The following is a 114,980-nucleotide window of genomic DNA, read 5'->3' as shown; positions in this document are numbered from 1 at the left end:
GATATCGACCCAGCCGGTCTTGAAGAGCTCGGCGCATTTTTCTTCTGTCACCAGGCCGGTGAAGAGATCGATATCCTGCGCGTCCGCCTCCAGCACGTGGATGACGTTGAAGCGGCCGAGATACATGTTCTTGAGGTCTTCCAGTTCCTCGCGGAACATGATCGTGTTCACCGCCTTGTTGGCATAGACCAGCGTGAACACCGACTTCGGCTCGCGCGCCAGCGTGGTCTTCAGGATCGACAGCACCGGGGTGATGCCGGAGCCGCCGGCAAAGCCGAGATAATGCTTCGCGGCGGACGGATCGATCTCGGTGTGGAACGCGCCCATGGGGGGCATGGCCTGGATCGTGTCGCCGATCTTGAGGTCTTCGTTGGCCCAGGTGGAAAAGGCGCCGCCATCCACCCGCTTGATGCCGACCTGGAGGAGACCTTCGTCCTTGCCCGAACAGATCGAGTAGGACCGGCGCAACTCCTCGCCGTCGAAATCGCGGCGGAAGGTCAGGTACTGGCCTTGCGTGAAGTCGAATTCCGCCGCCGCGCCATTGACCGGCTGCAGCGTGACGACCACCGCATCGCGAATGGTCTTGCGGACATCGACAACTTCAAGATCGTGAAAGCGCGCCATGGGTTCCTCCCGTTTACCGGTCTCAGCCGGATTCAGATGCACTTGAAATATTCGAAGGGTTCCAGGCAGTCCGTGCAGCGCCATTGCGCCTTGCACGGGGTGGAACCGAACTGGCTCAGTTTTTCCACGTTGGGACTGCCGCAGTGGGGGCAGCGTTCGGGACCGCCCGCCGGCTGAGGCGGGGCGATGCCGTATTTCTCCAGCTTTTCCCGGCCCTTTTCAGACATCCAGTCGGTGGTCCAGGCCGGATCGAGCTGGTTGCGTAATTCGATCTTCGTCAGCCCCTTGTCGCGAAGCGCCGTTTCGATATCGAGATTGATGATGCTGGTCGCCGGACAGCCGGAATAGGTCGGGGTCACGGTCACCACACAGGTGTCGCCTTCCCAGTCCACGTTCCGGATGATGCCGAGATCCGCCAGCGTCAGGACAGGAATCTCGGGGTCTGGAACAGCCTCCAGCCATTCCCAGACCTGTTCGGTCGAAGGATGTGCCATCGTTTTGGCTCCCTGGAGCGCGTTATACCTGGATCACCACTCGCAGCCCGGATAGGCCCGCTGCAGCCACTGCATCTCGCACAGGAGGTGTCCCAGATGCTCGGTGTGCATGTAGCCGTTCCGCCCGCCCTTGTGGGCAAACTTGCCCTCGGGAATGGTCAGCGTTGCATCGGCAAGCACACGGCCCACCAGCGCATCGTAGTCGGCCCTGAGGCCTGACGGCTCCGGCGCGACACCCGCGGAAGCCATGGCCCGGTCGATGTCGTCGGTCTCGAACATCTCGCCCACATAGGGCCACAGATAGTCGAGAGCGGCCTGCATGCGCCTGTGGCTTTCCGGCGTGCCGTCGCCCAGACCCACCACCGTGTCGGCGGAGCGTTCCAGGTGATAGGCCACTTCCTTCGATGCCTTCTGGGCGATCGCGCGGACCTCGTCATCGCTCGACTTGAGCAGATGACCGAGGATGATCGAGTGATAAGCGTCGAACAGGAACTGGCGCATCAGGGTCTGGCCGAAGTCGCCGTTCGGCAATTCGACGAGAAGCACGTTGCGCAGGTCCCAGGCATCGCGCAGGAAGGCCAGATCGTCGGCCGACTTGCCCTCGCCCTGCACCTTGCCGGCATAGTCCAGCCACATCTTCGTCTGGCCGAGCAGGTCGAGCGCGGTGTTGGCGAGTGCGATGTCTTCTTCCAGGATCGGCGAATGACCGCACCATTCGGACACCCGGTGTCCGAGGATCAGCGTGTTATCGCCCATCCGCACCAGGAATTCGAAAAGAGCTTTGTTGTCGACATCAGCCATCACATGTGCCCCACTTCATCGGGAATGTCGAAGAAGGTCGGGTGACGGTAGACCTTGCTTTCCGACGGCTCGAAGAACGGGCCCTTCTCGCCGGGCGCGGTGGCCGCGATATGCTTGGCCTCGACCACCCAAATCGAGACGCCTTCGTTGCGGCGCGTATAGACATCACGGGCGTTCTTGATCGCCATCTCGGCATCCGGCGCATGCAGGGAGCCCACGTGACGGTGGCTCATGCCGTGCTGGCCGCGGATGAAGACTTCCCACAGGGGCCATTCGGAGCGGCTCGGTGTTGTTTCGTTGCTCATTGGTGCCTCCTCCTTAATTATTCAGCGGCGATCTTGGCCGCGTCCTTGCGGGCCTGTTTCTTGCGGGCGTGCGCCATCAGGCCGTCGCGAACCCATTCGCCGTCTTCCCAGGCGCCGACACGGTCCTTCATGCGGTCCGTATTGCACGGTCCGTTGCCCTTGAGGACGTTGAAGAACTCGCTCCAGTCCGGATCGCTGAAGTCGTAGTGGCCGCGTTCCTCGTTCCACTTGATGTTCGGGTCGGGTAGCTCCAGACCGAGATAGAGGATCTGCGGCACGGTCTGGTCCACGAACTGCTGGCGCAGCTCGTCATTGGTCTTGATCTTGATCTTCCAGGCCATGGACTGTTCGGAATGGACAGAGTCCTTGTCCGACGGGCCGAACATCATCAGGGCCGGGAACCACAGGCGATTGACCGCGTGCTGCGCCATTCGCTTCTGCTCCGGCGTGCCGAAGGCCATCTTCATGATCGCGCTGTAGCCCTGGCGCGCATGGAAGCTTTCTTCCTTGCAAATCCGGATCATGGCGCGGCTGTAGGGGCCATAGGAGGTCCGCTGCAGGGCGACCTGGTTGATGATGGCGGCGCCATCCACCAGCCAGCCGACCGCACCGATATCGGCCCAGTTCAGCGTCGGATAGTTGAAGATCGAGGAATATTTCATCTTCCCGGCGTGGAGCATCTCGACCATCTCGTCGCGGCTCACACCGAGCGTCTCGGCGGCGGAATAGAGATAGAGGCCGTGGCCGGCTTCGTCCTGCACCTTGGCGAGCAGGATCATCTTGCGCTCCAGTGTCGGCGCACGGGTGATCCAGTTGCCTTCCGGCAGCTGGCCGACAACTTCGGAATGGGCATGCTGGCCGATCTGGCGGATCAGGGTGCGGCGGTAGTCTTCGGGCATCCAGTCGCGCGGCTCGATCTTGATGTCCGCATCGATCTTTGCCTGAAAGGCGGCTTCTTCGGGGCTCATGTCCTCACGGGATTTGACGCCGTCCGAAGCGGTCTTGACCATTTGCGCGTACATGCGCCCTCCTCCTCAATTCGCATCCGTACGACCGGTCAGGGGCTGCTTTTCAGCGGGCAAAACCCATTCGTCGACCGATCGGTCATGAATATATAACGTACAAAACATCACATAAAAAGAGTTTTCTTATCAATTCTGTGATGCTTTCAGTCCGAAACGCCCGAAAGCGGCGGAAACCTCTTGAAAACGGCTCAAGCTTCGATGGTATTTCCGGCGATCGTCCGCAACCGCTTTTCGGTCGCCTCGGTACTGGCCGGCAGTATACCGGAAACGCTTTGAAGATGCATGCCCGTATGCCGGTCGGTCTCCGGCGCCAGCCGCCGGTAGAGTTCGGCGAACAGGGTCCGCGCTTCATATCCGGGCCAATTCTCAGGCAGGGCGTCGACCGGAAGGCGCGGATCGCGCAGGAGCACGAAACGGTAGTCGTGGACGAGCATCAGCCGGGCGGTCATCGCATCGGCGCCGTGAAGCGGCTCGCCGGAAGCAAGATAGCTCGAGAGCCGGCCGTAACGCTCGAGGAATACGCTATAGGCATCGGCCAACGACTCGAGATCCCAATATCTGGAGGCGAAAGCCGGAAGCTCTTCAGCCCCGGCAACGGTTTCCGCCCGAAACACCGGCCCCGGCAGCCCGCTCCTCGCGGGAACCGTGCTCGGGGCCCGGTCCGGCCCGATCAGAAAGGCGCCGGCAACGGCAAAGCCCTGGCGCAGGAAGCCCGCTTCCTGTTCCGCCGGAGGACGCGGCGCGATGAGGAAGGCTTCCGGCGCCGGTTCGGGATCGAAGAGAATTCTTGCAGCCTGAAGGAATTCCACCCGGGCCCGGTCCGTCAGCCGGTAGAAGCTGCGCCGCCCGTCGCGCTCGCCGGACAGCTGGCCCGCCGAAACGAGACGGGAAACGGCCGTCCGCACCAGACTTTCGCTGATCCCGATAGTTCCGCAAACCTCGATCAGGTTGCCCATCCACAGCACGCCGCCGCGCGGTTCGACAATGTCGCCATAGATGGTGACGATGAAACCGGCCGCACGCGGCGGCTCAGGCCAAAGCTGCTTCAGGACCGCCGGCACCGTGTCCGCGGCGGCCCGTTCCTTATTCCTCAAATTCCTGCGTCTCCTGGAGCGGTGTGACGGAAAGGCCCCAAAAGACACTTTTGCAGCGCCGCTTGCAAGAGCAAGGAACGGAACCGCCCCCACATTCGGCGTCATTACCCCGCGCAGTTCGCCGGGTGATGACGCTGAGCGGGAGGCAAAGCATTACAGTAACGACCTAGACCGCCTGCGAAATATCCACCAGCGCACCACGCCGGCCGATGACCCGGGCGGCAAGCCGGGAACCGGCTGCGACTGACGTTTCAAGGTCCGTACCCTGAAGATGGCTGGCGAGGAAGGCGGCGTTGAAACTGTCACCGGCAGCCGTCGTGTCGACGACCTCGGTCACCGGCGGCACCTGGAAGGTCCAGGTTGCGCCATCGGACTGCCACAAGACCTCACCCGGCCCGTTCTTGACGATCACCAGCGGCACCCCGGCTTGGGTATACCGGTTCACGGTCTCGGTCGGGCCGGCGTCACCGAAATACGTCGCCTCGTCCTCGAAGGACGGCAGGACGATGTCGCTGACGGCAGCGGCCGCCATGACCGTGGCGCACATGGCTTCACCTGTCTCCCACAGCCTGGGACGCAGGTTCGGGTCGAAGGCGACAGTCGCCCCCTTGTTCCGGGCCGCCCGCACGGCCTCCAGGAATCCGCCGCGCTGCTCCTTGGGCAGGATTGCGAGCGTGATGCCGGAAAAATAGAGCACATCCGCTGCCGCCAGGGCCGCATCGAGCCTTGCCCGGTCGCGGGCAAGCTGCCGGGCTGCGGAATCGGAACGCCAGTAGGAAAAGCTGCGCTCGCCGTCATTGAGCTGGATGATGTAGAGCCCGACCGTCCGGTCATTATCGCGCTGGACATAGTCCGTGCGGATCCCGGCATCTTCGAAGAAGGCCAGCATCTCCTCGGAAACGGAATCCCGGCCCACGCCGGTCAGATAGGAGACGTCCCATCCCTCCGACAGAAGACGGCGCGCGTACCAGGCCGTGTTCAGGGTATCACCGGCAAAGCCCAGCCGGTAGGTCCCCTCGCCCGTCGGCGCCATTTCGACCATGCATTCGCCGATGGCGAGAAAATTACGCGTCAACGTCCGGGTCTCCGGCAAAGAACTGGGAATGTTCGTCCCTGATCCGCGGAAGCTGCTCCAGGATCCGGGACAGGTGCTTGCGCATCAGCTTGACGGCGCTTTGCGTATCGCGGTTCCGGATGGCCTCCATGACCTCCACATGATCGTCATACGCATGGCGCGAGCCGAAGGACAGCGACAGGAACCGCACCCGGTCCATATGGGCCTTGTTCTCGCGGATGAGGTCCCAGGCAAAGCCAAGGCCGGAACGCTCGCAGATTTCCTTGTGAAACCGGTCGTCCAGATCGTGGAAGGTCTCCGCGTCTTTCGCCTCGATCGCCCGCCGCTGCCCTTCCAGGATTTCGTCGAGCGCCTTGATATCGTCGTCGGTCAGCCGCTCGCAGGCGGTCCGCACCGTTTCCGCCTCGATGGCGCTGCGGACGAATCTCGCCTGATGCACCGCCTTTTCGGAAATCTGCGACACGGTGGTCGCCCGTTGCGGCCGGATCGACAGGAAGCCGAGCTTCGACAGCCGGTAGAAGGCATCCCTCACCGGCTGGCGCGACACGCCCAGCGCCTTGGCCACTTCCACTTCAGACATCTTGGTTCCCGGCGGCAGTTCCAGCGACAGGATCTGCCGGTGCAATTCGTCGAAAACCGTATCGGCAACCGACGGTCGGTTCAGTGGCTCCAGGACCCGCAAGGGGCTCGTTCCGGTCATACGTTCGCTCCGTTGACTCGATCTGAATACTAGCATATTACTAAACTACGCCGATTGAAAGACCCTTGGGAAAATTGCCGAAAACGGCAAGCGGGAATCGGCAACGGGGAGGATTATTGTGGCATTGTTGGCCTCAGACAGGTTGTTTCCGACAGATCCGATGACACGCGATATCGCGCGTTCACTCTACCAGTCGGTCGCGGAAAAGCCGATTATCAGCCCCCACGGCCACACGGATCCGCGCTGGTATGCGGAAAACCAGCCGTTTGCCGATCCCGCACAGCTGTTCATTACTCCAGACCACTATGTCTTCCGCATGCTGTTCTCCCAGGGCGTAAGCCTTGAAAGCCTCGGAGTCCCGCGCGCCGACGGCGGCTGGACGGAGACCGATGGTCGCAAGATCTGGCGCGTGTTCGCCGAGAATTATTACCTTTTCCGCGCCACCCCCTCGCGCATGTGGCTTGATCACGCCTTCCAGGACGTGTTCGGGATGACCACGCCGATTTCCGCGGAAACGGCGGACGAAACCTACGATCACATCGCCGACTGCCTGACCCGGCCGGAGTTTACGCCTCGAGCATTATTCAATCGATTTAATATTGAGGCAATCGCGACGACCGAAAGCCCGCTCGACGACTTGCGCTGGCACAGGATGATCCGCGACAGCGGCTGGGACGGACGTGTTGTCACCGCCTACCGGCCGGACCCTGTCGTCGATCCGGAATTTGCCGGCTTTGCCGAAAACGTCGAACGGCTCGGCGCCCTCACCGGCGAGAACACCACCAGCTGGCAGGGCTACCTTCAGGCCCACCGTATCCGCCGCGCCTATTTCAAGGAATTCGGCGCGACCTCCTCCGACCACGGCCACGCCACAGCGCGCACCGAAGATCTGCCCGCAGCGGACGCTGCCGCCCTGTTCGACAAGGCGCTCAAGGGCACCTGCACGCCTGAGGAGGCGGATGCCTTCCGCGGCCACATGCTCACCGAAATGGCCCGCATGAGCCTGGAGGACGGACTGGTCCTGCAGATCCATCCGGGCAGCTACCGCAATCACTCCGGCCCGATCTCTGCCGCCTTCGGCCGCGACAAGGGCTTCGATATTCCGACCCGCACCGATTATGTCCGCGCGCTGAAGCCGCTTCTGGACGCCGTTGGGCTGGAACGGGACCTCACCATCATTCTCTTCACCCTGGACGAAACCAGTTACGCCCGCGAACTGGCGCCCCTTGCCGGCGTTTATCCAGCGCTGAAGCTCGGTCCCGCCTGGTGGTTCTACGACAGCCCGGAAGGCATGCGCCGGTTCCGGGAAATGACCACCGAAACGGCCGGGTTCTACAACACCGTCGGCTTCAACGACGACACCCGCGCCTTCTGCTCCATCCCTGCCCGCCACGACGTGGCCCGCCGGGTGGACTGCGCCTATCTCGCAACCCTGGTCGCCACGGGGCGGCTCGCGGAAGACGAGGCATATGAGGTCGCCACAGACCTCGCTTACCGGCTTGCCAAGCAAGCCTACCGGCTCTGATGAGCCAATTTCATGGGAGGAAAGTCATGAAACCGGTAAAAACCCTGGCCGCAGCGCTCCTGGCGAGCGTGGCCTTTGCAACGACGGCGATGGCCTGCGAAATAACCCTTCGGTCTTCGGATACCCATCCGGACGGCTATCCGACGGTCGAGGCCGTCAAATACATGGGCAAGCTCGTGGAAGAGCGCACCGACGGCCGCATTTGCGTCGAGGTGTTCCATTCCGCACAGCTCGGCGAGGAAAAGGACACCATCGAACAGACCAAGTTCGGCGTCATCGACCTGAACCGCGTCTCCATGGGACCGTTCAACAACCTGGTGGAAGAAACCAAGGTCGTCTCTCTGCCCTATATCTTCAAGTCGGTCGAGCACATGCACCACGTCATGGACGGCCCGATCGGCGACGAGATCCTGGCGGCCTTTGAACCGCACGGCTATGTGGGTCTTGCCTTCTATGACGGCGGCTCGCGCAGCTTCTACAACAAGGTCAAGCCGATCAAATCGATCGACGACCTGAAGGGCATGAAGGTGCGCGTCATGCAGTCCGACATCTTCGTCGACATGATGTCCGCCCTTGGCGCCAACGCCACGCCCATGCCCTATGGCGAGGTCTATTCGGCGATCCAGACCGGCGTCATCGACGGTGCGGAAAACAACTGGCCGTCCTTCGAGTCCTCCGGTCACTACGAAGTCGCCGGCTACTACACCCTCGACGAACACCTGATCGTTCCGGAAGTGCTGGTCATGTCCAAGATCTCCTGGGACAAGCTGTCACCGGAAGACCAGGCGACCGTCCGTCAGGCAGCCCGGGAATCCGTGCCGGAAATGCGCAAGATGTGGGTCGCTCGTGAAAAGGCGTCCGAAGACAAGGTGCTTGCAGCCGGTGTCGAGGTCATCACCCAGATCGACAAGGAGCCGTTCATGGCAGCCATGGATTCGGTCTACGAAAAGCACGTGACCTCCGACAAGCTGAAAGACCTGGTCGCCCGCATCCGCGCGACCGACTGACGGCAGGCCCTGGTGTCATGTGCTCCACCAAACTTCCCTTCACCGGAATCGCGGGGTTTGCACATCACCGACCGCCTTGCCGGTCAGCCGTAGCGAGTGGATTGCCCGGACTTCGCCGGGCAATGGCCCCGGAGGGGGAATGACAGGATCTCCCCAGCCACCGTCATCACCCGGCGCAGTCCGGGTGATCCAATCCACCTCGCAGCAAACCGGAAAGGCGGAATGAGGGTACCCACTCCCGCGGCGGCCTATTCGCCGCGGGCCCCATTTTCGGAGACGATCGTGCAGGACAGTATGAAATTCATCGCGCGGATCACCGGCCGGATCGCGCGTCTCGCCTTGTGGCTGGCCGGAGCGGGCCTGATCCTGATGACCGCCTTCATCTCGGCGCAGGTCTTCTTCCGCTACGTGCTGAATGACTCCATCGTCTGGAGCGAGCCGGCGGCCGTCATCCTGATGGGCTGGTTCATTTTTCTCGGTGCCGCCGTGGGCATTCGCGAAGGCTATCATCTGAGCTTCGATGTGCTGCTCTATTTCCTGCCCGAAAACATCAAGCTCTGGCTCTATAGCATTTCCGACCTTGTCGTGATCGCCTTCGGTACCGGCATGGTCTGGTTCGGCTCTGAACTCGCCCGCTCCGCCTGGGACGTCAAGTTGCCGTCCCTGGGCGTTTCCGGTGCCGTCGACTTCCTGCCGCTCGTCGGCGGCGGTGTCCTGGTCGTGCTGTTTTCCGTCGAACGCCTGGCCCGGCGTCTGGCCGGCCTGCCCACCGCCCGCTTCGGCGAAACCGATCTCGTGGAAGAGTAACAGGGAATAACATGGAAACCTTCGTCCTGTTCGGAACCTTCGCATTCCTGCTCCTGATCGGAACACCCGTCGCCTTCTGCCTCGGGGTCGCTTCCTTCGCCACGGTTCTCTATATCGGCCTGCCTCCGGTCGTCGTCTTCCAGCGCCTGAATTCCGGTGTCTCGGTGTTCGCGCTGATGGCCATCCCGTTCTTCATCTTTGCCGGGGAACTCATGGTGCGCGGCGACATCGCGCGGCGCCTCGTGGCGCTTGCCGGCGCCCTGGTCGGCAACATGCGCGGCGGCCTCGGCCAGGTGAACATCGCCGCCTCCCTGCTCTTCGGCGGTATTTCCGGCTCCGCAGCGGCGGATGCAACCGCGATCGGCGGGCTGATGATCCCGCAGATGGAAAAGAAGGGCTACAGCGTCGAATACGGCGTCAACATCACCGTGACCTCGGCCATCATCGCGCTGATGATCCCGCCGTCCCACAACATGATCATCTATTCGATCTCCGCCGGCGGGCGGCTCTCCATCGCAGACCTGTTCACCGCCGGTATCCTGCCGGGCATCATTCTGGCAATTTCCCTGATGGTGACCGCCTGGTTCGTCGCCAAGAAGGCGGGCTACCCGACCGAGTCCTTCCCCGGTTGGGCGATGGTCGGCGCGATGTTCGTCAATGCCATTCCGGGCATCCTGCTGATCGCGATCATCTTCGGCGGCGTCCGCTCCGGCATTTTCACCGCATCCGAAAGCTCTTGCATCGCCGCGGTCTATGCGCTGGCTGTCACCGTCCTCGCCTACCGCACCATGAACTGGCAAGGTTTCGTGGAGGCGACCAAGGCCGCCGTGCGGACGACGGCCATGGTGCTGCTGGTAATCGGCTGCGCGGCCTCGTTCGGCTGGCTGCTGGCCTTCCTGCGCATTCCAGCCGAGCTTGTGAACTTCCTGAAGCACGTGTCGGACAACCCGCTGGTGATCCTGCTGATGCTCAACATCGTGCTCCTGATCCTCGGCACCTTCATGGACATGTCGCCGCTGATCGTGATCACCACGCCGATCTTCCTGCCGGTTGCCACCGCCTTCGGCGTCGACCCGATCCATTTCGGCGTGATCCTGGTGCTGAACCTGGGGATCGGTCTTTGTACGCCACCTGTCGGCACGGTGCTCTTCGTCGGCTGCGCGGTCGGCCGGATCTCCGACTGGCAGGCAATCCGCACGATCTGGCCCTTCTACGGCGCAGCCGTCTTCACCCTGCTGTTGGTGACTTACATACCCTTCCTGTCCCTCTGGCTGCCATCCCTGTTCCACTGAGGTTTTCCGATGAAGACAGATGCCAGCCGCCTGAAAACCTACCCGGAAGTCGCCGCGGATCCGGGCGTCCTCCGCCAGGTCCTGAGCGAAAGCCCGGAGCTGATGGTCGTCTCCTTCCGCTTTGAAGAAGGCGCTGAAGGCAGGCTGCACAACCACCCTCATGTGCAATCGACCTACGTGCAGTCGGGCCGCTTTGCCTTCACCGTGGCCGGCGAGGACATCGAGGTCGGACCGGGGGACAGCTTCGTCATTCCGTCGAACGCGATGCACGGCTGCCGCTGCCTGGAACCGGGCACCCTGATCGATACGTTCACGCCCCGGCGTGACGATTTCCTGTAACCCAACTTGAAAAGAGGCTCGAACATGCTGACCGTCGAAACCCGTCACGCTATCGACCCGAACAGCACGAAGGCGCTCGATACCGATGGGCTGCGCTCACATTTTCTAGTCGAGGGCCTGTTCAAGTCCGGTGAAATCCGCCTGACCTACACCCATTACGACCGCATGATCGTCGGCGCCGCCGTCCCGGACGGCAAGGATCTCGTCCTCGATGAGGTGAAGGAATGCGGCACGAAAACCATTCTCGACCGGCGAGAAATGGCGGTCGTCAACATCGGTGAGGACGGCACCGTCGGCGCCGGCGGCGAGACCTACAGCCTCGGCCATGGGGATGTACTTTATGTTCCCATGGGCTCCGGCCCGGTCACCTTCTCAGGCAAGGGCCGCTATTATATCACCTCGGCCCCGGCGCACCGGGCCTTCCCCGCCCGCCTGATCCGGCTAGAGGATGCCAAGAAGATGCGCCTGGGCGCGTCGGAAACGGCGAACGAACGCACCATCAACCAGTTCGTCCACCCGGAAGTGATGGAGTCCTGCCAGCTCGTGCTCGGCTACACCCAATTCCACGGCGGCTCGGTCTGGAACACCATGCCCGCCCACGTGCATGACCGGCGCATGGAAGCCTATTGCTATTTCGACATGGCGCCCGACACCCGGGTCTTCCACTTCATGGGCAAGCCGGATGAAACCCGCCACATCGTCATGAAAAACGAGGAAGCGGTGGTCTCCCCGCCCTGGTCGATCCATTGCGGAGCGGGAACCGGCAGCTATACCTTCATCTGGGCCATGGCCGGTGACAATATCGACTACCGGGACATGGATATGGTTGCGATGGAGGATTTGCGTTGAACCCGTTTTCTCTGGAAGGAAAGACCGCGCTCGTCACGGGCGCCAATACCGGTATCGGTCAGGCGATCGCCGTGGCACTCGGACGGGCCGGAGCAGCCGTCATCTGCGCCGGTCGCCGGTCCTGTGCGGAAACCGTGAGCCAGATCCGGACCGCGAAGGAACTCATCCTCGACCTGTCGGACCCGATGGCGGCGAAAGACGTCTTTTCCGCGGAACCGGTCGACATCCTGGTCAACAACGCCGGGATCATCCGTCGGGCGGATGCGGTCGACTTCACCGAGGCCGACTGGGATGCGGTCATGGACGTCAACCTGAAGGCCGCCTTCTTCACCTGCCAAGCCTTCGGCAAGGCCGTCCTGGACCGTGGCGGCTCGGGCAAGATCGTCAACATCGCCTCCGTGCTCTCCTTCCAGGGCGGCATCCGCGTGCCTTCCTACACCGCCGCCAAACACGGGCTTGCGGGCCTCACCAAGCTTCTCGCCAACGAATGGGCAGCGAAGGGCATCAACGTGAACGCCATCGCGCCGGGCTATATCGCCACCAACAACACCGAGGCCCTGCGCAACGATCCCGACCGCAACCAGGCGATCCTCGACCGCATTCCGGCAGGCCGCTGGGGCGAGCCTGGCGACATCGGCGAGGCGGCCGTCTTCCTCGCTTCGCCTGCCGCAAAATACATTCACGGCACCATCCTCAATGTGGACGGAGGCTGGCTTGCCCGCTGAACTGCAAAAAGTCCTGCCCAGACTTCATCGATCTTCCGCACCGAAGCCGGAACCCGGCATCGTGCATCTGGGGCTCGGCGCCTTCTTCCGCGCCTTCGGCGCCATCTATATCGAGGACGCGGTGAAAACCTCCGGCGGCGATTGGGGCATCATCGGTGTCAGCCTGCGAAGCCCTGACACCCGCGACCGGCTCGCGCCCCAGGACTGGGCTTATACCTCCGTCGAACTTGGGTCTGAGGGCGAAAAGCTGCGCCAGGTGGAAATTGTCCGCGAGGTTCTGGTTGCCCCGGAGGACCCGCAAGCGGTCCTTGACCGGATGTCCGACCCGGCGATCCGGATTGTCAGCCTCACCGTCACCGAAAAGGGCTACTGCCACGATCCGGCAACGGGTAAGCTCAATCCGACCCATCCCGACATCCTGCACGATCTGGAAAATCCCCTTCCCGTCTCCGCTCCCGGGTTTCTGGTCCGGGCTCTTCAGCGGCGGCGCGCCGCGGGCCAGCTCCCGTTTACGGTCCTGACATGCGACAACCTCCCTGGGAACGGCATGCTGGTCCGCGGCATCGTGCTCGACTTCGCAAGGAAGCTCGATCCGGCGCTCGCCGACTGGATCGAGACGGAAGGGCGGTTTCCCTCCACCATGGTCGACCGGATCACGCCTGCGACCAAGCCTGAAGACATCGACCGGCTTGCGGAAACAACCGGTGTCCTCGACGAAGCGCCGGTGCTTCACGAGCCCTTCCGCCAATGGGTCGTGGAAGACGACTTCGTGCCCGGTTACGGCGACAACGCAAGGCCTGATCTGGCTGCATCCGGCGTGGAGATGGTCGAGGATGTCACGCCCTACGAGCACATGAAGCTCAGGATGCTGAACGGCACCCATTCCTCGCTTGCCTATCTGGGCTATCTGGCCGGCCACGAAACCATAGCCGAAACGGTCGCCGACCCGGTCTTTGCCATCTTCGTCAACCGGTTGTGGCGGGAGGAGATCATGCCCTCCTTCGCCCCGCCGGCGGGCATCGATCTCGGCGACTACGCGAAAGCGCTGTTCGATCGCTACGCCAATCCGGCGATCCGGCACCGCACCTGGCAGATCGCCATGGACGGCAGCCAGAAACTGCCTCAGCGCATTCTGGGGACGATTGCCGATGATCTCAGAGCAACACGTCCCTGCCCCGGCCTGATCCTCGCCGTCGCGGCCTGGATGCGCTATGTCGGCGGCATCGACGAGAAAGGCCAGGCGATCGAGGTCAGGGATCCCCTGGCAGAGCGCCTGCGCGCGCTGTCCGTCGGCGCGTATACACCGGAGGCAAAGGTGGCGGCCCTGCTTTCGGTCCGCGAAATCTTCGATGCCGACCTGGCTGAACACCTTGCCGGCCCGGTCACCCGGGCCTATCGCACCCTGCTGGAGCTTGGAACCCGCAAGGCGCTGGAGACACTTGCATGAAGGAAAGCTGGCGCTGGTACGGCCCCCTGGACAGGATTGAACTGAGCGAAATCGCCCAGACCGGAGCGGGCGGCATCGTCACCGCCCTGCATGAAATTCCCTACGGCGAAGTCTGGACCCGGGAAGCGATTGCCGCGCGCAAGGCGGCGGTCATCGAGGCCGGGTTCGAATGGACCGTGGTGGAAAGCCTGCCGATCCACGAGCGCATCAAGCGTAGCGACGGCGACCTGTCGGAGCTTTTTGCCAATTACCGCCAGTCGATGGCCAATCTGGCCGCCGAGGGCATGACTACCATCTGCTACAACTTCATGCCGCTGCTCGACTGGACGCGCACGGACCTTGCCGCGCCGGTCGCGCGCGGCGGCACCTGCCTGCGCTTCTCGGCCACCAAGATGGCCGCCCTCGAACTCTTCATGGTGGAGCGGGAGGAAGCGGTGAACGACTATCCCGACTGCGTCGTCCATGAGGCGAAACGCTGGTTCGATACCTCATCGGAAGCAGACCGGGCGGAGCTGATGCATGCGGTGATGGCGGGCCTGCCCGGCGCCTATGACCGCTACGACGTTGAGGGCCTGAAGACCGCGCTGAAGCTCTATGAGGATATCGGTCAGTTGGAGTTGCGCGGCCATCTGAAACGCTTCCTGGACGAGGTCATTCCGGCCGCGGAAGATCTCGGGATGCGGTTCTGCATTCATCCGGACGACCCGCCCCGCGATATTCTCGGCCTGCCCCGTATCGTTTCCGATGCCGACGACATCGGCTGGATCCTGGAGGCGCACGACAGTCCGGCGAACGGCCTGACGCTCTGCGCCGGCTCTCTCGGCGCCAATCCGGCAAACGACGTTCCGGCCATTGCCCGCCGGTTCGCCGACCGGATCCATTTCGCGCACCTGCGAAATGTGAAAAAGGACGCGGACGGGTCCTTCGAGGAAGCCGCCCACCTTGCCGGCGATACGGATATGGTGGATCTTGTCGCCGCCCTTCTGGAGGAGGAAGGCCGCCGCCGCGAAGCGGGACGCCCCGATCGGGAAATCCCCTTCCGCCCGGATCACGGCCACGAGCTTCTGGGAGACGGCGAACGCGGAACCCACCCCGGTTACCCCCTGATCGGCCGCATGCGCGGGCTGGCCGAGCTGCGCGGCGTGATCGCGGGCCTGACCTACAAACGAGTTGCCTGATGACCGAAGCCGGACCGATTACGCTTCACCCTTCCGATACCGTTGCCATCCTGCCGTCGAAAGTGGCGAAGGGCAGCGATCCGCTGAACACAGGCAACCCGTTGCCCGTGGCGGTCGCCGGCGGCCACAAGATTGCCCGCGCGGCCCATCGGGTCGGCGACAGCATCGTCAAATACGGCCAGATCATCGGTACGGCGACGCAGGCCATAGCCCCCGGCGATCATGTCCATACCCACAATTGCGCGTTTTCCGCCCATGACCAGGACTATCAGATCGGCGTGGATCTGGACGCCGCCCGCGCCGCGATCCCGCAAGCCGCCCCGCGAACCTTCATGGGCTACCGTCGGGAGAACGGCCAGGTCGGCACCCGCAACTACATCGCGCTCTGCGCCACGGTGAACTGCTCGGCGACCGTCATCCGCCGGGCCGCCTTCGAGCTGGAGAATTCCGGCGCGCTCGAGCCTTATGAAAATGTCGACGGCGTCGTCGCCTTCGCCCACGGCACCGGCTGCGGCATGGCGGCGAGCGGCCGCGGTTTCGAAATGCTCCAGCGCGTGCTCTGGGGCCATGCCACCCATCCGAACGTGGGCGCCGCCGTCTTCGTCGGTCTCGGCTGCGAGACCATGCAGGTCGCCCGCATGAAGGCGGTCTACGGTGACGACCGGGCCGACCGCTTCCACGGGCTGACCATCCAGGACACCGGCGGCACCCGCGCCACCATCGAGGCGATCAAGGCCTTGGTGCTGGAACTTTTGCCGGAGGTGAACCGGATCAGCCGCACCCCCTGCCCGGCCTCCGATCTCAAGGTCGCCCTGCAATGCGGCGGCTCGGACGGCTATTCAGGGATCACCGCCAATCCGGCGCTTGGGGCCGCTTCGGATCTTCTGGTCGCCCTTGGCGGCACGGCCATTCTCGCTGAAACGCCGGAGATCTACGGTGCGGAACAGCTGCTCCTGCGCCGGGCGGTGAACGACGACGTCGCGCAGAAGCTTATCGGCCAGATCCGCTGGTGGGAGCGCTACACGGAAATGAACGACGGCAGCATGGACAACAACCCGAGCCCCGGCAACAAGGCCGGCGGGTTGACCACCATCCTGGAAAAGTCGCTGGGGGCCGCTGCCAAGGGCGGCGCGACGCCGCTTGCCGCCGTCTACGACTATGCCGAACAGGTGAACGCGCCCGGCTTCGTGTTCATGGACACGCCCGGATACGACCCCGTTTCCGTCACCGGCCAGATCGCCGGCGGGGCCCAGGTCACCGTCTTCACCACCGGCCGGGGCTCCGCCTTCGGCTCCAAGCCCGCCCCGACCCTCAAGCTCGCCACCAACGAGGCCCTGTTCAACGCCATGCCCGACGACATGGACATCAACTGCGGCGATATTCTCACCAGGGGCGTGCCCGTTGCCGACAAGGGCGCCGAAATCCTCGACCGGCTCCTGGCCCTTGCCTCCGGCGAGAAGAGCAAGTCCGAACTCCTCGGCCTCGGCGACCATGAATTCGTCCCCTGGCAGGTCGGTGCGGTGATGTGAGGGTGACACCGCCTTGCCCTACCCTCAGTGTCGTCCCTGCGAAGGTAGGGACCCAGTACTCCGTGAGGCTGGTTGCTTGAACCGAAAGGTCTCGGCGTACTGGATCCCGGCTCTCCGCTTGCGCTCCGGCCGGGATGACAACCGGGTGCGTAGGCAGTGTACTGCCAAACCATTCACCACCAACCGTACCGTTTCCGCCGTTCCGCGCCTGTACAAGGTTCCTCTTCCCCGATAATCAGACCAGACGCCTCCTAGGCAGCCCTAATCCCCATCCCGCCCTTGTTGCTCCGGCGGCGGGCGGATATCCGGAGACAGAGACGGAATGAACGGCAAGACCTCCGCCGACTGGAAGCCCTATGTCGCCCTGCTCTTCATGCCGCTGTTTTTTACGTCAAACCTGATCTTCGGCCGGGCGGCGACTTCCGCGGTAGAGCCCTGGACGCTGGCCTTTCTGCGCTGGACGTTCGCCTTCCTGCTGCTCCTGCCCTTTACCGGCATGGACATCCTGCGCCATGCGAAGCTGCTCAAGGCCCAGTGGAAGACCGTCACCCTGCTCGGGCTGCTCGGCATGTGGATCTGCGGGGCGCTGGTCTATTACGCGCTGCATTTCACCACGGCGACCAACGCGACGCTGATCTACACCTCGTCGCCGATCCTGATCCTGCTGATGGAATGGATCTTCCGCGGCCGGCGCATGGGGCTGAGGGAAAGCATCGGCGTGTGCTTCGCCATGGCCGGGGTCGTGCTGATCATCGTCAAGGGCAGCCTGGCGGTTCTCTTAGGCCTTTCCTTCAACGCGGGCGACCTGATTATCGGCTTCTGCGCCCTGAGCTGGGCAGGCTATTCGGTGCTTCTGAAGCGCAGTGTCTTTGCGGAAGTGCCGACGCTCACGCTTTTTGCCGTCGTTGCGGGTGCCGGCGCCCTCACCCTGCTTCCCTTCATGGTCTGGGAAGTCGCGGTCCGTGAGGCCTTTCCGACAAGTTTCGAGGCGTGGCGGTCGATCGCCGGCATCGTCCTCTTCGCCTCACTGGCGGCCTTCTCGCTGTTCCAGTACGGCATCAAGACCGTCGGCCCGTCGGTAACCGGCCTGTTCATGTACCTGCTGCCGCCCTATGGCGTGCTGATGGCCGTGGTCTTCCTGGGCGAAGACTTGCAACCCTATCATTTCGCGGGCTTCTTCCTGGTCATGGGCGGCCTGATCCTGGCGACGGCGCCAATCGATCTCCTGCGCCGCCTCAAGACCAGGATTGCAGGCTAGACGCCTACTCCCATTCCATTTCAGTGAACACCTGCTGGGCGTTGCGCTTGGCAAGCGTGTCGAAATTCTCCAGGTGGGAAAAGGCCGACTGGTCGACATCGACCGAGCCGATGATGTCACCGCCGTCATCGATATGGGCGCGGATCTTCTCGCGCAGATTGGCGAGATAGTCATAGGTATCGGCCTTGGCCCTCGCCAGCGTCGTCGGATCGCCGTGCCCCGGCACGACGTGTTTCGGATCCAGCGCTTCCATGGCTTCGAAAGAGGCCATCCAGCCGGCCGAATTCGACATTTCCAGCACGCCGAGCAGGCGCTCGGTGAAGACGATATCTCCGGCAAAGGCGACCCCGTCGTCCGGTAGCCAGACGAAACTGTCGCCCGGCGTGTGGGCAGGCCCCGCATGGACGATCCGGATCTCCCGGCCGCCGACGAAAATGGTCAGATCTTCAGCGAAGGTCTCCAGTGCGTAGACCGGCTCGGTGCCCTTCAGGCTGTCGCCGATCAGTTGCGACAGCATGGTCTGTTCCAGGGAGGCCCGCGCCTTCTGGTCCTCAACCGCTGCTTCGGAGGCGATCAGGCGCGCGCCTTGGGCGGCCCAGTAGCTGTTGCCGAGCCAGCGGTGATCCTGGCCGCCGGTGTTGATCACCACCTTCACCGGCTGATCGGTTATGGCCTCGACCGCCGCTTCGATTTCCTCCGCGCCCTTGTAGCTACCGCCGGCATCCACGAGCACGACCCCGTCCTCGGTCACGATCACGCCGAAAGTGGCGTTGTTGGCGAAATTTTCCGGCGAGCGCTGGCCCTTGTCGCCGACCAGCGCATAGACGGTATCGGTCACCCTGACCGTTTTCAGACCGGCCAGAGCCGGCCCCGACAGAACGATAAGCAGAGCGCCGACAGCGGCGGCAAACATCTTCGACAGCTTCATTCCCGCGCTTTCCTCCAGCGAACTTTCATTAAATTGAAAGTCGCCTCTGAAAGCCGCCCGGTCAATCCGGGCAGACAATCGGCCGCATAGGGATAAACCCGGACCTGTCGCGGTCCTCCCTCACGCATCCTCTTTCTGCATCTCCACGGCCTGCTGGCGCAGGGCGAATTTCTGCACCTTGCCGGTGGCCGTGCGCGGCAGTTCCCGGAAGATGATCCGGCGCGGCAGCTTGAAGCCGGCCAGGTGGTCCCGGCAGAAGGCGATGATGTCCTCTTCGGACGGAGCGTCCCCTTCCGCATCGTTCAGCTGGATGAAGGCCCAGGGCGTCTCGCCCCATTTGGGATGGGGAGCTGCCACCACGGCCGCCAGCAGCACACGCGGATGCCGATGCAGGACGCTTTCCACCTCCAGGCTGGAGACGTTCTCGCCGCCGGTGATGATGATGTCCTTGGCCCGGTCGCGGATTTCCATGGCCCCGTCTGGATGAACGACGGCCAAATCGCCGGTGTGGAACATGCCGCCCTCGAACGCAATCGAGGTCGCCACCGGGTCCGCGTGATAGCCGCCCATGATCGACGGTCCGGCCAGCATGATCTCGCCCATGTCGATCCCGTCCTGGGTGACCGGCGTCCCGTCGGAGCGTTTGACCTCGACACGGATGCCTGAGGGCAGACCGTGCCCCTGGCGCGCGGAAAAGGCCGCCCGGACCGCGGCCGATTCCTGTTCGATCACCGGGTCGGGCAGCATGCCGGTCGCCGGACCGTAACTTTCCGTCAGGCCGTAAAGATGAACGAGACTGAAGCCGAGCGCATCCATGCGCTCGATCAGGGCCGAGGTCGGAGCCGCCCCGCCCGTGGCCACGCGCACCGGGCGCTCCGGGCGGAAATCAGCCTGTTTCTCAAGCCGTTCCAGCATCATGTAGAGAACAACCGGTGCACAGGCCATATTGGTGACGCCGAAGTCCTTGAGGGCTGCGACGATCTCGCCCGGATCGACCCCTTCCAGGCACACATGGGTGCCGCCCGCCGCCGTCACCGCCCATGTGTGGCACCAGCCGTTGCAGTGGAACATGGGCAGGGTCCAGAGATACGTCACCGTACGGTCGAAGCCGAGCGCCAGGTTGTTGTTGAGTGCGTTGATGTAGGCGCCGCGGTGGTGATAGATCACGCCCTTCGGTGAACCGGTGGTGCCGGACGTATAGTTGATGGCGATCGGCTGCCACTCGCTCTTCACCCGCTCCATGAACGGCCAGTCGGCGACCATCCCTTTCCCGTCCAGCAGATCGAGGGCCTCACCCGGTCCTTCCTCGTCCTCCGGGCGCAGGCAGTAGAGCGGAACATCGCCGCAGGCTTCGGCAACCTGATCCACACACGCCTTGTCGGCGATCACCGCCTGTGCACTGCAGTGGTCGAGAATGTAGCGGATCGTCTCCACGTCGAGACGGGTGTTGATGGTGTTGAGGACAGCGCCCAGCATGGGCACGGCGAAATGGGCGGCGAGCATTTCCGGCCGGTTGGCGGAAACGATCGACACCGTATCGCCCGGCCCGATGCCGCGCTCTTCCAGGGCGCCCGCCATGCGCCGGACGAGATCGCCGAATTCCCGATAGGTCCAGCGGCGTTCGCCATGGGCAACGGCGAGCTTGTCCGCATAAACGATGATCGACCGGTCCAGCAGTGAAAGCGGCGACAGCGGCACGCCATTGGCCGCATTCGGCTCGACTGTGGACGGTAAACGCATGGGAAAACTCCTGATTGGAACGATATGAACCTGGGCAAGCGTGTCAACAGACGGCCGGCCCGAAGGCCGGCCGAAACACGTCTACAGGGTAGAAAGTCGACCGATTCCGATCAACCTGCCTCAGGTAATGAGTGATCGGCGTAGATCTGCCTCAACGTCAGCTTCGAGACCTTGCCGGTCGCCGTCAGCGGCAGCGTGTCGACGAAAATCACGTCGTCGGGCACCTGCCACTTGGCGAGGCCCTTGGCCAGATGGGCCAGGATCTCCTCCTTGTCCGGCTTCGCCCCTTCGGCGGGCACGACGATCAGCAGCGGCCGCTCGTCCCACTTCGGATGAGGCACCGCGATCACGGCGCAATTGGCCACATCGGGATGAGCGATCGCCATGTTTTCCAGATCGATGGAACTGATCCATTCGCCACCCGACTTGATCAGGTCTTTCGCCCGGTCGGTGATGGTCAGGAACCCGTCCGGGCTGATGGAGGCGACATCGCCAGTGCGGAACCAGCCTTCCGCGTCGAACGCGGCTTCCGAAGCCTCCTGATTGTTGAAATAGCCGGAAACGATTGTGTTGCCGCGCACGAAGAGCTCGCCGGTCGCAACTCCGTCATGGGGCTGGCGCTGGCCATTTGCATCGACGATTTTCAGTTCGACGCCGAAGGTGCGCCGCCCCTGGGTCGACTTCAGGTCGATCTGCTTTTCCTTCGGCAGATCGGTCAACGGCGGCGCGAGCGAGCCTTGCGTCCCGATCGGGCTCATTTCGGTCATGCCCCAGGCATGGCAGACGGAGACGTTCAGGTCCTCGAACGCCTCGATCATGCTGCGCGGCGCGGCCGATCCACCGATGATCACCTCGCCGAACCCTTCGGGAATACGACCGTGCTTCCGGATTTCGGCAAGCAGGCCGAGCCAGACCGTGGGCACGCCCCAGGCGGAGAACACCTTCTGCTCGTCCATCAGCTTGAACAGGCTTGCCCCGTCCAATTGGGGGCCGGGAAACACGATCGACGCCCCGGTGAGCGGAGCCGCGTAGGGCAATCCCCAGGCGTTGACGTGGAACAGGGGCACGACGGGAAGAATTCTCCGGCCCGGGCGCAGGCATTCGAGGAACGAGACACCGGCCATCAGGGCATGCATCACCGTGGAGCGGTGGGTATAGAGCGCGCCTTTAGGATGGCCCGTCGTACCGGAGGTATAACAGAGGCTCGACGCGGTCTCCTCGGGAAACTCGGGCCACTCGTAGTCACCGGTTTCCGGCTCAACGAGGTCCTCGTAGCAGAGCGCCCCCGGCAGTTTCGTCTCGGGCATGTGCGCCCGGTCGGTCATGATGATGAAGCGCAGACCCTTCGGCAGATGATCCAGGATCGCCTCCACCAGCGGCACAAAGGTCAGGTCCAGGCATAAGATCCTGTCTTCCGCATGGGAGACGATGTAGCTCATCTGCTCCACCGAAAGCCGCGGATTGATCGTGTGGCAGACGGCGCCGATGCCGGAAATCGCATAGTAGAGTTCGAAATGGCGGTAGCCGTTCCAGCCAAGGGTTGCGATGCGTTGGCCCGGCGTCACGCCGAGGCGCAACAGCGCCTGCGCCAGCTTGCGGGACCGTAGAGCCGCGTCCTTGTAGGTATACCGATGAATGCCCCCCTCAACCGTGGCCGAAACGATTTCCGCGCTGCCGTGCACGTCCTCCGCGAAGGTCAGGATATCGGCGATCCTGAGCGGACGGTTCATCATCATGCCTTGCATGTTTTTGTCTCACTCCCTGCCGCCCGCGCCCGGTCGTGACACCTGAGCGCCCTCCGGCGGCTGTTCCTCCTCATTCGTGCCGCCCGCGGCTCTCTTTGGAGCCTGTCTTTCCTTCCGGACGGCAGATGCATAGTGCCAAGGCTTCGCGCGTTCCTGCAAGCACTTCGTGCAGAAACATCAACGGGATAGGGACGACGCGAAATCCGCGTAAGGCACCGCTCTGTCTCCCGCCCATATTTAGTGGCCAAACATGCGCAGCTTCCTTGGCAAAATGCCGGCCCATACCAACGCCGTCACCCCGGCCCTGAGCCGGGGCCTACCCATTTCCAGAGCTAAGAAATCGGCTTGCCGGACTTGCGGCAGCGCCCGAACCATTCTTGCTTCTTTGAAGCGTGGACAAGCGAGTGGGTCCCGGATCTCCGCTGCGCTTTGTCCGGGATGACGGATTGTGTGTGGGGCTAGGCGGCGGCCCGTCAGGACGCCGCTTTTCCGCCCTGCAGCAGGGCCAGCATGCCGGCGAGGATCTTCACCGGTGGTGGCGGGCAGCCGGGGATGTGCAGGTCGACGGGAATGACCTCCGAGACGCCGCCGACCACGGCATAGCTACCGGCAAAGCAGCCGCCGTCGAGGGCGCAGTCGCCGACGGCGACGACCCATTTGGGCGCTGGCGTGGCGTCATAGGTCCGCTTCAGCGCCTCGCGCATGTTCTTCGTCACCGGACCAGTGACCATCAGCACATCCGCATGACGCGGCGAGGCGACGAAGCGAAGGCCGAAGCGGTCGATGTCGTAAAAGGCGTTGTTGAGCGCGTGGATTTCCAATTCGCAGCCGTTGCAGGAGCCGGCGTCGACCTCGCGGATCGACAGGCTGCGCCCGAGGCTCTGCCGCGCCTGTTTCCCGAGCGTCTCGGCCAGTTCGATCATCGCCGCCTCATCCACCGTCGGCGGCGCTTCGGTCAGGGTCGGTGTGATCAGGCTTTCGAGCAGGAGCTTGCGCATGGTGAACCTACAGATCGTGACCGGAATAGGAGCAGTTGAACGACTTGTTGCACAACGGGAAGTCGGCAATGATGTTGCCCTCGATCACTGCTTCCAGCAGCGGCCACTGGAACCAGGACGGATCGCGCATGTGACAGCGCTCGATCAGTCCGTCGCTGCCGATCCTGAGCCAGACCAGGATATCTCCGCGGAAGCCTTCCACGAGCGCCAGGCCGTCGCAGGGGCTTGAAACCGCCTTCAGCTCTGTAAAAACAGCACCTTGCGGCATTTTGCTCAGGATCTGCTCGATCAGAGACAGGCTCTGCTCCGCTTCCCGGATCCGGATCCAGACACGGGCATCCACATCACCCGCATCCAGAACCGGCACCTCGAAGGAAAGCCGGTCATAGGGCGGGTAGCCCAGCGCGTGCCGGGCGTCGAAGCTCCGTCCCGACGCCCGTCCAACGAACCCGCCGGCACCGAAGCGTTTGGCAAGAGCGGGATCCAGCCGGCCGGTGGAAACGGTCCGGTCCTGGAGGGAAGCCGTGTTGTCGTAAAGGTTGACCAGAGCCGGAAAGCGCTGGCGGATTTCGGCGAGCATGCTCTGGATCGCGGCGATCCCCTCACCGCTCAGATCAACGGCGACGCCGCCGGGAACGATCAGGTCGCGCATCAGCCGGTGACCGAAGGCGGCATCAGAAGCCCGCAGGACCCGCTCCCTGAGAACGCCGCAATGGGCATGCATCAGCGCAAAGGCGGCATCGTTGCAGACCGCGCCGAAGTCGCCCAGATGATTGGCCAGCCGTTCCAGTTCGGCCATCAGCGCCCGCTGCCAGACCGCGCGTTCCGGCACGTCCGCCCCCAGCGCGTCTTCGGCAGCGCGCGCCAAGGCAAGCCCATAGGCGACCGTGCTGTCGCCGGAGGTTCTGGCGGCAAGGCGAGCTGCTTCGCCGAGGTTCTTGCCGGCCATCAGCCCCTCGATCCCCTTGTGCACGTAGCCGAGCCGTTCTTCGAGACGAACCACCGCCTCGCCGTTACCGGTGAAGCGGAAATGGCCCGGTTCGATGATGCCTGCGTGGACCGGGCCGACCGGAACCTGATGCAACCCCTCACCCTCGACCGGCAGGAAACCGTAGGCATCCCCCTCGCCCGCGTCCGGCGTGGCCGCACCGAGCGGCCGGCGCAGGCTCCAGCGGCCATGGTCGAGCCAGGGCCGTTCGTCGGGACAGTCGCGTGGCGTCAGACCGAACAGGTCCCGCGCCGCCCGCTCCAGCCGCTGTGCGGCGGCATGGTGCTGGCCGACCGAGGGATAGCTGCCATTCGGACAGGCAAGTGCGAGGACGGCGATCTCGTTCGTCGCCTCGTCAAGCACCGCCATGCGGATCGTGCCCGTGTCGCCCCAAAGGCCGAGCAGGACCGCCGTTTCGCCGCCAAGCGCCTCGGCCACCTGCGTCCATTCGGCCTCGTCGACCTCATGGCTCTGCCAGGCGTGTTCGGTGCCGGCTTCAGTCGGTTTCAGGATCGAGGTCCAGAAGACTGTCATGATCGGCTTCTCCCCTCCCTCACCCGAGTATACCGGCAATGTGCTGGAACCAGCCCACCAGCGCCGACGGCAGATAGAGGCCGGCGGCCAGCACCAGCGCCAGATGCGCAAACAGCGGCACGTAGGACGCCTGGGCCGGCGCTGTGCTGCCCGTCGGCTCGCCGAAGGCGATGCCGGTGACGCGCAGGAGCAGCGCACCGAAGGCGACCAGAAGGCCGAAGACCAGCGGAATGGCCAGGAGCGGCTGGACCGCGAAGGTCGAGCTCACGATCAGGAATTCGCTCATGAAGATGCCCATCGGCGGCAGGCCGGCAATGGCGACCACCCCGACCAGCAGCCCCCAGCCGAGCGCCGGATGGCTCTCCGTCAGGCCGCGAAGCTCGGATATCCGCTGGGTACCCTTGACCTGCGCCACATGACCGACTGCGTAGAAGATCGCCGACTTGGTCAGGCTGTGCATCACCATGTGCAGAAGCCCGGCAAAATTGGCGAGCGGCCCGCCAAGACCGAACGCGAAGACGATGATGCCCATGTGCTCGATGGAGGAATAGGCGAACAGCCGTTTGATGTCGCGCCTCCGGTAAAGCATGAAGGCGGCGAAGATCAGCGACAACAGCCCCAGGGTCATCATCAGCGGACCGGGACCGATGGCGTCCGGATTGGCTGCCAGCAGGATCTTGAACCGCAGGACCGCATAAAGCGCGACGTTCAGGAGCAGGCCGGAGAGCACCGCAGAGATCGGTGTCGGACCTTCGGCATGGGCATCGGGCAGCCAGGCATGGAGCGGCGCGAGGCCGACCTTGGTGCCGTAGCCGAGCATCAGGAAGATGAATGCGAGATTGAGCAGCGCCGGATCGAAGACGGCGGCATGTTCCACCAGCAGCGTCCAAATCATGGCGTCGTCGCCCTCGCCGATATGTGGGCGCGCGGCAAGATAGACGAGGATCGTGCCAAACAGGGCGAAGGCGATGCCGACGCTGCCGAGCAGGAAATACTTCCACGCCGCTTCCAGCGCCTCATGGGTGCGGTAGATGCCGACCATCATCACCGTAGTTAGCGTGGCAAGTTCCACCGCCACCCACATCAGGCCGATGTTGTTGGCCACGAACGCCAGGTTCATGCCGAACATCATGATCTGGTACATGGCGTGGTAGAAGCGCAGATTGGCCGGCGTCAGCCGCCCGGTCTCCAGTTCGTGGGCGATGTAGCTGGCGCTGAACAGGCTGGCGGTGAAGCCGACGAAGGTGTTCAGCACGATAAAGACGATGTTGAGATCGTCGACGAACAGATAAGTCCCGGTTTCCGGCCGTTTCGTTACGAACAGCGACAGGGCCGCGAGCAGCGTCAGCAGGCTGGCAAGCACGTTGAGCCGCGCCGCTATCCGGTAGCCCGGCAGCGCGGCAAGAACCGCGGCGGCAACGACCGGAATGACGAGAACGGCGATCTCCGGCTGGAACGGAATGGCGATCATCGGCGCTCTCCCCTGAAACTGTCCAGCGCGCCGACATCCACCGTGTCGAACCGCTCTCGGATGCGGAACAGGAAGATGCCGATGACGATAAAGGCGATGACGATGGAAAAGGCGACGCTGATCTCGACGACCAGCGGCATGCCGCGCGCGCCGGTCGCCGCCAGGATGAGGCCGTTTTCAAGGGACATGAAGCCGATCACCTGACTGACCGCGTTGCGGCGCGTGACCATGACCAGAAGGCCGAGCAGCAGCACCGACAGGGCGAAGGAGAGATCTTCCCGCGCCAGCGGATCGGCCTCCGGCGTGATCCGCAGGATCACCACCATGGACAGCGCGACGAGCCCCATGCCGGCGAGCATGGTCGGACCGATGCCGACGACGGTCTCGATATCCCGGTGAATGCCGAGCCGGCGCACGATCCGGTGCAGCACCAGCGGAATGACCACCGCCTTGAACCCGAGCGCGATTGCCGCGGTGACATAAAGATGCGGCGCATGCTGGACCTGCGCCTGCCAGGCGACCGACAGGGTGAGAACCAGCGCATGCAGCGCATAGACGTTGATCAGGGCGGAGAGCCGGTCCTGGTAGAGCATCATGAAACTGACCAGCACCAGTCCGCCGGCGAGAAGATGTGCAATGTCAAAGCTGAGACTGGTCATTCAGAGGCTCCTCGAAACGAACAGCAGCAGCGTGCCCAGCAGACCGAGCATGAGCGCAGCACCAAGGAAATCCGGCACGCGGAAAACGCGCATCTTGGCGATGCTGGTTTCGAACACGGCCAAGAGCACCGCACCGACTGCAATCTTGGCGACATAGGCGACCGCACCGATCAGATAGTCCACAAGGCCCGCTCCGGGTGCAGCAATGCCCCAGGGGATGAAGATGCAGCCGATCAGCGACAGGTAGAGCACCAGTTTCAGGGAAGACGCGAACTCGATCATGGCGAGGTGACGGCCGGAGTATTCCAGCACCATCGCCTCGTGCACCATGGTCAGTTCCAGGTGGGTCGCCGGATTGTCGACCGGGATGCGGGCGTTTTCGGCGATCGCCACCATGATCAGCGCCACCAGCGCCATACCGAGCGACACCCGCAGACCCACCTCCGGCGAACTCATCAGCGCGGCAACGGTGGAAAGCTGGGTCGACCCTGCGACGAGCGCCAGGGAGAAGACCGTCAGCAGCATGGCGGGCTCGGCCAGCGAGGCGATCATCATTTCCCGGCTGGAACCGATGCCGCCGAAGCTGGTGCCGATATCCATGCCGGCGAGCGCAAGAAAGAACCGGCCGAAGCCGAGCAGCGCGATAATGGCAATGAGATCAGCGGTCCAGCTGAACAGGAGACCACCGCCGAAGGTCGGCACAAGCGCCGCCGCAACCCAGGTGGAGGCAAAGACCAGATAGGGCACGACCCGGAACAGCCACGAGGCGTTGTCGGCCAGCACCGCCTCCTTGCGCAGGAGCCGGATCAGGTCCCGGTAGGGCTGGATGACGGACGCACCCTGGCGGCGGGTCAAACGTGCCTTGATCTTGCGCACGAAGCCCGTAAGCAGCGGCGCCAGCAAGAGCACCACGGCCATCTGGAGACCCTGAATGAGGAGCGCGCGGATCAGGTCCATAGGGCAAGCACCAGAAGAAGGGTGACGAGGGCGAGGAAGACGAGGCTCAGATACTGCCGGATGGTGAGGAACTGCAGGCGGTTGAGCCGTACGGCGGCGAAGGCGATCCCGACTGAGATCGGCGTGTAGATCCAGTCCCAGGCCAGATCGCGCACCTCAATGGTCAGCCGCGCGGCGCGCAGATCTCCGGGTGGCGGCATGTCGACGGTTTCCCGCGCCCGGAACACCAGCGAGCCGAACACGCGGCGAACCGGCTGGGCGAAGCTGCTTGCCGAATATTGCGTCTGCGGCCGGGGATCGGGGAACCCGCAATCCCAGGCGGCACTGCGCCGGACCCGGCGGGATGCGAAATTATGGACGGCGAAGGCCGCACCCCACCCGGCAATGGCGATGAACAGGAAGACGAGCAAGCCGTTATAGGAGCTGCGCGTTTCCGCGATCGGCGCGATCGTCAGCCAAGGCAGATGCGCCTGGGACGGAAGGCTACCGCCCACGAAGGCATGCGTGACCGGTGCAAGTCCGTCGATGACGAAACCCGGCAGGATGCCGGCGGCAAGGCACAGGGCGGCGAGCACGAACATTGCCAACAGCGAGAACCGGTCAACCTCACCAGCCTTCGCGGCCACATCGGAGCGAGCCCGGCCCAGGAAGGTGATACCGAAGGCGCGGACGAAACAGGCCGCAGCGAGCGCCGCCGACAGGGCGAGCAGACCGCCAACGGCGGGAACGATGATCTTCAGCCCCCACTGGGGCAGTTCCGGGCTTTGCAGGATCGCCTGGAAGGTCAGCCATTCCGATACGAAGCCGTTGAGCGGCGGCAGGGCCGAAATCGCCACGCAGCCGATCAGGAAGGCGAAGCTCGTATAAGGCATGCGGTGGATCAGTCCGCCGAGCTTTTCCATGTCGCGCTCACCGGTGGCATTGATCACCGCCCCTGCCCCGAAGAACAGCAGGCTCTTGAAGACCGAGTGATTGAGGATGTGGAACAGGGCCGCGGTAAAGGCGAGTGCTGCCGCCAGACCCATACCGCCGGACCGGAAGGCAAGCGCCAGCCCGAGGCTGACGAAGATGACGCCGATATTCTCGATGGTCGAACAGGCAAGCAGCCGCTTCAGGTCCGTTTCCATCAGCGCGTAGAGGATACCGAGGGCCGCGGTGATGCCGCCAAGCATGATCAGCACCGCGCTCGACCACCAGGCGGGTTCGCCCAGAAGGTCGAACACCACGCGGATGAAGCCGTAGATCGCGACCTTGGTCATGACGCCGCTCATCAGCGCGGAGACGTGACTGGGTGCTGCCGGATGAGCGAGAGGCAGCCAGACATGCAGCGGCACCAGCCCGGCCTTGGACCCCGCACCCAGCAGCATCAGGACGAAGACGATGGCGACCACCATTGGCCCGTGCGGCATATCCCGAATCGTGTCGAAACCGTAGCCGCCCGCAGGACCCGCCAGCAGGCCGAAGGCCAGCAACAGGGACAGGGTGCCGAAGCTTGCCATCACCAGATAGATGAAACCGGCGCGCAGGCTGGCTTGCGACCGGTGATGTGACACCACCAGCGCCCAGGAGGCAAGCGACATGAACTCCCAGGAAAGCAGGAAGGCGAAGGCGTCGTCGGCCAGCACGACCAGGTTCATGCAGGCGAGGAAGGCGGCGAAGAACGGCAGCACCCGGTGCGGTGCCTCCTCGTGCCGGCCGTAGCCGAGGCCGTAGAGACTGGCCATCGCGCCGCCGAAATTCACCACGCCCAGGAATAGCGCCGACAGGCTATCGAGCTTGAAACTGGCACCGATCCACGGCAGCCCGATCGGCAGGGTCGTTTTCAGAACTGTGCCGGGCGCAGAGATGAGGTGGAGCCCCAACATCACCAGCATGGCAGCGGAAAGAACAAACGTCGCCGTATAAACCAGATTGCTTGCAGCCGCGGAGCGGCCCAGCGCGACGGCTGCGACCGCCACGATCAGGAGGCCGGCGACACCCCACAGAAAGAAGGAGACGTCAATCGTCGCCATGTCCTTCTCCCGGATTGGCTCCCTCCCCGGAGCCCGTTGTTGAGTTCCTCGCCGGATCGAAATCCGGCTTCAGCCGTACTCCGCGTCCGCCCTTGTCGCTGACCGCCCCTTCGGCGATCAATTCGATACCGGCCTTTTCAAGACCTGCGATCAGCTTCATCAGCGAATCCACGTTGCCGCGAATGACCGACTCGCTTGCTTCCATGCGCTGAATGGTCGGAACCGACAGACTGGACAATTCGGCAAGCGTGCGCTGATCGATACCGAGCAGCGCCCGTGCGGCACGCAATTGTGAAGACGTGATCACCTGTTTGCCCCTGAATCGGTTCTGAAACCTGACTATTGAGGCTGATGATATCCTTATAAAAGGATATAGGTCAATAAGTGATGTTTCATACATCATTATTGGTGCTAAAAACAGAAAACATCCGGATAGTTCTCACCACCCGGATGTTGTCAAATGCGTCTCATTAATCAGATCCGAACGGCGCATTCGGTCCCGGCTTGCTCAGGCCTGCACCCGGACCCGGTTGCGCAGGAGGCCGATGCCCTCGACTTCCAGTTCGACCACATCGCCATCCTTCAGGAATTCGAACCGCTCCAGGCCGCAACCATCGTTGACCGTGCCGGAACCGATGATCTCGCCCGGATGGAGCGTTTCGTCCTCGGAGATAAAGGCGATCATGTCATCGAAGCCGTGGATCATCGGCGCCATGGTGGTGTCGGTCACCACCCGGCCGTTGATCCGCGCCACCGTTTTCAGGGCCCGGGGATCGGGGATTTCGTCGCGGGTGACGATGACCGGGCCGAAGGCATTGCCGGCATCAAAACTCTTGCCCTTGGCCGGACCGAGCCAGCCGGCCATTTCCCGGATCTGCGCGTCGCGGGCGGAGAAATCGTTGAAGATCGTGTAGCCGAAGACGTGATCGAAGGCGTCCTCACGCGCAATGTTCTTGCCGCCCTTGCCGATAACGGCGGCAACCTCAAGCTCGTAGTCCATGTAACGGGAATAGCGCGGCCACAGAACCTCGTCGTCCGGCCCCGCGACGGAGAACCGGTTGGTGATGTAGAAGATCGGCTGCTTGCGATAGATCTCCGCAACTTCTCCTTCCGCCGGGCCCGGATCGGGCTCACCCGCCAGTTCGGCGAGCAGGCGCTGCATACCCTGGGGCGCATTGGCGATATGACGCGGAAAGGTCGAGGCATCGCGGATTTGCGCCGGGCATGGCAGGGGTGCCAGCAGTCGCGCATTTTCCGGCGCCATGACCGCAGCGGCCTGTTCCGCGGTGCGGGCCGCTTCAAGCCCCGCCTCGCCCGCCTCGATCAGTGCCTGCATGGAGACAAGCCTCGGATCGCCGGAGGCCGTCAGGTCGGCGATCCCATTAACCGTGACGGCGCCGAGACGCGAGCCATCGCCGGCGGTGAATGTCGCAAGTTTCATCTGGATGCCCTCAATCGCGAATGAGCGCCACGGGGCGGCACCAGCCGGCGGAGGCCGCCTTGATCTTCACCGGAAAGCACATGACCTCGAAGCCGGATCCGGGAAGCTGCTCCAGGTTGGCAAGCTTCTCGATATGGCAGTAGCCGCGCACCATACCTGCCCGGTGGCCTTCCCAGATCAGGTCGGCATCACCGGTCTCGGCAACCTTCTTTGCCGTGTAGACGAACGGCGCGTCCCAGCTCCAGGCGTCGGTCCCGGTCACCCGGACACCGCGCTCCGTCAGGTAGAGCGTCGCCTCCCGGCCCATACCGCAGCCGCTCGGCACATAGTCCGGCGTGCCGTAGACGGCAGAGGCAGACGTGTTGACCAGGACGATATCGCCGGGTTTCAGGTCGTGGCCGATGCGGTCGAGTTCTGCAGCCACCTCCTCGGCGCTGACCACATGACCGTCGGGCCGGTCGCGGAAATCGAGCTTCACCCCCGGCCCCATGCACCATTCCAGCGGTACTTCGTCGATGGTGATCGCCCGTTTTCCGCCGTCCATGGTGGAATGATAGTGATAGGGCGCGTCCAGATGGGTGCCGTTGTGAGTGCTGATGGTGACCCGCTCCACGGCCCAACCCTCCCCGCCCGGCAGCCGGTCGGGCGTCACGCCGGGAAAGAACTTCAGCATCTCCTCGGCGGTATCCTTGTGGCCGAAATATTCGATGCTCGGCGCCAGCCCGGGCGGATCGGCGTAGGTGGTGTTTTCGAGCGGACGGGCGAGATCTATCAACCGCATTTCATGAACCTTTCAGATTATCGGCCAACAATGGCCAGCACGATTTCGGGAAACAGGATCACCAGGGTCAGGACCGTGGCCATGATCGCGGCGAAAGGGGCTGCCCCCTTGAAGACTTCGGCCAGCGTCACTCCGGTGTCGCGCAAGGTGGATTGCACGACAAAGACCGACAGGCCGAGCGGCGGCGTCAAAAGCCCGATCTCCACCGAGATCACGGTCACCAGCCCGAAATGCACCGGGTCGATGCCGAGCTGTTGGGTGATCGGATAGGCGAGCGGCACGGTGATCAGCATGATCGACGAGCTGTCGAGCACCGTTCCCATGGCCGTCAGCAGCACGGCGAAGGCAAACAGGAAGCCGGTCGGGCCGACGCCGGTGGAAACCGCCCAGTTGGTGATCGCCGCCGGCAGCCCGGAAAAGCCGAGCATGCGGCCATAGATCGAGGCGCCGATGATGAGAAAGCAGACGGCCGCCGTCACATGACCGGTCTGCTGGGCGATCTTCCAGCTGGATTTCATCCCGATCCGGCGCATGCCCATACCGATGACGAGGGCTGCGGCAGCCCCGACGGCACCAGCCTCGGTGGGCGTGAAGACCCCCATATAAATACCGGCCAGAACGACGAAGGCCAGAGCCGCCACCGGAAGGATCAGCCATGTGGGCGTGTGTTCCTCTTCCCGGCTCTCTTCCACCTCCTGCGAGCCGAACAGATCCGGGCGGAGCCAGCCGAGAACGGACAGATAGACGATATAGGCAAGCGTCAGCAGCAGGCCCGGGCCGATCCCGCCGAGGAACAGGTCGCCGACAGAGCTGTCGGTCAGGATGGCGAACAGGATCAGAAGCAGCGACGGCGGGATCAGCATGCCGAGCACGGACGATCCGGCGACGACGCCGACGGCCACGGAGCGATTGGTTCCCGCCCGCACCATTTCCGGCACGGCCACCCGGCTGAAGACGGCGGCAGACGCAATCGAGATCCCGGTGATCGCGGCGAACATTGCGTTGGAAATCACCGTGGCGACACCGAGCCCGCCGCGCCAGCGGCGAAGTCCGCGAGCGACGATGGTGAACGTGTCCCGGCCAAGGCCGGCTTCGGCCACCGCCAGCCCCATGAGAACGAACAGCGGCACGACACCGAAGGTGTAATCGGCGATGCTGTCGGTAGCGGCGAGCGCCACGAAATTGAAGGCGAGCACCAGCTTGCCGGTAATGGCCCAGACACCGAGCAGCGAAATACCGGCAAGGGCAATGGCAACGTGAACGCCGCTGTAGATGGTGACGGCAATGCCGACAAGGGACAAAAGCCCGACGTAGATCGGATCCATCAGTGCCCCCGATGCATGCGTTTCGCGGCTCTTGCTGCTTCCAGCGCGAAAGACAGAGCCAGCAGCAGGGAGCCGAAGGTAACGATCACCAGGAAGGGCCAGACCGGCATCTGGAAATGCCCGGCGATGCCTTCCATCTCGTCGCGCCGGAACGCGCGGGTGGCCTTCGGCCAGACCGCCCAGGCCAGCGCCAGGCTCATGGCGACTCCGCAAAGCTGGGCGCCGAGGTCCATGGCCGCGCCCAGCCTCGGGCGGCGTCCGGACACAAGTCCGAGAATACCGTCGGAGCGGATCATCTCGCCGCGCCGGTGGGTGTGGGAAATCTGCAGAAAAACGATACCGACGATGGAGAATTTCACCATCTCGGGAACGCCTGCAATCGGATGCAGGAACAGGTTGCGGCCGAGCACGTCGGCCAGGATCAGCACCATGATCACCAGGATCCAGGCGGTGGCGGTGACATTTGCCGCCGCCATCACCCCGTCCGCAAGCCGGGCCAGCCGGCCGGGCTTGTCCTGCCCGGCCGTTTCTTCAGTTGGGACCCTTCCGGCCATTACTCGGCGGCCCAGTCGCGCGGCAGTTTCACGCCGGCCTCATGCAGCCGGGTCATGTAGGTCTTGACCACTTCGGTGCCCGGAAGGCCCTTGGCGTCCAGATCCTTGGCCCAGTTTGCCGCAATCGGCGGCAAGGCCTTGGCCCAGGCGTCACGCTCAGATGCCGGCAGTTCGGAGATCTTCGCCCCGCCCTCTTCCATCTTTTTGAACGCGCCCGCGACCCGCTGCTCCAGACCGCTGCGATAGGCGGTGGCAAATGCCTGCACCCCGGCCTTCAGCGCGTCCTGAACTTGCCTAGGCTGGTCGTCGAACCAGCTTTTCTTCGCCACCAGTCCGCCGGCATATTGCGCACCGAAATGGGTGCGAGTGACATAGGGCGCCACTTCCTGCAGCTTGGCCGCAGCCGCCGCCGTCGGGAACACGATCACCCCTTCGGCAACGCCGGTCTGGATGTCGTTGTAATAGGTGGTCAGATTGCCGGCGACACCCACGGCGCCGGTGTTTTCCAGCCAGTTCACGGCCGGTCCGGGGGCATTGATCTTGCGGCCCTTGAGATCGGCGAGGCTCTCGACCGGGAACGTGGTCATCAGCAGGTAGTCTTCCAGACCGAAGCCGCCGCCGAGATATTCAAGATTCAGGTTCTCCCAGAGCTTGCGCATCGCCGGGATGTCCTCGTGCATCCGGTCTACGGTGGACAGCACCAGGTCCACATTGTCGGCGCCGAAGGGCGTGACATAGGTGATGTTCTGAAGCGACAGGAGCGACGGCTCGAACAGGCTTGCCACGATACCGACCTGGGCCAGGCCGTCCTCGATGACCTCCGCCTCTCCCCCCACCTTGGCGAGCGTACCGCCATAGGCTTCGGTCCAGTTGATCTTGTAATCGGTGCCTTCCAGGGCCTTGTTGACCGCCGGGATATAGCTTTCCGACAAGGTCTTGACCCACAGGAATACCGGCGGGTGGCCGGCGACGGCGGTCACGTCGATGGTCTCGGCGCGCGCGCCAAACGGCAACGCGGACAGGACCAGCGCGGCCAGACCGCCGCGCAGCATGGTTTTCAAATTCATTTTTAAACTCCTCCATTGCGCGGAAGGCAAACTTCCGGCAGGCTCCTCCAAAGCCATAAGAAACTATTTGGACGTTCGTATAAAATGTCAAGAGTGCCGACCCAATCGAAACCTGCAACATCGCCAGAGAGCGACGAGACGGACCGAACTGTTACCGACAAGCGCATCCTGCGCGGCGAAGCGACCCGCGACCGGGTGCTGGATGCCGCCGAGCGCTGCTTTGCCGCCGACGGCTTCGACGCGGTCTCCATCCGTCAGATTGCGGCCGAGGCCGGGGTCACCCTCGGCGTCGTCGGCTTCCACAGCAAATCCAAGCGGGAACTGTTCCGCACGGTGCTGGCGCGCCGGGTAGAGCCCTTGAACATCGCCCGAAGGGAACGGCTCGCAGCCCTGCAAGCGTCCGGAGACGGCCTGACGGTTCACGGCCTGGTGGATGCCTACCTCACCCCCTATCTGGAATATGCCTCCGGCGGCGATCCGCAATGGCGGGCCTATGCGGAGCTGATTGCCCGGATCGTCTCCGACGACCGCTACTACCGCGAGGTCCGCGACCTTTACGATCCGGTCGCCCTGGAATACATGGACGCCTTCGAAACGCTCTATCCGAACGCCTCGAAGAAGGACCTGGCGACGCTCCTGACCCTGACCGTCTCCAGCCTGCTCTCCATCGTCGCCAGCCGGGAGCGTATCAGCGGCCTCTCCCATGAGGAGATCCCGGCCACCCCGCTCGATTACCGTGCTGTGCTGGTCGACTTCTGCGCCGGTGGGATTGAGCGGTCCCTGGCTGGAGGCTGAGACAACTTAACCCACAAATCAGCGTTCCGATCAGGCGAATTTCCGGCGCGCGGCCGCGATCGATGCGGGTTCTGCCGCGCCCTCCGGCGTGTAGGCATCCTGGACACCGGTGCTGAGCGCCGTTGTGACCGGGACGACACCGGCCCACAGGCCAAGCGCATGGTCTTCCTCGTCGTCGACCGGCGGTCCGGTGCGCACCTTGGCGCTGGCGTGGTCGATGTCGAGCGCCACGACGCCGGTCGCCTTGCGTTCCTGGGCGGTCATCGGACGGATTTCCGCCGTGCGGCCCGGCAGCAGGTGATCGGTGATCGCTTCCAGCGCCGCATCCAGTTCCTCTCCATCCACATGGCGCGCGGTGCCGTGAACCACGGCGGAGCGGTAGTTGACCGAGTGGTGGAACCCGGACCGTGCGGCGACAATGCCGGTGAGTTGCGTGGCGGTCATGCACATCGGGATGCCGTCCAGCCGCGCGATCCGGGTCTTGGAAGCGCCGTGCAGATAGAGCGTGCCGCCCACCCTCGCATAGGCCATCGGGATCACCATCGGACGGCCGTCGGCGACAAAGCCTACATGGCCGACAAGCCCGGTATCGAGGATGCCGTGGATCGTCTCCTCGTCATAGCGGGCACGCTTCGGCTGCCGCGCACGGGCATAGGCGGGAAGTGTCTTGGTCTCGGATTCAGGCGACATGGAGAGCTCCATCGGGTTGACTTTCGCCCCTGATAACCGGCTTACTGGTCCGCTCCGATATCTAGTTTATTGAAAAATGAACAAACCAGTTACACTTGCCGCCCTCACCTCGCCCGATCCGGCCCGGCCCGATCCCATGCCGGTGCAGATCCACCGCGACCTGCTCACCGCGATCCGCGACGGCCGGCTTCCGGAGGGCGTGCGCCTGCCTTCGAGCCGCGCCGCCGCGGAAGGGCTCGGGGTGTCGCGCGCCACGGTGAACACGGCCTACGACCTGCTGCGGTCGGAAGGCGTGCTGGCAATCCGCCCCGGTGCCGCGCCCGAGGTGATCGCCCCGCAGGTGCTTAGCGCCCGACCTCAGCCCGCATCTCCTCCGGCCCTTTCGGAACGCGGCCGGAACCTGTCCGCCGACCCGCGCGCGGCAAGTTACGTCGCCGAGCGTGGCGTGATGCACCCTGGCGCACCGGCGGAAAGCCTGTTTCCCGCCGACGAATGGGCACAGGCGCTGCGCCGTGCCGCCCGGCAGCGCCATGGCGACCTCGCCAATTACAATGCCCCCTTCGGTCTGCCCGCTTTGCGCGAGGTTTTGGCCGAGCGGCTGGCATCCGACCGGGGGCTTTGGGTCGATCCGGAGCAGATCCTGATTACCACCGGCACGCAAGGCTCGCTCGCGCTGGTCGCCCAGGTGATGACCGACCCGGGCGAGACGGTCGCCATGGAAGATCCCGGCTTCATGGGCGCACGTGCGGCCTTCCTCGGCGCCGGACTTGAGATCGCCCCGGTTCCCATGGACGAGCATGGCCTCAAACCGCGCCTTGTGCCCGGAAATGCGCGCCTGATCTACGTCACCCCGTCGAACCAGTATCCCCTCGGCTACCGCCTGTCCCTGCCCCGGCGGCTGGAGCTTCTGGAACGCGCGCGGGCGCAGGACGCGCTGGTGATCGAGGATGACTACGACAGTGAGTTTCTGTGGCGCGGCCGGGAAATCGCGGCCCTTGCCGCTCATGGTGAAGGTGGCGGGGTCGTCTATCTGGGAACGGCGGCAAAGGTGCTGATGCCCGCCCTCAGGATCGGCTGGATGGTGGTGCCCGAAGCCCTGATCGATCCCATGCGCGCGGCCCACCGCAACCTCGGCCTCATGGCCAATCTCCACGCCCAGCTCGCCCTGGCGGAGATGATGCGCTCCGGCCGCTACCGCGCCCACCTGCGCCGCATCGCCCGCGCCTACGAGACCCGCGGCAATGCGCTTGCCGCGGCTCTCGGCCAGATCGATGGCATTGACGTCTACCCGCCCGACGGCGGCGTACAGCTGACGGTCCGCTTTCGCGGCGGCCGAGACGAGACCCTGGCCCTCACCGCACTTGCCGAAGCCGGTTTCCGACCCGCTCGTCTGTCGGCCTATTGCCTGGCGGAACCGCTGAGCGGCCTGATTGTCGGCTTCGCAGATGCCACGCCGGACCGTATTGCCCGCTTCACGCAGGTGCTCAGTGAAGCGATCGGCTAACTGTGGCCAAAGCGAAACGCCTGGCGGTATTGCCTCGGTGTCATGCCGGTGCGCCGTTTGAAGGCGCGTTCGAACGCGGTCTGGTCGGAATAGCTGAGCTCGAAAGCGATCTGAGCTAGCGGATGCGACGTGTCGGCGAGCGCATGGCGGGCAACCCGGAAGCGGCAATCGTCCAGAAGGGTGGAGAAACGCACGCCCTCCTCGCTCAGGTGCCGGCGCAAGCTGCGCCGGGACAGGCCGAGGTCGCGGGCAATCGTCTCCTGGTCGACGATACCGGTCTCCAGTCCGGTGTAAATGGCGGTCCGGGTCCGGTCGACCAGGGAATTGGACCGATAGGCTTCCGCCAGCCACCGGGTCAGGGTGTCCAGCGCTCGGCGGTGGCGCGAGGCGTCGTCGCGCGGCATCGGCAGGTTCAGGATTGCCTCGGGGAAACTCAGCGCGTTGGTTTCGCAATCGAACTGGCAGGCACTCCCCGTCACCTCGCCCCAGCTCGACAGGCTGCGCGCGGCCTCGTGCTCGAAGCAGATAAGGTCCGGGCTCCAGTCGTCCCCCGCCCCCCGGCGGATAAGCTGGGTCAGCACCGACAGGGTGAATTCCGCGTCCTGCCGGCGCGGCCAGATGTCCGGATTGAGAATGCGATAGGTCAGCGTCACAACGCCGTCTTCCACCGTCAACCGCAGGTCGGTCTCGCTCTGGATCACGCGCAGGAAGCGCTCGAAGGTACGCAGAGCACTGCCGACAGTCGGTGCCGACAGGATCGCATTGCCGAGTTCGCCAAGATCGGCCAGATCCAGAAGCGGTCCCGACTGCCAGCCGATGCCGGGCACGCCCAGTGCCGAGGCTCCCTGCTCGTAGATCCGGACGAAGGCGGTGAGCGGAATTTCGACCTGGGGGCTGTTCCAGGCACCGGCCGGAACGCCGTACTGACGGCCCAAAACGGCCGGTTCAAGCCCTTTTTCCACCAGCATGTTCTGAAGCCCGCGAAGGGCTCCGGATATAATGGTCGCATCCGTAGACATGGCTTCCGTCCACCCCGAAATCCCGATTTCTCCGGCCTGCCGAAGAAAAGTTCATGCCTAAAGAATGAGTAGATCAAATCTTTATCAGGCGTGCAATCGGCCATCCCCTGTTTTGGGGGTTGCACTGAAATTTGGCCGAAATTGTCGAGAACGGTCCGAAACACCCCCTCTTAATGGCATTGCAGAGAGATCCGGGATCACACCGTGAAAACATGGGGACCCGGACGAGGGGAAAATTTTGGCAGCCTGCTTCGATGTGGCAGTTGCCGGCGGAGGACCTGCCGGTGCGTTCGCAGCGCGTGAACTGGCGCGCACCGGGGTCGATGTCGTTCTGATCGACCCGGACACCACCCGTCCGCGCCTTGAAGGCCTGGGCGAACGGGTCGCCCTTATCCTGAGACAGAAGGGACTTGAAGACGCCCTGCAGGCCGCAAGCGCGCCCATGCGCCGTTCGGTTCGCTGGGCCGGTCTCAACGACACCGCCAACGGCGAACGCCTTGTCCGCCGGCACGATTTCGACGCCGCGCTACGCCATGCGGCAATCGAAGCCGGCGTGACGGTCCGCAAGGCCCGCCTGCGCCGGATCGAACAGGATGATCCGGAAACCGGCGTTACCTTGAGCCTTGCCGATGGCGAGACGGTCACCGCCCGGCTGATGATCGATGCCCGCGGCCGCCAGGCTCCTTCCACCAATCGTCAAAAAGGCCCACAAACACTTGCGATTGCTGGTCTTTTTTCGAGACCCACCCCCCACTCCGGCACCCATGTAGAAGCGACTCCCCAGGGCTGGGTCTGGTCGGCAGTGGAGCCTGGCTTCGGTCCCTGGCTGCAGATCTGCATCGATGCGGACGATCTGCCCGGTTCCGGTCAGGCAGCGCTTGCGGAGCGCATGCGGGCTTTCCTCGCCCAACCTCAGTTTGACGGCCGGTTTGAAACCTATGGCTTCGAGGGAGACCTCCTCGCCCGCCCTGCCGGCCTGGTCCTGTCGGCGCCGAAGCTGTCCTTACCCGTCCTGTCGATCGGTGACGCCGCCGTTGCCATCGATCCGCTGTCCGGCCACGGCCTGTTCTGGGCAATCTCCTCCGCGCTCGCTGCCGTTCCAAGTGTGCTGACGCTTCTCGAGGGCGAAGACCCGGATCTCGCCGCCCGGTTCTACCGCCATCGGGTGGTCGGCACCTTCTGGCGTCAAGCGCGCATCGGCCGCGATTTCTACCGGTTGGAGACGGACCTTGCGGCTCATCCCTTCTGGGCCGCCCGTGCCGCCTGGCCCGACAACGAGCCGGCCCATGCCGTGGCCGACGCGACCCGCCTGGACCGGCGCGTGGTCGTGGACGGCAACCGGTTGAAGGAACGCGAGGTGCTGATCACGCCGCAGGATCCGGAAGGCGTCGCCTTCGTGTGCGGATTGCCCGTTCGCGAACTTCTCGAACTTTCCCGGACCGAGGCCAGGGCAACGGGCCCGGCCGAGGCCCTTCGCTGGCTTGAAAGCCGCGGTCTTCTGTCCGGCCTGCCGGACCAACCACAAAAAGCAACCGAAACACACACCAGAATGAGGGAAACAGCATGATGAAACGACTGCGAAAGGGGCATATCGCCGGCCTGGCCGGCGTGCTGCTTCTGATGTCGACCCCGGCACAGGCGCAGGACGGCGCCACGCTGCTGGCGGAAAATTGCAGCGGCTGCCATGCCGCCGACGACAGTGGTGCGCTGAGCCGCATCAAGCACCAGCGCAAGACGCCGGAAGGCTGGCTGATGACCATCGTGCGCATGCGCCTGTTCCACGGCATGGAACTGGAGCCGGGTGTCCAGAGCGAACTGGTCCATTATCTCGCCGACACGCAGGGGCTCGCCCCGTCGGAAGCGGAGGATTTCCGCTATATTCTGGAACGCCGGCCGAACGTGGTGGAAGCGCCCGAAGCACCGCTCGCCGAAATGTGCGCCCGCTGTCATTCCGCCGCCCGCGTCGCCCTGCAGCGGCGCACGAAAGACGAATGGAACATGCACATCGACTTCCATGTCGGCCAATGGCCGACCCTGGAATACCAGGCGCTAGCGCGCGACCGGGAATGGCTGAAGATCGCCCGCGAGGAAGTCGTGCCGTTGCTGGCGGAAAAATATCCGTTTGAAACCGATGCCTGGACCGCCTGGGAAAAGGCGGACAAGCCGTCTGCGACCGGGTCCTGGGTGTTCACAACGAGCCTGCCTGCCAAGGGCGAGGCCTATGGCGCGCTCGAGGTCTCCGGCGACACCCAGCCCTATTCGGTTTCCGGCACGCTCAAGACTGCAAGCGGCGATGAGTTAGCCGTTTCCGGCAAGCTCAACGTCTATACCGGCTATGAATGGCGCGCCAACCTGACAATCGGCGACACCGCCTACCGCCAGGTGCTCGCGATTTCCGAAGACGGCGCAAGCCTCTCCGGCCGCCAGTTCCTGCATGCCGAAGACAGCCTCGGCGGTGCCTTCAAGGCCGTGAAGGTCGGCGGCAAACCGGCGATTGCCGGCGTGGTGCCCTCCACACTCCCGGCAGGCGCCAGCGGCACGGTCCAGGTGGTCGGCACCGGGCTCGGCAGTGTCGCTCTAACCGGCGCGCTCGATGCCTCCGGCGGCACGGTCAACGCCTATGGCGCGGCCGTCGACGTCAGCCCGGCTGCGGGCACCGACGGTGCGATCTCCGTCACCTCCAGTGACGCGACGGCAGACGATGCCCTTGCCGTCTACAGCCACATCGACAGCCTCAAGGTCGAACCGGCCTTCGCGGTCGCCCGCGTCGGCGGCGGCGGCGGCTCTGCCGGCAAGGTCCCGGCCCGCTTCGATGCGGTCGGCTACTGGAACGGCGCGGACGGCCAGCCGGGCACGGACGACGATGTGCGCATCGGCGTGGTTCCCGCCTCCTGGTCGGTCGCTCCCTTCAACGAGGAAGCCGAAGCCCTGAAGGACGTGGAATTTGCGGGCAAGATGGACGAAAGCCTCGGCATCTTCATGCCGGCCGTCGCCGGTCCCAACCCGAAACGTCCCTTCTCCACCAACAACGCCGGCAATCTGAAGGTTCTGGCCAAGAGCGGTGATGCGTCCGGCGAAGGACAGCTCATCGTCACGGTCCAGCGCTGGAACGATCCGCCGATCCGCTAAGGGAGGGACTGCATCATGGGTTATCTCTTCTACCAGCCGCAAAACGCGCATCGGGTCGAAGTCGACGGACGGCACCTGCTGTTCCACATTCCGACCACCTCGCTGTTCGAGATCGACCGTCTCGACAACGACGTGATCGACCTCTTCGCCGACCGCGCAAGGGTGAGCGAACAGGATGTACGCGAACGTTTCGAGGGCCGGGCCGACCCGGATCTCGTCACCGAGCGCATCCGCTCCCTGCTCGACCTCGACATCGTCACCGACGGCCGCCCGCCCCGAGCGGAACGGCCGCCGGTCCATATCGAAAACTTCCCGCTGACGACGATTGTTCTCAACGTCAACACGGGCTGCAACCTGTCCTGTACCTACTGCTACAAGGAGGACCTGGACACGCCCTCCAAGGGCCGACGCATGGGACTGGAGACGGCGAAACGCTCCATCGAGCTTCTGCTTGCCGAAAGCCCGGACCGGGACAGCTACAACGTTGTGTTCTTCGGCGGCGAGCCCTTGAGCAACATCGCGCTGATCCGCGACGTGGTCGCCTATGCCGAGGACCGTTTCGGCACCCTTGGCAAGCGGGTCGACTTCACGCTGACCACCAATGCGACCCTGCTCACCGAGGAGATCGTCGACTGGCTGAACGCCCACCGTTTCGGCCTGACGGTCTCCATGGACGGCCCGAAGGCTCTCCATGATCTCAACCGCAAGACCGTCGGCGGCAAGGGCACCTATGAGGTCGTCGCCGCGAAGACGCGAATGCTTCTGGAACGCTACACGTCCCGCCCCGTCGGCGGACGGGTGACGCTGACCCGGGGCGTCACGCAGGTCTACGAGATCTGGGATCACCTGAAGAACGAGATCGGCTTCCACGAAGTCGGCTTCTCGCCGGTGACCTCCGGTCCGGTCGCACCGTTCAACCTGACCGGCGACGAACTGGTGACCGTGTTTGACGAAATGAAGCGGCTCGGCCGGCATTACCGCGACGAGGCGCTGAAAGGCCGCAACATCGGCTTTTCCAACATGCACCAGCTGATGACTGACCTTTACGAAGGCCGGTCGAAGGCCCTGCCCTGCGGGGCGGGACTGGGCATGCTGGCGGTTGACCACGAAGGCAGTCTCAACCTCTGCCACCGGTTCACCGGGTCCGACATGGACACCTACGGCACCGTGGACGACGGCATCGAAAAGCAGAAGCTCGCCCGATTCATCGAGGACCGGGCGGACCGCACCGACAAGGGCTGCTCCACCTGCCGCATCCGCAACATCTGCGCGGGCGGCTGCTACCACGAGAGCTACGCCCACTTTTCCGATCCGCTGAAGCCGACCTACCACTACTGCGATCTCATGCGCGACTGGGTCGACTTCGGCATCGGCGTCTACGGCGACCTGATCGCCGGCGCGCCGGTATTTTTCACCGATCACATCATGCCGCGGAGGGCATACGGCAAATGAAAAACTTGAAGCCCCTGAACCAGAAAGCCGAACGGGTCGTCAAGGCGGCCGAAACCGACAAAATGGACGAGGTCCGGGCCATGCAGACCATCGTGGCCGGCTGCGCCTCGACGCTGGACCCGGGCTGGGAGGTCGATCCCTTCGGCGGCGTCGCCGCCCTCTGCCAGCCGATGGAAGCAGACCTTTACGGCTGCTCCGACCCGTGCTGGTGGCCGGCCCAGGTGCCGGACACGATCAACTCCTATCCGGACTGGAACGCGAACGCCGACGGCGCGCCTGCAGACTGGCGCAACCTCGGCACGGTCTTTCCGTCCGACAGCGAAACCTGATTGGCGCGAGCCTGAATATTCGGAGAACCCTGATGCGAAACCTGATCGCAACCACGGCGGCGCTTTGCCTGGGGCTGACGGCCCTGCCCGCGCTCGCCAAGGACCTCATCGTCACGGTCGCCAAGCCGGACCGTCTCTATGTCATCGACGCCAAGGCCCGGAGCATCGAGACCGACTGCAAGCTCGATTTCAACCTGATCCCCGGCGTCATCGTCATGTCGCCGGACAACACCATCGCCTATGTGCTCGCCGACCGCTGGGAAAACGTCTACGGCATCGAGCTTGCCAGCTGCAAGACGGTGTTCGCGGCCCATCAGTCGGAAGGCGATATCAAGCGCAAGACCATTGGCTCGCTCGCCGTCTCCAAGGACGGCAAGGAGCTTTACACCATCCGCAACCCGGTGAAGATCCTGGCCGACCGTTATGAGGTCATGGAGCCGGAAATGGCGGTCTACGATACCTCCGCCGGCATGGAAGCCAAGCCGGTGCGTACCTTTCCGGCGCCGCGCCGGATGACGGTGATGGCGACCGACCGCAAGGGCACGCTCTATGCCGCCGGCCATGACATCTACGCCATCGACCCGAAGACCGGGGAAACCACGGTCAAGATCCCCAATGCCTCCTGGGACCGGCCGACCTACTCGCCGCCGGACGTGCTCGCCTTCTGGCCGATCGGCACCCAGGCAGACGAATTCCTGCTGCTCTATTCGGCAGCGAAATTCACCGACGAAACCCAGAACGAACTGGCCGATTTCGTCTGGGGCTACGAGACCGTCGACCTGACCACGGGCGAGAGCAAGATCGAGGACTTCGCCAGCTTCGAGGTGATCATGTTCTCCGCCGTGCGCGATCCGAACGACAAGACCAAGCTCTACGGGGTCTACACCCAGCTTTCCAAGCATGACCTTGCCACGAAGGAACTGGTCAAGCGGGTCGACCTGCCGCACACCTACTACTGCATCAACATCTCGTCCGACGGGAAGGAACTTTATGTGGGCGGCACCAACGACGACATCGGCGTCTACGATGCGGACACGCTGGAGCGCATCGGCGAAATCATCCTGCCGTCCGGCGGCGACATGGCCGCCGGCACCCTCCACGTGATCAGCACGGGGAGCTAGGGGAACCGACCTTTCCGTGGCACGGTCCTGATCAAAGGACACGCGAGTAGATTGCCCGGGCTACGCCGGGCAATGACTCTGGGAAATGTGGCAACGCTTTCCCTCAAACACCGTCATCACCCGGCGCAGTCCGGGTGATCCAATCCACCTCACATTTCGTGAGGCAAAAGGAACCAGAATGAGGCAGGCCGCGACTGCAGCTCCTGCGGAAACGAAAGCCGCGACGCCGCGAAAGGCCTGAATATCGGGAATGACCGCGTGAGATACGAGGCCCTACGCCTTGCTCCCGTCTCCCCCCTTGAGGGGGAGATGTCCGCACCAGCGGACAGAGGGGGGTGTCCGGCCTCACAACATGAAACAACACCGGAGCATGAAGCAAACGCCGCTACCCCCCTCTGTCACCTTCGGTGACATCTCCCCCTCAAGGGGGGAGACTGATCAGGCCTCACCTCGGCATGCGTTCATGCGCGTCGTGCTGGAACGCCTGTTCGGCATGCGCGAGGCCTTGTGGCTCGCGCCTCTCGTTTTGCCATATCGCTGGCCGCTGGCGGCGCTGTTTGGTCTGTCGCTGGTCGCCGCTGGCACCGCACTGATCCCGCCCTGGCTGACCAAGCTTGTCATCGACCGGGGCTTGATGGCCCATGACAAGCAGGCCCTGATCACCTTCGCTCTGGCCCTGTTCGTAGTCGGGCTTGCGGCCCTTGCGCTCGGCGCGGTCAATTCCCTGCTTCACCTGCGCTTTTCCGCCAGGCTGCTGGCAGATCTGCGCCGGGCGGCCGTTGCCCGTATCCTGGCGCAATCGCCGCGCTGGCAGGCGCGGCAGAAGATCGGCGAGCTGATGAGTCGGCTCGACGGCGATGCCGGCGAGGTGCAGCAGTTCACCTTTGCCGCCCTGGTCAACGGCGGTGGCAGCCTGCTCAGGCTCATCGGCGGGCTCGTCATGTTGTTCGTTCTGGCGCCGAAGCTCGCCGTGCTGGCGCTGGTGCTGGCACCGGTAGAGCTGGTCTTCTTCGCAAAGGCCCGTCCGGTCACTCACGAGAAGGCCCGCGGCGTGCGCAAGGCGCGCGGCGAGCTTGCTTCGGGTCTGGCTGAAACCATCACAGGCCTGGGTGCACTGCGCGCCCTCAACGCAACAAAGGCTGCTTCGGAAAAGATCGAGTTTCGCCAGCAGGGCCTGATTTCGGCCCTCCTGTCGGCACAGGTCTGGAACGAGGTCACCCGCGCCGTGCCCATGGTGCTGACCGCAGTCCTCCGCGGCGCGGTGTTTCTGGTTGGAGGCCTGGCCGTTATCGACGGCACCATGCTGCTCGGCTCCCTGATCGCCTTCACCGCCTATCTCGGCTTCCTAATCGGGCCGATGCAGTCGCTGATTTCGCTCTGGCACGGTCAGGCACGCATGAAGGCCGCTCTCGACCGGCTCGACGAAATCATGAGCGCCGCCCCCGACGTTCGCGATCCCGCCGATCCCCTGCCGCTCGCAGATGGCGACGGCGACCTTGTCCTGTCCGGCATCTCCTATTCGCCCGCTGGCCAGATGCCCCTCTTTGAGGACGTCAGCCTCACCATCCCCGCCGGCACCAAGCTCCGCTTGTCCGGTCCTTCCGGGATCGGCAAGTCCTCACTCCTGAGCCTGCTGCAACGCCACGACGATCCGCATGCTGGCGCAATCCTTCTCAATGGCACAGATTTGCGCCGCCTCCGCCTTGCCAACATCCGCAGCGCGGTCGCCCTGATACCGCAGAAGGGTCATGTCTTTTCCGGCACCCTCGCCGACAACCTCCGCCTCGGATCACCCGAGGTGAGCGAAGAAGAGATGCTGGACGTTCTCCGCCTTGTGGAGCTGGACGAGCGGTTCGGAATCCATGGCAAAGCCGCTCCGCATACACCCCTCTCCCCCCTTGAGGGGGAGATGTCACCAAGGGTGACAGAGGGGGGTGAGCCACACGTTCGGACGACCGCCGCATCCCCCCCTCTGTCGGCTGCGCCGACATCTCCCCTTCAAGGGGGGAGACGGGAGCAAGGGGCTCCCGTCCCGCATTCATCCAGCCATGAGGAACCCGGTGCCGGCCTCGAAACCCCGCTCGGCGAGGGCGGCTTGAATCTCTCCGGTGGCGAACGCCAAAGGCTGTGCCTAGCCCGTGCCCTGTTGCAGCCGTTCAGGGTGCTGATCCTTGATGAAAGCCTGTCGGAGGTTGATGCCGGCCGCGTTTCCCGGATCATGGCCGCCATCGACACGCGCTTTGCCGACCGGACCAGGATTGTCGTCACCCACGGCGACGCGAACCGTTACGGTACGTTCGACGAGGAAGTCGATCTTGCCGCTTTCGAAAGGCCAAAGCCATGATCCGCATCGGCCTGATCGACGGCGCCCTTCCCGCAGATTTTCCGGGGCTGATCGCACAGGCCCGGCTCTTTGATCCGGATGGATCCCCCGCCGCCGAACATCATGCCGGAGCCATGGCCGCAACGATCCGAGCTCAGGCCGGCGAGGTTCATTTCGTCAACGCAGTGGTGTTTCCCGGACGTCTTTCGACATCTGCTCAAACCGTCTGCGACGCCCTGGAATGGCTGGCCGAAGACCCGCCGGAGATCGTGCTCTGTTCCTTCGGCATGGCCCGTTCATCGGTGGAACTGACCGCCAGGACGAAAGCACTCTTGCAAGCCGGAAGCCTGGTCGTCGCCTCGGCGCCCGCGCGCGGCGATCCGGTTTTCCCGGCCGCCATCGGCGGGGTCCTCTCCGTCCAGGGCGATGCCCGCTGCCAACCGGGCGACCTCTCCCGCCTCGACCTGCCCCAAGCCACCTTCGGTGCCTGTCCGATCGCCACAGATCATCCTGACATCCGTGGCGCAAGTGCGGCAGCCGCCCATATGGCCGGACTTCTGGCGAAAAACTGGCAGGGATCGGCGGCAGACACCCAGGACGCGCTGAAAACCGCCTTCCGCTATCGCGGCCGCGAACGGCGCAGCGCTTAACCCGAAACGGTTTGGGCTTGCGGGGTCTAATGCCCGCAAGCCCTTCTCACTCATCCACTACTGCACCCGGGGCACGATCAACTGCAGCGGGGGTGTGATGATCTGCGGCTGTCTTTGCGGCTGCTGCACCTGCGGCTGCACCTGGGGCCGAAGCACCTGGGGCTGGAGGCAGCGGTTCCGCTTCGGATCCCAACGGGTGTTCCCGGGACAGACGCAGGAATTGCGGCGCGCATCCCAGACCCGGCCTCCGGTGCAGTTTGGCCTGGTCGGCTGGGTCGGCGTGACCTGCCTGCCGGGGCGAGCGCACATCAGACTGCCGACCTGCCGGATTTCCCAGCCCTGCCGGACAAGGTCCTTGGCCCGCTGACGGCTGACCTGCCGGAAGCCGGGCGGACACGTCTCCGCCTGCGGCCTCGGCCGGGCGCAGTAGAGAACCTGGCCACCGCTGCGCAGGGTCCGCACTTCATAGCCGCGCGGAATCCGGTTCCGGCTCGGATACGGCTTGTAACCGCCAGGGCACTGCAGCGCAGGACGCTCAACCGGCCGGGCGCACATCAGGTTGCCGACCTGGCGGATGTCCCAGCCCTGCCGGACAAGGTCCTTGGCCCGCTGGCGGCTGACCTGCCGGTAGCCGGGAGGACATGTCTCCGCCTGCGGCCTGGGCCGGGCGCAAAACAGGACCTCGTTGCCGCGCGTGCGACGCAGCACGTCCGAATTGCGCGGGATCCGGTTCTTGTTGCGGTAGGCCTCATAACCGGGAGGACAGGCAAGCGGCGGCTCGACGACGACAGGCGGTGACCCGCAGAAAATGGTCTGCCCGCCGCTTGTCAAACGATCGATGCGCCAACCTTGCGCCCTCAGCCGCTGAACCTGTGACGGCCGGATGGTTTCCTGCCCCGGTCCGCAGACCGGCGCCGGTTCCGCAGCCTGATCGAGACCGATCGTGACGCAGCTGTTGTCGTTCGCGGCATTGCCGTCACCGGCTCCCCAGGAGCCGAACAGACGGCGCAGCAACGCTTCGTCTATCCGCCCAGTGACCGGCAGACCGGCATTTTCCTGGAAATCGCGCACGGCACCGCGGGTGTTCGGACCGACCTGGCCGTCCGGCCGCCCGGCCGGAAAGCCGAGACGGTTCAGAGCAATCTGGACCGCTCTCACCTGGTCCGCATCGTTCCAGACCAGGCTCGCGCAATTCCGGACGCTCCGGGCACCGCTGCCGCGGCCGACGGCCATGGTCAGGAACAGGTCAACAGATTCGCCGGGCGCAAGCGTCATTGCGGGATGAGTACAGTCATACCCGCCGCCTGTGGCATCGCAACGCCAGGGTCTGGGTCCCGACGACGTCAGCCGACCGGGAGGATCGGTCTCGTCGCTTACCCGCAGCGGCCCGACGTAGGAGGCAGAACCGTCGTTGGTGATCCGCACCCGGAAGTCGCATGGCCGGCCCGCGTCGCAACGGCCCTGCGCCGCGCTCTTGTCGACCGACAGATCCGGGGCTTCCGCCGTCGACACCGGCGGAGGCGTCGGCTCGGCCGGCGGGGGTGTCTCCTCCTGCGGCTCTTCCGGCTGACGCGCTTCCTGCGGCTGTTCAGGCTGCACGATCATGATCGTGCTGGTATGGCGATCGTTCTCCGGCTTCGGATCCTTGACCTTCTGATCCGGCCAGATCATTTCCTTGCGGTGAATGATCCGCCTGTGGGGGAAGTCCGCCGGAATTTCCAGAACCATTCGGATCTTGGCCGACGCTCCGGGTTTCAGCGTGAGGTTGGAGCCCTCACACTCATACTGCCCGGTGCCGGTCACCTTGCAATCAAAGCCGGGTGTCTGGCTCTCGATGCTGCTGATGGTCACGCCGGGATCGAGCATGCCGTGCAGGCCCGCAGCCCCCTGGAATCGGCGCCCGCCACGATTGTCCACCTGAACCTCGATGGGACAGGAAGAGCCGAGCTGACAGGTGGTCGCCCCCCAGGGCGCCAGATCGGCGGCCAGCACATGCACCGTGGCACAGGCCGGCCCGTCGGTTGCGGCATTATCGTCGCCAGAATAAGGCGAACCGATAATCCAGGCAGGCGGCGTTGCGCCCCATTCCATCGACGCGCAGTTCTCCACCGTATTGCCGGCAACCGGATCGGGCAGACGCGTGTGAACCGTGATGTCATGTGTCGCTCCGGAAGCAATGGGTCCGGTCACGAAGCAGGTGGTTGTCCCCGGAGCCGCGCTGTTGCAGAAAGCTGCGCCATCTACGCCTTCGAGCGTCGAACCGGCCGGCAAAGTATCGGTCACGGCCAGAATACCGTCGATCACAGCCGGCCCGTTGTTCGTCACGCTGACCGTGAAGTCGCAAGCGGCACCTTCATAGCAGTCCGCCGGACCGGTTTTTGCGATCTCCGCATCGAAGCCGGTATCGACAAACGTCGCGGTGCAGTTCTGATCGCTGGAATCCCCGGCTCCAGGCGCCGGATTGTCATCCAGCGGCATGCCTGGCGCCCCCCAGCGGAATTCCATGCAGTTGATCACCGGATTTGTCGCGACCGGATTGGGAAAATGCAGCGTGACGTGCATCGTCCTGGTATCGCCCGGGTGCAGGGTATGGGGTCCGCCAGCCTGGTTGCAGTTGACCGGAACGGCCGCGCCGCAGCCCCATCCTGGCCCGGCAACACCGACATAGCTGAGACCCGGTGTCACCGGATTATCCTGGATATGCAGTTCGCCGGTATAGTCGTCAGGCCCAATATTGGCGATGGTGATCTCGTATTCGCAGTCACCACCGGCATTGCAATGGGCCGGACCGCGCTTTGCGATCGCCAGATCGAAGAAGCCCGCCTTGTTGATGACATTGACCGTATGACAATCGGAATCGGCATGGACATCTGCCGCCCCGTCATTGGACGTCATGGCGGCCCAGTTGATTTCCGCGCAGTTCGTGATCGTTCCGCCAGCAATTCCGTCAGGGAGATGAAGCCGGAAGATCAGACCGGCGGTCCCTCCCGATGGCAAGGTGATATTCCCGGTCAGGCAGTTCACATCCCCGCCGGACGGTGAACAGGTTCCCGCACCGACCGCAGCCACGAAAGTTGCACCTGCGGGAAGCGTGTCGCGAATGGCCAGAACCCCGTTGAACTCTCCGGGGCCGAAGTTCTGAACGACGATCTGGAACGTGCAATCGGCGTTTTCCGCACATTGAGCAGGTCCGGTTTTCGCAATTCCAAGGTCAAACCCTTGCGTTACCGGCGTCGTGACGCAGTCATCGTCGTTGCCGTCGCCGGGTCCGTCGTCGGTTCCCATTTCGAACCAGTCGATATTCGTGCAGTTCTGAACGCTCGGCCCGGGAACATCGGCAGGAAGCAGAATGTTGACCTCGATCGCCGCGGTTGCGCCCGGCACCAGAAGCGCAGGCGCGTTGGTGATGCAACTGAAGGTCGCCCCGCCGGGCACGCAGTGCCAGCCGGGGGATGTCGAGGCAAGGGTTGCCCCGGCCGGCATCGTGTCGGTGATCGCCAGGGGACCTGTATAGGCAACGGACCCCACGTTACGGATCCGGATCACATAGGTGCACTCCACCCCTTCCTGGCATTGCGCCGGGCCGGTCTTGCGGATCGCAAGGTCTGTATCGAGCGGGAACGGCGGCGGCAGGAACCAGCCGTCGTCGGGTGGCGGCGCAGGGATCCAGCCTTCCTCGGGCAGGCCTTCCGGCCACTCGGCAACGACCGGGCCTTCATCCACGGGCATCAGTTCCCCATCCGCCGGGAGCGGCTGGAACACGGCGACATCGCCCACACGGGTGGCGTCGTTCCTGGTCCGGCTTTCCTCAGAATAGTCTCCGTTGGCGTCGGTATTGACGTCCACGTCGACCATGAAAGCGCTGTCCGGCCCGGTTGAAGGGGTCACGGGTCCGGGTGCAGGATAGGGCTGGAACGCGGTGAGCGGCTCGAACGCCTCATAGGGCCGTGCAGCCTGCCCCTGCAGGCCGGAAACCTCAGAGCCATCATCGTGCGCGTTGGCACTGGAATCGAAACATTCTCCCCGTGGCGAGCAAAGCCCGTCACCGCTCATCCAGACAAACCCGTCCGGTTGTTCCGGATCGGCGTCGCCGTTTTCCCTGTACCCCATGCCGAACGAAACACCGCCGGCGGCTCCGGCCCTGATGTAGGGCGGACCGGATTCACCGCGGTCGTAATAACCGACGTCATAGCGCCCCACTCCCTGCCAGGAACCGGTTTCGCCCAGCTCATAGCGCAGAACCCGGGACTCATCGGGATAGGAAAAGGCATTTTCCGCAGCCAGGCCGAGATTGCGGACACCGCCGCGTTCGGCGACCAGCATCACGTTCTGTTCGCTCACAGCCGGGAACGCGATATCCGCGACAGGATGGCTGCGCCCGGCGCGCGCTATGGCATCAGGCGAGCGGAAGAAATCGGGCAGGAAGAACTCGCGGCGCACGGAACCGGGATTGAAGTTCCCCGCCTGATCGAGTCCCACCGACCAGACCGAATTTCTCTTTTCATTCTCGCCGGCGGCAGCATAGTCGGGACTACCGAACCCCTGGCTGCTCCAGACGGCGTAGTAAAGACGCACCTCGCCCGTGGCCACATCCTGGCGCACACCGACACCCCAGACGCGGCGGCGGAAATCGGCGAAATTCCAGCACGACGGCGTTCGTGAAAAATCACCGCTCGGACAGTCATCGATCTGAGCACGGCTCGCCGGATCGAAAGCGACCGGCGGCAGGGAATGAAACTGCCCGTCGGAACCATCGAAGAAACCCGCGCGTCCCTCCACGCCATGGTCGAACGTGCCCAGATCCGCGCCGTCGGCAAGCGCGATCCGGTGGATCATGCCGGTTTCCAGATCCGAAACGTAGAGCTGCCGGTTCCAGCGGTCAAAGGCGATGTTGCCCAGCGCCGCGCCGCTGTTCTCCCGCCCATCCGTGGTGATTTCGGCGAAGACTTCCGGCCGGTAATTGTTGGCCGCATCGAGCTTCCAGACGGTGCCAGGACCGCCGCCTTCGCCCCACATGCCGTCCATCCAGCCGGAATTGTCGCCATTGCGGTGCAGTCCGAAGGCGGATGTCGCGGTCACATAGATGTTCGGCGGCGTCGCATCGTCTAGGGCCACGCCGAACACCTGACCGATTTCCGCGGCCGTCACGGCACCGCTCTGCAATTCGTCGAACCAGTGCTCGCCGCGCGGCGGACCTCCGGCCTGACGCAGGTCGAGAATACTGGCAACCGCTCCGTCCGGATCGATTACTCGGCGTCCGCCCTGCTCGACCGTCCCGGAGAACCGGGTGACGACCGCATCTCCCGGCTGCATGTCCTGCGCCTTTGCCGGAGGCGTCATCGACACGGATGAGCCGGCCAGCAGACTCGCGGCAATCACCAGCGCCTTTAATCTGGAAAGTCGCCGGCCCAGCCTCGCAGCCGGCTTTGGCGACGACCAAAAACGATGGATTTTCCCGCAAAACATCCCTGACCGAAGGTGGGCATACTCCTGCACAAACGGACCGACAGACATGGACAGCTCTCCTTCCCGGGACGGGGAAGCCGGGCTCATTTTCGCAGAACCATCGGCTTCGCCACGATTTCACCAGCAGACCATTGCGGCTTAAACGTTACGCTGGGGAATGGTAACCGAAGACCAGCCTCGCACCTTTGACAAGGGTCAAAGCGCGGAAAGAATGCGGGGGAAATCTCCTTTCGCCGATCCGGGAATTCGCGTCAGCGGTTCTTAAAAGGAAACGCAGGACCCTTTACGCCGCAGGATTAAAGAGAAAGAATTGCCGAACCCGGCAGAACCCCGGGTCATGTCATGGATGGACATCACCATGGACGCTTTCGATCTGACCAGGATACGGCGTTTCTATGATCGCTTCGGCGCCTGGCAGGACAGTCAGGGCTTTTACGAAAACGCCGTCCAGGAAAAGCTCATTCGAAACAGCGACTTCCCGCATGCACGTTCAGTGCTGGAGGTGGGATGCGGAACCGGCAAATTCGCCGCCCGTCTTCTGGCGGAAGCGCTTCCAGACGATGCCCGGTACGTTGGAATCGACCTCAGTTCCACGATGGTTGACCTTTCTCGAAAGCGGATATCTCCCTGGGCGGACAGGGCGGAAATTGTCCAGTCGGACGGAGGCTTCGACTTTACGTCTTATGGCCCGCCGTTCGACCGCATCATCTTCATCTATGTCCTCGAAATTCTGAGCGAAATGCAGATCCAGAAGGCCCTTGCCGGTGCCCACGCGGCGCTGAGCCCCGGCGGACTTCTCTGCGCAGCCGTTCTGACGGAAGGTATCGACACGCTTTCGCGCCTGACCACCAGCGTTTGGTCGGCCTTGCACAACATGCAGCCCTATCTCGTCGGCGGCTGCCGGCCGCTGGTGCTGAGGGACCATATACCGGAAAAGTCCTGGCAAATTCGGCACAGGAACGTGGTCGTCTCCATGTCCGTGCCATCTGAAATCATCGTTGCCGAGGCCATCTGACCGGCCAAGGGCATGGAACATGCTTCTATTTCCGGTCTATGCTCCCGCCATGCGGCCCAAATTTTATCCATCTCTCGTCAATGACCGCTTCGGGGACCCGGCACTTTACATCGATTTCCTGCAGGAGCGGCGGGCGATCCTGTTCGATCTGGGGGATATTCACACCCTCTCGCCCCGGCAGATCCTGCGCCTGAGCGACGTCTTCGTCTCCCATACCCACATCGACCATTTCATCGGCTTCGACCGGCTGCTGCGCGTGCTGGTCGGGCGTGACAAAGATGTGCGGCTTTACGGTCCCGCTGGTTTCATCGACCGGGTCGAGGCGAAACTTGCAGCCTATACCTGGGATCTGGTCGAACGTTTCCAGACGGAGCTCGTGTTCACCGTCACTGAAGTCTGTACCGGACTTGACACCCACAAGGCGCGGTTCCGTTTCTCACGCCGCTTCGCCCGTGAAGACCAGACGGGCGGACGAGCGGAAAACGGCGTTCTCCTGACCGAACCGGCACTTGCCGTAACCTGCGCTGAACTTGAGCATCACTCCACCTGCCTCGGCTTCGCACTGCAGGAAAGCACCCATGTCAATGTCTGGAAAAACAGGATTCAGGAACAAGGCCTTACGACAGGGCCTTGGCTTGCCACATTAAAGGCCGCCATTCACCAAGGCCGGCCCGATGACACCCCAATCGCCGTGGAGCGCGCCGACGGGACACTGGACGAGCTGTCGCTCGGTTTCCTGCGCGAAGAGATCGTCTCGATCGAGCCGGGCCAGAAGGTCGCCTACGTCACGGACGCGGTGTTCACGCCGGCCAACGAGACCGCCATCGTCGCTCTTGCCCGGGATGCGGATATCCTCTTTATCGACGCCGCCTTCGCAAAGGCCGATGCCGACCTTGCCGCGCACCACGGCCATCTGACGACCGCACAGGCAGGTTCCCTGGCGCGCCGCGCCGGAGCGGCCCGCGTGGAACCGTTTCATTTTTCGCCCCGCTATGAGGATTGCGAAGCAAGGATGATCGCGGAAGTCGACGAGGCGTTCAGTTTCGACTGAGCCCCTGCCCTCAGTTGCTGTCGCCCTGCATGTCCAGGGCACGGCTCAGTGTCAGGGCGAGCAGCGTGCAGATCGCGCCCGAGATGAGATAGCCGCCGATGAAGAAGATGCCGAACTCTGTTGCGAGGCCAAGGGCGACCAGCGGGGCGAAGCCGGCGCCGACCAGCCAGGCGAGGTCAGAGGTGAAGGCCGCGCCAGTGTAGCGATAGGCTCTGGCAAACCGGAACGAGACCGAACCGGACGCCTGACCGAAGGACAGGCCGAGAATGCCGAACCCGACGATGATATAGGCATCCTGCGCGCCCGCCCCCGCCTCTAGCCAGAACGGGGTGGCAAAGCTGAAGATCGCAATGGCGATGGCGCCGATCAGAAGCTGGCCACGCCGGCCGATCCGGTCCGCCAGCAGACCGGACAGCACGATCGTTCCGGCACCGACCGCCGCACCGGCGATCTGCACGAACAGGAAATCGCCGGCCGACTGACCGTTATTGAGATAGACCCAGCTCAGCGGGAAGATCGTCACCAGGTGGAACATGGCGAAACTTGCCAGCGGCACGAACGCTCCGAGCAGGACATCGCGCCCATGCACCCGCAGCGTTTCCAGAACCGGTGCCGCCTGCAACTCGTCGCGATCGAGCGCGGAACCGAATTCCTTCGAGGCGACCAGCCTCAGACGGGCAAACAGGGCCACAACATTGACCGCGAAGGCGACGAAGAACGGATAGCGCCAGCCCCAGGAGAGAAAATCCGCATCCGACAGGTTGACGTAAAAGTAGCCGAACAAACCGCTGGCAAGGGCAAAGCCCAGGGGCGCGCCGAGTTGCGGGATCATAGCGTACCAGCCGCGACGGTTCGCCGGTGCGTTCAGTGCCAGAAGGGACGCAAGCCCGTCCCAGACGCCGCCCAGCGCAAAGCCCTGGCCCAGCCGGAACAGCGCCAGCAGCAGCACCGACCAGATACCGACCGTGGCATATCCGGGCAGGAAAGCGATGGAGGCGGTCGACCCACCCAGGAGAAACAGCGCGATCGTCAGTTTCGTGCCGCGGCCGTAGGTGTGATCGACCCACATGAAGAAAACCGATCCGACGGGCCTTGCCAGAAAAGCCAGCGCGAACACCCCAAAGGAATAGAAGGTCGCTGTCAGCGGATCGGCGGCGAATCCGAAGACGAGCCGCGGAAAGACAAGCACAGAGGCGATGCCGTAGACGAAGAAGCCGAAGAACTCCGAGGTTCTTCCGATGATCACGCCCATGGCGATGTTGCCCGCCGAAACCTGCGTATCGTCATGCATCCGGCGCGCATCGCGCTCGAAATCCGCCGATGTTGGATATGCCGACATAGTCACGATTGGCCTCCTCCTTGCCGCTCGGTCCGTCACTCCCAGGTCCAATGTTTGGACGAAGCGTCCGGCAACGCAAGCGCGTTCTGCATCAGCCCCCGATTTTTCTTTGATCAAAATCAAGGCGATATCGCGACATCCGGTCGCGCCCCTCGGCATTATTGCCGACATCGGCACACCGCGCCAATTTCTGCCTTTTTGTCACCGTACGCTCACCCAAGGTAAGGCGTTCGCACCGCACCAATTTTGCTGCACCGCGACAAAACACCCCATCGGCGCGGATCGAATCCTTCATTAGTCGAATACGGGAACCTACCTATTTATCTGGACCTCACCATGCCAAGGCTGTTCAAGCTCCTGCGACTCCTCAGTGTGTTTGCAGTGCCCTTCGTTCTGTCGGGCTGCAATATGGTGGTCATGTCACCGTCCGGCGACATTGCCCTTCAGCAGCGCGACCTCATCCTCATTGCCACCGTCCTGATGCTGCTGATCATCGTCCCGGTCATGGGCCTGACGATCTTCTTCGCCTGGCGATACCGCCACACGAACAAGGCCGCCACCTACGACCCGGAATGGCATCATTCGACTCGTCTCGAAGTGATCATCTGGTCTGCCCCGCTCGCGATCATCATCGTCCTCGGCGCGGTTACCTGGATCAGCACCCACAAGCTCGACCCCTACCGGCCCCTTGACCGTATCGCGGAAGGCAGGCCTGTTCCCGAGGACGTCAAGCCGCTGACAGTCGAAGTCGTGGCGCTCGACTGGAAATGGCTGTTCCTGTACCCCGAATACGGCATCGCCACCGTGAACGAGATGGCCGCTCCCGTAGACCGGCCGATCAACTTCAAGATCACCGCCTCGTCGGTCATGAACTCGTTCTACATCCCCGCACTTGCCGGCCAGATCTACGCCATGCCCGGGATGGAGACCAAGCTCCACGCCGTGATCAACGAGCCGGGTGACTTCGAGGGTATCTCGGCCAATTATAGCGGCGCAGGCTTCTCCCACATGCGGTTCCGCTTTCACGGGGTGGACAAGGCCGGCTTTCAGAGCTGGCTCGACCGGGTGAAACAGAACGGCACTGCGCTAAACCGCGACACGTATCTGAAGCTGGAAAAGCCGAGCGAACGGGAACCGGTGCGTTACTACGCCTCCGTGGCCGACGGGCTCTACTCTTCCATCCTCAACATGTGCACCCGGGAAGGCACCATGTGCATGAACGAGATGATGCACATCGACCAGATGGGCGGCGGAGGCGTCGACAGCGAGGAAAACCGGAAGCGGCTCGAATACGACAACCGTTTCGATGCGAAAGCCAACAAGGAACTGGCCGAACTCGGCCCCTACACGCCCTGGAGCGGTCTGAACCCGGACATCTTCGGCCGCTGCACCCTGCCTTCCAGGGACATTCCCCGCGTCGAGGCCCGAAACGAAACCGCTCCCACGACGGCTGAACTTCTTTCAAGCCGCCGCGACCGTATCTGACGACGGCCAAGGCCGTAGAACCTGGACAACGTCATGTTTTCAGACACAAACCTGATGCACTTCATTTTCGGGAGGCTCTCGCTGGAGGCCATCCCCTATAACGTACCGATCCTGGTGGTGACCTTCGCGGTCGTCGCGACCGGCGGGCTGATCGTGCTCGGCCTCATCACCTATTTCCGCCTTTGGGGCTATCTCTGGAAGGAATGGTTCACCAGCGTCGACCACAAGAAGATCGGCATCATGTATGTCATTCTGGCGCTGATCATGCTGCTGCGTGGTTTCGCCGATGCCATCATGATGCGCATCCAGCAGGCCTGGGCGTTCGGCGGCAGCGACGGCTACTTGCCCCCGCACCACTACGACCAGATCTTCACCGCCCACGGCGTCATCATGATCTTCTTCATGGCCATGCCCTTCGTCACCGGCCTGATGAACTACGTGGTGCCGCTGCAGATCGGCGCCCGTGACGTTTCCTTCCCCTTCCTGAACAACTTCTCGTTCTGGATGACGGCGGCGGGCGCGGTCATCATCATGCTGTCGCTGTTCGTCGGCGAGTTCGCCAAGACAGGCTGGCTTGCCTATCCGCCGCTTTCGGGGATCGACTACAGTCCCGATGTCGGCGTCGACTATTACATCTGGGGGCTGCAGGTCGCCGGTATCGGCACGACCCTGTCGGGCATCAACCTGATCGCGACCATCGTCAAGATGCGCGCCCCGGGCATGTCCCTAATGAAAATGCCGGTCTTCACCTGGACCGCGCTGTGCACCAACGTCCTGATCGTAGCGACCTTCCCGATCCTGACCGCGACGCTGGCGCTCCTGACGCTCGACCGTTACCTCGACATGAACTTCTTCACCAACGATCTCGGCGGCAACCCGATGATGTATGTGAACCTGATCTGGATCTGGGGTCACCCGGAGGTCTACATCCTCATCCTGCCCTGCTTCGGCATCTTCTCCGAAGTGGTCGCCACCTTCTGCGGCAAGCGCCTGTTCGGCTACACATCCATGGTCTACGCCACCGTGGTGATCACGATCCTGTCCTATCTGGTGTGGCTGCACCACTTCTTCACCATGGGATCGGGCGCCAGCGTCAACGCCTTCTTCGGCATCACCACGATGATCATCTCCATCCCGACGGGGGCGAAGATGTTCAACTGGCTCTTCACCATGTACCGGGGCCGGATCCGCTACGAACCGCCCATGCTGTGGACCATCGGCTTCATGATCACCTTCGTGATCGGCGGCATGACGGGTGTCCTGCTCGCCGTCCCGCCCGCGGACTTCGTGCTGCACAACTCGCTGTTCCTGATCGCCCACTTCCATAACGTGATCATCGGCGGGGTGGTGTTCGGCGTGCTGGCCGGCGTCAGCTACTGGTTCCCGAAGGCCTTCGGCTACAAGCTCGATCCGTTCTGGGGCAAGATGAGCTTCTGGTTCTGGCAGATCGGCTTCTTCTTCGCCTTCATGCCGCTTTACGTTCTCGGCCTGATGGGCGTGACCCGCCGCGTCAGCCAGTTCGAGGATCCGTCGCTGCAGATCTGGTTCATCATCGCCGCCTTCGGCGCCTTCCTGATCGCGCTCGGTATCGGCTCCTTCATCATCCAGCTTGTCGTCAGTTTCCTGAAACGGGACGAACTGCGCGACGAGACGGGCGATCCCTGGGACGCGCGGACCCTGGAATGGTCCACGTCCTCGCCCCCGCCGGATTACAACTTCGCCTTCACGCCGGTTGTTCACGACCACGACAGCTGGCATGACATGAAGGCGCGCGGCTACCGGCGCCCGCTGGAGGGTTTCATCCCGATCCACATGCCGAAGAACACCGGTACGGGCTTCATCCTCGCGATGGTCAGCATCGCCTTTGCCTTCGGCATGATCTGGTACATGTGGTGGCTCGCGGCCTTGTCGGCCGCCGCCCTGTTCGTGGTCGCGATCGGCCACACCTTCAACTACAAGCGCGATTTCTACATCCCGGCCGAAACGGTCCGGGAGACGGAAGACGCACGGACATCCCTGCTTGCAGGGAGGGCGTGACACCATGAGCGACGCAACACTCGACGCATACCGGGCGGACCAGTTCTACCTGACCGAAGAGCACCATCCCGAGGGCAGCACCATGCTTGGCTTCTGGATCTACCTGATGAGCGACTGCCTCATCTTCGCGGTGCTCTTCGCCACCTACGGCGTGCTCGGACACAACTATGCGGCCGGCCCTACGCCGGCGGACCTGTTCGACCTGCCGATGGTGGCGGTCAACACGGCCATGCTGCTGTTCTCCTCCATCACCTACGGCTTCGCCATGCTGGAGATGGACCGCAACCGGAAGAACGCCATGCTCGCATGGCTGGTCGTCACCGGCCTGTTCGGCCTCACCTTCCTCGGTCTGGAACTTTATGAGTTCCATCACCTGATCAACGAAGGCGCCGGACCGGACCGCAGCGCGTTCCTGTCGGCCTTCTTCACGCTGGTCGGCACCCACGGGCTGCACGTCACCTTCGGGTGCATCTGGCTGGTGACACTGATGGTCCAGGTGTCGGTCAAGGGACTGATCCCGGAGAACCGCCGCCGGCTCCTGTGCCTGTCCATGTTCTGGCACTTCCTCGACGTCGTCTGGATCGGCGTCTTTTCCCTGGTTTACCTCTTGGGAGTCCTCGGATGACCTCGCTTTCCTCCGCACACACCCACGACGATGACGGCGGCCACGGTACCTTCAAGGGCTACCTGACCGGCTTCATCCTCTCCGTCATTCTCACCGCCATCCCCTTCTGGCTGGTCATGGGCGACGTTCTGGACAGCAAGCTCTTCGCCGCCGTCCTGATCCTCCTCCTGGCGGCGGTGCAGGTCGTGGTTCACATGATCTATTTCCTGCACATGAACACGCGGGCGGAAGGCGGCTGGTCCATGACCGCGCTGATCTTCACGCTGATCCTGGTCGCGATCATGCTCTGCGGTTCGTTCTGGGTGATGTATCATCTCAACACGAACATGATGCCGCAGATGTCGCCGGAGATGGTCAAGACGCTGCCCTGAGGCAGCGGCCGCGAAAAACCGGCCTAAGGCAGATGGACAAACGAAAGACTGTCCCGTGACCGACGAAGGCAACACAGACCAAGGGTCCGCCGGATCCCGGCGGGCCAAAATCCTGTTTCCCGCCGGCATGCTGGTTCTCGCAGCCGTCTTCACAGCGCTCGGCATCTGGCAGGTCCAGCGGCTGTTCTGGAAACTGGACCTGATCGCCAGGGTCGAAAGCCGGGTTCACGCCGCTCCTGTCCCCGCTCCGGCCGAAGTCGAATGGCCGGCCGTCACGGCAAAGGACGGCGAATACCGCCACGTGACCGCAAGCGGCACCTATCTCGACACGGAAACCCTGGTGCAGGCGGTAACCGAATATGGTCCAGGCTTCTGGGTGATGACGCCGCTCAAACGGGACGACGGAACGACCATTCTCGTCAATCGCGGTTTCGTTCCGACCCACAAGAAAGCCCCCGCCGACCGGTCGCACCCGTCCGGCCCCGTCCAGGTGACCGGGCTGTTGCGCAAGAGCCAGCCTGGCGGTGCCTTCCTGCGCTCCAACGACCCTGCAGCCGGGCGCTGGTACTCCCGCGACGTAGAGGCCATCGCCAAAACGGACGGCCTGATAAAGGTCGCTCCCTATTTCATCGACGCACAGGCAGGGCCATCAGACGGTTCCCTGCCGATCGGCGGTCTCACCGTCATCAAGTTCCGCAACAGCCACCTCGCCTACGCCATGACCTGGGGCGCGCTGGCGCTGATGTCTCTGGTTGGGTTCGTTTATGGGTTGAGGGCGGCGAAGCGGTAGGATAATAGCATTTTTTAAAATGAAATAAATAAGATCAATATTGTAGCCGCAGCCTGTTAATGTGTTTATGGGTAGGTCAGCACGAGACTTAAATAATAGCTTAAATAATAAAACGGAAACACCCTCCGCATTCACAAATTTAAGATGTAGATTTTTTCATACCTTCTCCCAGAATGCAGAAGTAATCTTTAATATAGGTTTTTATATTAAATATTAGACAGCGTATATTGCAAACATAAAATTAAAGAGATTTGCAAAAAGATGGTGCCTTTGAAAACCGTCTACAAATTTGTTTAAGTAAAATCATAAGTTGATCATCATTCGCTTCCGCGGCTTCGCCCTCTGTAGAAGCTGGTTTTTCCACCATATTTACTAAAATGTCTCCAGAATTGAAATTATTAGGATTTGGGCAGAATTGAACTGAAACTTCTTTAAAAAATGAGACCGCACTTGATGCCAAGGCACCTTCTCCAACGAAACACGGACGGCTAGATATACTCCATTCTACGGACTTTCCAGCTACAGCAATGTTATTGCATTCAAGCCTGTTTATTACAAACTTCCCTCCTTTATGCGTGCCCCCACCAATAATTGCTTCAGTAAGCGAAGGACATTCACATACCGTTGAGCCAACTGAATATGCCTTGCCAGCATACATACAAAAGTTTTCGGCAAAAGCACTGCGACCAAAGGCAAACGCGGCCATAGCGAAAGTTAAAATAAATACAGAAAAATTTCCAAGCACGCACATAAGCAACACCCAACATAAAAAACTATCTACAATTGATTTTATTGCACTTTCAATACTACAAGGGCGACTTAGAAAAAATTTTGCTTCCCCCGATTTAGGAAGATGGAAAATTCCTGTTATGGATAAGAATGCAAAATTAAATAATATGTCCACAACCACCTCAATGACGTAGAACATTCAATGCTCTCTTCAATACTAACGAACGTTATGACACTAACAACATTCGGTGTATTCTTGGATACAGTGTTAGTTGGCAAAGTCGAAAGAGAAAAAATAGAAAAATATTTAGATAATTCTAATCCTGATTTAACATTGACAGTTAAATTTCTAAATTTTCTTGAAATGGCCCACTCCATTGTCTTTGGCAGGTTCTTTTCAGGACAACTTTTTTCTAAGTCGTTCTTTTTATCAGCATTTTTAGTTTCTATCACATCATTCACGATTGTCGCAGCGTTCCAAATCTATTTCTATGGGGAGACGTTAGGAGGTGTGAATTTCGATAGAACACAAATATTATTGATTGCATCATTTATAATTTTCAATGTGATATTTGACTATATAACAATTATTCAAACTAAAATATTTATTGAAGCCTCACTATCGGCGAAAAGTATTTTTAGATCACTTGTATTCATCGTCTCCGATATATTTGTAACTATAAATACATTTATTTTATCTTACGCCTTCTTTTCAATGCTAGTCGTCCAATTTTTTGTCTGGTCAACAGTAGAATTGAGATATATTAGAAGCAAACCTTTTGGTGAAAATGCGTCAAAAATAGCAGAAATACCAAATTATTTATCTCGATTTGATAGAGCTGACATATTCAAACGCCTGAATTTTAGTGATGATTTTAGCGGCTTGATAGTGCCTAATTCCGACACATCTGCTTATCAGGATATAAATGTATACTACAACTCTACTTTAGACCCTAGAAATACAGACTTACAACCCTTAATTATTTCCTCCATCTCGCGTCTAAAAGTATTTATTAAAAGCGAATTTAGAGATATGTCAGGGTCCGAAGCAGAAAAATATTCTCGCACTATCGCAACAAAAACTGGAATCAATAAATGGCTTCGGGACGCAGACATTCCTGACGACAGCAAGCTTAAACCAGTAGAGGAAATAAGATTTTCTGTCAGCGGACAAATAGCAACTGCCCATGATTTAGATACAGCTTATTCGATGAGTTTCAAACAAGCGGATGAACTTGAAGATGGATTTCCAATGTCTGTATTCGGAAATCTCGGAGTTCTTCGCTTAGATCAATTCGTGGCGGATACCCTGTCCAATGAATATCCTCAATCCCCCATAGCTGTATGCCTTTTTGAAAATGGCGCAGTTTCACGTTTCTATTTAACAAAAGCGACCGCAGGACTGTTGGAAGATTGTTCGGATTTCTTAACAGTCAATTTCGTATGGCATTGGAGCCTGACGAGAGATTTGAGCGTCGTAGGAAGAAACCTTAGCGACCGGATTGTACCTTACAACACCCTTCTTATAACTAGTTTGCTGCCCACAATAACATTTTACGTAGTCATAGCGATACTCGCATTCATTACCTTGTTATTTTCTTATGTAATAAAAGGAACGAAACACCTTAAGAAGTATTTTCTGCGCGCGCCGTTTTCCATATCCTGTTTTATAATGAGTTTTTTCTTCTATTTCATGGGGTTTCTTTAATTTAGAAATGACTTACTATTTCTAAATGAGATCAGATTGTTATCATTACCGCCCGAGGCCTCACTTCAACACTTATCACCTCACGTTTATTTCGCCTGAGGCTTAGATAAGGAAAGCCGCAACTTCTTAAAGATCACATCACTTGGCCTTCTAAAAAATGCATTAGTGAAAGTCCTGCCCTACCCTCAGCGACATCGCCCCTTCCCTTGCCTGGGCTCGTTTTACGGAAACGCACGGATAGAGACTATGCTCGAAGCGGGCATCGTTTCGGTTGACTTGAACCAAGCGCCCGCTCATGGCAACGCGTTGCCATGATTGCCGGTATGTCGAATACGCTGATTTACCGAACGATCTTTAGAGAACTGAAAATCTATCCAATCTGAAACACCTCAGATTGACAGAACCGGCATCGTGTCAAATTAAGCGTTATCTAGTACTGCTCGTGTGAATTCCGGATTACTCCACCGCTGCCAGCGCATTGAGACGACGCGACGCCTGTATCCGCTCCCGGGCGCCGTCCTTGAGCGTCTGAAAGTCGCTTGGCAACCGCGCAATGCCGACACGGACCGCCTCGGCACCCACGGCAGCGGCGATTTCCGTCGCGGCGTCCAGATCGTCGGTCGAACAGAGGATCGCCTCATCGCTCAGGCCCTTTCTCCGGGCAACTTCGGACAGGGTCACGGCCGCAGCGATCTGCATGTCCTCGGTGATTTCGCCGGCGCGGACGTCGAGGATGCCCCGGAACAGGCCCGGAAACACGAGCGAATTGTTGACCTGGTTGGGAAAGTCGCCGCGCCCGGTGGCAACGATCCGCGCGCCGGCAACTTTCGCCGCATCAGGCCAGATTTCGGGAACCGGATTTGCGCAGGCGAACACGACGGCATCCTGGGCCATGGTTGCAATGGCAGCGGCCGGAATGGTGTCCGGACCGGGCGCTGAAAAGGCGATGCAGACGTCCGCTCCCCGCAACGCTTCGGCGATACCACCTTCCAGCCCGGTTCCGTTGGTCTCGCAGCAGACCTGCCACTTTTCCCGCATGTCCACCTGCCGATCCTCGATATCGTGCCGTTTGCCAGAAAGAATCCCGGTGCTGTCGACGGCGATCATCCCATCCAGATCCGCGCCTTTCGCTTTCAGGAGCCGAAGCAGGGCCATATTCGCAGCACCGATGCCGACCAGCACGATCCGCGCCGTTGCCAAGTCCTTGCCGACGATCTCCAGCGCGTTGAGCAGCCCGGCAAGCGCGACCGTGGCCGTGCCCTGCTGATCGTCGTGCCAGACCGGGATGCTCAGCTCCTTACGCAACCGCTCCAGGATACGGAAGCACTTCGGCGTGGCGATGTCTTCCAGGTTGATGCCACCGAAGGACGGGGCTATCGCCTTTACCGCGGCGACAATTCCGTCCTCGTCGTGAACGTCGAGGCAGATCGGCACGGCATCGACGCCGCCGAAATGCTTGAACAAGAGCGCCTTGCCTTCCATCACCGGAAGCGCCGCCTCGGGGCCGATGTTGCCAAGACCGAGCACGCGCGAACCATCCGACACCACAGCCACGCTATTCGCCTTGTTGGTGTAGTCGAAGACCGTTTCCGGCTCGGCGGCAATCGCCCGGCTCGGCGCGGCCACACCCGGCGTGTACCAGATCAGCAAATCCTCAGGAGACGCGATCCGCCCCTTTGCCGCGATCTGGATCTTGCCACCACACGCCTTGTGCCGCTCGAGGGACCGGGTATTGAGATCACGATCCGGCTGCTTGGATGCACTCATGCTGCGGTTCTCCGTATCCTTGGGCGTTCAACGCTCGAACAAACCGGTTATTTCCGCCGTCGCGAGGGCATGTGGCCGTGCAGCTTCCAGGATTTGCCTGCAACGGGCGTGATCGCCTGTTTCCAATTTCGCCACGTCGAGCGCAAACAGGCAGAACCTGTAATGATGGGGTCCATGCCCGCGTGGCGGGCAGGGGCCGCCATAGCCGGGTTTACCGAAGTCGTTGAGGGCCTGCCGGAGCCCGTCCGGCCGCTTGGCATCGGCGCGCAGCCCCGCCTCAAGCTCCCTCATGTCTTTCGGAATGTCGAAGACGGCCCAGTGATAGAAGGTGCCCCCGGGTGCGTCCGGATCCAGACACACCAGCGCAAAGCTCAAGGCGTCCGGCGGAGGATCACTCCATTCCAGCCGGGGCGACAGATTGGCGCCCATACAGGTGTGTCCTTCCGGAATTTCATCATTGTTTTCAAACGCGGGACTCGCGAGCCGGAAGGCCATGATCTCCACTCCTTGCGTCTCATCCGTTCACCAGCACAGGATAGCGAGGCGTGCCCGGAGGCTAATCCTGCACCTCGATTTCATTGATGACTTCATCGACGCCGAACACGTACCAGGCGTCCGCCTCAGCTGCGGTACGTTCAGCCTGCGAGCCGACGAGCCCGGTCAGGCGGACGGCGCGCCCGCGCACGCCCACCCTAACTTGCGAAGCGTTCACGAACGGGTCCAGTTCAAGGGCAAGGTGAACAGCCTCCTCAATCCGGATCGGCGCATCTTCTTCCTCCGGCTCCACCGAAATACCGTTTATGACGTCACAGCTTCCTGGCACCCACCAGGCAAGAACACCCGCGATCCGTTTGGAGGTCAGGCTCGGCAGTTCGCCGTTCAGCGTCACGACGCCGTCGCTCACGGAAATGACGATTTCGCCGTCCGCCCCTTCGGGCAGATCATTCAGGACATGAACGGTGTGATCTCTTTCTTCGGCGATGCGGATACTCTGGAACGCAGGTTCCTGCAGCAGCGCCTTGCGGATGTGATCCAGAATGCCGGCATCGCTCATGGCTTCCGCGGGCTTCACCCGGAGCCGGTCAACAATACCGCTGACGCCGGGCAGAGCGGCTATCCTTTCCAGGACCAGCCGCTTTTGACCCACCGTCCCGACCTCGCCTTCCAGGGTGACCGTCCCCTCCGTATCCAGTTCCAGTGTCGTTGCCCTGAAATGGGGATCGATGCGGCGGTCCGTTTTCAGCGCCGCATATGCCTGTTTCGTGAACTCGGCCGATGTCATGATCACAACCTCCAGATTATCGCGGATTTGAACCCCGGTGACGGTTCTCCAGAACGTTCCCCAAAAGCCGGGTCAGCCGCGCCTGCGCGGCCGCATCCTCGACATTTGCGGTGACATAGACGGTTCCGCGATCCGGCCGGATAAATGTCCCGAAGAAAGTCTCAAGGTCCATTTCCTCATCGCCCCCGTCAGACCCCTCGTCCGGTATCCTCAAACCGGTTTCGTCTTCGATCAGCACGGAAATCGACCAGCCGTCTTTTGACACCGCCGGAGAAATCTCCAGAGCCGCAACGATAGCGACTTCCGCAAGGTCCTCACTCTCGGCATCGCCAAAGCGGAATTCCTGTCGTTTGTCGAAGGCGCGGACTTCCCGTCTGCAGCTCGCAGCAACCGTCAGCCTGGAAGGCCGTTCACCCAATTCCGTCCTGGTCCAGAGGACCAGTTGCTCCGGATCGATATCCAAAGAATAGGTTCGCATCCTCCCGCTCCCTATCACCCCGCGATCACAGGTATACGTTATCGGATATCAGAGCTTTCGGGACTTGGCGTTGACTCTGGTCAACCCGAATATGTCTGGCTGCCGCACATCGTCGCCGCACCATATGAGGAGTGAGGACTAAGGAAGAAACGCGTCCGGATTGGACAGCTTCTCCGGCAGATATTCCTCGATCACGTAGTTCAGGCCCCATTTGGCCAGCGCCTGCTGTTCGGCGCGCACGCCCATTCCGACCAGTTGCTCGATCGCGGCGACCCACTGCGGATGCTGGCGAATGAAGGGATCGTTGTGGAGCGCATCGCGAGCGCGCTTGACGTCGCCCTTCGACAGCGGATGGGTGGCGTCATCGAGCCCGAAGTCGGTGATATCCTGCGGTGTGACGCCAAGGAACCGCGCCCGCGGCACGCAGAAGAACCGGTTGATATGGGCGGCATTGCCCGAGCCCACCTTGAGCGTGCGGTAGATGTTGGTGAAACCGTAAGGGTCGCAATCGACGAAACAGTAGACGGGCAGATCCTGCTGGTCGGACAGCCGCCGGATGAAACGCCGGGTGGCCCGGGTGGGCACGCCGCCCATCTCGACGATGATGCAATCGGCACTCTCCCAGAACCGGTGCTTGTTCAGGCGCTGAAACATGCCGCCGGTTTCGATCGCCAGGATGAAGCGGGCATCGGTCCTGAAGCTCAACTGTTCGACCGAATGCGGAATGCTGTAGGCCCCGCTGCCCAATCGTGTGCAGTCGATCTCGATCTCCTCCCCGGTTCCAGCATTCCGGTCGATCACCGTCAGCCGCCCGGCGACCGATCCGCCATGGGCCTCCGGATAGAACCGCAGCTGTTCGCGCGACAGGCCGTGGATCGAGGCCAGCGCCTCGATGTCGTCCATGATTGCATCCGATTCCGCCTGTTCGTCGAAGCGGCAGTCGCCCCAGTTCTTGGAGATGTAATAGGCCTCGCGCTTGGTGGCGAAATCATCCTTTTCCACCATGCCGTAGGAGGTCGCCATCATGCGCAGGGTCTGAGCGAAGGACTTGGCCGTGTTCACGGTCAGGGTCCTTGTCTTGCGCGCCGCGCCGAGTCCGAAATAGCCCTCGGCCGCGTCATAGGTCACATTGGAGAGGCTGCGCACCGGCAGCCGGATCTCCGGCAGTTCCCCTTTTTCGATCCGGTCGCGGATCTGCCGGGCAAGCGTCTCGATCAGCTCCAGGGTGCGCACATCGAGATCGCCGGGTTCCATGTCTTCAAGCGTTTCCGTCATGCCCGCCTCCCTGTTTCTGCCGGCTTTCGTGCAACGCGCTGTCGAGCCGCTGCATGGCGTTGTCGCGTTCCTCGTCGCTGAGGGCGAGAATGTCCTGCAGCGCACCGCCGATATGCGGCAGGTAGGTCTCGATATAGACGCGCCGTTCATATTCGCGCCTGAGCCTTGCCTTGCGGCGCAGATACTGGGCCAACTCCCGGCCGCAGTGCTGCAGCCCGAGCACGATCTCCTTGACGATCTCGGGCGTGGGTTCGATCGCCTCCTTCGCCTCAGAAGTATAGGGAACCCAGACCGAAGCGAGATGGACCAGGATCGCCATCGGCCCGATCGGCAGCGCGCCCTTCGGCTGGTGCAGGCCATAGGCGCGCCAGTTGGTCTGTATCGCCGCCCTGGTGATGGCGCAGCCCGACTGCTGATAGAGAAGCGGCACCCGGTTGGCGAAGCGGAGCAGATGGGCCGGCTCGTCCTTCAGGCCGAGCAGGTCCTCCCCGGCCGGCACCGGCTCCGGCCTAACCTCGTTCATCCGGCCGCCTTCGGCAACATCCACCCGGGCCTCGCCCGCCTGGCCGTAGGCAATCGCCACCTCGATCTGGAACGGATTGCCGCGATAACTCCCTGCCGGTCGGGTGGTCGCGGTATAGAAATCCGCGGCCACCTCCGACTGGAGCCCCTTGAGCAGCTGCGGCTCGCCGATGGGCACGACACAGTCCGTCCGGGGCGAGAGCACCGGCGTCTTTTCGATCGCCCGGTGCAGCGCGATTGCCTGGGTGTGGGCGATATGGGTCGGATAGGAGCGCTCGCTCACCCGTTGGCCGGCGGCCTTGATGATCCGGGCCGCCGTCTTCCTGCCGACACTGGAAAAATCATTGACCAGAAACTGCATCAGTGTCCGGCTGTCGGTATTGTTCAGCATCTGGATCAGCCGCCCCAGTTCGATGCCGTGCGGGTGGGGCTTGATCTCCCTGGGACGGGGCGGAAGTGAGTGTATGCTGCGGAAGAAGTCGCGGGTGTGGCCGTCCGGGTCCTGGTAATGGATGGTGATATGCGGGTTGGCGATGGCCGTCTGCCGCAGATAGGCGCCGACCGAATGCCGCCCGCCTTGCAGGCTGCCTTCCAGCACGATTTCTACCCTGGTGCCCTGCGGATGGCCCCATTCCAAATGCTTTTTCCGGTGAACGTCCGGCCGGTTCTTCTGCGTGTCGATCGCCACATAGAGGTCGGTGGCAAGCGGCTCGCCTTCCACGCGGCTGAGAATGTGCAAGGGCTTTCCGGTGGTCAGCTGGCCGTACATGCCGGCCGCCGCGATCCCCATCCCCTGCTGACCGCGCGACTGGGCGAGCTTGTGGAACTTCGAGCCGTAGAGGAGCTTGCCGAAAATCCGGCCGATCTGCTCTTCGAGGATCCCGGGACCGTTGTCTTCGACCGCGACCGTAAAGATGCGTCCGCGGCGGCGCAGTTCGACCTTGATCTCCGGCAGGATGCCGGCGTCCTCACAGGCGTCGACGGCATTGTCCACGGCCTCCTTCACCGCCGTGACCAGAGCCTTTTCCGGTGTGTCGAAGCCCAGGAGATGCCGGTTCTTCAGGAAGAATTCGGAGATCGAGATATCCCGCTGCCGGCCGGCGAGTTCGAGCGCCGAGACCTTTTGCGGCTGCGCTTCCGGAGGGGTGGTCTGGTCAGGCATCGGCGAAATAATGCTGCCGGCATTCGGCCTCGCGGCCGCGGACGACCCGCCTGCCCTCAAGAGGACCGCGGGTTTCGGTGACCACGGTACGCTGGTGCTCCGGCCCGTCTGAATGGCCGAAATAGATCACGACCCAGTCATGGGTCCGCCCGAGATCATGGGCCAGTGCCGAGTTGGAAAAAAGCGCCGTGAACGACCAATCGTCGCGATCCGTATGCAGGATCGGCAACCAGGCTTCGCCGGTCGGGTTGAAACGCCTTGGCGCGATCTGCCGGAGGTCTCCCGCCTCGGCCCTGTCACGATAGAGCGCATCGACCTCAAGCAGTAAGGCGACCGGCGGTTCTTCATGATCGTCCGGACTGCGTCGCCGGCGGCGGGCCAGCATGGAGCCGAGCATGGCGCGGATCGACGCCGCGCGCCGGGCGCCGATCCCCGGTACCTTTTCAAGCCGGCCGTCATGGGCCGCGATTTCCAGGGCTTCCAGCGTATCGATATGGAGTTCGTCGTGGATCGCGCGCGCGGTCGTTGGCCCGATACCCGGCACCGTCTGGAACACGGCTTCCGGTTCCGCCTCCCCGCGCATACGTTCCAGCTGGATCCAGCGCCCGGTCGCAACCATTTCGTCGATCGCGCGGGCCAGCCGGGTCCCTATGTGCGGCAGCCTGATCAGGCCCTCCAGTCCCTCGCGCTCCAGAAGCCCCGCCGGATCCTCGGCAAGACTGCGGACGGTTTCCGCGCCCATCCGGTAGGCGCGCACACGAAACCGGTCCGCGGCCTGCGCCTCGAGAAGATCGGCCGCTTCAAGCAGACGGTCGGCTATCTGGTCACGCGACAGCTGGCTTTGCATGATCCTCGGTCTCGTTACAACGATATCGCCGATGCCCATTCTGTTCCACGCAACATGTAACAGTATTGACTACGGTCAAAGGGGAGACGCATTTGTTGCACTATCATTGCATTAGTAATTGCAGACTATTTTGCCCAGCCAGCTTCCAAATCGCGCCGGATATGCTTGGAAAGGCGCCTGAATCAGAGGAAACGTCAGATGGCCAAAAAAGCGGTAAAAGAAAAAAAGAAATCGCCTTCAGCAAAAAAGGCAAATCAGAAAAAGAAGACCTCTGTCAAGGCACCGGACCTTGAAAAGGAAACCGTCAAGTTCCTGAAAACCATCGATAAAAAGGAAGCGCAGATCTTCCATAGTGTCAGGACCGCGGTCGTGGAGAACATGCGCGCGGGCGGCGAAATCGCCGGCGATCTGCCGAAGAAGGTGCATGACATCGTCTCCGGCGTCCTGTCGGGCGGGCCGAAGGCCGGCAGCAGTGTTCTGATCGCAACGAAAGCGGTGGCGAAGGGCGTTGTGCTCGGTATGGCCGATGTCGGCGAAGACGTGTTCAAGGCCGCGTCGGCGACGGTCAAATCCGTCGCTTCCAAGACGTCTGCGGCCGGAGGTGATACCGGATCGGCGGTATGGCATGCCCTGTCGGGCCTTGCCGAGGCCGGCAGCGAGATCGGCGTCGATGCCGGCAAGCTGGTCGAATCCGGCGCGTCCGGCGCCAGGCACGCGGCAACCGACTTTACCGCCTCAACCGCAAAGATCGTGGAAGAAGGAGCTGCCCGACTTTCGGAAGATATGAAGAAAGTCGTCGGTTCCCTGATGACCACCATCAGTCCGGAAAAGGCCGGGACTGCAACTACTGCCAAACCGACGGCGGCTCCAAAGACAAAAACGGCATCGACGGCCCGCCGCGCGACCTCCGCGCGCAAAACAACGGCCGCAAGAAAACCGGCTGCCACGGCAAAGACACCTGTAGCGGCAAAAGCAGCCGCGAAGCCGGCAGCGGCCAAGCCCGCAGCAGCGAAAGCGCCCTCCAGAACCGCAGCGGCCAAGCCAGCTGGAACAAAGGCGCCTGCAAAGACAACAGCTGCCAAACCCGCAGCAACGAAGGCAGCCACAAAACCGGCAGCAGCCAAGGCAGCAACAGCGAAAGCACCTTCGAGGACGGCAAGGGCCAGGCCAGCTGCCGCGAAGGCGGCCGCGAAGCCGGCAGCGACAAGGGCAACAGCCAAGACGGCGGCAGCAAAACCCGCAACGCCAAAGGCGGCTGCAAAGCCGGCGGCTGCAAAGCCAGCGGCAGCGAAAGCACCCGCGAGGACTGCACGGACCAAGCCCGCAGCCGCAAAAACGAGCGCAAAGACGGCCGCAGCCAAACCGGCAGCAGCGAAAGCACCCGCAAAACCAGCGGCATCCAGGTCTGCTGCCGCCAAGGCACGGCCTGCATCACGGCAGACGAAGCCCGCAGCCGGGTCGGCATCGGCACAGAAGAAATAGAGGGCGCGCGTTTCCCTCCTCCGGCGAAAGCACGGGTAAATAAAAAAGGCAGTCTCCGGCATCCGACGAGACTGCCTTTTCCTCTGGATCTCTGAGGTCCCCCTCAGTCGCGCATGGGCAGAGGCGCGGTCATGTCGAAGCCGCCGACTTCGTAACCCCGTTTGAAATCCTGGATATGCCTGGCCGCCCAGCGCTCGCTTTCATGCGCGTCGCCATCGGCAATTGCCCGGGCAATCGCCTCGTGGGCGGCGGCCAGGCGGTGGCGGGCCTGGGGGACCCTGGCATAGAGATCGACGGTTGCAGAATAGAGGAGCTGCCCGACCGGCGCGGTGGCGAGAGACAGGACCGGATTACCGCCGGCTTCTGAAATCAGCCGGTGGAATTCCACATCGGAGCGGATAATAAAGTCGTCGTCGTCCAGATTGGCTTTCAGCTCCGCTACATTGGCCTGAAGAGCATCCGCCTGATCGGAGGTTCTGTGTTCTGCGGCCAACTGCGCTGCGAAAGGCTCCAGCTTCATCTGCACCTCCCACAGCTCCAGGAAGCTCACCCGCATCATCCGCATGGCGCGGGTATTTACCTTGGTGATGACGTGAGGCTCGGGTGCGGAAATGACCAGCCTCTTGCCGTCGCCGCGGCGGACCAGCGCTGCATTCTCAAGGGCACGGATGCCTTCGCGGACAGTCGACCGGTTGACTCCGAGCAACCCGGAAAGTTCCGCCTCTGTCGGCAACAATTCGCCGACCTTCAGCCGGCCGGCGACGATTTCCGCCTCGATGGCCTTGGCGACCCGGATATAGCCCGGATCCTTATCGATCTGACCCAGAATCGGCTGTCCCTCCTGTTGATCCTGCACCCGTCCATTCCTCCGGGTATTCCTGTGACTATGATCTTGCTCCGGTAGCCGTCAAGCAGCTGTGGGCGGTGCCTCGCCCAGAGCCTCCCAGGCGCGGATGGCAAAACAGCGAGCGAGCGGTCCGAAGCGTGCTGCATCCGGGTCCGACGCGGTTCCCGCTGCCGCCCGGTCCGCGATACCGACGAAGATCACCGCGAAGCGGAACAGCGCGAAAGCCACATGGAACGGCTCCGGTGCCGGAACGTTTGGCAGCACCTCGCGATAGCGCGCTACGAATTCCGCTTCCGTCGGAATCCCCTCGCTCTCCTCCCCCAGGATCCCGCCGTATTCGTCCGGCGCCGTGTGCCAGGGCATGCAGCAGAAACCCACATCGGCCAGGGGATGCCCAAGAGTTGAGAGTTCCCAGTCGAGAACCGAGATCACCCGCGGCTCGCTCGGATGAACCAGCATGTTGCCCAGCCGGAAGTCGCCATGGGCGATCGAGACGAGACCGTCGTCCTCAGGCATGGCCTCTGCAATGCGGGCGGCCAGATCACGTAAAACCGGATCCGGTTTGGAGGGCGAAGCCTCCAGCTGGGAGGTCCAGCGGTGGATCTGGCGGGCGAAGTAATTGCCCGGCCGGCCGTAGTCGCCCAGACCGATATCGTCAGGGATAAGCCGGTGCAGCTTCGCAAGCGTTTCCGCCATTGAAAGATAAAGCGTGCGCCGCTCCTCCGGCGAGGATTCCGGCAGGCGGCAGTCGTTGAACACCCGTCCCTCTACAAAGTCCATCAGGTAGAACGGTGTGCCGAGGATTGCCGCATCAGCTTCGTAAAGCACCGGCGCGGGCACGGGCACATCCGTCGGACCAAGTGCCGTCAGTACACGATACTCCCGGTCGATGGCATGGGCGCCGCGCAGGATCTCGCCATTGGGTTGTTTGCGCAGCACCATCTTTCGCCCGCCGCATTCAACCGTATAAGTCGGATTCGACTGGCCACCGCCGATGCGGGTCAGAGACAGGTCGCCCGCACCGAAGCGATCGCGCAGGTAGCCGGACAGCGCATCGGGATCGAAATCGGTATCGCTCACCCTATGCCTCCGCGACCGGCCACCGGAAGAACGCGCGTCCCTCGCCCGCCAGATAGCGGTTCAAGACCATGCGATGCACCTCGTCGGCCCCGTCGACCAGACGGGCCTGCCGGGCATAGCGATAGATCCATTCCAGGACGGTGTCCTTGGAATAGCCGCGCGCACCGTTGATCTGGATGGCGGCATCGGCGGCCCGGTGCAGCAGGTTGGCCACATGGACCTTGGCCATGGAGACCTCTTTCTGGGCGTAGCTGCCCTGATCCAGCCCCCAGGCGGCCTTCATCACCAGCAGGCGTCCCACCTCGATGTCGGCGCACAGGGTCCCGAGCATGATCTGGACGCTTTCCCGGTCCGCCAGCCGGATCCCGAACCCTTCCCGGCGGGAAGCATATTCCGTGGCAATCTCGACGCAGCGCCTGGCAAGGCCGAGCCAGCGCATGCAGTGGGTCAGGCGCGCGACGCCAAGGCGGGTCTGCACGACCTTGAGACCGCGGCCCTCCTCCAGAACCACGTTGCGGCGCGGGATCCGCAGCCCGTCGAAGATCATCTCGCAATGGCCGCCATGTTCTTCCGGCCCCATGATCGGAATGCGCCGGGTGATCTCCCAGCCCGGATCGTCCTTGTGGAACAGGAAGCAGGTGTGGCCTCGCCGCGCATCGTCGGACGTGCGGGCGACCAGAATGAAATGTTCCGCCTCGTCGGCCCCGGTGATGAACCATTTGTGGCCCTGCACCACATAGTCGTCGCCGTCCTTCCGGGCCACGGTCTGCATCATGCCGGGATCGGAACCGGCGCCCGGATGAGGTTCGGTCATGGCAAAGGCGGAACGGACCTTGCCGTCCACGACCGGCTTCAGCCACCAGTCCTTCTGCTCGTCCGTGCCGAGCGCCTCCATGACCATCATGTTGCCGTCGTCGGGTGCTGCCGAATTGAAGGTCACCGGCCCGAAGATCGAGCGGTTCATTTCCTCGTAGCAGACGGCCATGCCGACACGGCCGACGCCTCGTCCGCCGGTCTCCGGGGCAAGCTGCAGGCACCAGAGCCCCTGCTCGCGCGCCTTGGCCCGCTTGGCGGCAAGGACGTCCAGGCGGATATTCTCGTGGGGATCGTAGTTGGCCCGGTCGGCTTCGACCGGCAGCAGTTCGGTTTCGACGAAACTGGCGATCTGTTCGCGTAAGTCTTCGATATGCGCAGGAATCGTGAAATCCATGGTGGTCCTCACAGGCTGGAGACAAGGTGGCCGCTGTCGACGGCGATAACGGATCCGGTCATGTAGGCCGCCCCGTCCGAACACAATATGTCCTCGTCGGGATCTAAATATCCGATTGTCCGACAATCATACTTTGAACAAGGCGAGTCAAGCCATGCGCTGCATCGACACGGCGCGTGAAATGGAACAACCGTTTGAGGGTTATGGAGGCGATGAGGCAGTTTGCCGACACTATCCGAGTGCCGGCCTGATGCTTGACACCCGGCCGGCTGAAGCGGTCACAGAAAGCCTGGCAAATGAAGATGGCAGCAAGATCACCACTGGAAAGAACCCGGATACCGGCCCCAAAAGGAGTGTGCCGTCCCGGACTTCGCTAATGTGGACGACCGCGGATACGCGCCCGCAACGCACACGAAGGCATCAATCGTTGCGTAAAACATGAACGGGACCAAGTGTCCCTTCCGTCAATGCTCTCAACAGGTCTGACCGGCGCCAACCCCCCCGAGCCTTCCGGCCTTCACCATGTACGGCTGCTCAGAACGCCCGTTCGAGCTCGACCTGTCCCCGCACGTAAAGGGCCACGGCGTGAAGCCGGTTCTTCGCTTCCATACGCTGAACCGCCGCCCGTGTGTGGCATTTGACGGTTGCGGTGCTGATGCCGAGCTCATAAGCGATCTGCTTGTCGGTCAGGCCGGTCGACAGCATCTGAAGGACTTCTCTCTGGCGCGTCGTCAGTTCGGGGAAAGGGTCAGACGAAAGCGGCCGGTGGAGCGGTACGGCAGTGCCTGCGTAGGCGCTGAAGTTGCCTGTCACCAGATTGCCCTCGAACCGTCCCATTTCCCTCTCCCTTCACTATCCGACGCCTGCGGCATGCCCTCATGCACGCCGATCATGATGTTCGGCGGATATTTGATCTTTTTCGGAAAAAAGAAAAGTGTGAAATTGTTACAAGAAATGTTGCGAATAATTTGCAACTGAACAGAAGGCAGTGAGCGGATCTTGTTTACCTGACAAGAGCCGACCTATGGCCCCGCTTCCACATCGAACTCCAACGGATCGCTCAAATGAAAAAAGGGCCGCTCATCGGAGCGGCCCTTTACCTCAATCACTGCAACAACCAATCAGTTGGTGGTCGGCACGCCGTATTCGTGCAGGTAATCGATGATCGCCCGCGCGTCGTCCGTCGCCGTGGTGAAGGCGGTGACGTTGGTCAGTTCACCTGTCGCCTCGCCTCCCAGGATGACATCATAGACGTTCACAGTCTCCGACGCCCACGAGCCGTCCGGCTGCTGGACGAGCACTTCAACTTCCATCGAACCGTAGACGGATTCGCGGTCGTAGACGAAGCTCGAGTAGTCGACATAGCCGTCGGTGAGCGAACCTTCGATACCCAGGATCGTGTTCATGTACTCGATGGAGTCCACGGTCACTGCGATCGTCTTGTCAGAGGCTGCGGCGAAGAACGATGCCGCCACCGACAGATCCTGCGCAGTCAGCGTGCCGTCGACCAGATATGCCAGATCGCCGAGCTTCGTTGGATCATCGATGCCCGAAATGGTTCCGGTGGTCAGCAGCTGATAGTAGAGCGCCAGGTTTTCCAGCGGTGAATCGATCGTCTTTTCGGTGCCGTCCGTCAAGGTGACGACAATGCGTCCGGACGCGTCGAGCGACACGGATACCGCATCATCCGAGTTGATCGTGTTCAGGACCTCATCATACTGTGCGGCCAGAACCTGCGTCGGAGACCGGCCGACGCTCACGCGCCCGAGTTCGACTTCGAGAGGAACAACCGCGGTTCCGTCCGGCAGCGTAGCCAGAAGGTCACCTTCGTCGTTACGCGGAATGCAGCACTGCAGGTCGCCGTTCGCATCCACATATTTCACCTGCACATAGCCGTTCTCGTCGAGGGTCGGCACGCCGTTCTCGTCCCGCAGTATGATGTACATGTCACCGTAGATACCGCCCTTCTTGATACCGGACTCGGTATTCGGACGGCCGGGCTTGTTGTCGCGCCCGCCGGGACCCGCATAATCAGGACGGTCGGAATCCTCTTCCGATTCACTCGATCCGGCGGTTTCGGGACGGCCCGAACCCTTCTTCTGGGCGCCGCTCTGTCCGCCTGGCGTGCCTTTACCGCCAGCCCCATGTTCATTGATGCCGTCGGCTGCGGCCTCTTCTTCCATTCCCCGGAAGACATCGCGCAGATTGCCGCCGCGGCCGCCACTTCCGCGCTGTCCGGCGGCACCATCGCCGCCTCTGCGCTGCTTGCCCTTCGCACCGCCTTCGTCGTGACCGCCGTCATCGTGACCGCCATCGCTGTGGCTGCTGCCGCCGCCGCTGCTGTGGGACTGGGCAAATTCAGCCTGCCGCCAAGCCCCCTCCACCCGCGAATCATCCGACTATCACATGACTTCATCGCCATACCGATCGCCGGAAGGCAGCCACGCCTCCCCCGAAAGATGATCGGATCGCTTTTTGGTTTCATTGCAGATAAAAAGTATGGGAAATTATTGCAGGAAATGCTGCAAATTCTTCGCAAACGGGCCGGAGACCATGACCAAGAAACTGTTTGCCGGCCATATCCTGAGGAAAATCCGCGAACGGGCGGAGCTGTCCCAGGTCGATTTCGCCCGCCGGCTCAACCTGTCTCCGTCTTACGTCAACCAGCTTGAAAGCAATGTCCGGCCGATTTCGGCCAGCGTTCTGATCGCGGTCAGCCGCGAGTTCGGCGCCGACCTCTCAAGTTTCGAGACGAATGATCTCGACCGGCTTGTCTCCGACCTGTCGGAAGCCTTTGCCGACACGCGGTTCCATTCCGGTTCGATCGGCCTGCAGGAACTGAAAAGCGTGGCGATTCACACGCCCGATTTCGCCCGCGCCGTTCTCGATCTCTACAGCGCGCTGCGCCACATGAGCGAACAGCAGGCCTTCATCGACGACGCCATCGTCATGCACGGCCGGCAGACCGAACCCGCCAAACGCCTGACCTCGCCTTATGAGGAGGTGCGGGACTATTTTCACTACACCGACAACTATGTCGACGATCTGGACACGGCGGCGGAAAGCCTGGCGAACGAACTCGGCCTCGCCTGGCACTCCGACCGGTTTTCCCTTCTGGCGAACTGGCTGACGGCGAAACACAACGTCGTGGTCGAGATCTCCGATGGCGACCGTGCGGGGGAAGAAGCCATCATGAGCTTCGATCCGGCAAGGAAGATCGTGGTGCTCAACCGCGCCCTTCCTCGGTCGACCATGGCGTTCCTCCTGGGCAATGTGATCGCGGAACTGACCTCGGAGTCGTTGATTGCCGCGCATCTTGATGAGGCCAATTTCGCAACCGCCGCGGCAAGCGATATCTGCCGTCTCGCACTTCGCAACTATTTCGCCGGCGCCCTGCTCCTGCCCTACCGGAAATTCGCTGCACTCGCCCGGGACTACCGTCACGACCTCGACCGCCTCGCCACCACCAGCGGCGCCAGCCTGGAGCAGATCTGCCATCGCCTCTCGACCCTGCAACGCAGCGGGGAAAAGGGCGTGCCCTTCTATTTCCTGAAAGTCGACCGGGCGGGCAACATCATCAAGCGTCACAGCGCGACCCGGTTCCAGTTCGCCCGCTACGGCGGATCTTGCCCCTTGTGGAACGTCCACGAGGCCTTTGAAAATCCGGAGGGCCGGTTTTCCGTTCAACACGGCGAGATGCCGGACGGCATTTCCTACGTGTGCCTGGCGACCAGCGTCACCAAGCCTGCATCATCCTACACCGACCGCCAGCGCCGCTATGCCCTGGGCCTCGGCTGCGAGGCCAAATACGCCGACCTGCTGGTCTATGCGGACCGGCTCATCCCGAGCGACAAGACAAAGGCCTCTCCCGACCGGATCGGCATCAACTGCCGGATCTGCCCGAGAAACAATTGCGCCGACCGAGCCTTCCCCGCGCTCGACAAGGAGCTCCTCGTCGATCCGACGACCCGCCGTGTCGTCCCGTTTTCCATGCGCTGAACGCCAAACGCCCGTTCGTGAAGGCCTATCGCAGACGCCTGACAATCCTGACCGAATCCCGCCTTCCTTCGCGGCACCTGAAGCATGGGTAGCAGGAAGACTGAAACCGGACGTGGATTGCAGGCGTCGAATAATTGAATCCTGTGCTTGCTTGCAGTTTTCGGCCAGTTCTTTAGCCTTGGGTTTTTCGAACGGATTTTCGAGGCCGTCATGTCGCAAAAACACCGGGACGAACTCAAAGCCTTGTTTCAGAAGCCCTGCACCAATGTCATCGGGTTTCATCAATTGCTTAAACACCCTGAACCGAAGAAATTCGGGCCGATCAAGCTGATGCAGTACCGCGCCTATATGGTTGGCGGCGGCCTCAAGGTGGCGGAGATGATACTGCGCTACGACGATGTCTTTTTCGAATTGTTCCCGCACAAACGGGAACAGATCGATCGCCTGAGACGCCAGGCCGACGAAGTCCAGCGTATGGCGATCATGCTCGACGGGGAAAGCACGGCGCGCTGGAGCAACCGGCTTTTCAAATTTGCCAGCGACTGCATCGCAATTTTCGACGGTGACAAGAACCGATGAACGACCGGCAGATGAAACGGCTCATGGACATGATGCATTCGTCATCCGGCGCTGTCATCAATGCCCATGACATCCTCCACGATCCGCAACATGCCGACGATCAGGAACTTCGGGACATGGCGCTGAAGCTGCATGAGGAAAGCGCTTTCCGGCTCGCGCTCGTGGTCGATGCCTTCCTTCAGGAAACGATCGACCGGCGGCACAAGACCGGAAACTTCCAGTATCCGTTCCCGCCATTCGACGAGTGAGGTCCGCTTCCCGGTCAGGGGACCGTGCGTCTTTCAGCACCAAACGCGCAGCGCCTGAAAGAACCGATTTGAATTGTGTTTTCAACTCGCTGGCAACAACACTTGAATCAATTTGCCAGTTCAGGATCCGCCTGAACAGCGGACGCTATGGCCGCAAGCCATCTGAAAAGCCCTTGGTAGCAACCGCGAGCAAGAGACTGAAGCAAAAACAGATATGTACATGGCGAAAAATGGCGGAGAGGAAGTCCGCCTAACAGAAATTCTCTTTTGTTCGTGAGCGCCTCTAAAATAGGGAGAAATAGTGGAAAAACAGCCATTATATGTTTGTAGCTGTTCGTTGTAATTCGCCAAAAATCGCCTTATCTTTTAGGGACAGTTTTAGGATTTTTAGGGTCAAGGCGATGGCGCGAACGGCAAAGCGACTTTCAGCACGTGCAGTACAGACACTTTCAAAGGCGGGACTACATGCCGATGGCGATGGGCTTTACCTGTCGGTAAAACCGACCGGCGCAAAATCCTGGCTGTTTATTTTTCAATGGGACGGTAAACGCAAGGAAATGGGGCTGGGCAAGCTTTCGGCGGTTTCCTTGGCAGATGCCCGCGAAAGCGCTGGGGAGGCGCGGACGCTCGTTGCAAAGGGCGTAAACCCCATTGAGCAGCGCAAAGCCGAAAAGGCCAAAAACGCTGACCAGACATTCGGCTCTTTTGCCGATGCTTTGATTGATGACCTTGCGCCGGGGTTTCGAAACCAAAAGCACATTGCCCAATGGCGGATGACCCTAAAAGCGTATGCCGCGCCGTTGCGTCCCAAGCGCTTGGATGAAATCGACACGGCGGCTGTCTTATCGGTGTTGCAACCGATCTGGCAGACAAAGCCCGAAACCGCCAATCGGTTGCGCGGTCGTTTGGAACGCGTTCTGGACGCGGCAAAGGCAAAGGGGCTGCGCTCTGGCGAAAATCCCGCAAGGTGGCGCGGCCATCTGGATTCGCTTTTGCCGAAACGCCAGAAACTCAAACGCGGCCATCACGCGGCGATGCCTTATAAGGCTATTCCCGACTTCATGGATGCTCTCAGAGCAAATGAGAGCCTATCAGCACTCGCATTGGAATGGTGCATTCTGACCGCGACCAGAAGCGGCGAAACGCTCAATGCAACATGGTCGGAAATTGACCGGCAAAACGGAATTTGGACAATTCCCGCCCAGCGCATGAAGGGCGGTCGGGAACATCGTGTACCGCTTACAGACTGCCTTACAAAATTGCTCGACAGGCTTGCCCTCTTACGTCGTGAGGATGATTACCTATTTCCGGGCACTAAAAAAAGCAGGCCGCTTTCTGGCATGTCGATGGCGATGCAACTGCGGCGGATGGGGCAAGGCGGCTTTACCGTCCATGGTTTCCGAAGTGCATTCAGAGATTGGACCGCAGAGGAAACAAGCTTTCCGCGTGAGATTGCCGAAGCGGCTTTGGCCCATGTCTTTGGCGATGCAACGGAGCGGGCCTATCGGCGCGGCGATGCCTTGGAACGGCGGCGAGACTTGATGGCAGCTTGGGAGAGCCATTGCGACCCGGAGTCGGATGGAAACATCATCGTCCTAAGAAATAGGTTCCGCGTATTTAGGGCGGCCAAGAGACCTGACAAAACCTGACACTCAGCGCCAAAACAAATCCCCGGCTCACTATCGGGCAGTCTGCAAACAAACCGATAGCGCCGGGGAAAATTCAACCCTGACTAAAGGAATTGAACGATGAGGACATTACCTCAGCGAGCGACCTCGCTCAATCCATCCCTTCCGCTTTTCGATTGGGCGGATCGACAAACCGTTTCCCGCTATCCCTGCACCTTGATCGGGCGGCGCATTCAAGCGCGAACCGGATGGCCGACAGAGACGGTCAATGCCCATGTCTCTATTCATTTTCCCAATGCGCCGGAGGTGTTCTGATGAAAGCTCCGCAGACACTCACAATCAAAGCGGAAACCGCGCTGGGCTCTTTAGACCTGACATATACAGGCCGGAATGCTTGGGCTCTTTCGAAGCTTATTGATGCCGGAGAAACAGGCTGCACGCCCATCGACACGCCGGGACCGCGTTGGAGTGGATACGTCCATAGCCTTCGCGGAGATGGCTTAGACATTGAAACCGTCACAGAACGCCATGGAGGGCCCTTCCCCGGCTGTCATGCTCGTTATGTGCTCAGGACGCCTGTAAAAGTCATTTCGCATTCTGAGGCGGAAAGCGAGCCCAATGGCTAGGCGGGGCAGAGGCCATAGCAAGAATGGCCGGAGCAAACGGGAGGGGCAATATATGCCCCTTCCATACTCCATGACACAGCATCCCATTTGGCGGTCGCTTTCAGGCAATGCCGTGAGGGTCTTCATTGAAATGCGTAGCCGCTTTAACGGGTCGAACAACGGCAAAATCCGTTTGAGCCTAGATGACGGCGCGCGGACGCTCGGAATGGGCAAGGAAACCGTGCGCCGGGCTCAACAGGAATTGGAGCGCAAAGGATTCATAGTGAAAACCAAGGAAGGGTATTTCTATGGTCGGCAGGCGTCCGAATGGCGGCTCACGGATTGCGAATGTGAAGGCCATCCGGCAACACGCGATTGGCAATTTAAAAACCTAGAAAAAACCGGCCCAAAAACAAAACACGGTTCTGAAACGGGGCCATCGAAATGGCATATGGACCCGATCTAGAACCGAAAGCCCTGGGCTAACTGTCCAATGGGCTCAAATTAGAACCGATTTATCGCTTTTTTTCACACGCTATCGGTTCTGAAACGGGGCGCTATTATTAAGCCATACGGGGAGGGTTTTAAAAAGGGAGGAATTGGAGGCGCCGGTTGGCACAAATAGATTTACCTCGGTAGTATTCCAGCCTGCTTTCTAATTGTTCATCATGCCAAGTCCGATCAGTCCCAAGATAGAGGCGATGATGGGATGTGAGTACTTTGCCCAATCCCAAGCCCAACTTGGTATCGACCATGCGGCTGATGCGCCTTCAATAACTGCACTCAAAGGAACTGACAGCAGGCTTTCGCTTGTAACCGTATCCAAGTGAAATAGTCCGATGATGCCGATGCCGAAGATAAACACCGCTTTTAGCCCTCCCCAAAGGATAGCTAGAATAAGCCACAAGGGCCAAAGTCCCCCGAGGAATAGAAGCGCGGCAATTGTCTCAAGCCACATGGCAATACAGATCCGAAAATTCTTTGAGGAGATGCTACTAAATTCGTGGCTACATCAGAAGTCTTTATCAAGCCGCAAGTTCTAGCGCGGGGGGTAAATGCCGTTCATGTAGTTTTTTCAGACTATTAGTGAATGTATATCCAGATAAGTCAGTCAGCTAAAACGCTGAAGTATCAAAACATTATCGGCTAAACATCATTGCCTCCTGCGGATTTCGAGACCAATACGCGCGCGAAGTGGAAAGGTAAGTCTAATGAATTGGAAGCGTGGTTTTATTCGAACCTGGTTAGTGCTGTCTACCGTCTGGGTGGCGCTTGTATTTGTGCAATTGGATTTGATTGCGGCGGCGAAAGGCGTTTTGGAGGGAAAAGCCACGGTGCTTGAAACACTAAAGGGCGTAACTTTCGATGATTTGATTCCGTCCGAAAACAAACGGCCTGAGAATCCATTCGAGGTTGAGCTGCTAAATCGCCAAGCCGACGCAATTCTAAACGCGAGAAAAAGGCGATTATTTCATATTTTTAAAGTGGCATTTTTGCCGCCGCTTGGTTTCCTAGCGGCGGGTTTGTGTGTCTCATGGATTATTCGGGGATTTCGATCCGAAACCCCTAAGCAACTGGACTGATATAAAGATTACTGGCGTCTGGCTTTAGGGTCTTTTTTAGGGATAGCGGCGCCCAATTGGAATAACGAGATTAGAAACAATTACTTATAAATATAAATGGCGGAGAGGAAGGGATTCGAACCCTCGAGACGGTTGCCCGTCTACTCCCTTAGCAGGGGAGCGCCTTCGACCACTCGGCCACCTCTCCGGTAAGGTTCGTGTACGCGGCAAAGCCTCGCAGATCAAGGCGTTTTTTTTGCTCTCCGGGCATTTTCCCCCAGGCGGGTTCCGGCCTTTTCAAACCGGAAAGCGTGAAGACAGATACAGTCCCTAAGCCGTTTTCCGCATCTGAACCGGGCATACCCATTCACGGCACCCTTCCCTTACGGCCCCCACCTGACGCCGTCGAAGATCTTGTAGAGTCCGGCCAGCGCAAGGGCCCCGATGATCGTGTTGATCGCCTTGCCCTTGATGCTTTTTGTGCCCTTGCGCAGATCTCGCAGGAAATGCATGTCCTTCTGGGCCTCCAGCGGATTGTCCGCATCCACACCCAGGGCCCGCAGAGCCTCCCTCGCCCCTTCTCGCCCGGCTTTGCGGGCAATGTCGTGCAGCTCGTCTTCGGTCATTCAACACCCTCCCTTATCCCGCCTGCGACCTGATCGTGCCAGCCCGCGCAGCGCCGTACCCGGGCGTTGGCTCGGCCGAGCGCCTGGTCGGTACGGATCAGCGCCGTGTCCAGCGGATCGCCCGGGCGCACACCGGAATGTTCGAGACGGCGGCAGTCGGTGGGCAGATCCGGCCAGCCTGCAGAGCCCGCGACACGTCCGAGCGCAGCCCCCGCATCCTTCGCGCGCTCCCTATCGGTTGCGCAGGCGCTCAAGAAGAGCGCCGTCAACAGCGCAATCGTCATCGACGGTCGAGACATAGTGCTCAAGCTCCTGGTTGGCGGCTTCCGCATCTGCATTGGCCGCTGCGACCTGCGAGAGGAGGTTCTTGTTCGCGGAGACGAATACGGCCGAGCGCCGCTTCAGTTCGGCCAGTTCCGCGTTCTTGGCAGACAGCTCGACATCCGCGACGTAGCCTGCAACGGCACGACGCACTGCGCTGGTCTTGTCGATCTTGTGCCAGGCGAACAGGGCAAAGCAGATCAGGACGAGAATGCCTGTCCGGCTGGTGAGGAACCGAAGCAGCGGCCGCAGAAGAAAGACCGCGCTCAATTCAGCCCCTCCAGGCACAGGGCATGCTCGGCCGCACGCCGGTTCACCAGTCCCCGCACCTTGCGTCCACCGGCCTTGTTGAACCATGTCGCCGCGTCACAGGCGCCGCGGACATCGCCGGCGTTCAGACGCCTCGCCGCCGTCGACCGGCAGAAGGCACCGACGCCGACGTTGTAGGTCAGCGACACGAAAGCGATGTAACTTTTCTCCGGGATCCCGTCCGGTCTCTTGAGACACCTGCGCATGCCCGCCTCGTGACGCCTGAGGGAGGCAAGCAGCATCGCGTCACAGTCCGCCTTGCTGTGCCGGTCGCCCAGGTGCACGCCCCGGGTCTCGCCGTAACAGACCGTCGGCACCCCGACGATATCCCTGTAGGCGGTCAGCCGCAGCCCCTCCCAGGCACCGACAAGAGCGATGGCCCCGGCCGCAGCCGTGCCTGCGAGACGTGTTCTAGTCTTCATCCTGAAATTCCCTCTGCGCGAGCAGCCTGGCCACGAACGCGCCGCCGACGGTCAGGCCGGACAACGCGGCGAACAGGCCGGGCGGAATGAAAAAAAAGCCGCCCAGCAACGGCAGAGCGGCCTCGATACCGGACAGGAGCCCGGCAAGCAGCATCAGGCGGATACTCCAGGCACGCCGGAGCACCTTCCGCCAATTGCGGGTCAGCATGGGAGTTTCCTATTTCGATGGTCTAGCGGCCTAGAAACGAGCGGCCTAAGCTACGGGAATTTTCAGATTTTCCGTTTTCATATTCGCCGCCTCGCCAGTGATAATCTCCGGCTAAGGCGCCATTGATGACGATCGCTAACTAAGCGAGCGAATACGCACCTTGAATATTCTCGTGGTCCTCTAGGCGGTTTGCAATGGAACGCCGTAGAGGGTGCCCCGCTTCAATACGACTATCGCGCTCCGGGTCAATTCGTCACCCGTCGGCATTGGCGGAGTATAAGCGGCGACTACATTAAATTCTGCCACCCATTCGACGATAATCTGCCGATATCGACTGCTTGTGTCATCTGGGATAACCAACTCAACCCCAATCAATGAGTTTCGAGATCAAGCCAGTCCCAAGATTTTTTAAGTTTCCAATTTTCCCTACAGCTCCGCGTCTGCGCTCCAATGGACCTGTGAGTAACCATTTCCTCCAGCGAAGCCGGAGCTATTTTCAAGGTTGAACCCAACCGACGAAGCATAATTGAACGCATATGTGATGTTCGTGCTGTTCGCTGCGTCCCACCCATACCCGGAAGCGCCATTCTGGGGAGAGTAAGCAATGAGCGTTGGCAAGGTGCGCATAGCAACAGGGAAGCGTTGTACGAAACCGAACGCGCCCTGTACATTCGTCCCGGCTACGTTTCTACGCATAAGGCTAGCGATACTCGTGAGCGTTCCCGGGGCCGTATCAATCTCATAGGATTTGCAGTAATACCGCTGGCACAACGCAAGCTCCTGCTGTTTGTGCCGGGGCTCGAAGGGATCGTCTTCCGCGGTCGCATCGCCCTTGATCAGAGACACATGGGTCATGCGCACCGTAAAGACCACAGTCGGATCGAAAATGAACCGGAGCGCCACATAATCATTGCCGTCCGACCCGAGAGCCTTTCCGGCAATCGAGGGAAGCGTGAACTGAACCTGAATCTTTGTCCAGCCGCTTGATGGATAGGATGTGGCGGGCATTACTTCGGTATAGACCGGCCCGGAAGGTGTCCCACCGGTCCCGAAGAACTGCACCAGGCCAACGGCAACATCGGTCGCCGCATCGGGCTTCACATAGGCGGTAACTGTTGCTTCCTGTCCGGCAAGCGTCTCCACCCCTTCGATGCGCTGCTCGATGTAGCAGGTCTCTGTTCCGGCAATGGATTGATTGATGTAGGCGTAGTAGCGCGGCGCACTGGGGATCTCCGGGATCCCCCCCAGAACAAAACCCGATTTGACAACCGTTCCGGTTCCTCCGGTCGACGGCCTCCAAAACCACCGGTCGGCGCAGTAGCCGGTGGCGGCAAATCCGGTTTCCCCCCGCTGCCAGATCTCGAAGTCGCCGTTGATGATCTTGTTCCTGAACCCCACCAGCTCGCCCGCGTCTCTTTTCATGAGAACGGGATGACCGCCGGCCGTGGCTCCGTCATGCAGGCGAAGCGTGTTGTTGGTCGTGTCCACCGTGATTTCGCGTGGAGCGCCGGTGAAGGCCTCGTGTTCCGCCGCTGTTCCGCCACGTCGTTGAATGCGCGTGCTCATGCCGTGATGTCTCCATAGTCAAGGATGTCGCCGGGGGCTTCCGTGATCGTCCCCCAATCCGCCAGATAGCCGTAGCTCAGGAACGCGTCCCGATAGGCGTCCATACCGGCCGCCAGGGTCGCGGCCCGGTCCGCTTCCGTCTTCGCCGCCGCCGCCTCGTCCGTCGTATCGGACAAGGCGGTGTCTGCCAGCGCGGCATAGGCTGCGGCCTCGGCGGCACTTGCCGCAGCACTCGCCGCCAGTCCGTCGAGGGTGGGCGTCACCGCGTCAAGTGTGCGCTTGTTCACCGCGTCTTCCGGGCCGCCCGGATCGGGAAGCCCCGTTACCGGCGTGCCGGAGACGTCATAAACGCCGTCCTTTTCGAACAGCGCCCGGTTTGCCACCGACTGCATGTCGACCGCACTTCGGTCCAAGGCCTTTTCGATCACCGCCGGATCGATTTCGCCGCCGTCGAATGCATAGGGCTGATTGTAGCTGCTGGTGAGCGAGACGATCAGCTGCTCCCCGCCCTGAAGATCCGCAGCGGTAAAATGCACCGTACCGGTCGCGAAATTGCCTCCCGTATAGGACCATGCCCCCGGCGACAGTCCGTAGATCCATTCGGTCCGGTTCCCGCTCCCGTCCACGTGGATGACTTCAAGGTTGTTCTGGTCGATGAACTGGAAGTCCAGGTCGACACGATCCGTTACGCCGTCGCCCGCGATCTGCGCGCGACCGGCCGTCAAAACGCCAATTGTCATGAGGGTCCTGTCCAATGAGAAAACCCCGCCGAAGCGGGGTCAAAAGCTGTTTGCGGCCTAGCCGCAGCAGATGTTAACGGAAGCCGCTTCTCCGACCGCAGCCGGTCTAATTGCGCGCCATCAAATCCAGCAAGCTGTTGAGTTGGTGATTGGTTGCGACTTTCCGGCAGGAGGCGACTTTAGACGCCTCCACGCATACGACAACGACAGCCTGGGAAAGATGAGCGTAGACGCTAATTCCACAGGCAAAAATAGAAATCTTTATGGTTGTCCGAATGAACGATCGAATAGCTGGAATAGCCTAATTCGGTTACCGCCGTTTCCAGGACCCTGGAAATGCTGTCGCGGTCGTAGAAGTGCACGTGGATGGATAAGTTCTTATCCATCACCTCTTTAATCGACCACTTCGCCCCCCGCATCTTCAACCAGCGATCATAATGGTATTCCGTCGGTCGCCATATGTTCTCTGCCATTTCGCGCTTCAGTTCCTCCACGGTGGAGGGCTTGGCGCAAATGTCCTTGGTCGAATGCATTTCGGGAACGACGGCAAGGATTACCCCGCCCGGTTTAAGCAGAGCTTGCCACCGGGCCAGATGGCCGAGCGGATTGGCCAGGTGCTCGAATACGTGGCTGCTGAAAATGAAGTCCAGGGATTGCGGATCAGCCGGGATTGAATCAGCCGTGCCGATTATGTAATCGGCAAAATCGGCAGTTTCGGTGTTAAACTTGCCGCTTCTGTCATAAAGCTCTTTCCACTTATCCTGCGGCATCTCCTCAAGATAGCGCACGGATGTGGTCTCGCTCTGGAAGACTTGAGGTTTTGGCCCCGGTCCGATCTCGATCCCCGTGCCTGTGGCGAAGCTCAGGATACTCGACCGGCTGAGCGCCTTATGCACAAAGAGGTCGGCACTGCAACCGCTCGGCACTTCGAACGAAACCTTGAGGACGGTTTCCTTGGAGATAAGCCGGCCATCCACCGGCCAGGGCAAGCGGACGGGTACGGGAACCTCGCCAAAGGCCACCTTCCTGACACCGATCGTCTCCGCGCCATTTTCAAGGCTGACGCGAATCTTCGCCGGTTCGCTCGCTCCCTTGCCTTTCAGGCCAATATACCAGCCGATCTCGCAGGGGAAGGACTTGAGACGGCGCACATCGCATATTCCGGAAAGGACGAATGAGGATCGTCCTTCCGGGACAAGAATAGACCGCCACTTGTCAGGACCCCATATGGCGCCTGCGATGCTCAAATTCCCGCTAAACTTAAGGATTTTATCTTTGCGATGAAAAAGATCGATGAGATTCATTGTGTTGGTTCGGGCCCTTTTGAAAAGCTTCGTGTTTCAGCGCGCGCGCCAAGGGCACCGGCAACACAACTGACCGATATAATGTAGCCGTTGAAGGGTCAAGCGTCGCCAAATTCGATGAGAGACCTGAACCAGCGTTCTAATGTCGCCCGCAATCTGCGCCCGTCTGGCCGCAGTAGATGTGAAGGGAAGCCGCGCCTCACCGCGGCTGACCCTACTGCCCGCCCGGCAGTCCCGGCTTTGTTCCCGGCACGGGGATGGACCTATCCGGCCTCATGCCTTGCAGGTCGGGCGTGGCAATGGGATCGGGAACGATCGGGCCAGGCATCATGCGGAATATGTCAGGTTTGGCCCGAGGTTCGGGGATGACACCATAGGGTGCCGCTTCGTGCGGAGCTGATTTGCCCCGTGGCACGAACTTGCCGCCACCGTGTAGCGTAACATCGTCGCCGGTCTGCGCCAGGTCCAGATCGGGCTGGTTCCCAGGCTCAAACCTGGTGGCAACCTGCCCGGCTCCATCCGTCAGAACGCGATAAGCCTCGCCCTCCGTCAGGTCATCATAGGCCAGCCGGTTCTCCCGCTGCTCCCGTTCCAGTGCCGCAGTGGTCATCGTCGTGAGATCGCTGAACAAATTGAACGTGGAACGGGGAATAACGATCGGTTTGCGCTGGGTGGGCAGGCCGGATGAGCTTTCCGTAACGAAAGGGAATTCAGATGAGCCTATACCGTTGGTATAATATTCATTTTCGAGATCTTGATCGTTTTCAGGATCGTATTGCGGCCGACCTCTAATTCCTTGTCTGAATGCCTCGTCGGCTGATTTCTTCAAACGCGACAGCTCGCTCTCATTCAGCGGTTTTAATTGCTTTTTTTCCAAGGCTCGATTGAGATCTCCCAATTTCACATCGAATTCATAGCCCGACTTCCACCAGAGCGCACCATTCGTAAAAACTGAATCAATGGCTTCTAAGTTTGCAGAGCTCGAAGTCAATGCGTCACCGGTGGACTTAATAGCATCAATAACCCGACTCCCGGTTTCAAAGGATCCGGAATTGTATTTATAAATTACATTGCCAATTTTATACGATTGCTCGGAAATAAAATTGGTATAATCATTAATAATAGCCGACCGAAGATCCGACATTCAAATATACCTCATGATAGATGGAGAAATTCTTCAGATCGTTGTTGTAGCATCGCCCAAATTTTTACTTGGGCGAGCCGCTGATACCAGCCAGTTGACAACCGGATGTCGAGCGGTTTCTCGGGCCCGATCCCTATTCGTTTAATCTGCCACAAGAACGGAGTGGATTTGGGTTCGGCCGAGGTCGTTGAAGATCCAGACCTCCATCTGTTCCATCAGCCGTTCCGCCCCCTCGAAGTCTCCTTCGGCGATGTGATCCAGATGGACGTTCAGCATCTCCATCGAAGTTCCTGGCGTCAGAAACTCCGCCAGATGCTTCGCCCGCCCGGAGAGCCGGGAGTTTAAGTCGCTGTACCGTCGCCCGCGATCTGCGCGCGCAATGTGGAACGGGGAATGACGACCGGTCCGCGCTGAATGGGCAGGCCGGGAAACATCTTCTCTCTGCACACGGCCACGCAAAACAGGCTTATCACCCAAACTGCCCTTGGGACCTCGATCAATCCGTTTCCGCGGCACCTCATGGGTTGTCTCGGCCTCATCAGACGGAAGATCAGTGCCAGTGTGTCTTCGAAATACGAGATCTCGTGACACCTCAATTCTTACCGCTGTTGGAATCGGCGTCAGATTTCTGAAATAGACTTTCGGCGATCCCATGATCTGCACATCATCAGTCGTTACTGTAAAACTGATTTTTCGGCCATCGGGCTGTATGGTGTGGAGTTCGGAAACCTGGGCACCGTCCTTGACGTATTCCACCCTTACTTGCGTCGTCGATGTTGTCCAACCCGCATTAGGGTCCGGGCTTACCGACACAGTGTAGGTTTGCCCTCCGCCGGGTTTCACTGAATAACCAGCAGGCCGAAAAGGATTTGTCCAACCGGAATCGTGATTCGAAGGAATCAAATTTGGAGGCAAAACCATACTTGTATCGATTTTTGTATCGTCCATGTTTCTTAACTGCCTCCTTCAACTGAAGTGCACTTTCATTTAAGGATAAGAGTTGACGGATCCTGCACTTGAGTTTCATAAACTTTTCGTATTCCGTTTGAGCGGAAAGGGAGTGTCGATTGAATAAAGAAGCTTGGAATGGCTTTTCGCCAATCGAATTGAACCCTGCGCTCAGGCTAACTTTTCGCGACGACTCCAAAGGCTTGCATTCTTTGTCTGTTGGCCTCGCCGACTTCCTTGAAAGGTGGATGTCTGCATACGGTTCGTCGCCGTGTCAGTACCTGAATCCGTTTCCACGGCAGGAGCAGACTTAATGGACTTAGCCCCTGAAAATTCGCCGAACCGCCGAAGAATACTGAAACGTATATTCGTTGACGCCGCGCTTTTTGCGGCGATTCCATTCGTTCTTTCGATGCTGGGGAGCCGCTTTTTCATATTCCTGATGGTAAAGGGTTACCTCGGAAGTTACGGAGCCCTTCCATATTCCTCAATCTACCCGTCATGTTTTTCAATAATATTGATAGGTATATATTTTGTATTTTTAGGACCCTATAGACGGCCGCTCATCAACGCTTTGGCTTTTCTATTTTATTCCGTTATTATTTTTACGGGGTCAGTATTCGCTGGTTTTACAAATCTAACCCAACCGATAATCTTTGTTTCTTGGCTTCTCTCAGGCAGCAATTTGTACATTCAATGGTAGTTTGAGCACAGTCCAAGGCGTCCGTTCGATTTTGCCATCAGCGTTCGGATACTCCGGGGCCTCAACCTGTTAACCGCCAGGAGACCCCACAAGCACCCATGGAATACCCTCTCTACCGAGCCCCGCCGAAATCCAGTCCTCCGGCTGTTCCGTCAACCGTTCCGCCCCCTCGAAATCTCCCTCGGCGATGCGGTCCAGATAGACGGTCAGCATCCCCATCGAGGCTCCGGTCGTCAGAAACTCCGCCAGGTGTTTCGGCCGCCCGGAGAGCCCGGAGAAAAGAACCCTCTGATGGGCGTCGAGCACGTGGGACTTGAACCCCATGACCAGTTGCCCCAGGTTCGACCGCGCCCACTGCGGCATGTCCGCGCCACCGTCCCTTGCGGGCACGCGGTCGACTTCTTCCGCGATGGCCTTAAGCATGACCCGGCGAGCCCCGGCATCGTCCCATTTCGCCAGATTGAGGCCCCAGATGCCGTTTTCGCGCGCGCCGTGCTTGCGCGTCTAGTCCCCGATCCGGACCGCCATTTTCTCCTCGATGCCAAGCCTTTCCATATAGCCGCGCAAGCGCCTGGAAAGCGTGCCATAGTCAGCACGGGTCTCTTCCTCGCCGGCACCGACGGCAGTGCCTTCGCTGGCACCCACCTCGCTGGCGGCCATGGCGGTCTTCGCGATCCGGTTCATGGTATAGACCGAAAGCGCGTCCTTCATCGTGGCGTTCCACCAGCTGATCGCGCTTACGCGCGAGAACCGGTCGTCGAGGCTGTCCGCCAGGGTCTGCGCGGCGTTTCGCGCCGCAAACGGATTGGTGAGACCGGTCAGGCTCGCCATGCGCGCTTTGGTGACCGTCTCCAGGATGGTCGCGAAATCGCGCGCGTCCTGCCGGGTGATCCGGGCCGCCCTGGTGCCGGACACCAGGTCCGGCAGGGCGTTTTTCATGAAGCCCGTCACGCCCCGTCCGGCGACCATATGCGCCACATCGGCAAGACTTCCGGACATCCCGTCGACACTGTGCCCGGCGTTGCTCCACGCACGGGCCGCCCGCGTCGCACTGCTCCAGACCGAGGCCGTTTGCTCCACGCGGGAATTGTCCCGCAATCCGTCCCTGAAATCGGCCAACGTTTTCGACACACGCTTGTATTCGCCCTGAAGGCTCAGCCGCTCCTCGTGCGAACCGGCTTGAGCGATCCTGAGGTCGTAATCGGCCTTGAGATCGGCAAAGGCGTTCTTCATATCGGCGTTGCCGAAGGCACGCGTCAGCTCGATCAACGGCGCGGTCTTGCGGGTGAATGCATCCGCGGACGGCAATGTGTTTCGCACTCTTAATCAGATCGTCTACCGCCTCGGGTAGTTCCACCCGGCTTCAATGGCGAGCGTAACCGGTCTGCTTTTCGCACCCTATCCGGCGACGGATGTGCCTTGCCATACTGAAGTCTGTAGGATTCGATAGCTTCAAGAAGGTTGCCGAGTTTGGGGCCGGACGTACCTTTGATCGTTATCGTTTTACTTCCAAGTACGTGAACCCCCACCGCATGTATGGGAGCATCCGCCTGTGTTTCTTACGTTCTGCCGGCTCCGGCGCCGCAAGCGGTCCGCCCGGCCCCTTGCCGAACTTCTTCTGCAGCGCCACGATCCGCTGCAGAACCCGCAGTTCCAGGGTCAGCAACCGATTGCGCGCGCTCTGCAGGGCAAGCTCGTCCTCCACCCTCGCCCCGGGTCGTTCCGCCCGGCGCTGACAGATCGCCACCCGCCGTCGGGCATCCTCAATCTGATCCTGTATTTCAGTCATCTATGCCAACCGTTGTTGTTCAGGTTTCATGAGGTGGCGCCCCACCCGGCAGTTTCGAAACCAAAACCGTACGCATTACCGTACGTTTTATTTCGGAACCATTCAGCTCTCTTGACGCAAAAACATCGAAATACAAACGCAATCGCGGCAACCTCAATGACCGACATGCCCTAGCTTCATGCCTCAAATCGTTGAAATATGCCGGTTTACTGTGACTATCGATTTCCATTTTGTACGCTTTTACGTGCATTTATTGCGAACGCACGTCAACGTAGACAGCATACGTTTTTTCTGTTAATTACGTACATTATTTGAAAAAGGCGCACGCATGCCATGGACACTGACGCCGATATTCCGAGCCGCCTGACCGCGCTCAAGGATCAGAGCGGCCTCTCGCTGCGGGAAATCGCGCGACGGATGGGCTATCGCAACGCCTCGTCCATCCAGCGTTATTTCAGCACCGATTTCGTGAAGCCTGCCCTGCCGGCCGACTTCGTCGCCAAGCTGCTGCCCGTGCTGGAAGGCCAGGGCGATCCGCCGATCACCCGCGAGCAGATCCTGGACCTCGCCCCCACCCTCGTCACCGAATTCGATATTGTCCCCAGCAGCAACAGACCCAAAGCTCTTGAAATCAAGGGAGAAGTTGCCGCCGGACTGTGGATGGAGGCCGGCCTGTTCGAGACCGAGCAATCGGAAGAATCCACGCTTGCCGGCGGCGACAGGCGATTTCCGCCCACCGCCCAGTATCTCCTGCGCATCCGTGGCGAAAGCATGAACCGGATTGCGAAGGACGGCGACCTGATCCTGTGCCTCGACTTCATGCAGGCGGGCATAGAACTTAAGTCGGGCGACGTCGCCGTCGTCGAGCGCTCAAGGGATGGCGGTCATACGATAGAGCGTACAGCCAAGCGCGTTGTCCGTCATAACGACCGGATCGAACTGAGGCCGGAATCCACCGATCCGCGCTTTCAGGAACCCATCATCTTCAACAATCACAGCGAAGAAGCGGCCGAAGTCCGCATCATCGCGAAAGTCCTGAGCGTGATACGTCCGGTCGAATGAACCTGAACGGATCAAGGTTTCCCGATTGCGCTAGGCCACAGGGTTGAACCGGTAATGTCCGGAGATCTCGAACTCGAACAGCCGGTCCTCCAACCGCGTGCCGGCACCGATATTGTGAACCACCATGGGCCTTTCTCCATCCGGCGACCTGCGGTGAGTGACGATCGCCATATGGGGCAGATTGCCGGGCAGCATCTGTGAGACGATATCGCCGGGCTGATAGTCTTCCGGATTGCCGCTGATAGCCCGCGCCGCACCCTGGCGTTTAAAGAAGGCCTGAAGGTTCGGCACCCGCCGGTGATCGATATTCCGGTCCGTCCCCTTCAGGCCCCAGATCTTCGGGTAAGCGGCAAAATGCGCCTTCATGTCCTTGTTGACTTCCTGCTGAAGATCGAAGCCGAAGGCATCGCGATAGGCGCGTACGACCACGTCGGTACATACGCCCCTGTCGCGCGGAATATCGCCGTTCGGAAAATCCAGGGAGACATAGGCCGGATCGTAGGTCAGCGTCACTCCGATCTGGCTTTCGGCAGCTGCGATCAACTTCTCCGCCCAGGGTGCCGGTTGCTGCCGGAGTGTTTTGGTTCGAGCAGGTTCGGGAGGCGTAGCGGGTCCGGAAAGCATGGAATTCGCGACCTGAAACATCGTCTCCGACCGGTAGGAAGGTACCGCTGCCGCCAGCACGCCTCCCCCCGCAAGAACACCTGATCCGATCAGAAATGTGCGCCGTTTCATCCCGCTCCTCCTCAAACCTCTCAAAGGAATAGAGACGGATTAGGACCTCATTGTGATGGCGCCCTCTGCGCCGTCGCGCACTTCCGTCCGGAAGGACCGATCCAGGCGGCGCCGTTTCCTATCGGCCGCAAGCAAGAACCCGTACTTCCTGTTTTCTTCGCCATTACAGCGGGTTAGCAGACACCTTTGAATCAACTTCCCAAACATTCAGGACACCAACCTTCACCAGGACATGATCTCCCGTGCGGCCCAATGCGTCTTTAAGACTTCGGAGACATAGCCCTGTCAAAATACCTGCCCCTGAAACCGTACAAGGGGACGGTCATGGCTATTGACAGTCTCAATCTTGAGGACCTGCGTGCCGCCGCGGCGGAGATTGACCGCTGCGCCTACAATCACGAACAATGGTTCGATGCATTGATCGGAACCCTTATCTGCGGCCTTCCACCGGACAAACGCGATCTATGCGAAGATGCGCATCACCGGTGCCGGTTGGGCCAGTGGTATTTTTCCGGGAACGAAGTCACAACTGCCCTCTCCAAACGGCCGGGTTTCCGGGAACTGGGGATGGAACATGAGCGCATGCACACCCATACCCGGAAGATGTTGCGCGCTTTTGCGGACGGAGAGGATATTCCCCACCGGGAATACCAGGCCTTCATCAGTGCCCTGAAGAACCTGCGCATGGAAATCGCCACGCTCCGCCAGGACATCGATGACAGCCTTTATGCCATCGACCCGCTGACGGGAGTTCCCGGCCGAGCGCATATGCTTCCCCGCCTGCGCGAATACCAGGCGCTCGTTGAACGGGGCGTTCAAACCTGCTGCCTTGCGATGATGGATCTGGACGACTTCAAGGTCATCAACGACCGCTTCGGTCATCCGGCCGGTGACCAGGTTCTGGTCTCCTTCGCACGCCATATCGGGCAGAACCTGCGCCCCTATGATGCCGTCTTTCGCTATGGCGGCGAGGAATTCCTGATCATTCTCCCCGACACTACGGACAGCGACGGATTGGCCGTCATCGACCGCCTGTGCGACGCGTTGGCACAAGTCCCCCACCTCGTGGGCGCCGACGATCCCGTTTACGTCACCGCCTCCTTCGGCCTCGCAGGTCTTCAGGTGGGTATCCCGGTAGAAAGATCCATCGACCGCGCCGACAAGGCGCTCTACGCCGCAAAAGCCGCCGGCAAGAACTGCAGCGTCCTGTGGGAGAACTCCATGAATAACGACGCCTGATCGCGGCGGCATAGTGCGACAGACCAGTGCCCGCAGTATCCGCGGGCCGATCTCGGCACGGATCACAGATGCCTGACGCGTTGCATTTACCTGGGGGCACGGACCCATTGATGTAACAATGGAGCTTCGCGCTATCGACGTTCGGCTACGTCGTATCCAGACGGTACTTCAAAAAGGCACTGCCGTCATAATCTACCTCTCCGACAAAGGCGGCCCCGAGCCGGTCCAGCCAGCGCAAGTGCTTTCTTGACGGCGGCAGGAGGAATGTCACGAAGGGTATGCGGTCGTCAGCACGGGCGAAGGCAAGAGCCTTGGCAGTTATGCGCGCGCCGAGCCCGAAGCTGCCGGGCGTCAGCACCAGTCCGAAATCCCATTCGTCGCCTTCTCTTTGAAAGCCGCCCCAACCCGCATAGACGCCATTGTACAGGATCGCCCAATGCCCAAGGCCGTCCCGCTGCCAGCACGCCTCCTTGGCCGCAATGAAGGCGTCGCACGCCTGTCGGTCCCACGTGCCTTTCAGAAGCGGCATGTGCTCGCCGACACGCGGGTCTGACATGTGGGCGATAATCTCATCGGGAGACACCTCGGTCAGCCGGACAAAGGCGATTTCGGGATTGGAACGGGACATCGGAGGGACTGGGTCTTGAGGAGAAGGAAGTAAGGTAAAGCCCCGTTCATATGGGAGACGAAGCGTCGAACGAAAGGCTCCATGCTCGGCCCGATCGTCACGATTGCGCGAGTAGCTCTCTAGGGTACGGACCATTGTCGATCCGGGTGCAGAGCGTCGCTATCTGTCCGCAGCCGCTTCCTCCAAAAGAAAGTCCCTGACGCCCGCGACCAGATCGCTGACAGCGCCGTCATCCCGGTGCAATAACCAGTAACCGCGCGACGTGGTAACCGGTTCCGGTAACAGCGTACACAAACGTCCGCTGCGAACCTCATCCGATAGCAACGGCAGACTGCCGAGCGCGATCCCCTCGCCGCGAAGCGCCAGTCCGATCGAATGCGCATAGTTCGCGCACCCGGTCCGCTGCCAGCCGCCAATATCGGGGGCACCCGGAAGTCGGGCCCACTGCGCCCAGTCGATCCAGTCAGGCCCGGACCGGGGAAAATCGAGCAAACCCGTGGCCTGCTTCAGGGCTGTGAAGCCATCATCGGAATCGATGTCGCGAGCAAGGGACGGCGCACAGACCGGCTGCAGCCGTTCGGACATGATCTGCGTGGCCTGCCAGCCGGAAAAGCGGCCATCGCCATAGATCAGCACCAGGTCGTGGGTTCCGGACAGAAGTTCCGACGGCTTGTCCGACAGGGTCAGCGCGATGTCGCAGGCCCGGTCGCTGAGTGCAAAATCGCGAAGCCGCGGTTGCAGCCAGAACATGGCGAGCGCGGTCATCGACGCCAGCCGCACCGACGGCCTGGACGGAGCCCGGAGATCGGCAATCGTCTCCTCGAGAAAATCGAGACTCATTCCGACCCGGGCCACGAGCCGATCGCCCTCATGGGTCGTGCGGATCCCCCGCCCCACCCGTTCGATCAGGGTCACGCCGAGCCAGTCCTCAAGCTGCCGGACCCGTTTGCTGACGGCCGCCTGGCTCACGTTCAGCTCCCGCGCGGCAGCGGTGAAGCTCTGGAGCCTTCCGGCACTTTCCAGAAACACCAGCGCATCCAGAGGCGGCAGGTTTTTACGAAAGCGACTCATAACCACAGGTTATGAATTTTCATGAGAATTTCCAGAATTTTCTTGGCCGTTCCTGTGGTGATACGAACGGTCAGACAGGAAGGAGATCTCCATGGCGGAACTCGACTGGCATGCGGAGCGCAGTGATCTGGCGGAACTTGTCCCGCTGGACAGAAGCCCGGAAGACGGGATCGATCTGGTCGCAGTGCGAACCTACCGGCAGGCGCGGGTCCGAACGGAGATGGCCCTGCGCGGCATCGATGCGTTGATCCTGAGCGACCCGGTCAACATCCGTTACGCCACCGGCACGCGAAACATGCAGGTGTTCTCCATGCGCAATGCCGCCTCACGTTACCTGCTTTTGACCGCCGACCGGTCGATCCTGTTCGAATTCACAGGCTGCCTGCACCTCGCCGAAGGCTTCGAAACCGTGGACGAGGTCCGTGCCGCGAAGACCGCCAGCTTCGTCGCCGCCGGCCCGCATATTGCCGAACGCGAATGCGACTGGGCTGCGGAGACGGCGGACCTCATCACCGAACTTGTGGGTTCCGGCGCCACCGTCGGCCTTGAGCGGCTGAACGCCGGCGCCGCGATCGCTCTTGCCTCACACGGGTTCCGGATTGTCGATGCGCAGGAGCCGGTCGAGATGGCCCGTTCCATCAAGTCGGACGAGGAGATGAAATGCGTCATCGCCTCGTTGCGCGCGACGGAGATCGGAGTCGCAATGCTGCGCGCAGCGATCCACCCCGGCCTGAGCGAAGTGGAACTCTGGTCGGTCATGCATCAGTCGATCATCGCCCAGAACGGCGACTATGTGGAGACCCGGCTCCTGAATGCAGGTGCGCGAACCAATCCCTGGTTTCAGGAGGCCGGTAACACCGTCATAGGACCGAACGAACTAATTGCCCTCGATACGGATGTGGTCGGCTGCCACGGCTACTACGCCGACTTCTCCCGCACCTTCCATTCCGGTCCCGGCAGGCCGAGCGAAGAGCAACGCACGCTCTACAAGACCGCTTACGAGCAGGTGCAGCACAACATGTCGATCCTGCGCCCGGGCATGAGTTTCCGCGATTACGCCGAGGCCGCCTGGGACATTCCGGCCCGCTATCACGCCAACCGGTATTATCTCAGCGCCCATGGCTGTGGCATGACCGGCGAATATCCCTACCTCTACCACCGCGGCGATTTCCCCGACGCAGGCTACGACGGCGAGATCCTGCCGGGCATGACGCTCTGTGTCGAAAGTTATATCGGCGCGGAAGACGGCAGGGAGGGGGTGAAGCTGGAGCAGCAGGTTCTGATCACCGAAACCGGCGTCGAACTGCTGTCGCAGTTCCCGTTTGAAGAGGATCTGCTGCGGTAGTGTTCGCCGGACAATAATCGGCGTTCGCAGAATTTATAAAGCCAACGGCCGCGGCTTCGGCAGATCGCTCGCGATTTCGCGCAACAGGCTGCGGAACCAGATATGGGCGGGGGACCGGTGGGTCCGCCCGGTCCATCCCATGTGGATCGAAAAGCTGCAGTCAAAAGGCGCGCGAATACAGACGATGCGCGTCGAATAGATACGGGTGAACCCTTCCGTCGCGGTCAGGACCAGATCGGTGCCTTCGATCACCTTGTCGATATCCCCGAAGGAACAGACCTCGACCTGCGGCGAGATCGAGACCCCCAGCCGGTCCAGCGCCGTGTGAAATTTCGGTCGCCAGTTGATCGACGGGCGGACGTGGATGTGCCGCGCGGCCACATAGCTGCCCAGATCCATACGCGTGCGACACCACGGGCTGTCGTGCGACACGAAACAGGCATACCGCTCCGCCAGAAGCTGTTCGGAATAGGATCCCGAACCATAGTCGCTGATGGGAGAGATCACCACGTCGCACAGATCCTGCTCAAGCTGCCTCGAGCCGTCGCCATCGGCGGAAATCGTCGTCAGCCGCACATTGGGCGCAAACTGGCGCAGCCGCTGCACCAGCGGTGCCAGCAGGATGCCGCGTTCGTAGTAATTGCAGGACAGGACAAAGGTGTCGGTCGACAGCGCCGGATCGAATTCGGTCGGAACGACCATCCTCTCATAGAGCTGCAAAAGTTCCCGCACACCACCGGCCACGTCATCGCAGCGGCGCGTCGGCCGAATCCTGCGCCCCTGCTTGACGAACAGCGGATCGCCAAAGACCCCGCGCAACCGCTCGATCGTGTAGCTGACCGTGGACTGGCTCATGTCCAGATAATCGGCCGCGTCGCTGATGGAACCGTGCTCATACACAGCCGCAAGAACCCGCAGGGCGTGAAAGTCGGTCTTCAGATGCTGTTCGCGGGGCATGGAAATCCTCCCTGGAATTGAATGGATTATGCATGATCCATCGAAAACTTCGATGCCACATATCGGCGTCCTGCCGTTGTTGGAGGTGACGGACAGGCGCATGCTTGAAGAATGATCGCCCGATTTGGGGAGGCCTTGGGCGGATCATCAGAAAGAACCGCGGGCACAGATCCGGCGGCACAAGGGAGGAAAGACATGGCAGACCAAAAATCCAACTACGATCTGGGGCTGGAGTTGCGTCGCAAGATGTTCGGCCCGCAGGGCGCGGACGATCAGATCGACAACGCGTCCGACTACATGGCGCCGCTGCAGGACATCGTCACTCGCATCTGCTTCGGCGAAGGCTGGCAGCGCCCGGTCCTCGACAAGAAAACCCGCAGCCTTCTGACCCTGGCGATGCTGACCGCCATGGGCCGCACCCACGAGATCAAGATCCATACTCGCGGCGCGATCGCCAACGGCGCCACCCGCGAGGAACTGCGCGAACTCTTCCTGCACTCCTACCTCTATTGCGGCATCCCGATGATGGTCGACGCCATGCGCGCCAGCGACGAGGTTCTGACAGAACTGGAGGCGAAGTGATGACGGAGCGTATCGGCTTTATCGGTCTGGGAAACATGGGCGAACCCATGACGCGCAACATCGCGCAGGCTGGTTTTGACCTCACCGTCTACGACGTGGATGGCGAGCGCACCGCCCGCATCGCCAAGGAGATCGGCGCCAAGGCGGCCGCAAGCCCGGAGGACCTGGGCAAGGCATCCGACATCGTGGTCACGATGCTGCCCACGGGCGCGATCGTGCGCGCGGTGGTCCTGGAACAGGGTCTGGCGCAGGGCCTCGCCCCCGGCAGCCTGATCGTGGACATGAGTTCCTCCGCACCGACAACCACCGTGGAACTCGGCCGCACCCTGGCGGAGAGCGGCATCGGCCTGATCGACGCGCCCGTATCGGGCGCCGTGCCGCGGGCCAAGACCGGAACGCTGACCATCATGGCCGGCACCGACGATGCCGCACAGCTGGAACGCGCCCGTCCGGTTCTCCAGGCAATGGGCGAGAAGATTTTCCCCACCGGCCCCCTCGGCACCGGCCACGCCATGAAGGCCCTGAACAATTTTTCCGCCGCCGCCGGCTTTGCCGCGGCCAGCGAGGCGCTGATCCTGGGCGAACGCTTCGGCCTTGATCCCAGGACGGCGGTGGAGATCATGAACGTCTCCACCGGGCGCAATTTCTCCACCGAGATGACAATCCCCGGCGAAGTCCTCAGCGGACGCTTTGCGTCGGGCTTCGCGCTAGCGCTGCTCGCCAAGGATGTCGGCATTGCCGCGCAACTGTCCCGCGATCTCGGCGCGGACCTGCCCTTGGTCGCCCAGACCGACCGCTGGTGGGACGAAGCCCTTAAGGCCGCTGACGGCCCCGCCGACCACACAACTGCCTACCGCCACTGGAAGGCTCATGCCGATCGGGAATAGGGACTGGCGTCGATAGCTTGCAAGTGAGGCACTTAACTGTCCCACCGTCTCATCGGCAAAGCCAGCACCGACAGCACCTTCCAATAATCCGGCAGTCCGGCGGCAGGGTCGGTGCCCAGTTCCTCCGGCGTCGCCCCCGGGCGGTAGATGAAGGTGCCGAAGAGCTGGTCCCAGAGGGAGATCACCGCGCCGTAGTTCTTGGCCTCGGCCACGTCGGCGGAATGGTGATAGCGGTGGGTTTCGGGGCCGATGAAGAGGTAGTTGGCGAGCCCCAGGCGCATATCAACGTTGAAATGACTGATGATGCCGTGAAAAGCATTCACCACCAGAAAGATCAGCACCGCCTCCGGCGTGTAACCCATGAACCAGATCGGCAGGATGATCGCGAAGCCCTGAATGATGACCGCGTTGAGCGGGTGGGAGACAGCATGCATCAGCAGGTAGAGCCCGCGTGGCAGATGGTGGGCGGCATGGATGTGCCAGAGCAGTCGCCCGATCGGTCCGCGCATTTCGTGCATGGCCCGGTGGATCCAGTAGTTCATGAACTCGAACACGAGAAACAGGACCGGCACCTGAATCCACAGCGGCCAGTCCCGCGCCGGTCCGTCCGCATGGCCGGAAATGGTGATTGACACCAGGGCCAGCGCCGCCGACAGCAGGCCAAGCGAGCCGCCGGCAAGCACAATATAGGTAACGTCCGGCAACAGGTTACGCCAGCGCATGGACCAGCGCCGATCAAGCGGCAGAGTGATTTCCAGAACGAGATAGGTGAGAAGCAACGGCAGGGTGATCAGGATCCAGGCGGGTCGCTCGCCCACATCCATTCGCAGAAAGGTCCAGAGACCAAAGAGGATCCACGCCCAGGAAGCGGGATAAAGCCCATAGCGCAGAACTCGCCGGAGAAGATTGTCCCGTGGGAAGCTGTCTTCGGGAAAGCTATCTGGGAAAATGCCGTCTTGCTGCATGGTGTGTCATCCTCGAAATTGCAGGGATTGATATTCCGGACACCTGTCCGATAACTTCGGGAATAGGTTTCCACACGACACAAGGCCAGCCCCCGATGTCCGCTTCCGGACAGAACGCCGCCGGAATGTCCGGCCTCACATCCGACCCGCGCGTCCTGCGCACGCGCGCCACCCTTCGCGAGGCGCTGATGCAGCTTCTTCAACACAAGGACTGGGGCGGCATCAGCACGTCGGACATCTGTCGCCGCGCCGGCGTGGCACGTTCATCCTTCTATGAGCACTATTCTGGAAAAGCGGACCTTCTGGATGAGATCTTTGCCGCCCACATGGGTGCTATCCCACTCTCTCGAGAGCCAGGCGCGCCGCTTGGCACGCTGGATTGGTTGGCCGCCCATGTGGCTTCCAACCCCGCCCTCTTTGCCCGCAGTGCCGCCGGTTCCGGCGGCGACAGCCTCCTCCCGCGCTTTCGATCCGCCTTGACCCGCAAACTGGAAGAAGAACTTAACAACCGCGGCCACTCGGATGCGTGCGCAAACGCCGCCTACATTATCGGCGGTTCGCTGGCTTTCCTCTCCACGGCTCCGGGAGATGGCACACGTGACATGCTGCAACGACTTGCGGAAAAGCTACTGGCGTGACAGGCCGCGATCCCGGCTACTGCCGGTCGTCACTCTTGCCTCCCAGCGCCCACCGGTCCAAAACTGGACCCACCTATCCTCATTAAGCTCCGGGAGCCCCATGTCCGAACCTGTTGATGCCGCCGCCCGCAGGGCCGTGCCGCCGGTGATCGCCTATCCGCCGGAGAGCCTGCCGAAACCGGATCTGGCCCTCTATGCCGCCGCCCGCGAAACCGCGGTGAAGACGGCGGAGATCACCGTGCCGCCGCGCGACGCGGCCTCCATCGAGGTGCCGGCCGGCCATTTCCTGCGTATCGTCAGCGTGGAAGGTCCCCAGGTGGGCGATCTGAACCTGTTCAACAGCGCCGATCTGTCCGAGCGCTTCTATTCCGGCAAGACCCGCGCGCTCCACGGCACCCATGTCACCACCGGCGACCGGCTCTGGTCCTGCTTTCCCTATCTGCGCCCCATGGCGACGGTGGTGACCGACACGCTCGACTGGTACGGCATCGACCAGTTCGGCGGCTCGGTCCACGACGTAATCGGCACCCGCTGCGATCCCTATACGGGTAAGCTGCTCACCGGCACCGACTATCACCACTGCTGCCATTCCAATCTGACCCGGGCGCTTTCCGACGCGCGCCACCTGCCGCTTTCAGAGGCCGAGCCCCATGTCCATGACGTGCTCAACGTCTTCATGTGCACCGGCTTCACCCGCGACACCGGGCAGTATTTCATGAAGGCAAGCCCGGTCCGTCCCGGCGACCATCTCGAATTCTTCGCCGAGATCGACCTTCTTGCCGTCATGAGCGCCTGCCCGGGCGGCGACTGCAGTGCCGAGCATTCAAGTGACCATGCCGCCTGCCATCCCATGGTCATGGAGGTCTACCGCCCGGCCGAAGGCGCCCTCGCCGGCTGGACCTCACCGGAACGCAACGCCTATGACCGCAGCCACGGGCGCTAGAATCCGACTGGATGTCAGGAAATCTGCGGATTTCCGCATGTTTTCATCAAGTGGTTGACTTTCAAGAGAAATCAGGCGTTAAATAATTATCGACTCTCCAACGTCTTTTTCCCGGGGATTCATGAATACGTTAATATTAGGTGCGGATTGTTTCCGCATTTTTCTGATGAGCTGAATTTTATACATACCGCGACATGAACAAACATAATATAAGCCACGAGGGAGGCAAACATGCGTAAGGCATGTTTGGCGGCTTTGCTGCTTTTCACCCTGATGCCGTTCAACGGCGCTCAGGCTCAATATGTTACCGGCGCCCGTCTCGATCCGGACGTCTATGTGAAGATCCCGAAGACCCCGCCGCTGGCCCGCGGCGGTTATGCGTCTTTGCCGCCGTCCGTCTCGCTGAAGAAATTCGCCCCGACCCCCGGCGATCAGGGCCGGCAGGGAAGCTGCGTCGGCTGGGCCAGCGCCTATGCCGCCCGGACCCTGTCGGAAGCGGAGCGCCTGCAGATGGGTGACCGCGCCGCCATCAATCAGAGCCGGTTTTCGCCGGCCTTCGTCTACAACCAGATCCGCCTTGGCGGCTGCGGCGACGGTTCCTACCCCTCAGACGCACTGGATCTGATCAAGAATGTCGGCGTCCCGCTCCTGAAGGATTTTCCTTACACGGATGAAAGCTGCAACCGCGAACCGGAAAGGAACGAGCTGAGCCTTGCCTCCGGCTACCGGATCAAGGGTTACCAGCGGCTCTTCAACGACGATTCCACGGCCAAGCATATTGCCGTGCGCCGCAGCCTTGCCAACGGCCACCCGGTCGTCATCGGCATGCAGGTCTCGGAGAACTTCATGCGCTCGTCCGAGGTCTACCGCGGCAGCAACGAGGACCTGATGGCCCTTCAGACCGGAGACCTGGGCGGTCACGCCATGGCCGTCATCGGCTATGACGACACCAAATACGGTGGCGCCTTCGAGTTCATCAACAGCTGGGGCACGGACTGGGGCAACGGCGGGTTTATCTGGGTCACCTATGACGCCTTCAACACCTATGTGATGCAGGGTTACGAGATGATCCCGCCCGACCCGCCACGCCCGCCGGCCGTGGTCGACATGGGCGGCGAGATCCGATTCCGGCACATCTCCGGACGGCCCATGCCCGGATCCATCGTCAGCGCAGGCATGAGTTTCCGTCTCGACGACCCCTGGCCTTCCGGCACCCGTTTCCGCGTCGAGATCGGCGCAAGCGACGGGGCCTACGTCTATGCGCTTGGCGGTGATCTTTCCGGAAAATTTGTGGAACTCTTCCCCCGCGGCGGCGGTGTTTCGCCCCATGTGGACGGCGGCTCGACCCTGCTGATGCCCGGGCCGAACGAACAGTTCTTTACCCGCATGAACGACGACACCGGCACGGATTTCTATGTGGTCCTCTTTGCCCGCGAACCATTGCCGGTGAAGGATATCGTCGCCCGCATGAGTGACGCTTCCGGCAATGTGCGCGACAAGCTGGAGGCGGCCCTCGGCGACCTCGCGGTCGATTCGGCGAACGTCAAGCTTACCGGCAACGGCATGGGCTTCGAGGCGGCCAGCGACGGCCGCACCGTGGTGCCCATGGTGGTCTCGATCGAGCATGTGGACCGCGCGCCGGCCGACCGGGACCGGGACCCGCCGAAGCTGGTGGTGTCCGAGCCCGCCGTCGACGAACTGGAGCAGGTCGTCACCGACGATCCGGTGCGCAGGGTGTCCTCGCCCACCTTCCTGTTGCGCGGCAACGCCCAGGACGAAGGCCGGATCCAGTCCGTCGAGGTGGCCGAAGCCGGCGCCACCAGGTTTTCCTCGCGCGGTCCGTTCCAGGCCGAAATCGAGATACCCGACGACAACCAGCCCCATGAGGTCCGGATTTCCGCCGTCGATGCGGACGGCAACCGGGCCGAAACCACCATTCGCGTGATCGTGAAACCATGATCCGCAACACCCCCGTTTCATCCGCCTTGTCCGCGCACGCCTGTCTGTCGAAAAGACGCCGTGAAAAGGAGCTGCCACCGATGCTGCGTTCCCTCTTTTCCGCTCTCATCCTGCTGACATTCGCCATTGGTCCTGCCCATGCCCAGTTGGTGAAACGGTTCCAGGGCAAGACCCTGCAGCAGATGGTCGACATCAGCGTCAACACGCCGAGCAGGAGCGAAAAGGTACAGATCCGCTCCTATCTTGCGAAAAACTTTCCCAACGAACCGGAGGGACTGTTCGCTCAGGCCTGGATCTCGGACAACAACGGCGCGCCCGCAGAAGACGTCATCCGGCTTTATGAAAGGGCGGTCGAGGCCAAGCCGGATTTCGTCAGCGCCATGATCAACCTTGCGAATGCATACACGAATGCGAAGCGGTTCGACGACTCATACGCCTTGTATGAAAAGGCAATCAAGCTCGACCCGGTCGATCCGGACGTGGTCCGGAACACCTATTTCCTGTTTAAGAATAATTTCAAGGACGAAGAGCGGGCCAACCGCTTTCTGAAAGAGGCGGAACAGACCGTCCGTACGGCCCCCTATGTCTTCGATTTCGTGCGCGGCATTGCCCAGCAGAGCGCCGATAATCTGGAAAAGGCGGCAGACTTCTACGAAAGCGCCATGGACAAGGGCGGCACCTTCGAAGTCCTGGAACGGTTGACCAACATCAGACTGAAGCTGCTGGAACAGGAAGGCGCGTCGACGCGGGACCGCTTCCAGCCGCTCGTGAGGGTCATCAGATACGGCGAAGCGAATTCGGATGCCGGAGCCCTTCTCTATGCCGCGAAAACCCTGGACGAGCGGTTCCGGTCCAAAAGGGACGCGCTGAAATATTACGAGGAGTCCTACGACATCTATCCCACCGCCGAGGCCGCGACCGATGGCTTCACCGTGATGGCGAACTACGCCTTTGACCGCAGCTACAACCTGCTCGAACGCGCCTCACGCGATCTCCCGGATAGCTGGAAGGTCAGGTCCTACATGTCCTGGGCCAACTTCAATTTCCGGTATGAGCCCGATCTGGCGGAGAGGTATGCGCGCGAGGCTCTGGACCTTGCAGAATTACAATCCGATATCAAGGATGCCGCCCGCTGGTTCGGCGACTTCTACGAGGAACGCGGCGAATACGACAAGGCGTTGGCCGTCTACCAGAAGTCGATCGGCGGATTGTTCCAAGACGCCCGGCGGGGTGTGCGAGCCGATATCATCGACAACCGCATTCAGGCGCAGGACTATGACGCCGCCGCAGCAGCCCTCGCCGATATCGAAAAATACGACAACATCAATGCAGCATGGGCCGCCCTTCGCCACGAACGGTTGAACGCCGGCCGGTTTCTGCAAAACGAGCGCCAATCTTTCTTGCGCAACAATCCGTTTCTCAAGGATTGGGAACAAAGGTTCGGCGCCAGCCTGACGCTGGCGGTGGAATTCGAGTCCAATTCCGACGTCATCCGGCCCGAAACCCTGCCCGCGCTCGACAAGGCCGCGGACGCTCTGAATGCACCGGGGGGCGACAAATACGTCTTCCTGATCGAGGGACATACGGACAGCCGTGGCACGGATGACATCAACATGCCCCTGTCGCAACGACGGGCGGATGCGGTCGCGCGCTATCTGCATGAGCGCCACGGCCTTCCGATGAGCCGGCTTCGGACCGCCGGCTACGGACCGCGCCAGCCGATCGCCACCAACGAGACCGAAAGTGGCCGGCAGCACAATCGCCGTGTCGAGATCCGCCCTTACGGCAATGTTTCGGAACCTGAAATCGCCGTCTCCAGTGTGCTCGACGCAAAGGCCCTCACCGTATCTCCGGACGGCCGGATCGGCGCGATGGGCTATGAACCGGTCCAGTTGTGGGACCTTCACCAGAAGGTGAAAATCCGAGACCTCTACCGCGGTGGCTGGGTCCGCGCCTTCTCGCCGAACGGACGTTATCTGGCGGTTTCCTCGAATTACACCGAGATTTCCGGCGATAGCACCCACGCCGTTTACATCTATGATACCAAGACCGGAAATGCGGTGGCTCAGGTCATCAACGAGAATGACATCGACGATCTCAGCTGGAGCCCGTTCTCGAACGCCGTTGCCTATACCGACCGCAACGGATTTCTGAAGATTTTCGATATCAGGGAAAGGCGTATCAGCAACATCACCCGTGTCGGCATCGGTCGAATGTCGGGCTCGGTCGTCTGGCTCCGCAACGGAGAGCAGATCGTGACCAGCCAGGCCGAAGGGGACTCGATCAAGGTTTGGGACGCGCAGGATCTGAGCCTGATGCATGAATTTCCCGGTGTAAGCTGGGTCCACGAACTGGGCCAGAGTTACGATGGCCACTATCTGGTGGCGGTAGACAACCAGCGGGTGATGAGCATCTGGGATACCCGGACCTGGAACGATCCGGTGCAGGTGCGCTCACCGCTGATCCCCGACCGGATCGTGTCCCATCCGTCGAAACCCTGGGTGCTGATGAACGATACATTCGACAGCAGCGCGGGACTTGCGCTGGTGGATCTGTCCACCGGCAAGATCCTGGCATCCCGGGAAGGCGAACAGGATCTCGGTATCAGCTTCTCCCCCGACGGCACGCAAGTCATGGCCGGCAAGGGCAGCGAGATCCGCTGGTACGACACCGCGACCCTGCAGCCGACGGACACCATGTCCGGCTTTGCCGCCCGTCCAGAGGGGCTTTCTCTCGACGAGCGTAATGATCTCCTGCTGTCGCGCGACGACAGCGGCACCTATGTCTGGGACCTTGCGACCGGCACCCGGGTGCACAAGCTGAGCACCGATACCGAACTCGGCTGGAGCCGGCTGTCCGAGGACGGCAGGGTCCATCTAACCGTCGACAAGGACAACAACATCGTCGTCTTCGATACGGACGACTTCCGCGAGGAGAAACGCGACCGCCTGGACTTTGCCGTGAGCCGCATGAGGATCGCAGGCGACTATATCGCCTTCGCCGGCAAGCCGGACGGCCCTGGCAAGGATACTGCGGAAACCGGCATCGTCGAAGTCCGTGACCGGGAAACACTGAAGCGGATCAGCCGTTTCGAGGTTCCCTTCGTCACCGACCGCCTGCTCTATGACAAGCTCTATGGGACCGACTTCACCGGCCTGGCGGTTTCGAAGGAGGGCCTGCTCACCCTGTCCACGCGCTGGAAGGACGGCTACGGCCACGGATACACAGAATCCCGTCTCACCCGCGTATTCGACGCAAAGAGCGGCGAAGAGCTGAACGTCATCAGCAGCAGCAAGAATGTTACCGGCGTCGGCTTCGATTCCGAGGACGGCTCGCTGGTGCGCATCCTTCAGAACAACAACTTCTGGTATTACTACGAGGCGCGCACAGGCCGCTATGTCCGTTCGTCGACGATCGGCACCATTTACAAACACAAGCTGGACGACGGGCGGACGATCGAATGGTCCTACGACGTGCTCAGGCTCGGCGGCCATCAGGTGTTCTTCCGCGGCACCCTGCGCGACATTGCCGTTCATGAGAGCAAGAACCTGATCGTCGCCCTGACCTCGGCCAACGAACTGGTATTCTTTGATCTGGGCAAACTTGAACGCCAGCTCACCATCGTGATCAAGAACAACGATCAGTGGCTTGCCTATGCGCCCACCGGCGAATTCGCCGCCTCCCTCGCCGGCACGGATAACGTCTACTGGTCGCTCGGTGACAACTACCTGCCCTTTGATGCACTCAAGAGCCGCTACGAACGGCCGCATATTCTCCAGGAACGGTTGAGCCGGATCATGGACCACGCGGATGTGGTGGATCCGGTGGAACCGGACAAGCCCAAGGTCGATCCGGATCTGTTCAACGTGCCCTACAAGGTGACGCTGGCGTCCGCTGCAACGGACACGCTCGATGCCGACAGCTACACGCTGAAGCTCAGGGTCGAGAAGGACACCGCCGACCTGCCCGACCCGGAGTTCGAATACAAGCTCAACGGCCGGGTGGTGCTGAAGTCCCGCGGCTTCGACGAGGAGCCGGTCTATGACGGCGGCGAAATCGTCGGCATCGACCGCAAGTTCGACCTGCGCGAGGGCGAAAACATCATCGAGGCGAGCCTGGTCTACAAGGACGCCCGGGTTCTGACCCAGCATGTCGAGATCACCCGCAAGGTGCAGAAGAAAAAGAACGCCCCGGTTCGGTCAACGACCCAGCTCTGGTATTTCGGCGTCGGCATTTCCGACTATGAGATCAAGAGTCAGGACCTGGAATATGCCCATGCGGACGCCCTCTCGCTCGAGAAGGTTTTCAAGAGCCAGGAGGGCACTCTCTACAGCAAGGTCAACACCAGGGTTCTGGTCAACGATCAGGCGACCGAGCGGGATATCCGGGTGGAGATGAACGACTTCCTGCGTCAGGCCTCGGCAGAAGACGTGATCGTGATCTTCCTCGCCGGCCACGGCGTCCAGGACAATGAACAGAAGCTCTACCTGGTCACCTATGACGGCGACATCACCCGGCCCTACACCGGCATGCAGGTCGACAAGTTCCGCGACTTCCTTGCCAGCCGGCCCATCAACCAGAAAGCCGTGTTCCTGATGGATATCTGCCACGCGGGGACCGCAGGTCCGCGCCGCCGCGGCCGGGTCACGGCCGAGGACGCCGTGCGCGAGCTTGCCGACGGCACCGGCACCATCGTCGTCGCCTCGTCCACCGGTGCGCAGTCCTCGCTGGAGGACGCAAGCTTCGGAGGCGGCCACGGCGCCTTCACCGCGGCCCTGCTGGAAGGTCTTGCCGGCAAGGCCGATGACGACGCCGGCGACGGCAACGGCTACAACAGCATCCAGGAACTGATCAGCTACACGGCCCGCCGCGTCCCGCAGATCACCGACGGCCAGCAGCACCCGACCATCCCGCTTCAGGAAAACGTCCTCGACTTTCCCATGAGCGCGGCGAACTAGGATCGGGACATCACCGGAACTCCTTCTTTCCCGGAACGGTTCCCCGGGGGGGAAGGCCACGCAAACACGGTATGGCTCCGCCTGACACACGGCACCGCAAGCTTCCGTCCCTGAAGGAATCTCTCTAGTCTCGATTGTCACCGGTGCACCCGTTACCGGATGAAATCCATGGAGAGAGACATGAGCGGCGAAGGCGACAGCGCCAAGAACAGCACACGCGTCTGGCGCCGGATTCCGACCGGCATCTGGGCGCTCGGTTTCGTTTCGCTGATGATGGATATCTCCTCGGAGATGATCCACTCCCTGCTGCCGGTCTATCTGGTCGTCGGGCTTGGCAGCACAGCGCTGACGGTCGGCATCATCGAGGGGATCGCCGAGGCCACGGCCTCTATCACCAAGATCTTCTCCGGCGCCCTGTCCGACCGGCTGGGCCGGCGCAAGGAACTGGCGGCCCTCGGCTATGGCCTCGCCGCCTTCACCAAGCCGGTATTTCCGCTGGCGCCGACGGTCGGCTGGCTCATTGGTGCGCGCTTCATCGACCGGGTCGGCAAGGGGATCCGCGGCGCGCCGCGCGATGCGCTCATTGCCGATATCAGCCCGCCCGAACTGAGGGGGGCAAGCTTCGGCCTGCGCCAGTCCCTCGACACGGTCGGCGCCTTTACCGGACCGCTGCTCGCCATAGCGTTGATGGCGCTCTTTGCCGACAATTTCCGCGCCGTCTTCTGGGTCGCCGTCATTCCGGCGTTCATCTCCTTCGGGCTGATCCTGTTCGCCGTGCGCGAGCCTGAAAAGCACGAAGGCCCGCACAAAGTCCGCAATCCCCTCTCCCGGCGCGAGCTTTCCCGCCTGGGCAGCGCCTACTGGTGGGTCGTTGCCGTGGCGGCCGTTTTCACCCTTGCCCGCTTCAGCGAGGCCTTCCTGGTCCTCAGGGCCCAGGCGTCCGGCCTGCCGCTGATGCTCGTCCCCGCCGTCCTGGTGATCATGAACATCGCCTATGCCCTTTCCGCCTATCCGGTCGGTGTCCTGTCGGACCGCATGGACCGGGTGACGCTGCTGATCGCGGGCCTCGGCCTGCTGGTTGCCGCCGACCTGATGCTTGCCTTCGAGACCGGCCTGACCGGCATTACCGTCGGCACCGTACTTTGGGGCCTGCATATGGGCTTCACCCAGGGGCTGCTGGCAACCCTTGTTGCCGACGCCACCCCGATCGAACTGCGCGGCACCGCCTTCGGCATGTTCAGCCTTGTGACCGGCCTTGCCCTGCTCGCCGCCAGCGTCATTGCCGGTGCCCTGTGGAGCGGCATCGGCCCCAAGTGGACGTTCCTCGCGGGCGCGGGTTTTTCGCTGCTGGCCGCCGTCGGCCTCATTCTCATCCGCCGAAGAAAAACGGCGCGGCCCTCAATCCCGGAGGCATGACGACAGGGAATCCCGAGCAATTGCCCCTCCTTGACAACCC

General features: G+C 61.5%; 104 protein-coding genes and 1 tRNA gene (1 of these 105 running past the window's edge). 45 read left to right on the top strand and 60 right to left on the bottom strand.

Translation table 11 applies throughout. The features are described 5' to 3' along the window. The 8 genes from paaE to HK439_RS01680 form a co-directional block, all read right to left on the bottom strand. Positions 1-624, bottom strand: the 5' portion of a protein-coding gene (gene paaE / locus HK439_RS01715; protein WP_190289639.1) for a 1,2-phenylacetyl-CoA epoxidase subunit PaaE. The gene continues 453 nt to the left of window position 1, outside the view; the window shows 624 of its 1,077 coding nt (coding positions 1-624); its start codon is at positions 622-624; its stop codon lies off the left edge, out of view. Between the two features lie 32 nt (positions 625-656). Next, positions 657-1,118: a 1,2-phenylacetyl-CoA epoxidase subunit PaaD gene (gene paaD / locus HK439_RS01710; RefSeq protein WP_190289638.1), complete on the bottom strand. Its 462-nt coding sequence runs from the start codon at positions 1,116-1,118 to the stop codon at positions 657-659. 33 nt (positions 1,119-1,151) lie between these two features. Further along, positions 1,152-1,919: a 1,2-phenylacetyl-CoA epoxidase subunit PaaC gene (paaC, locus tag HK439_RS01705; RefSeq protein WP_190289637.1), complete on the bottom strand. Its 768-nt coding sequence runs from the start codon at positions 1,917-1,919 to the stop codon at positions 1,152-1,154. Beyond that, positions 1,919-2,224: a 1,2-phenylacetyl-CoA epoxidase subunit PaaB gene (gene paaB / locus HK439_RS01700; protein WP_190289636.1), complete on the bottom strand. Its 306-nt coding sequence runs from the start codon at positions 2,222-2,224 to the stop codon at positions 1,919-1,921. Before paaB ends, paaC begins: the two co-directional genes overlap by 1 nt. Positions 2,225-2,241: 17 nt before the next feature. Continuing rightward, positions 2,242-3,246 carry a 1,2-phenylacetyl-CoA epoxidase subunit PaaA gene (gene paaA, locus HK439_RS01695; protein ID WP_190289635.1) on the bottom strand — a complete coding sequence of 335 codons (1,005 nt, stop codon included), beginning with the start codon at positions 3,244-3,246 and terminating at the stop codon, positions 2,242-2,244. A 191-nt stretch (positions 3,247-3,437) separates the two neighbouring features. Beyond that, positions 3,438-4,343, bottom strand: a complete 906-nt coding sequence (locus HK439_RS01690) for a PaaX family transcriptional regulator C-terminal domain-containing protein (protein WP_235987516.1) — start codon at positions 4,341-4,343, stop codon at positions 3,438-3,440. A gap of 166 nt (positions 4,344-4,509) precedes the next feature. Further along, complete coding sequence (locus tag HK439_RS01685; protein WP_190289633.1) at positions 4,510-5,418, bottom strand: sugar kinase; 909 nt, start codon at positions 5,416-5,418, stop codon at positions 4,510-4,512. Beyond that, positions 5,408-6,118, bottom strand: coding sequence for a GntR family transcriptional regulator (locus HK439_RS01680; protein ID WP_190289632.1), 711 nt, complete (start codon positions 6,116-6,118; stop codon positions 5,408-5,410). Before HK439_RS01680 ends, HK439_RS01685 begins: the two co-directional genes overlap by 11 nt. Positions 6,119-6,278: 160 nt before the next feature. Here HK439_RS01680 and uxaC point away from each other — a divergent pair, with 160 nt between their 5' ends. The 11 genes from uxaC (at position 6,279) to HK439_RS01625 (ending at position 18,074) form a co-directional block, all read left to right on the top strand. Then, positions 6,279-7,643 carry a glucuronate isomerase gene (uxaC, locus tag HK439_RS01675; RefSeq protein ID WP_235987514.1) on the top strand — a complete coding sequence of 455 codons (1,365 nt, stop codon included), beginning with the start codon at positions 6,279-6,281 and terminating at the stop codon, positions 7,641-7,643. Positions 7,644-7,669: 26 nt separating this feature from the next. Then, entirely contained in the window at positions 7,670-8,650 is a 981-nt protein-coding gene (locus HK439_RS01670; protein ID WP_190289630.1) for a TRAP transporter substrate-binding protein, read from the top strand. Between the two features lie 294 nt (positions 8,651-8,944). Continuing rightward, positions 8,945-9,457 (top strand): TRAP transporter small permease, encoded by a 513-nt coding sequence (locus tag HK439_RS01665; RefSeq protein WP_209011509.1) that lies wholly within the window; start codon positions 8,945-8,947, stop codon positions 9,455-9,457. A gap of 11 nt (positions 9,458-9,468) precedes the next feature. Beyond that, entirely contained in the window at positions 9,469-10,749 is a 1,281-nt protein-coding gene (locus HK439_RS01660) for a TRAP transporter large permease (protein WP_190289628.1), read from the top strand. Positions 10,750-10,758: 9 nt separating this feature from the next. After that, entirely contained in the window at positions 10,759-11,088 is a 330-nt protein-coding gene (locus HK439_RS01655; protein ID WP_190289627.1) for a cupin domain-containing protein, read from the top strand. A gap of 24 nt (positions 11,089-11,112) precedes the next feature. Then, positions 11,113-11,937: a 5-dehydro-4-deoxy-D-glucuronate isomerase gene (kduI, locus tag HK439_RS01650; RefSeq protein WP_190289626.1), complete on the top strand. Its 825-nt coding sequence runs from the start codon at positions 11,113-11,115 to the stop codon at positions 11,935-11,937. Then, positions 11,934-12,662, top strand: coding sequence for a 2-dehydro-3-deoxy-D-gluconate 5-dehydrogenase KduD (gene kduD, locus HK439_RS01645; RefSeq protein WP_190289625.1), 729 nt, complete (start codon positions 11,934-11,936; stop codon positions 12,660-12,662). The genes kduI and kduD overlap by 4 nt, the downstream gene beginning before the upstream one ends. Next, on the top strand, positions 12,634-14,109 hold the full coding sequence (locus HK439_RS01640; RefSeq protein ID WP_190289624.1) for a mannitol dehydrogenase family protein: 1,476 nt from the start codon (positions 12,634-12,636) through the stop codon (positions 14,107-14,109). Before kduD ends, HK439_RS01640 begins: the two co-directional genes overlap by 29 nt. Then, on the top strand, positions 14,106-15,287 hold the full coding sequence (gene uxuA, locus HK439_RS01635; RefSeq protein ID WP_190289623.1) for a mannonate dehydratase: 1,182 nt from the start codon (positions 14,106-14,108) through the stop codon (positions 15,285-15,287). The genes HK439_RS01640 and uxuA overlap by 4 nt, the downstream gene beginning before the upstream one ends. Then, a complete protein-coding gene (locus tag HK439_RS01630; protein WP_190289622.1) occupies positions 15,287-16,816 on the top strand; it encodes a UxaA family hydrolase in 1,530 nt (509 codons plus the stop codon). Before uxuA ends, HK439_RS01630 begins: the two co-directional genes overlap by 1 nt. Positions 16,817-17,138: 322 nt before the next feature. Then, a complete protein-coding gene (locus tag HK439_RS01625; RefSeq protein WP_190289621.1) occupies positions 17,139-18,074 on the top strand; it encodes a DMT family transporter in 936 nt (311 codons plus the stop codon). Positions 18,075-18,078: 4 nt separating this feature from the next. Here the strand turns inward: HK439_RS01625 and HK439_RS01620 are convergent, their stop codons facing one another. The 15 genes from HK439_RS01620 to HK439_RS01550 all read right to left on the bottom strand — a co-directional run bounded on the left by HK439_RS01620 (position 18,079) and on the right by HK439_RS01550 (position 35,274). After that, complete coding sequence (locus tag HK439_RS01620; protein WP_190289620.1) at positions 18,079-19,002, bottom strand: MBL fold metallo-hydrolase; 924 nt, start codon at positions 19,000-19,002, stop codon at positions 18,079-18,081. A gap of 120 nt (positions 19,003-19,122) precedes the next feature. Then, positions 19,123-20,742 carry an AMP-binding protein gene (locus tag HK439_RS01615; RefSeq protein WP_190289619.1) on the bottom strand — a complete coding sequence of 540 codons (1,620 nt, stop codon included), beginning with the start codon at positions 20,740-20,742 and terminating at the stop codon, positions 19,123-19,125. Positions 20,743-20,852: 110 nt separating this feature from the next. Beyond that, a complete protein-coding gene (locus tag HK439_RS01610; RefSeq protein WP_190289618.1) occupies positions 20,853-22,487 on the bottom strand; it encodes a long-chain-fatty-acid--CoA ligase in 1,635 nt (544 codons plus the stop codon). 473 nt (positions 22,488-22,960) lie between these two features. After that, on the bottom strand, positions 22,961-23,485 hold the full coding sequence (locus HK439_RS01605; protein WP_190289617.1) for an NADH-quinone oxidoreductase subunit B family protein: 525 nt from the start codon (positions 23,483-23,485) through the stop codon (positions 22,961-22,963). Positions 23,486-23,492: 7 nt separating this feature from the next. Continuing rightward, the gene (locus HK439_RS01600; RefSeq protein ID WP_190289616.1) at positions 23,493-25,007 is read right to left on the bottom strand and encodes an NADH-quinone oxidoreductase subunit C; all 1,515 of its coding nucleotides are present in this window, start codon (positions 25,005-25,007) and stop codon (positions 23,493-23,495) included. Between the two features lie 19 nt (positions 25,008-25,026). Beyond that, positions 25,027-26,478 (bottom strand): hydrogenase 4 subunit F, encoded by a 1,452-nt coding sequence (locus HK439_RS01595; RefSeq protein ID WP_190289615.1) that lies wholly within the window; start codon positions 26,476-26,478, stop codon positions 25,027-25,029. After that, positions 26,475-27,137, bottom strand: coding sequence for a hydrogenase-4 component E (locus tag HK439_RS01590; RefSeq protein ID WP_190289614.1), 663 nt, complete (start codon positions 27,135-27,137; stop codon positions 26,475-26,477). Before HK439_RS01590 ends, HK439_RS01595 begins: the two co-directional genes overlap by 4 nt. Next, positions 27,138-28,094, bottom strand: coding sequence for a respiratory chain complex I subunit 1 family protein (locus HK439_RS01585; RefSeq protein ID WP_190289613.1), 957 nt, complete (start codon positions 28,092-28,094; stop codon positions 27,138-27,140). It abuts the gene before it with no gap. Next, positions 28,085-30,106: a hydrogenase 4 subunit B gene (hyfB, locus tag HK439_RS01580; RefSeq protein ID WP_190289612.1), complete on the bottom strand. Its 2,022-nt coding sequence runs from the start codon at positions 30,104-30,106 to the stop codon at positions 28,085-28,087. The genes HK439_RS01585 and hyfB overlap by 10 nt, the downstream gene beginning before the upstream one ends. Next, positions 30,093-30,413: a helix-turn-helix transcriptional regulator gene (locus HK439_RS01575; protein WP_190289611.1), complete on the bottom strand. Its 321-nt coding sequence runs from the start codon at positions 30,411-30,413 to the stop codon at positions 30,093-30,095. Before HK439_RS01575 ends, hyfB begins: the two co-directional genes overlap by 14 nt. Positions 30,414-30,614: 201 nt before the next feature. Beyond that, complete coding sequence (locus HK439_RS01570; RefSeq protein WP_190289610.1) at positions 30,615-31,547, bottom strand: fumarylacetoacetate hydrolase family protein; 933 nt, start codon at positions 31,545-31,547, stop codon at positions 30,615-30,617. Between the two features lie 10 nt (positions 31,548-31,557). Further along, on the bottom strand, positions 31,558-32,328 hold the full coding sequence (locus HK439_RS01565) for a cyclase family protein (RefSeq protein WP_190289609.1): 771 nt from the start codon (positions 32,326-32,328) through the stop codon (positions 31,558-31,560). A gap of 17 nt (positions 32,329-32,345) precedes the next feature. Continuing rightward, on the bottom strand, positions 32,346-33,653 hold the full coding sequence (locus tag HK439_RS01560; RefSeq protein ID WP_190289608.1) for a TRAP transporter large permease: 1,308 nt from the start codon (positions 33,651-33,653) through the stop codon (positions 32,346-32,348). Beyond that, the gene (locus HK439_RS01555) at positions 33,653-34,207 is read right to left on the bottom strand and encodes a TRAP transporter small permease subunit (RefSeq protein ID WP_190289607.1); all 555 of its coding nucleotides are present in this window, start codon (positions 34,205-34,207) and stop codon (positions 33,653-33,655) included. The genes HK439_RS01560 and HK439_RS01555 overlap by 1 nt, the downstream gene beginning before the upstream one ends. Further along, positions 34,207-35,274 carry a C4-dicarboxylate TRAP transporter substrate-binding protein gene (locus tag HK439_RS01550; RefSeq protein WP_235987512.1) on the bottom strand — a complete coding sequence of 356 codons (1,068 nt, stop codon included), beginning with the start codon at positions 35,272-35,274 and terminating at the stop codon, positions 34,207-34,209. Before HK439_RS01550 ends, HK439_RS01555 begins: the two co-directional genes overlap by 1 nt. Before the next feature lie 84 nt (positions 35,275-35,358). Here HK439_RS01550 and HK439_RS01545 point away from each other — a divergent pair, with 84 nt between their 5' ends. Continuing rightward, positions 35,359-36,069: a TetR/AcrR family transcriptional regulator gene (locus HK439_RS01545; RefSeq protein WP_190289606.1), complete on the top strand. Its 711-nt coding sequence runs from the start codon at positions 35,359-35,361 to the stop codon at positions 36,067-36,069. A 30-nt stretch (positions 36,070-36,099) separates the two neighbouring features. Here the strand turns inward: HK439_RS01545 and HK439_RS01540 are convergent, their stop codons facing one another. Continuing rightward, on the bottom strand, positions 36,100-36,759 hold the full coding sequence (locus HK439_RS01540; protein WP_209011496.1) for a pyridoxamine 5'-phosphate oxidase family protein: 660 nt from the start codon (positions 36,757-36,759) through the stop codon (positions 36,100-36,102). Between the two features lie 76 nt (positions 36,760-36,835). Between HK439_RS01540 and HK439_RS01535 the strand changes: the two genes are divergently transcribed. Beyond that, complete coding sequence (locus HK439_RS01535; RefSeq protein ID WP_190289604.1) at positions 36,836-38,263, top strand: PLP-dependent aminotransferase family protein; 1,428 nt, start codon at positions 36,836-36,838, stop codon at positions 38,261-38,263. On the opposite strand, the gene HK439_RS01530 is transcribed toward HK439_RS01535, so the two are convergent. Beyond that, on the bottom strand, positions 38,260-39,282 hold the full coding sequence (locus tag HK439_RS01530; RefSeq protein WP_190289603.1) for an AraC family transcriptional regulator: 1,023 nt from the start codon (positions 39,280-39,282) through the stop codon (positions 38,260-38,262). The two genes, HK439_RS01535 and HK439_RS01530, sit on opposite strands and share 4 nt — an antisense overlap. A gap of 238 nt (positions 39,283-39,520) precedes the next feature. On the opposite strand from HK439_RS01530, the gene HK439_RS01525 reads away from it, so the two are divergent. The 7 genes from HK439_RS01525 (at position 39,521) to HK439_RS01495 (ending at position 48,286) form a co-directional block, all read left to right on the top strand. Continuing rightward, a complete protein-coding gene (locus tag HK439_RS01525; RefSeq protein WP_190289602.1) occupies positions 39,521-40,849 on the top strand; it encodes an NAD(P)/FAD-dependent oxidoreductase in 1,329 nt (442 codons plus the stop codon). Next, positions 40,849-42,411: a quinohemoprotein amine dehydrogenase subunit alpha gene (gene peaA / locus HK439_RS01520; protein WP_209011495.1), complete on the top strand. Its 1,563-nt coding sequence runs from the start codon at positions 40,849-40,851 to the stop codon at positions 42,409-42,411. The genes HK439_RS01525 and peaA overlap by 1 nt, the downstream gene beginning before the upstream one ends. Before the next feature lie 15 nt (positions 42,412-42,426). Beyond that, complete coding sequence (gene peaB / locus HK439_RS01515; RefSeq protein WP_190289600.1) at positions 42,427-43,863, top strand: quinohemoprotein amine dehydrogenase maturation protein; 1,437 nt, start codon at positions 42,427-42,429, stop codon at positions 43,861-43,863. After that, positions 43,860-44,192, top strand: coding sequence for a quinohemoprotein amine dehydrogenase subunit gamma (qhpC, locus tag HK439_RS01510; RefSeq protein ID WP_190289599.1), 333 nt, complete (start codon positions 43,860-43,862; stop codon positions 44,190-44,192). Before peaB ends, qhpC begins: the two co-directional genes overlap by 4 nt. A 32-nt stretch (positions 44,193-44,224) precedes the next feature. Next, positions 44,225-45,313, top strand: a complete 1,089-nt coding sequence (gene peaD / locus HK439_RS01505) for a quinohemoprotein amine dehydrogenase subunit beta (RefSeq protein WP_190289598.1) — start codon at positions 44,225-44,227, stop codon at positions 45,311-45,313. Positions 45,314-45,776: 463 nt separating this feature from the next. Beyond that, complete coding sequence (locus HK439_RS01500; RefSeq protein ID WP_190289597.1) at positions 45,777-47,657, top strand: ABC transporter ATP-binding protein; 1,881 nt, start codon at positions 45,777-45,779, stop codon at positions 47,655-47,657. Beyond that, entirely contained in the window at positions 47,654-48,286 is a 633-nt protein-coding gene (locus tag HK439_RS01495) for a hypothetical protein (protein WP_190289596.1), read from the top strand. Before HK439_RS01500 ends, HK439_RS01495 begins: the two co-directional genes overlap by 4 nt. Positions 48,287-48,343: 57 nt before the next feature. On the opposite strand, the gene HK439_RS27205 is transcribed toward HK439_RS01495, so the two are convergent. After that, positions 48,344-53,665 carry a peptidoglycan-binding protein gene (locus HK439_RS27205; RefSeq protein ID WP_190289595.1) on the bottom strand — a complete coding sequence of 1,774 codons (5,322 nt, stop codon included), beginning with the start codon at positions 53,663-53,665 and terminating at the stop codon, positions 48,344-48,346. Positions 53,666-54,089: 424 nt separating this feature from the next. Between HK439_RS27205 and HK439_RS01485 the strand changes: the two genes are divergently transcribed. Then, entirely contained in the window at positions 54,090-54,767 is a 678-nt protein-coding gene (locus tag HK439_RS01485) for a class I SAM-dependent methyltransferase (RefSeq protein WP_190289594.1), read from the top strand. 19 nt (positions 54,768-54,786) lie between these two features. Further along, complete coding sequence (locus HK439_RS01480; protein WP_209011494.1) at positions 54,787-55,818, top strand: ribonuclease Z; 1,032 nt, start codon at positions 54,787-54,789, stop codon at positions 55,816-55,818. A gap of 10 nt (positions 55,819-55,828) precedes the next feature. Here the strand turns inward: HK439_RS01480 and HK439_RS01475 are convergent, their stop codons facing one another. Further along, positions 55,829-57,166: an MFS transporter gene (locus HK439_RS01475; protein ID WP_190289769.1), complete on the bottom strand. Its 1,338-nt coding sequence runs from the start codon at positions 57,164-57,166 to the stop codon at positions 55,829-55,831. Between the two features lie 327 nt (positions 57,167-57,493). On the opposite strand from HK439_RS01475, the gene cyoA reads away from it, so the two are divergent. Genes cyoA through HK439_RS01450 form a run of 5 tightly spaced genes read left to right on the top strand, consistent with a single transcriptional unit; the run spans position 57,494 to position 62,465 of the window. Further along, complete coding sequence (gene cyoA / locus HK439_RS01470) at positions 57,494-58,642, top strand: ubiquinol oxidase subunit II (protein WP_190289593.1); 1,149 nt, start codon at positions 57,494-57,496, stop codon at positions 58,640-58,642. 33 nt (positions 58,643-58,675) lie between these two features. After that, positions 58,676-60,679 (top strand): cytochrome o ubiquinol oxidase subunit I, encoded by a 2,004-nt coding sequence (cyoB, locus tag HK439_RS01465; RefSeq protein WP_190289592.1) that lies wholly within the window; start codon positions 58,676-58,678, stop codon positions 60,677-60,679. A gap of 4 nt (positions 60,680-60,683) precedes the next feature. Next, complete coding sequence (gene cyoC / locus HK439_RS01460) at positions 60,684-61,304, top strand: cytochrome o ubiquinol oxidase subunit III (protein ID WP_190289591.1); 621 nt, start codon at positions 60,684-60,686, stop codon at positions 61,302-61,304. After that, positions 61,301-61,675: a cytochrome o ubiquinol oxidase subunit IV gene (cyoD, locus tag HK439_RS01455; RefSeq protein WP_190289590.1), complete on the top strand. Its 375-nt coding sequence runs from the start codon at positions 61,301-61,303 to the stop codon at positions 61,673-61,675. The genes cyoC and cyoD overlap by 4 nt, the downstream gene beginning before the upstream one ends. A gap of 55 nt (positions 61,676-61,730) precedes the next feature. Then, entirely contained in the window at positions 61,731-62,465 is a 735-nt protein-coding gene (locus tag HK439_RS01450) for an SURF1 family protein (protein ID WP_419247570.1), read from the top strand. Between the two features lie 241 nt (positions 62,466-62,706). On the opposite strand, the gene HK439_RS01445 is transcribed toward HK439_RS01450, so the two are convergent. Then, entirely contained in the window at positions 62,707-63,393 is a 687-nt protein-coding gene (locus tag HK439_RS01445) for a hypothetical protein (RefSeq protein WP_190289589.1), read from the bottom strand. Between the two features lie 57 nt (positions 63,394-63,450). Between HK439_RS01445 and HK439_RS01440 the strand changes: the two genes are divergently transcribed. Continuing rightward, positions 63,451-64,902, top strand: coding sequence for a hypothetical protein (locus HK439_RS01440; RefSeq protein ID WP_190289588.1), 1,452 nt, complete (start codon positions 63,451-63,453; stop codon positions 64,900-64,902). Positions 64,903-65,358: 456 nt separating this feature from the next. Here the strand turns inward: HK439_RS01440 and HK439_RS01435 are convergent, their stop codons facing one another. The 13 genes from HK439_RS01435 to HK439_RS01375 form a co-directional block, all read right to left on the bottom strand. Beyond that, positions 65,359-66,669: an NAD(P)-dependent malic enzyme gene (locus tag HK439_RS01435; RefSeq protein ID WP_190289587.1), complete on the bottom strand. Its 1,311-nt coding sequence runs from the start codon at positions 66,667-66,669 to the stop codon at positions 65,359-65,361. A 27-nt stretch (positions 66,670-66,696) separates the two neighbouring features. After that, positions 66,697-67,164, bottom strand: a complete 468-nt coding sequence (locus tag HK439_RS01430; RefSeq protein WP_190289767.1) for a YbhB/YbcL family Raf kinase inhibitor-like protein — start codon at positions 67,162-67,164, stop codon at positions 66,697-66,699. A gap of 61 nt (positions 67,165-67,225) precedes the next feature. Then, positions 67,226-67,951 carry a BON domain-containing protein gene (locus HK439_RS01425; protein WP_190289586.1) on the bottom strand — a complete coding sequence of 242 codons (726 nt, stop codon included), beginning with the start codon at positions 67,949-67,951 and terminating at the stop codon, positions 67,226-67,228. A 16-nt stretch (positions 67,952-67,967) separates the two neighbouring features. Further along, positions 67,968-68,429, bottom strand: coding sequence for a hypothetical protein (locus HK439_RS01420; RefSeq protein WP_190289585.1), 462 nt, complete (start codon positions 68,427-68,429; stop codon positions 67,968-67,970). A 138-nt stretch (positions 68,430-68,567) separates the two neighbouring features. After that, positions 68,568-69,704: a DNA topoisomerase IV subunit A gene (locus HK439_RS01415; protein WP_209011493.1), complete on the bottom strand. Its 1,137-nt coding sequence runs from the start codon at positions 69,702-69,704 to the stop codon at positions 68,568-68,570. Then, positions 69,688-71,388, bottom strand: coding sequence for a DNA topoisomerase VI subunit B (locus HK439_RS01410; protein ID WP_190289584.1), 1,701 nt, complete (start codon positions 71,386-71,388; stop codon positions 69,688-69,690). Before HK439_RS01410 ends, HK439_RS01415 begins: the two co-directional genes overlap by 17 nt. Further along, positions 71,381-72,235 carry a helix-hairpin-helix domain-containing protein gene (locus HK439_RS01405; protein WP_190289583.1) on the bottom strand — a complete coding sequence of 285 codons (855 nt, stop codon included), beginning with the start codon at positions 72,233-72,235 and terminating at the stop codon, positions 71,381-71,383. Before HK439_RS01405 ends, HK439_RS01410 begins: the two co-directional genes overlap by 8 nt. 254 nt (positions 72,236-72,489) lie before the next feature. After that, positions 72,490-73,779: a hypothetical protein gene (locus HK439_RS01400; protein ID WP_190289582.1), complete on the bottom strand. Its 1,290-nt coding sequence runs from the start codon at positions 73,777-73,779 to the stop codon at positions 72,490-72,492. Between the two features lie 41 nt (positions 73,780-73,820). After that, a complete protein-coding gene (locus HK439_RS01395; RefSeq protein ID WP_190289581.1) occupies positions 73,821-74,573 on the bottom strand; it encodes a FadR/GntR family transcriptional regulator in 753 nt (250 codons plus the stop codon). Positions 74,574-74,624: 51 nt separating this feature from the next. Beyond that, positions 74,625-75,644 carry a phosphotransferase family protein gene (locus HK439_RS01390; RefSeq protein WP_190289580.1) on the bottom strand — a complete coding sequence of 340 codons (1,020 nt, stop codon included), beginning with the start codon at positions 75,642-75,644 and terminating at the stop codon, positions 74,625-74,627. Position 75,645: 1 nt separating this feature from the next. Beyond that, entirely contained in the window at positions 75,646-76,854 is a 1,209-nt protein-coding gene (locus HK439_RS01385) for an acyl-CoA dehydrogenase family protein (RefSeq protein WP_190289579.1), read from the bottom strand. A 534-nt stretch (positions 76,855-77,388) separates the two neighbouring features. Next, entirely contained in the window at positions 77,389-77,691 is a 303-nt protein-coding gene (locus HK439_RS01380; protein ID WP_190289578.1) for a helix-turn-helix domain-containing protein, read from the bottom strand. A 284-nt stretch (positions 77,692-77,975) separates the two neighbouring features. Next, on the bottom strand, positions 77,976-79,238 hold the full coding sequence (locus HK439_RS01375; RefSeq protein ID WP_190289577.1) for a hypothetical protein: 1,263 nt from the start codon (positions 79,236-79,238) through the stop codon (positions 77,976-77,978). 169 nt (positions 79,239-79,407) lie between these two features. Between HK439_RS01375 and HK439_RS01370 the strand changes: the two genes are divergently transcribed. The 6 genes from HK439_RS01370 to HK439_RS01350 all read left to right on the top strand — a co-directional run bounded on the left by HK439_RS01370 (position 79,408) and on the right by HK439_RS01350 (position 84,379). Next, positions 79,408-80,853 (top strand): XRE family transcriptional regulator, encoded by a 1,446-nt coding sequence (locus HK439_RS01370; protein ID WP_190289576.1) that lies wholly within the window; start codon positions 79,408-79,410, stop codon positions 80,851-80,853. 210 nt (positions 80,854-81,063) lie between these two features. After that, entirely contained in the window at positions 81,064-81,432 is a 369-nt protein-coding gene (locus HK439_RS01365) for a hypothetical protein (protein WP_190289575.1), read from the top strand. Beyond that, entirely contained in the window at positions 81,429-81,680 is a 252-nt protein-coding gene (locus HK439_RS01360) for a hypothetical protein (protein WP_190289574.1), read from the top strand. Before HK439_RS01365 ends, HK439_RS01360 begins: the two co-directional genes overlap by 4 nt. Before the next feature lie 401 nt (positions 81,681-82,081). Beyond that, on the top strand, positions 82,082-83,329 hold the full coding sequence (locus HK439_RS01355) for a tyrosine-type recombinase/integrase (RefSeq protein ID WP_190289765.1): 1,248 nt from the start codon (positions 82,082-82,084) through the stop codon (positions 83,327-83,329). A gap of 293 nt (positions 83,330-83,622) precedes the next feature. After that, positions 83,623-83,934: a winged helix domain-containing protein gene (locus tag HK439_RS26770; protein ID WP_235987510.1), complete on the top strand. Its 312-nt coding sequence runs from the start codon at positions 83,623-83,625 to the stop codon at positions 83,932-83,934. Between the two features lie 52 nt (positions 83,935-83,986). Beyond that, positions 83,987-84,379 carry a helix-turn-helix domain-containing protein gene (locus HK439_RS01350; protein WP_190289573.1) on the top strand — a complete coding sequence of 131 codons (393 nt, stop codon included), beginning with the start codon at positions 83,987-83,989 and terminating at the stop codon, positions 84,377-84,379. Positions 84,380-84,568: 189 nt separating this feature from the next. Here the strand turns inward: HK439_RS01350 and HK439_RS01345 are convergent, their stop codons facing one another. Beyond that, positions 84,569-84,871 (bottom strand): hypothetical protein, encoded by a 303-nt coding sequence (locus HK439_RS01345; protein WP_190289572.1) that lies wholly within the window; start codon positions 84,869-84,871, stop codon positions 84,569-84,571. Positions 84,872-85,124: 253 nt separating this feature from the next. Here HK439_RS01345 and HK439_RS01340 point away from each other — a divergent pair, with 253 nt between their 5' ends. Further along, a complete protein-coding gene (locus HK439_RS01340) occupies positions 85,125-85,496 on the top strand; it encodes a hypothetical protein (RefSeq protein WP_190289571.1) in 372 nt (123 codons plus the stop codon). 97 nt (positions 85,497-85,593) lie between these two features. Here the strand turns inward: HK439_RS01340 and HK439_RS01335 are convergent. The 13 genes from HK439_RS01335 to HK439_RS01275 form a co-directional block, all read right to left on the bottom strand. Further along, a tRNA-Ser gene (locus HK439_RS01335) sits at positions 85,594-85,683 on the bottom strand. Positions 85,684-85,858: 175 nt separating this feature from the next. Then, entirely contained in the window at positions 85,859-86,101 is a 243-nt protein-coding gene (locus HK439_RS01330) for a DUF6127 family protein (protein WP_190289570.1), read from the bottom strand. 231 nt (positions 86,102-86,332) lie between these two features. Further along, positions 86,333-86,692, bottom strand: a complete 360-nt coding sequence (locus HK439_RS01325; RefSeq protein WP_190289569.1) for a hypothetical protein — start codon at positions 86,690-86,692, stop codon at positions 86,333-86,335. Further along, positions 86,689-87,153 carry a lysozyme gene (locus HK439_RS01320; RefSeq protein WP_190289568.1) on the bottom strand — a complete coding sequence of 155 codons (465 nt, stop codon included), beginning with the start codon at positions 87,151-87,153 and terminating at the stop codon, positions 86,689-86,691. The genes HK439_RS01325 and HK439_RS01320 overlap by 4 nt, the downstream gene beginning before the upstream one ends. After that, complete coding sequence (locus HK439_RS01315) at positions 87,143-87,361, bottom strand: hypothetical protein (RefSeq protein ID WP_190289567.1); 219 nt, start codon at positions 87,359-87,361, stop codon at positions 87,143-87,145. Before HK439_RS01315 ends, HK439_RS01320 begins: the two co-directional genes overlap by 11 nt. Positions 87,362-87,787: 426 nt before the next feature. Next, entirely contained in the window at positions 87,788-88,927 is a 1,140-nt protein-coding gene (locus HK439_RS01310; protein ID WP_190289566.1) for a hypothetical protein, read from the bottom strand. After that, positions 88,924-89,667, bottom strand: coding sequence for a hypothetical protein (locus HK439_RS01305; protein ID WP_190289565.1), 744 nt, complete (start codon positions 89,665-89,667; stop codon positions 88,924-88,926). The genes HK439_RS01310 and HK439_RS01305 overlap by 4 nt, the downstream gene beginning before the upstream one ends. 233 nt (positions 89,668-89,900) lie before the next feature. Then, positions 89,901-90,971: a class I SAM-dependent methyltransferase gene (locus tag HK439_RS01300; RefSeq protein WP_190289564.1), complete on the bottom strand. Its 1,071-nt coding sequence runs from the start codon at positions 90,969-90,971 to the stop codon at positions 89,901-89,903. A gap of 214 nt (positions 90,972-91,185) precedes the next feature. Beyond that, complete coding sequence (locus HK439_RS01295; protein ID WP_190289563.1) at positions 91,186-92,115, bottom strand: hypothetical protein; 930 nt, start codon at positions 92,113-92,115, stop codon at positions 91,186-91,188. A 141-nt stretch (positions 92,116-92,256) separates the two neighbouring features. Then, positions 92,257-93,063: a hypothetical protein gene (locus tag HK439_RS01290; protein WP_190289562.1), complete on the bottom strand. Its 807-nt coding sequence runs from the start codon at positions 93,061-93,063 to the stop codon at positions 92,257-92,259. A 772-nt stretch (positions 93,064-93,835) separates the two neighbouring features. Next, positions 93,836-94,189: a hypothetical protein gene (locus HK439_RS01285; RefSeq protein WP_190289561.1), complete on the bottom strand. Its 354-nt coding sequence runs from the start codon at positions 94,187-94,189 to the stop codon at positions 93,836-93,838. Positions 94,190-94,270: 81 nt separating this feature from the next. Then, positions 94,271-95,086 (bottom strand): hypothetical protein, encoded by an 816-nt coding sequence (locus HK439_RS01280; RefSeq protein WP_190289560.1) that lies wholly within the window; start codon positions 95,084-95,086, stop codon positions 94,271-94,273. Positions 95,087-95,261: 175 nt separating this feature from the next. Further along, the gene (locus HK439_RS01275; RefSeq protein WP_190289559.1) at positions 95,262-95,555 is read right to left on the bottom strand and encodes a hypothetical protein; all 294 of its coding nucleotides are present in this window, start codon (positions 95,553-95,555) and stop codon (positions 95,262-95,264) included. A 333-nt stretch (positions 95,556-95,888) separates the two neighbouring features. Between HK439_RS01275 and HK439_RS01270 the strand changes: the two genes are divergently transcribed. Further along, positions 95,889-96,617: a LexA family protein gene (locus tag HK439_RS01270; protein ID WP_190289558.1), complete on the top strand. Its 729-nt coding sequence runs from the start codon at positions 95,889-95,891 to the stop codon at positions 96,615-96,617. Positions 96,618-96,647: 30 nt separating this feature from the next. Here HK439_RS01270 and HK439_RS01265 read toward each other — a convergent pair whose 3' ends face one another. Further along, on the bottom strand, positions 96,648-97,352 hold the full coding sequence (locus HK439_RS01265) for a DUF1287 domain-containing protein (protein ID WP_190289557.1): 705 nt from the start codon (positions 97,350-97,352) through the stop codon (positions 96,648-96,650). 324 nt (positions 97,353-97,676) lie between these two features. Here HK439_RS01265 and HK439_RS01260 point away from each other — a divergent pair, with 324 nt between their 5' ends. Beyond that, on the top strand, positions 97,677-98,591 hold the full coding sequence (locus HK439_RS01260; protein WP_190289556.1) for a diguanylate cyclase domain-containing protein: 915 nt from the start codon (positions 97,677-97,679) through the stop codon (positions 98,589-98,591). A 145-nt stretch (positions 98,592-98,736) separates the two neighbouring features. Here the strand turns inward: HK439_RS01260 and HK439_RS01255 are convergent, their stop codons facing one another. After that, complete coding sequence (locus tag HK439_RS01255; RefSeq protein ID WP_190289555.1) at positions 98,737-99,219, bottom strand: GNAT family N-acetyltransferase; 483 nt, start codon at positions 99,217-99,219, stop codon at positions 98,737-98,739. Between the two features lie 159 nt (positions 99,220-99,378). Then, complete coding sequence (locus HK439_RS01250) at positions 99,379-100,290, bottom strand: LysR substrate-binding domain-containing protein (RefSeq protein ID WP_190289554.1); 912 nt, start codon at positions 100,288-100,290, stop codon at positions 99,379-99,381. 91 nt (positions 100,291-100,381) lie between these two features. Here HK439_RS01250 and HK439_RS01245 point away from each other — a divergent pair, with 91 nt between their 5' ends. Then, positions 100,382-101,635 carry a M24 family metallopeptidase gene (locus tag HK439_RS01245; RefSeq protein WP_190289553.1) on the top strand — a complete coding sequence of 418 codons (1,254 nt, stop codon included), beginning with the start codon at positions 100,382-100,384 and terminating at the stop codon, positions 101,633-101,635. Positions 101,636-101,668: 33 nt separating this feature from the next. On the opposite strand, the gene HK439_RS01240 is transcribed toward HK439_RS01245, so the two are convergent. Beyond that, positions 101,669-102,592 carry a LysR family transcriptional regulator gene (locus HK439_RS01240; protein ID WP_190289552.1) on the bottom strand — a complete coding sequence of 308 codons (924 nt, stop codon included), beginning with the start codon at positions 102,590-102,592 and terminating at the stop codon, positions 101,669-101,671. Positions 102,593-102,787: 195 nt separating this feature from the next. On the opposite strand from HK439_RS01240, the gene HK439_RS01235 reads away from it, so the two are divergent. Together HK439_RS01235 and HK439_RS01230 are read left to right on the top strand one after the other, a co-directional pair. After that, positions 102,788-103,174: a carboxymuconolactone decarboxylase family protein gene (locus tag HK439_RS01235; RefSeq protein ID WP_190289551.1), complete on the top strand. Its 387-nt coding sequence runs from the start codon at positions 102,788-102,790 to the stop codon at positions 103,172-103,174. Beyond that, a complete protein-coding gene (locus tag HK439_RS01230; protein WP_235987508.1) occupies positions 103,102-104,061 on the top strand; it encodes an NAD(P)-dependent oxidoreductase in 960 nt (319 codons plus the stop codon). The genes HK439_RS01235 and HK439_RS01230 overlap by 73 nt, the downstream gene beginning before the upstream one ends. Positions 104,062-104,093: 32 nt before the next feature. Here HK439_RS01230 and HK439_RS01225 read toward each other — a convergent pair whose 3' ends face one another. Next, positions 104,094-104,885 (bottom strand): sterol desaturase family protein, encoded by a 792-nt coding sequence (locus tag HK439_RS01225; protein WP_190289549.1) that lies wholly within the window; start codon positions 104,883-104,885, stop codon positions 104,094-104,096. Between the two features lie 89 nt (positions 104,886-104,974). Here HK439_RS01225 and HK439_RS01220 point away from each other — a divergent pair, with 89 nt between their 5' ends. The 5 genes from HK439_RS01220 (at position 104,975) to HK439_RS01200 (ending at position 114,940) form a co-directional block, all read left to right on the top strand. Then, positions 104,975-105,664, top strand: a complete 690-nt coding sequence (locus HK439_RS01220; RefSeq protein ID WP_190289548.1) for a TetR/AcrR family transcriptional regulator — start codon at positions 104,975-104,977, stop codon at positions 105,662-105,664. A gap of 100 nt (positions 105,665-105,764) precedes the next feature. Next, positions 105,765-106,607 carry an urea carboxylase-associated family protein gene (locus HK439_RS01215; protein ID WP_190289547.1) on the top strand — a complete coding sequence of 281 codons (843 nt, stop codon included), beginning with the start codon at positions 105,765-105,767 and terminating at the stop codon, positions 106,605-106,607. A 231-nt stretch (positions 106,608-106,838) separates the two neighbouring features. Continuing rightward, on the top strand, positions 106,839-108,566 hold the full coding sequence (locus HK439_RS01210; protein WP_190289546.1) for a C1 family peptidase: 1,728 nt from the start codon (positions 106,839-106,841) through the stop codon (positions 108,564-108,566). Positions 108,567-108,646: 80 nt separating this feature from the next. Next, the gene (locus HK439_RS01205) at positions 108,647-113,524 is read left to right on the top strand and encodes an OmpA family protein (protein ID WP_190289545.1); all 4,878 of its coding nucleotides are present in this window, start codon (positions 108,647-108,649) and stop codon (positions 113,522-113,524) included. Positions 113,525-113,704: 180 nt separating this feature from the next. Then, positions 113,705-114,940: an MFS transporter gene (locus HK439_RS01200; RefSeq protein ID WP_190289544.1), complete on the top strand. Its 1,236-nt coding sequence runs from the start codon at positions 113,705-113,707 to the stop codon at positions 114,938-114,940. Positions 114,941-114,980: the final 40 nt, after the last annotated feature.

Source organism: Roseibium aggregatum, assembly GCF_014692675.1.
Taxonomy (GTDB): domain Bacteria; phylum Pseudomonadota; class Alphaproteobacteria; order Rhizobiales; family Stappiaceae; genus Roseibium; species Roseibium aggregatum_C.
The sequence above is the reverse complement of the archived record's forward strand: the minus strand, read 5'-3'. Positions and strand labels throughout refer to the sequence as shown.

Excerpts from the sequence above, each read along its gene's own strand:
- paaD (WP_190289638.1), bottom strand. The coding sequence starts at position 1,118 with ATGGCACATCCTTCGACCGAACAGGTCTGGGAATGGCTGGAGGCTGTT.
- paaC (WP_190289637.1), bottom strand. The coding sequence starts at position 1,919 with ATGGCTGATGTCGACAACAAAGCTCTTTTCGAATTCCTGGTGCGGATG.
- paaB (WP_190289636.1), bottom strand. The coding sequence starts at position 2,224 with ATGAGCAACGAAACAACACCGAGCCGCTCCGAATGGCCCCTGTGGGAA.
- paaA (WP_190289635.1), bottom strand. The coding sequence starts at position 3,246 with ATGTACGCGCAAATGGTCAAGACCGCTTCGGACGGCGTCAAATCCCGT.
- HK439_RS01680 (WP_190289632.1), bottom strand. The coding sequence starts at position 6,118 with ATGACCGGAACGAGCCCCTTGCGGGTCCTGGAGCCACTGAACCGACCG.
- uxaC (WP_235987514.1), top strand. The coding sequence starts at position 6,279 with ATGACACGCGATATCGCGCGTTCACTCTACCAGTCGGTCGCGGAAAAG.
- HK439_RS01670 (WP_190289630.1), top strand. The coding sequence starts at position 7,670 with ATGAAACCGGTAAAAACCCTGGCCGCAGCGCTCCTGGCGAGCGTGGCC.
- HK439_RS01665 (WP_209011509.1), top strand. The coding sequence starts at position 8,945 with ATGAAATTCATCGCGCGGATCACCGGCCGGATCGCGCGTCTCGCCTTG.
- HK439_RS01660 (WP_190289628.1), top strand. The coding sequence starts at position 9,469 with ATGGAAACCTTCGTCCTGTTCGGAACCTTCGCATTCCTGCTCCTGATC.
- HK439_RS01655 (WP_190289627.1), top strand. The coding sequence starts at position 10,759 with ATGAAGACAGATGCCAGCCGCCTGAAAACCTACCCGGAAGTCGCCGCG.
- kduI (WP_190289626.1), top strand. The coding sequence starts at position 11,113 with ATGCTGACCGTCGAAACCCGTCACGCTATCGACCCGAACAGCACGAAG.
- HK439_RS01640 (WP_190289624.1), top strand. The coding sequence starts at position 12,634 with ATGTGGACGGAGGCTGGCTTGCCCGCTGAACTGCAAAAAGTCCTGCCC.
- uxuA (WP_190289623.1), top strand. The coding sequence starts at position 14,106 with ATGAAGGAAAGCTGGCGCTGGTACGGCCCCCTGGACAGGATTGAACTG.
- HK439_RS01630 (WP_190289622.1), top strand. The coding sequence starts at position 15,287 with ATGACCGAAGCCGGACCGATTACGCTTCACCCTTCCGATACCGTTGCC.
- HK439_RS01625 (WP_190289621.1), top strand. The coding sequence starts at position 17,139 with ATGAACGGCAAGACCTCCGCCGACTGGAAGCCCTATGTCGCCCTGCTC.
- HK439_RS01620 (WP_190289620.1), bottom strand. The coding sequence starts at position 19,002 with ATGAAGCTGTCGAAGATGTTTGCCGCCGCTGTCGGCGCTCTGCTTATC.
- HK439_RS01615 (WP_190289619.1), bottom strand. The coding sequence starts at position 20,742 with ATGCGTTTACCGTCCACAGTCGAGCCGAATGCGGCCAATGGCGTGCCG.
- HK439_RS01610 (WP_190289618.1), bottom strand. The coding sequence starts at position 22,487 with ATGCAAGGCATGATGATGAACCGTCCGCTCAGGATCGCCGATATCCTG.
- HK439_RS01605 (WP_190289617.1), bottom strand. The coding sequence starts at position 23,485 with ATGCGCAAGCTCCTGCTCGAAAGCCTGATCACACCGACCCTGACCGAA.
- HK439_RS01600 (WP_190289616.1), bottom strand. The coding sequence starts at position 25,007 with ATGACAGTCTTCTGGACCTCGATCCTGAAACCGACTGAAGCCGGCACC.
- HK439_RS01595 (WP_190289615.1), bottom strand. The coding sequence starts at position 26,478 with ATGATCGCCATTCCGTTCCAGCCGGAGATCGCCGTTCTCGTCATTCCG.
- HK439_RS01590 (WP_190289614.1), bottom strand. The coding sequence starts at position 27,137 with ATGACCAGTCTCAGCTTTGACATTGCACATCTTCTCGCCGGCGGACTG.
- HK439_RS01585 (WP_190289613.1), bottom strand. The coding sequence starts at position 28,094 with ATGGACCTGATCCGCGCGCTCCTCATTCAGGGTCTCCAGATGGCCGTG.
- hyfB (WP_190289612.1), bottom strand. The coding sequence starts at position 30,106 with ATGGCGACGATTGACGTCTCCTTCTTTCTGTGGGGTGTCGCCGGCCTC.
- HK439_RS01570 (WP_190289610.1), bottom strand. The coding sequence starts at position 31,547 with ATGAAACTTGCGACATTCACCGCCGGCGATGGCTCGCGTCTCGGCGCC.
- HK439_RS01565 (WP_190289609.1), bottom strand. The coding sequence starts at position 32,328 with ATGCGGTTGATAGATCTCGCCCGTCCGCTCGAAAACACCACCTACGCC.
- HK439_RS01560 (WP_190289608.1), bottom strand. The coding sequence starts at position 33,653 with ATGGATCCGATCTACGTCGGGCTTTTGTCCCTTGTCGGCATTGCCGTC.
- HK439_RS01555 (WP_190289607.1), bottom strand. The coding sequence starts at position 34,207 with ATGGCCGGAAGGGTCCCAACTGAAGAAACGGCCGGGCAGGACAAGCCC.
- HK439_RS01550 (WP_235987512.1), bottom strand. The coding sequence starts at position 35,274 with ATGAATTTGAAAACCATGCTGCGCGGCGGTCTGGCCGCGCTGGTCCTG.
- HK439_RS01545 (WP_190289606.1), top strand. The coding sequence starts at position 35,359 with ATGTCAAGAGTGCCGACCCAATCGAAACCTGCAACATCGCCAGAGAGC.
- HK439_RS01540 (WP_209011496.1), bottom strand. The coding sequence starts at position 36,759 with ATGTCGCCTGAATCCGAGACCAAGACACTTCCCGCCTATGCCCGTGCG.
- HK439_RS01535 (WP_190289604.1), top strand. The coding sequence starts at position 36,836 with ATGAACAAACCAGTTACACTTGCCGCCCTCACCTCGCCCGATCCGGCC.
- HK439_RS01530 (WP_190289603.1), bottom strand. The coding sequence starts at position 39,282 with ATGTCTACGGATGCGACCATTATATCCGGAGCCCTTCGCGGGCTTCAG.
- peaA (WP_209011495.1), top strand. The coding sequence starts at position 40,849 with ATGAAACGACTGCGAAAGGGGCATATCGCCGGCCTGGCCGGCGTGCTG.
- peaB (WP_190289600.1), top strand. The coding sequence starts at position 42,427 with ATGGGTTATCTCTTCTACCAGCCGCAAAACGCGCATCGGGTCGAAGTC.
- qhpC (WP_190289599.1), top strand. The coding sequence starts at position 43,860 with ATGAAAAACTTGAAGCCCCTGAACCAGAAAGCCGAACGGGTCGTCAAG.
- peaD (WP_190289598.1), top strand. The coding sequence starts at position 44,225 with ATGCGAAACCTGATCGCAACCACGGCGGCGCTTTGCCTGGGGCTGACG.
- HK439_RS01500 (WP_190289597.1), top strand. The coding sequence starts at position 45,777 with ATGCGCGTCGTGCTGGAACGCCTGTTCGGCATGCGCGAGGCCTTGTGG.
- HK439_RS01495 (WP_190289596.1), top strand. The coding sequence starts at position 47,654 with ATGATCCGCATCGGCCTGATCGACGGCGCCCTTCCCGCAGATTTTCCG.
- HK439_RS01485 (WP_190289594.1), top strand. The coding sequence starts at position 54,090 with ATGTCATGGATGGACATCACCATGGACGCTTTCGATCTGACCAGGATA.
- HK439_RS01480 (WP_209011494.1), top strand. The coding sequence starts at position 54,787 with ATGCTTCTATTTCCGGTCTATGCTCCCGCCATGCGGCCCAAATTTTAT.
- cyoA (WP_190289593.1), top strand. The coding sequence starts at position 57,494 with ATGCCAAGGCTGTTCAAGCTCCTGCGACTCCTCAGTGTGTTTGCAGTG.
- cyoB (WP_190289592.1), top strand. The coding sequence starts at position 58,676 with ATGTTTTCAGACACAAACCTGATGCACTTCATTTTCGGGAGGCTCTCG.
- cyoC (WP_190289591.1), top strand. The coding sequence starts at position 60,684 with ATGAGCGACGCAACACTCGACGCATACCGGGCGGACCAGTTCTACCTG.
- cyoD (WP_190289590.1), top strand. The coding sequence starts at position 61,301 with ATGACCTCGCTTTCCTCCGCACACACCCACGACGATGACGGCGGCCAC.
- HK439_RS01445 (WP_190289589.1), bottom strand. The coding sequence starts at position 63,393 with ATGTTCTACGTCATTGAGGTGGTTGTGGACATATTATTTAATTTTGCA.
- HK439_RS01435 (WP_190289587.1), bottom strand. The coding sequence starts at position 66,669 with ATGAGTGCATCCAAGCAGCCGGATCGTGATCTCAATACCCGGTCCCTC.
- HK439_RS01430 (WP_190289767.1), bottom strand. The coding sequence starts at position 67,164 with ATGGCCTTCCGGCTCGCGAGTCCCGCGTTTGAAAACAATGATGAAATT.
- HK439_RS01425 (WP_190289586.1), bottom strand. The coding sequence starts at position 67,951 with ATGACATCGGCCGAGTTCACGAAACAGGCATATGCGGCGCTGAAAACG.
- HK439_RS01420 (WP_190289585.1), bottom strand. The coding sequence starts at position 68,429 with ATGCGAACCTATTCTTTGGATATCGATCCGGAGCAACTGGTCCTCTGG.
- HK439_RS01415 (WP_209011493.1), bottom strand. The coding sequence starts at position 69,704 with ATGACGGAAACGCTTGAAGACATGGAACCCGGCGATCTCGATGTGCGC.
- HK439_RS01410 (WP_190289584.1), bottom strand. The coding sequence starts at position 71,388 with ATGCCTGACCAGACCACCCCTCCGGAAGCGCAGCCGCAAAAGGTCTCG.
- HK439_RS01405 (WP_190289583.1), bottom strand. The coding sequence starts at position 72,235 with ATGCAAAGCCAGCTGTCGCGTGACCAGATAGCCGACCGTCTGCTTGAA.
- HK439_RS01400 (WP_190289582.1), bottom strand. The coding sequence starts at position 73,779 with ATGCCGGAGACTGCCTTTTTTATTTACCCGTGCTTTCGCCGGAGGAGG.
- HK439_RS01385 (WP_190289579.1), bottom strand. The coding sequence starts at position 76,854 with ATGGATTTCACGATTCCTGCGCATATCGAAGACTTACGCGAACAGATC.
- HK439_RS01380 (WP_190289578.1), bottom strand. The coding sequence starts at position 77,691 with ATGGGACGGTTCGAGGGCAATCTGGTGACAGGCAACTTCAGCGCCTAC.
- HK439_RS01370 (WP_190289576.1), top strand. The coding sequence starts at position 79,408 with ATGACCAAGAAACTGTTTGCCGGCCATATCCTGAGGAAAATCCGCGAA.
- HK439_RS01365 (WP_190289575.1), top strand. The coding sequence starts at position 81,064 with ATGTCGCAAAAACACCGGGACGAACTCAAAGCCTTGTTTCAGAAGCCC.
- HK439_RS01360 (WP_190289574.1), top strand. The coding sequence starts at position 81,429 with ATGAACGACCGGCAGATGAAACGGCTCATGGACATGATGCATTCGTCA.
- HK439_RS01355 (WP_190289765.1), top strand. The coding sequence starts at position 82,082 with ATGGCGCGAACGGCAAAGCGACTTTCAGCACGTGCAGTACAGACACTT.
- HK439_RS26770 (WP_235987510.1), top strand. The coding sequence starts at position 83,623 with ATGAAAGCTCCGCAGACACTCACAATCAAAGCGGAAACCGCGCTGGGC.
- HK439_RS01350 (WP_190289573.1), top strand. The coding sequence starts at position 83,987 with ATGCCCCTTCCATACTCCATGACACAGCATCCCATTTGGCGGTCGCTT.
- HK439_RS01345 (WP_190289572.1), bottom strand. The coding sequence starts at position 84,871 with ATGTGGCTTGAGACAATTGCCGCGCTTCTATTCCTCGGGGGACTTTGG.
- HK439_RS01340 (WP_190289571.1), top strand. The coding sequence starts at position 85,125 with ATGAATTGGAAGCGTGGTTTTATTCGAACCTGGTTAGTGCTGTCTACC.
- HK439_RS01330 (WP_190289570.1), bottom strand. The coding sequence starts at position 86,101 with ATGACCGAAGACGAGCTGCACGACATTGCCCGCAAAGCCGGGCGAGAA.
- HK439_RS01320 (WP_190289568.1), bottom strand. The coding sequence starts at position 87,153 with ATGAAGACTAGAACACGTCTCGCAGGCACGGCTGCGGCCGGGGCCATC.
- HK439_RS01315 (WP_190289567.1), bottom strand. The coding sequence starts at position 87,361 with ATGCTGACCCGCAATTGGCGGAAGGTGCTCCGGCGTGCCTGGAGTATC.
- HK439_RS01310 (WP_190289566.1), bottom strand. The coding sequence starts at position 88,927 with ATGAGCACGCGCATTCAACGACGTGGCGGAACAGCGGCGGAACACGAG.
- HK439_RS01305 (WP_190289565.1), bottom strand. The coding sequence starts at position 89,667 with ATGACAATTGGCGTTTTGACGGCCGGTCGCGCGCAGATCGCGGGCGAC.
- HK439_RS01300 (WP_190289564.1), bottom strand. The coding sequence starts at position 90,971 with ATGAATCTCATCGATCTTTTTCATCGCAAAGATAAAATCCTTAAGTTT.
- HK439_RS01295 (WP_190289563.1), bottom strand. The coding sequence starts at position 92,115 with ATGTCGGATCTTCGGTCGGCTATTATTAATGATTATACCAATTTTATT.
- HK439_RS01290 (WP_190289562.1), bottom strand. The coding sequence starts at position 93,063 with ATGGACGATACAAAAATCGATACAAGTATGGTTTTGCCTCCAAATTTG.
- HK439_RS01285 (WP_190289561.1), bottom strand. The coding sequence starts at position 94,189 with ATGCTTAAGGCCATCGCGGAAGAAGTCGACCGCGTGCCCGCAAGGGAC.
- HK439_RS01275 (WP_190289559.1), bottom strand. The coding sequence starts at position 95,555 with ATGACTGAAATACAGGATCAGATTGAGGATGCCCGACGGCGGGTGGCG.
- HK439_RS01270 (WP_190289558.1), top strand. The coding sequence starts at position 95,889 with ATGGACACTGACGCCGATATTCCGAGCCGCCTGACCGCGCTCAAGGAT.
- HK439_RS01265 (WP_190289557.1), bottom strand. The coding sequence starts at position 97,352 with ATGAAACGGCGCACATTTCTGATCGGATCAGGTGTTCTTGCGGGGGGA.
- HK439_RS01260 (WP_190289556.1), top strand. The coding sequence starts at position 97,677 with ATGGCTATTGACAGTCTCAATCTTGAGGACCTGCGTGCCGCCGCGGCG.
- HK439_RS01255 (WP_190289555.1), bottom strand. The coding sequence starts at position 99,219 with ATGTCCCGTTCCAATCCCGAAATCGCCTTTGTCCGGCTGACCGAGGTG.
- HK439_RS01250 (WP_190289554.1), bottom strand. The coding sequence starts at position 100,290 with ATGAGTCGCTTTCGTAAAAACCTGCCGCCTCTGGATGCGCTGGTGTTT.
- HK439_RS01245 (WP_190289553.1), top strand. The coding sequence starts at position 100,382 with ATGGCGGAACTCGACTGGCATGCGGAGCGCAGTGATCTGGCGGAACTT.
- HK439_RS01240 (WP_190289552.1), bottom strand. The coding sequence starts at position 102,592 with ATGCCCCGCGAACAGCATCTGAAGACCGACTTTCACGCCCTGCGGGTT.
- HK439_RS01235 (WP_190289551.1), top strand. The coding sequence starts at position 102,788 with ATGGCAGACCAAAAATCCAACTACGATCTGGGGCTGGAGTTGCGTCGC.
- HK439_RS01225 (WP_190289549.1), bottom strand. The coding sequence starts at position 104,885 with ATGGATGTGGGCGAGCGACCCGCCTGGATCCTGATCACCCTGCCGTTG.
- HK439_RS01215 (WP_190289547.1), top strand. The coding sequence starts at position 105,765 with ATGTCCGAACCTGTTGATGCCGCCGCCCGCAGGGCCGTGCCGCCGGTG.
- HK439_RS01210 (WP_190289546.1), top strand. The coding sequence starts at position 106,839 with ATGCGTAAGGCATGTTTGGCGGCTTTGCTGCTTTTCACCCTGATGCCG.
- HK439_RS01205 (WP_190289545.1), top strand. The coding sequence starts at position 108,647 with ATGCTGCGTTCCCTCTTTTCCGCTCTCATCCTGCTGACATTCGCCATT.
- HK439_RS01200 (WP_190289544.1), top strand. The coding sequence starts at position 113,705 with ATGAGCGGCGAAGGCGACAGCGCCAAGAACAGCACACGCGTCTGGCGC.